General features: G+C 67.6%; 80 protein-coding genes, 1 tRNA gene, 1 other RNA gene and 3 pseudogenes (1 of these 85 cut by a window edge). 43 read left to right on the top strand and 42 right to left on the bottom strand.

What is annotated here, in order from left to right:
• The 5 genes from WYM_RS01250 to pta form a co-directional block, all read right to left on the bottom strand.
• The coding region (locus WYM_RS01250; protein ID WP_026059448.1) for a DNA polymerase III subunit gamma and tau at window positions 1–1,741 on the bottom strand (1,741 nt) is incomplete at its 3' end.
• A gap of 63 nt (window positions 1,742–1,804) precedes the next feature.
• Window positions 1,805–4,324: a glycoside hydrolase family 65 protein gene (locus WYM_RS18950; RefSeq protein ID WP_040568924.1), complete on the bottom strand. Its 2,520-nt coding sequence runs from the start codon at window positions 4,322–4,324 to the stop codon at window positions 1,805–1,807.
• The gene (locus WYM_RS01240) at window positions 4,321–5,064 is read right to left on the bottom strand and encodes an HAD family hydrolase (protein WP_019179003.1); all 744 of its coding nucleotides are present in this window, start codon (window positions 5,062–5,064) and stop codon (window positions 4,321–4,323) included. The genes WYM_RS18950 and WYM_RS01240 overlap by 4 nt, the downstream gene beginning before the upstream one ends.
• Window positions 5,065–5,094: 30 nt before the next feature.
• On the bottom strand, window positions 5,095–6,348 hold the full coding sequence (locus WYM_RS01235; protein WP_019179002.1) for an acetate/propionate family kinase: 1,254 nt from the start codon (window positions 6,346–6,348) through the stop codon (window positions 5,095–5,097).
• Between the two features lie 31 nt (window positions 6,349–6,379).
• Window positions 6,380–8,539, bottom strand: coding sequence for a phosphate acetyltransferase (gene pta, locus WYM_RS01230; protein ID WP_019179001.1), 2,160 nt, complete (start codon window positions 8,537–8,539; stop codon window positions 6,380–6,382).
• Window positions 8,540–8,631: 92 nt separating this feature from the next.
• Between pta and WYM_RS01225 the strand changes: the two genes are divergently transcribed.
• Window positions 8,632–9,324: an NUDIX domain-containing protein gene (locus WYM_RS01225; RefSeq protein WP_019179000.1), complete on the top strand. Its 693-nt coding sequence runs from the start codon at window positions 8,632–8,634 to the stop codon at window positions 9,322–9,324.
• Here WYM_RS01225 and ffs read toward each other — a convergent pair.
• Window positions 9,319–9,415: signal recognition particle sRNA small type (gene ffs, locus WYM_RS21340), an RNA gene on the bottom strand. The genes WYM_RS01225 and ffs overlap by 6 nt on opposite strands.
• A 146-nt stretch (window positions 9,416–9,561) precedes the next feature.
• Here ffs and WYM_RS01220 point away from each other — a divergent pair.
• The 4 genes from WYM_RS01220 (at window position 9,562) to WYM_RS01205 (ending at window position 14,262) form a co-directional block, all read left to right on the top strand.
• A complete protein-coding gene (locus WYM_RS01220) occupies window positions 9,562–10,596 on the top strand; it encodes an AAA family ATPase (RefSeq protein WP_019178999.1) in 1,035 nt (344 codons plus the stop codon).
• A gap of 15 nt (window positions 10,597–10,611) precedes the next feature.
• Window positions 10,612–11,859 (top strand): DUF58 domain-containing protein, encoded by a 1,248-nt coding sequence (locus WYM_RS01215; protein ID WP_019178998.1) that lies wholly within the window; start codon window positions 10,612–10,614, stop codon window positions 11,857–11,859.
• Window positions 11,846–14,137 carry a transglutaminaseTgpA domain-containing protein gene (locus WYM_RS01210; protein WP_019178997.1) on the top strand — a complete coding sequence of 764 codons (2,292 nt, stop codon included), beginning with the start codon at window positions 11,846–11,848 and terminating at the stop codon, window positions 14,135–14,137. The genes WYM_RS01215 and WYM_RS01210 overlap by 14 nt, the downstream gene beginning before the upstream one ends.
• A 40-nt stretch (window positions 14,138–14,177) precedes the next feature.
• Window positions 14,178–14,262 (top strand) — tRNA-Ser (locus WYM_RS01205).
• Window positions 14,263–15,060: 798 nt separating this feature from the next.
• Here WYM_RS01205 and WYM_RS22115 read toward each other — a convergent pair.
• Window positions 15,061–15,198, bottom strand: a pseudogene (locus tag WYM_RS22115) (IS110 family transposase); the annotation flags it as partial.
• A 96-nt stretch (window positions 15,199–15,294) separates the two neighbouring features.
• Between WYM_RS22115 and WYM_RS01200 the strand changes: the two are divergent.
• Window positions 15,295–16,791, top strand: coding sequence for an FAD-dependent monooxygenase (locus tag WYM_RS01200; protein WP_019178996.1), 1,497 nt, complete (start codon window positions 15,295–15,297; stop codon window positions 16,789–16,791).
• A 51-nt stretch (window positions 16,792–16,842) separates the two neighbouring features.
• On the opposite strand, the gene WYM_RS01195 is transcribed toward WYM_RS01200, so the two are convergent.
• Window positions 16,843–18,078: a site-specific integrase gene (locus tag WYM_RS01195; RefSeq protein ID WP_157524771.1), complete on the bottom strand. Its 1,236-nt coding sequence runs from the start codon at window positions 18,076–18,078 to the stop codon at window positions 16,843–16,845.
• 9 nt (window positions 18,079–18,087) lie between these two features.
• On the bottom strand, window positions 18,088–18,675 hold the full coding sequence (locus tag WYM_RS18945; protein ID WP_019178994.1) for a hypothetical protein: 588 nt from the start codon (window positions 18,673–18,675) through the stop codon (window positions 18,088–18,090).
• 127 nt (window positions 18,676–18,802) lie between these two features.
• Between WYM_RS18945 and WYM_RS01185 the strand changes: the two genes are divergently transcribed.
• Window positions 18,803–18,982, top strand: a complete 180-nt coding sequence (locus WYM_RS01185; RefSeq protein ID WP_019178993.1) for a helix-turn-helix domain-containing protein — start codon at window positions 18,803–18,805, stop codon at window positions 18,980–18,982.
• 642 nt (window positions 18,983–19,624) lie between these two features.
• Here WYM_RS01185 and WYM_RS18940 read toward each other — a convergent pair.
• The 8 genes from WYM_RS18940 to WYM_RS01145 form a co-directional block, all read right to left on the bottom strand.
• Window positions 19,625–20,128, bottom strand: a complete 504-nt coding sequence (locus WYM_RS18940; protein ID WP_019178992.1) for a low molecular weight phosphatase family protein — start codon at window positions 20,126–20,128, stop codon at window positions 19,625–19,627.
• A complete protein-coding gene (locus tag WYM_RS01175; RefSeq protein WP_019178991.1) occupies window positions 20,125–21,507 on the bottom strand; it encodes an FAD-dependent oxidoreductase in 1,383 nt (460 codons plus the stop codon). The genes WYM_RS18940 and WYM_RS01175 overlap by 4 nt, the downstream gene beginning before the upstream one ends.
• Window positions 21,508–21,606: 99 nt before the next feature.
• Entirely contained in the window at window positions 21,607–22,521 is a 915-nt protein-coding gene (locus WYM_RS01170; RefSeq protein WP_019178990.1) for a PstS family phosphate ABC transporter substrate-binding protein, read from the bottom strand.
• 59 nt (window positions 22,522–22,580) lie between these two features.
• Window positions 22,581–22,994, bottom strand: a complete 414-nt coding sequence (locus WYM_RS01165; RefSeq protein ID WP_026059447.1) for an arsenate reductase ArsC — start codon at window positions 22,992–22,994, stop codon at window positions 22,581–22,583.
• 59 nt (window positions 22,995–23,053) lie between these two features.
• A complete protein-coding gene (locus WYM_RS01160; RefSeq protein ID WP_083866109.1) occupies window positions 23,054–23,938 on the bottom strand; it encodes a metalloregulator ArsR/SmtB family transcription factor in 885 nt (294 codons plus the stop codon).
• A gap of 34 nt (window positions 23,939–23,972) precedes the next feature.
• Entirely contained in the window at window positions 23,973–24,239 is a 267-nt protein-coding gene (locus WYM_RS01155; protein ID WP_040568923.1) for a hypothetical protein, read from the bottom strand.
• Between the two features lie 4 nt (window positions 24,240–24,243).
• Window positions 24,244–24,744, bottom strand: a complete 501-nt coding sequence (locus tag WYM_RS01150) for a GNAT family N-acetyltransferase (RefSeq protein WP_019178986.1) — start codon at window positions 24,742–24,744, stop codon at window positions 24,244–24,246.
• Between the two features lie 14 nt (window positions 24,745–24,758).
• Window positions 24,759–26,075, bottom strand: a complete 1,317-nt coding sequence (locus WYM_RS01145) for an FAD-dependent oxidoreductase (RefSeq protein ID WP_019178985.1) — start codon at window positions 26,073–26,075, stop codon at window positions 24,759–24,761.
• A gap of 87 nt (window positions 26,076–26,162) precedes the next feature.
• Here WYM_RS01145 and WYM_RS01140 point away from each other — a divergent pair, with 87 nt between their 5' ends.
• From WYM_RS01140 to WYM_RS01115, 6 genes are all read left to right on the top strand, one after another.
• Window positions 26,163–26,513, top strand: a complete 351-nt coding sequence (locus WYM_RS01140; RefSeq protein ID WP_019178984.1) for a metalloregulator ArsR/SmtB family transcription factor — start codon at window positions 26,163–26,165, stop codon at window positions 26,511–26,513.
• Window positions 26,510–27,199 carry an aquaporin gene (locus tag WYM_RS01135; RefSeq protein ID WP_019178983.1) on the top strand — a complete coding sequence of 230 codons (690 nt, stop codon included), beginning with the start codon at window positions 26,510–26,512 and terminating at the stop codon, window positions 27,197–27,199. Before WYM_RS01140 ends, WYM_RS01135 begins: the two co-directional genes overlap by 4 nt.
• Before the next feature lie 44 nt (window positions 27,200–27,243).
• Window positions 27,244–28,353, top strand: coding sequence for an MFS transporter (locus tag WYM_RS01130; protein ID WP_192813695.1), 1,110 nt, complete (start codon window positions 27,244–27,246; stop codon window positions 28,351–28,353).
• A 189-nt stretch (window positions 28,354–28,542) separates the two neighbouring features.
• A complete protein-coding gene (locus tag WYM_RS01125; protein WP_019178981.1) occupies window positions 28,543–31,281 on the top strand; it encodes an AAA family ATPase in 2,739 nt (912 codons plus the stop codon).
• Between the two features lie 295 nt (window positions 31,282–31,576).
• Window positions 31,577–31,945, top strand: coding sequence for a PASTA domain-containing protein (locus WYM_RS21630; RefSeq protein ID WP_157524764.1), 369 nt, complete (start codon window positions 31,577–31,579; stop codon window positions 31,943–31,945).
• A 61-nt stretch (window positions 31,946–32,006) separates the two neighbouring features.
• Window positions 32,007–32,690, top strand: a complete 684-nt coding sequence (locus tag WYM_RS01115) for a hypothetical protein (RefSeq protein ID WP_157524762.1) — start codon at window positions 32,007–32,009, stop codon at window positions 32,688–32,690.
• 743 nt (window positions 32,691–33,433) lie between these two features.
• Here the strand turns inward: WYM_RS01115 and WYM_RS01110 are convergent.
• The gene (locus WYM_RS01110) at window positions 33,434–34,102 is read right to left on the bottom strand and encodes a hypothetical protein (RefSeq protein WP_157524760.1); all 669 of its coding nucleotides are present in this window, start codon (window positions 34,100–34,102) and stop codon (window positions 33,434–33,436) included.
• Between the two features lie 356 nt (window positions 34,103–34,458).
• Here WYM_RS01110 and WYM_RS01105 point away from each other — a divergent pair, with 356 nt between their 5' ends.
• From WYM_RS01105 to WYM_RS18920, 17 genes and pseudogenes are all read left to right on the top strand, one after another.
• The gene (locus tag WYM_RS01105) at window positions 34,459–34,797 is read left to right on the top strand and encodes a hypothetical protein (protein ID WP_019178978.1); all 339 of its coding nucleotides are present in this window, start codon (window positions 34,459–34,461) and stop codon (window positions 34,795–34,797) included.
• The gene (locus tag WYM_RS01100) at window positions 34,794–35,006 is read left to right on the top strand and encodes a hypothetical protein (protein WP_019178977.1); all 213 of its coding nucleotides are present in this window, start codon (window positions 34,794–34,796) and stop codon (window positions 35,004–35,006) included. Before WYM_RS01105 ends, WYM_RS01100 begins: the two co-directional genes overlap by 4 nt.
• 275 nt (window positions 35,007–35,281) lie before the next feature.
• Window positions 35,282–35,467, top strand: a complete 186-nt coding sequence (locus tag WYM_RS01095) for an antitoxin (RefSeq protein ID WP_019178976.1) — start codon at window positions 35,282–35,284, stop codon at window positions 35,465–35,467.
• An 890-nt stretch (window positions 35,468–36,357) separates the two neighbouring features.
• A complete protein-coding gene (gene cmtR, locus WYM_RS01090; RefSeq protein WP_026059446.1) occupies window positions 36,358–36,714 on the top strand; it encodes a Cd(II)/Pb(II)-sensing metalloregulatory transcriptional regulator CmtR in 357 nt (118 codons plus the stop codon).
• Window positions 36,711–37,355, top strand: coding sequence for a cation diffusion facilitator family transporter (locus WYM_RS01085; protein WP_040568922.1), 645 nt, complete (start codon window positions 36,711–36,713; stop codon window positions 37,353–37,355). Before cmtR ends, WYM_RS01085 begins: the two co-directional genes overlap by 4 nt.
• Before the next feature lie 43 nt (window positions 37,356–37,398).
• Window positions 37,399–37,848 (top strand): hypothetical protein, encoded by a 450-nt coding sequence (locus WYM_RS20945; RefSeq protein WP_157524758.1) that lies wholly within the window; start codon window positions 37,399–37,401, stop codon window positions 37,846–37,848.
• A gap of 88 nt (window positions 37,849–37,936) precedes the next feature.
• On the top strand, window positions 37,937–38,593 hold the full coding sequence (locus WYM_RS01075; protein WP_019178972.1) for a DsbA family protein: 657 nt from the start codon (window positions 37,937–37,939) through the stop codon (window positions 38,591–38,593).
• Between the two features lie 102 nt (window positions 38,594–38,695).
• Window positions 38,696–39,610, top strand: coding sequence for a cation diffusion facilitator family transporter (locus WYM_RS01070; protein ID WP_019178971.1), 915 nt, complete (start codon window positions 38,696–38,698; stop codon window positions 39,608–39,610).
• Window positions 39,603–40,268, top strand: a complete 666-nt coding sequence (locus WYM_RS20940) for a copper resistance CopC family protein (RefSeq protein WP_019178970.1) — start codon at window positions 39,603–39,605, stop codon at window positions 40,266–40,268. Before WYM_RS01070 ends, WYM_RS20940 begins: the two co-directional genes overlap by 8 nt.
• Window positions 40,258–40,782: a signal peptidase II gene (locus tag WYM_RS01060; protein WP_040568921.1), complete on the top strand. Its 525-nt coding sequence runs from the start codon at window positions 40,258–40,260 to the stop codon at window positions 40,780–40,782. Before WYM_RS20940 ends, WYM_RS01060 begins: the two co-directional genes overlap by 11 nt.
• A complete protein-coding gene (locus WYM_RS01055) occupies window positions 40,779–41,114 on the top strand; it encodes a DUF6804 family protein (RefSeq protein ID WP_019178968.1) in 336 nt (111 codons plus the stop codon). Before WYM_RS01060 ends, WYM_RS01055 begins: the two co-directional genes overlap by 4 nt.
• The gene (locus WYM_RS01050; protein ID WP_083866108.1) at window positions 41,111–41,740 is read left to right on the top strand and encodes a TlpA family protein disulfide reductase; all 630 of its coding nucleotides are present in this window, start codon (window positions 41,111–41,113) and stop codon (window positions 41,738–41,740) included. Before WYM_RS01055 ends, WYM_RS01050 begins: the two co-directional genes overlap by 4 nt.
• Window positions 41,741–41,769: 29 nt before the next feature.
• A pseudogene (locus WYM_RS22520) lies at window positions 41,770–41,884 on the top strand (cytochrome c biogenesis protein CcdA); the annotation flags it as partial.
• Between the two features lie 177 nt (window positions 41,885–42,061).
• Window positions 42,062–42,289: pseudogene (locus WYM_RS22450) on the top strand (cytochrome c biogenesis protein CcdA); the annotation flags it as partial.
• A gap of 62 nt (window positions 42,290–42,351) precedes the next feature.
• On the top strand, window positions 42,352–42,573 hold the full coding sequence (locus WYM_RS22445) for a cytochrome c biogenesis protein CcdA (protein ID WP_019178965.1): 222 nt from the start codon (window positions 42,352–42,354) through the stop codon (window positions 42,571–42,573).
• Window positions 42,574–42,744: 171 nt separating this feature from the next.
• The gene (locus tag WYM_RS01035) at window positions 42,745–43,146 is read left to right on the top strand and encodes a hypothetical protein (RefSeq protein WP_019178964.1); all 402 of its coding nucleotides are present in this window, start codon (window positions 42,745–42,747) and stop codon (window positions 43,144–43,146) included.
• Window positions 43,143–43,874: an RES domain-containing protein gene (locus WYM_RS18920; RefSeq protein WP_019178963.1), complete on the top strand. Its 732-nt coding sequence runs from the start codon at window positions 43,143–43,145 to the stop codon at window positions 43,872–43,874. The genes WYM_RS01035 and WYM_RS18920 overlap by 4 nt, the downstream gene beginning before the upstream one ends.
• A gap of 78 nt (window positions 43,875–43,952) precedes the next feature.
• On the opposite strand, the gene WYM_RS18915 is transcribed toward WYM_RS18920, so the two are convergent.
• The gene (locus WYM_RS18915; protein ID WP_019178962.1) at window positions 43,953–44,426 is read right to left on the bottom strand and encodes a hypothetical protein; all 474 of its coding nucleotides are present in this window, start codon (window positions 44,424–44,426) and stop codon (window positions 43,953–43,955) included.
• Between WYM_RS18915 and WYM_RS01020 the strand changes: the two genes are divergently transcribed.
• From WYM_RS01020 to WYM_RS01005, 4 genes are all read left to right on the top strand, one after another.
• Window positions 44,402–44,857, top strand: a complete 456-nt coding sequence (locus tag WYM_RS01020) for an arsenate reductase ArsC (RefSeq protein WP_019178961.1) — start codon at window positions 44,402–44,404, stop codon at window positions 44,855–44,857. The genes WYM_RS18915 and WYM_RS01020 overlap by 25 nt on opposite strands.
• A gap of 35 nt (window positions 44,858–44,892) precedes the next feature.
• Window positions 44,893–46,275: an FAD-dependent oxidoreductase gene (locus WYM_RS01015; RefSeq protein ID WP_019178960.1), complete on the top strand. Its 1,383-nt coding sequence runs from the start codon at window positions 44,893–44,895 to the stop codon at window positions 46,273–46,275.
• Complete coding sequence (locus tag WYM_RS01010) at window positions 46,272–46,682, top strand: low molecular weight phosphatase family protein (RefSeq protein WP_019178959.1); 411 nt, start codon at window positions 46,272–46,274, stop codon at window positions 46,680–46,682. The genes WYM_RS01015 and WYM_RS01010 overlap by 4 nt, the downstream gene beginning before the upstream one ends.
• Before the next feature lie 104 nt (window positions 46,683–46,786).
• Window positions 46,787–47,095, top strand: a complete 309-nt coding sequence (locus WYM_RS01005) for a DF family (seleno)protein (protein WP_026059443.1) — start codon at window positions 46,787–46,789, stop codon at window positions 47,093–47,095.
• Window positions 47,096–47,345: 250 nt separating this feature from the next.
• Here the strand turns inward: WYM_RS01005 and WYM_RS01000 are convergent, their stop codons facing one another.
• The 8 genes from WYM_RS01000 to WYM_RS00960 form a co-directional block, all read right to left on the bottom strand.
• Window positions 47,346–47,741 carry a DUF4307 domain-containing protein gene (locus WYM_RS01000; protein WP_019178957.1) on the bottom strand — a complete coding sequence of 132 codons (396 nt, stop codon included), beginning with the start codon at window positions 47,739–47,741 and terminating at the stop codon, window positions 47,346–47,348.
• Window positions 47,742–47,874: 133 nt separating this feature from the next.
• On the bottom strand, window positions 47,875–48,711 hold the full coding sequence (locus tag WYM_RS00995; protein WP_026059442.1) for a F510_1955 family glycosylhydrolase: 837 nt from the start codon (window positions 48,709–48,711) through the stop codon (window positions 47,875–47,877).
• A 58-nt stretch (window positions 48,712–48,769) separates the two neighbouring features.
• Window positions 48,770–49,387 carry a DUF305 domain-containing protein gene (locus WYM_RS00990; protein WP_019178955.1) on the bottom strand — a complete coding sequence of 206 codons (618 nt, stop codon included), beginning with the start codon at window positions 49,385–49,387 and terminating at the stop codon, window positions 48,770–48,772.
• A gap of 95 nt (window positions 49,388–49,482) precedes the next feature.
• Window positions 49,483–49,917 carry a DUF6153 family protein gene (locus WYM_RS20935; RefSeq protein WP_019178954.1) on the bottom strand — a complete coding sequence of 145 codons (435 nt, stop codon included), beginning with the start codon at window positions 49,915–49,917 and terminating at the stop codon, window positions 49,483–49,485.
• Window positions 49,918–49,951: 34 nt separating this feature from the next.
• Window positions 49,952–52,159 carry a heavy metal translocating P-type ATPase gene (locus WYM_RS00980; protein ID WP_423793888.1) on the bottom strand — a complete coding sequence of 736 codons (2,208 nt, stop codon included), beginning with the start codon at window positions 52,157–52,159 and terminating at the stop codon, window positions 49,952–49,954.
• A gap of 43 nt (window positions 52,160–52,202) precedes the next feature.
• Window positions 52,203–54,479 (bottom strand): heavy metal translocating P-type ATPase, encoded by a 2,277-nt coding sequence (locus WYM_RS00970; protein WP_019178951.1) that lies wholly within the window; start codon window positions 54,477–54,479, stop codon window positions 52,203–52,205.
• Window positions 54,476–54,802 carry a heavy-metal-associated domain-containing protein gene (locus WYM_RS00965; protein WP_019178950.1) on the bottom strand — a complete coding sequence of 109 codons (327 nt, stop codon included), beginning with the start codon at window positions 54,800–54,802 and terminating at the stop codon, window positions 54,476–54,478. Before WYM_RS00965 ends, WYM_RS00970 begins: the two co-directional genes overlap by 4 nt.
• Before the next feature lie 31 nt (window positions 54,803–54,833).
• The gene (locus tag WYM_RS00960) at window positions 54,834–55,115 is read right to left on the bottom strand and encodes a metal-sensitive transcriptional regulator (RefSeq protein WP_026059439.1); all 282 of its coding nucleotides are present in this window, start codon (window positions 55,113–55,115) and stop codon (window positions 54,834–54,836) included.
• Window positions 55,116–55,345: 230 nt separating this feature from the next.
• Between WYM_RS00960 and WYM_RS00955 the strand changes: the two genes are divergently transcribed.
• On the top strand, window positions 55,346–56,770 hold the full coding sequence (locus WYM_RS00955; RefSeq protein ID WP_019178948.1) for an MFS transporter: 1,425 nt from the start codon (window positions 55,346–55,348) through the stop codon (window positions 56,768–56,770).
• Window positions 56,771–57,529: 759 nt separating this feature from the next.
• On the opposite strand, the gene WYM_RS00950 is transcribed toward WYM_RS00955, so the two are convergent.
• The 3 genes from WYM_RS00950 to WYM_RS00940 are packed head-to-tail and all read right to left on the bottom strand — an operon-like array spanning window position 57,530 to window position 60,296.
• Complete coding sequence (locus WYM_RS00950; protein ID WP_019178947.1) at window positions 57,530–58,039, bottom strand: hypothetical protein; 510 nt, start codon at window positions 58,037–58,039, stop codon at window positions 57,530–57,532.
• A gap of 4 nt (window positions 58,040–58,043) precedes the next feature.
• The gene (locus WYM_RS00945) at window positions 58,044–59,192 is read right to left on the bottom strand and encodes an AI-2E family transporter (RefSeq protein ID WP_026059438.1); all 1,149 of its coding nucleotides are present in this window, start codon (window positions 59,190–59,192) and stop codon (window positions 58,044–58,046) included.
• Window positions 59,193–59,201: 9 nt separating this feature from the next.
• Window positions 59,202–60,296 (bottom strand): DUF998 domain-containing protein, encoded by a 1,095-nt coding sequence (locus WYM_RS00940; protein WP_026059437.1) that lies wholly within the window; start codon window positions 60,294–60,296, stop codon window positions 59,202–59,204.
• A gap of 92 nt (window positions 60,297–60,388) precedes the next feature.
• Here WYM_RS00940 and WYM_RS00935 point away from each other — a divergent pair, with 92 nt between their 5' ends.
• On the top strand, window positions 60,389–61,969 hold the full coding sequence (locus WYM_RS00935; RefSeq protein ID WP_019178944.1) for an MFS transporter: 1,581 nt from the start codon (window positions 60,389–60,391) through the stop codon (window positions 61,967–61,969).
• Window positions 61,970–61,998: 29 nt separating this feature from the next.
• Here the strand turns inward: WYM_RS00935 and WYM_RS00930 are convergent, their stop codons facing one another.
• The 6 genes from WYM_RS00930 to WYM_RS20930 all read right to left on the bottom strand — a co-directional run bounded on the left by WYM_RS00930 (window position 61,999) and on the right by WYM_RS20930 (window position 67,413).
• Window positions 61,999–63,333 (bottom strand): APC family permease, encoded by a 1,335-nt coding sequence (locus tag WYM_RS00930; protein ID WP_019178943.1) that lies wholly within the window; start codon window positions 63,331–63,333, stop codon window positions 61,999–62,001.
• Window positions 63,330–64,676, bottom strand: coding sequence for a M20/M25/M40 family metallo-hydrolase (locus WYM_RS00925; RefSeq protein WP_019178942.1), 1,347 nt, complete (start codon window positions 64,674–64,676; stop codon window positions 63,330–63,332). The genes WYM_RS00930 and WYM_RS00925 overlap by 4 nt, the downstream gene beginning before the upstream one ends.
• Window positions 64,677–64,738: 62 nt before the next feature.
• Entirely contained in the window at window positions 64,739–66,193 is a 1,455-nt protein-coding gene (locus WYM_RS00920) for an SLC13 family permease (RefSeq protein WP_019178941.1), read from the bottom strand.
• Window positions 66,194–66,241: 48 nt separating this feature from the next.
• A complete protein-coding gene (locus tag WYM_RS00915) occupies window positions 66,242–66,643 on the bottom strand; it encodes a DUF7144 family membrane protein (RefSeq protein ID WP_019178940.1) in 402 nt (133 codons plus the stop codon).
• Window positions 66,644–66,728: 85 nt separating this feature from the next.
• On the bottom strand, window positions 66,729–67,109 hold the full coding sequence (locus WYM_RS00910) for a PLDc N-terminal domain-containing protein (protein WP_019178939.1): 381 nt from the start codon (window positions 67,107–67,109) through the stop codon (window positions 66,729–66,731).
• A 91-nt stretch (window positions 67,110–67,200) separates the two neighbouring features.
• Entirely contained in the window at window positions 67,201–67,413 is a 213-nt protein-coding gene (locus WYM_RS20930; protein ID WP_019178938.1) for a hypothetical protein, read from the bottom strand.
• A 199-nt stretch (window positions 67,414–67,612) separates the two neighbouring features.
• On the opposite strand from WYM_RS20930, the gene WYM_RS00900 reads away from it, so the two are divergent.
• The 3 genes from WYM_RS00900 (at window position 67,613) to WYM_RS00890 (ending at window position 71,968) form a co-directional block, all read left to right on the top strand.
• Window positions 67,613–70,156, top strand: a complete 2,544-nt coding sequence (locus tag WYM_RS00900; protein WP_237739262.1) for a LuxR C-terminal-related transcriptional regulator — start codon at window positions 67,613–67,615, stop codon at window positions 70,154–70,156.
• A gap of 256 nt (window positions 70,157–70,412) precedes the next feature.
• Window positions 70,413–70,877, top strand: a complete 465-nt coding sequence (locus WYM_RS18905; RefSeq protein ID WP_192813694.1) for an SRPBCC family protein — start codon at window positions 70,413–70,415, stop codon at window positions 70,875–70,877.
• Window positions 70,874–71,968 (top strand): BtrH N-terminal domain-containing protein, encoded by a 1,095-nt coding sequence (locus tag WYM_RS00890; RefSeq protein WP_157524750.1) that lies wholly within the window; start codon window positions 70,874–70,876, stop codon window positions 71,966–71,968. The genes WYM_RS18905 and WYM_RS00890 overlap by 4 nt, the downstream gene beginning before the upstream one ends.
• Before the next feature lie 119 nt (window positions 71,969–72,087).
• On the opposite strand, the gene WYM_RS20925 is transcribed toward WYM_RS00890, so the two are convergent.
• Entirely contained in the window at window positions 72,088–73,644 is a 1,557-nt protein-coding gene (locus WYM_RS20925; RefSeq protein ID WP_019178934.1) for a serine/threonine-protein kinase, read from the bottom strand.
• A gap of 111 nt (window positions 73,645–73,755) precedes the next feature.
• Complete coding sequence (locus WYM_RS00880) at window positions 73,756–74,247, bottom strand: bifunctional nuclease family protein (RefSeq protein ID WP_019178933.1); 492 nt, start codon at window positions 74,245–74,247, stop codon at window positions 73,756–73,758.
• A gap of 155 nt (window positions 74,248–74,402) precedes the next feature.
• Between WYM_RS00880 and WYM_RS00875 the strand changes: the two genes are divergently transcribed.
• The 3 genes from WYM_RS00875 (at window position 74,403) to WYM_RS00860 (ending at window position 76,432) form a co-directional block, all read left to right on the top strand.
• Window positions 74,403–75,476 carry an LLM class flavin-dependent oxidoreductase gene (locus tag WYM_RS00875; RefSeq protein WP_019178932.1) on the top strand — a complete coding sequence of 358 codons (1,074 nt, stop codon included), beginning with the start codon at window positions 74,403–74,405 and terminating at the stop codon, window positions 75,474–75,476.
• Window positions 75,477–75,586: 110 nt separating this feature from the next.
• Window positions 75,587–75,952: a GNAT family N-acetyltransferase gene (locus tag WYM_RS22515; RefSeq protein ID WP_019178931.1), complete on the top strand. Its 366-nt coding sequence runs from the start codon at window positions 75,587–75,589 to the stop codon at window positions 75,950–75,952.
• Window positions 75,953–76,096: 144 nt separating this feature from the next.
• Complete coding sequence (locus WYM_RS00860) at window positions 76,097–76,432, top strand: cupin domain-containing protein (protein ID WP_019178929.1); 336 nt, start codon at window positions 76,097–76,099, stop codon at window positions 76,430–76,432.
• A gap of 12 nt (window positions 76,433–76,444) precedes the next feature.
• Here WYM_RS00860 and WYM_RS00855 read toward each other — a convergent pair whose 3' ends face one another.
• The 4 genes from WYM_RS00855 to erm form a co-directional block, all read right to left on the bottom strand.
• Window positions 76,445–77,533, bottom strand: a complete 1,089-nt coding sequence (locus WYM_RS00855; RefSeq protein WP_019178928.1) for a DNA glycosylase AlkZ-like family protein — start codon at window positions 77,531–77,533, stop codon at window positions 76,445–76,447.
• Window positions 77,534–77,550: 17 nt separating this feature from the next.
• Window positions 77,551–78,780: an MFS transporter gene (locus tag WYM_RS00850; protein ID WP_019178927.1), complete on the bottom strand. Its 1,230-nt coding sequence runs from the start codon at window positions 78,778–78,780 to the stop codon at window positions 77,551–77,553.
• A gap of 64 nt (window positions 78,781–78,844) precedes the next feature.
• Entirely contained in the window at window positions 78,845–79,813 is a 969-nt protein-coding gene (locus WYM_RS00845; RefSeq protein WP_019178926.1) for an alpha/beta hydrolase, read from the bottom strand.
• Between the two features lie 9 nt (window positions 79,814–79,822).
• On the bottom strand, window positions 79,823–80,635 hold the full coding sequence (erm, locus tag WYM_RS00840; protein ID WP_019178925.1) for a 23S ribosomal RNA methyltransferase Erm: 813 nt from the start codon (window positions 80,633–80,635) through the stop codon (window positions 79,823–79,825).
• 296 nt (window positions 80,636–80,931) lie between these two features.
• Here erm and WYM_RS00835 point away from each other — a divergent pair, with 296 nt between their 5' ends.
• Window positions 80,932–81,623: the 5' portion of an LLM class F420-dependent oxidoreductase gene (locus tag WYM_RS00835; RefSeq protein WP_019178924.1), read on the top strand. The gene runs 289 nt beyond the window's last position; the window shows 692 of its 981 coding nt (coding positions 1–692); the start codon lies at window positions 80,932–80,934; the stop codon falls past the right edge of the window.

The following is an 81,623-nucleotide window of genomic DNA, read 5'->3' as shown; positions in this document are numbered from 1 at the left end:
GACGCACGGCGGAAGAAGGCGCTCCGCCACCGCTCGGGCCGTCGTCATCGCGCGGGCCATCAGGGCCGGAGCCCGGAGTGCCGCCACCAGGGCCGCCACCGGCCGCATCGTGCCGGGCGATGTACTTCACCCGGATGCCGAGCACGGCCGAGATCGCCTGACGCAGGTCTTCACTGGGCCCCTTGCCGGCAGCGAGCTGCTTGAACTTCGCGACGTCGCCCTGGCTCGAGAACGCGAGCGTGAGCACGTCGTCGTCGAGCGAGACGATGCGGGCGCCGGACGCCAGCATCCACGAGCTGCGGCTGATGTCTTCGAGTCGGCCGAGCACCTGCGGCCACGACGCTCTCATTCGCTCGACCGTGACCGGACCGGCGGGAATCGGCATCTCCGCCGCCGAGGCCGGCGCAGCTGACGGCGGGGCACCGGCAGCAGGTGCCGACGCCGCGGCGGTGGCCGAGGCAGCTCCCGGAGGCGGCGTGACAGCGGCGGACGCTCCGACAGGTTCGGCCGGCGTCGCAGCAGCCGGAGCCGGAGCCTGCGCCTGCGCGGACGGAGCCGGCGCCGGAGCGGCGGGAGCGACCGCGGCAGGAGCGGCAGCAGCGGCACCGCCGAGATCCGGCGCGGCCGGGGCCGCGGCATCCGCTCCCCGCGCCAGCACCCGCGCGACCATGAGCTCGAGCTGCAGCCGGGGCGAGGTGGCGCCGGTCATGTCGTCGAGCGTCGCGATGACGAGGTCGGCGATGCGCGAGAGGCGCGCCGTGCCGAAGGCGTCGGCCTGGCGCTGCATGCGGGCGAGGTCGTCGGCCGAGATGCCGCGCAGCACGGCGGCGGCTCCCTCGCGGGTCGCCGAGACGACGATCAGGTCGCGCAGGCGCTCGAGCAGATCGTCGACGAAGCGCCGGGGGTCCTGGCCGGTCTGCACGACGCGGTCGATCGCGGCGAAGGCGGCCGAGGCGTCGCTCGCACCGAACGCGTCGACGACCTCGTCGAGCAGCTCGGCGTGGGTGTACCCCAGGAGCGCGACGGCGCGAGCGTACGCGACGGTGCCGGAGTCGGAGCCGGCGATCAGCTGGTCCAGGAGCGACAGCGTGTCTCGCGGCGAGCCGCCGCCCGCGCGGACGACGAGGGGAAGAACACCCGGCTCGACCTCGACGCCCTCCTGACGGCACAGCTGCTCGACGTACTCGAGCATGGCGGCGGGCGGGACGAGGCGGAAGGGATAGTGGTGCGTGCGCGAGCGGATCGTGCCGATGACCTTCTCGGGCTCGGTCGTCGCGAAGATGAACTTGACGTGGTCGGGCGGCTCTTCGACGAGCTTGAGCAGAGCGTTGAAGCCCTGCGGCGTGACCATGTGCGCCTCATCGAGGATGAAGATCTTGAAGCGGTCGCGCGCGGGAGCGAACACGGCCCGCTCGCGGAGATCGCGTGCATCGTCGACGCCGTTGTGGCTCGCGGCATCGATCTCGACGACGTCGAGAGACCCGCCGCCGCCCCGGCCGAGCTCGACGCAGCTGTCGCAAGTGCCGCACGGCGTGTCGGTCGGACCTGCGGCGCAGTTGAGGCAGCGCGCCAGGATGCGGGCCGACGTCGTCTTGCCGCAGCCACGCGGCCCCGAGAACAGGTAGGCGTGGCCCACCCGGTCGCTGCGCAGAGCGGTCATGAGCGGCTCGGTGACCTGCGACTGACCGATCATCTCGCCGAAGGACTCGGGCCGGTAGCGACGATAGAGGGCGGTGGTCACCTCCACAGCCTACGGCGTGACCCCGACATCCGAACGAGCCTCAGGCGCTCTCCCCCTCGGCCGTCACACGTCGACGCCGTGCTCCACATCGGCCACGCCGGAGATGATCGGGATCGACGAGGTCACCGTCGGCACGGATGCGGACAGCAGCGAGCCGTCCTCGCGGCGGGCGTCGGCGAGCTCGCGCAGGCTGGGGCGACCGGAGATGACCGGGCCCTGGCCGCGGAGGGCGACGACGACCTCCTCCCCGGGACCGACGATGTACCCCGCGTCGCGCACGCTGAACCCGACGGGGTCGCCGTCGTCGGCGGCGCGCACGCGCAGCTCGTCCCGCGTGAGGGCGATCTGAAGGCGCGTGCCGTGCCAGTGCAGCACGAACTCGAGGGAGGGCCAGTCCGCGGGCAGGCGCGGGTCGAACGAGAGCTCGCCGAAGTGATCGCGCATGCCGCCGAATCCCGACACCAGCGCCGTCCACACGCCGCCGGCCGAGGCCACGTGCACGCCGTCGGAGGCGTTGTGGTGCAGGTCGGCGAGGTCGACGAAGATCGACTGCCGGAAGTACTCCAGGGCGAGGTCCTGGTAGCCGACCTCCGCGGCGAGGATCGCCTGCACCACGGCCGACAGCGTCGAGTCGCCGGTGGTCAGCGGGTCGTAGTACTCGAAGTCGGCGAGCTTGTCCTCTGCTGAGAAGTGGTTGCCCTGCAGGAACAGGGCCAGCACCACGTCGGCCTGCTTGAGCACCTGATACCGGTAGATCACGAGCGGATGGAAGTGCAGCAGCAGCGGCCGCTTGTCGGGCGGCGTGTTCTCGAGGTCCCAGATCTCGCGTTCGAGGAACACGTGATCCTGCGGATGGATGCCGAGGGCCGGGCTGAACGGGATGTGCATCGCCTCGGCGGCCCGCTCCCAGCCCTCCTCCTCGCCGGGCTCGAGTCCCAGGCGCTCCACCATGCGGCGATACACCTCCCCGTCGACCTCCGCCATGTCGCGGACGGTGCGCGCCGCGAAGCGCAGGTTGAAGCGCGCCATGACATTGGTGAAGAGGTTGTCGTTGACGACCGTCGTGTACTCGTCGGGCCCGGTGACACCGTGGATGTGGAACGACTCCTCGCCCGAGCCGTCGACGGAGCGCCAGAAGCCCAGCGTCGCCCACAGCCGGGCCGTCTCCACGGCGATGTCGACGCCCTCCCGGTACAGGAACTCGTCGTCGCCCGTCGCACGGATGTACTTGGCGAGGGCATAGCTGACGTCGGCGTTGATGTGGTACTGCGCGGTGCCGGCGGCGTAGTAGGCCGACGCCTCTTCGCCGTTGATCGTGCGCCAGGGGAACAGCGCCCCCGCCTCGTTCAGCTGGAACGCCCGGCGCCGTGCCGCGGGGAGCATCAGGTACCGCATCCGCAGCGCGTTGCGCGCCCACAGCGGCGTCGTGTACGCCAGGAAGGGCAGCACGTAGATCTCGGTGTCCCAGAAGTAGTGGCCCGAGTAACCCGATCCGGTCATGCCCTTTGCCGGCACGCCCATGCTGTCCGCGCGCGCCGCCGCCTGGGCGAGCTGGAACAGGCACCACCTGGTCGCCTGCTGCAGGTCGTCGTGACCGCCGATGCGCACGTCGGAGCGTTCCCAGAAGCCGTCCAGCCACGCCCGCTGCCGTAGATGGATGCGCTCCACACCCTCGGCGAGGGCGCGATCCAGCGTGCGGCGACCGCGGTCGACCAGCTCGCGCGCCGGCACGCCTCGTGAGGTGTGATAGCTGACGAGCTTCGTCACCCGTGTGGGCACCCCCGCCTTGGCCTGCACGCGGAACACGTTCTTCGCGATGTCGGGCTCGACGAGCGTGCGGGCGGTGTACTCGTTGTCGGTCTCGACGAGGTGATCGGCGACGACGGCGAGCGTCATCTCGGACTCGGTGACCTTGTACGACAGCGCCGAGCGCAGCTTGTCCTGCCAGTACTCCTGCGGCTGCAGCACCCGCTCCGAGATCCGCTCCGCCTTCCGCGGGTCGAAGCCCGCCTTGCGCGGCGCGCTCGGGGTGCCGCCGTAGACGTCCTCGCCGTCCTGCCGGTTGATGATCTGACAGCTCACCGTGACGGGCGCGTCGGCGTTGAGCACCGTCACCTCGACCGACATCAGCGCGAGATGCTTCTCTTCGAAGGACACCAGCCGCTCGCTGTCGATGCGCACGTGCTTTCCCGATGGCGTCACCCACAGGATGTGGCGGCGCAGCACGCCGTCGCGCATGTCGAGGGCGCGCTCGTACTCGTCGACCTCGGCGACGTCCAGCGACAGCGGCTCGTCGTCGACGTAGACGCGCATGACCTTCGCGTCGGGCGCGTTGACGATCGTCTGCCCCACCTCGGCGAAGCCATACGCCTGCTCGGCGTGCCGGATCGGGAACGTCTCATGGAAGCCGTTGATGAAGGTGCCGTGCTCGTGCGCGAAACGGCCCTCCGGATGATTGCCGCGCATGCCGAGGTAGCCGTTGCCGACAGCGAACAGCGTCTCGGTGACGCCGGCGTCCTCGATGCTGAACGAATTCTCGACGAACCGCCACGGGTCGACGGGGAACCGGTCGCGATCCATCATCGGGCGAACTCCTTGAGATCCTTCACCACGACGTGCGCTCCGGCGTCGCGCAGTTCCTGCTCGCCCGCGCCGCGGTCGACGCCCACGACGAGACCGAACCCGCCGGCGGCCGCGGACTCGACACCGCTGATGGCGTCTTCGACGGCGGCGCTGCGCGCGGGGTCGACCCCCAGCATCCGTGCAGCCTCGACGAAGACATCCGGAGCGGGCTTGGACCGCAGGTGATCGCGCTCCGCGATGACGCCGTCCATCACGACCGGGAAACGATCGCGGATGCCGGCGACGTCGAGCACCTCCTCGGCGTTCTTCGAGCTCGAGACGACGGCGACTGGCGTTCCCGACGCGACGAGCTCATCCAGCAGCTGCAGCGAGCCGGGGTACGCGGCGATGCCGTCGGCGCGCAGGACCCGCTCGAAGACGAGGTTCTTGCGGTTGCCGATCCCGCACACGGTGTCGGCGCTCGGCGAATCGGACGGTTCACCCCACGGCACCTCGACGTCGCGCGAGCGCAGCAGCGCGGCCACGCCGTCATAGCGCTTCTTCCCGTCCAGGTGGTCGAAGTAATCCCGCTCGCTGTACGGCGGGGTGATGTCCCACGCGGCGAAGAGCTCCTCGACCATCGTCTGCCACGCGTGCATGTGCACCTCGGCGGTCGGCGTCAGCACGCCGTCCAGGTCGAACAGGACGGCATCGTACGAAGAGAGGTCGGGGAGCTGGGGCGGCGGGGTTGGGGCGTCCATGGGCACCTTCCAAGGGTATCGACCCGGTTGTTACGTGCGTGCGACGCTCAGCGTCTGACGCGCGATCTCGAGCTCCTCGTCGGTCGGCACGACCAGGACGGTCACCGACGAGGAATCCGTCGAGATGATCCGGATGCCGCGGCCGCGCTCCGCGTTGCGCTCGGGGTCGATCTCGACCCCCGCGAAGCCGAGGGTCTGCAGCGTCGCGGCCCGCACGAGCGGCGCGTTCTCGCCGACCCCGGCGGTGAAGGAGATGACGTCGGCACCGCCCAGCTGCGCGAGATAGGCACCGGCGTACGCGCGTAGCCGATGGATGTACACGTCGAACGCGAGGCGCGCATGCTCATCGCCGCGATCGATGCCGGCGAGGACGTCCCGCAGATCGTTGGAGCCTGCCAGCCCCAGCAGCCCGCTCCGCTTGTTCAGCAGATCGTCGAGCTGATCGATCGACATGCCCGCGCGCCGCGCGAGATGGAACAGCGCAGCGGGGTCGATGTCGCCCGACCGGGTGCCCATCACGAGTCCCTCGAGCGGAGTGAAGCCCATCGACGTGTCGACCGAGCGGCCGCCGTCGATCGCCGTGACCGACGCGCCGTTGCCGAGGTGGAACACGATCTGCCGGAGCTCATCCAGCGGCCGGCCGACGAAGACCGCGGCGGCCTCGCTGACGAACTTGTGCGACGTGCCGTGGAATCCGTAGCGCCGCACACGGTGGGAGGCGGCGACCTCGCGATCGATCGCGTAGGTGTACGCCGCGGGCGGAAGGGTCTGATGGAAAGCGGTGTCGAAGACGGCGACGTGCGGCACGCCCGGGAACGCCTGCTTCGCCGCGACGATGCCGGCGAGGTTGGCGGGGTTGTGGAGCGGCGCCAGGACCGACAGCTCGTCGATGTTGATCTCGACCAGCGGAGTGATCACCGTCGGCTCGAAGAAGCGCGCTCCCCCGTGCACCACCCGGTGCCCGACGGCGACGGGCGCGTGGTCCTCGAGCGACGGTCCGTCGGAGGCGAACGCGTCGAGCATGACCTGGAACCCGGCCGTGTGATCGGGGATGGGCAGCTCGCGGGTGCGTGTCGCGTCGACCACGGTGGGCGCGGGGCCGTCGGGCGCGGCCAGCGCCGCGGCATGGACGGTGTGCCGAGCGATGCCGAGCCCGGTCCCCGAGCCTGTCGACGCGCCGATCCGCTCGACGAGCCCGGACGCCAGCGTCGACTCGGTGTCCATGTCGAGCAGCTGATACTTGAACGAGGACGACCCGCTGTTGATCACGAGGACCGGTGTCATGCGACGCCCCCGACTTCCTCCGGTCGTCGTCTCAACGACCGGCCTCCTGCGCCTGGATCGCCGTGATGGCGATCGTGTTGACGATGTCGTCGACGAGAGCGCCGCGCGACAGATCGTTGATGGGCTTGTTGAGCCCCTGCAGCACCGGGCCGATCGCCACGGCTCCCGCCGAACGCTGAACCGCCTTGTACGTGTTGTTGCCGGTGTTGAGGTCGGGGAAGACGAACACCGTCGCCCGTCCGGCGACCTCCGACCCCGGCATCTTCGCGGCGGCGACAGCGGCGTCGGCTGCCGCGTCGTACTGGATGGGCCCCTCCACGAGAAGCTGCGGCGCCCTCTCGCGGACGAGCCCCGTGGCCTTCCTCACCTTCTCGACGTCGGCGCCCGACCCGGACTCGCCGGTCGAGTACGACAGCATCGCGATACGCGGATCGATGCCGAACTGGGTGGCCGTGGCGGCAGACGAGATCGCGATGTCGGCGAGCTGCTCGCTGGTGGGATCGGGGATGACGGCGCAGTCCCCGTAGACGAGGACGCGGTCGGCGAGCGCCATCAGGAACACGCTCGAGACGACCGAGACCCCGCGCCTCGTCTTGATGATCTCGAAGGCCGGCCGGATGGTGTGGGCCGTCGTGTGCATGGCTCCTGACACCATGCCGTCGGCGAGTCCCAGATGCACCATGAGCGTGCCGAAGTACGACACGTCGGTCACGGTATCGGCCGCCTGCGCGAGGGTGACGCCCTTGTGCGCGCGGAGACGCGCGTACTCCTCGGCGAACTTGTGGACGTGGACGGCATCGAGCGGCGAGAGCACCTCGGCGGTCTGGATGTCGACCCCGAGCTCGATCGCACGCGCCCGCACCTCGAACGGCTCGCCCAGGATCACCACGTCGGCGATGCCGCGCTTGAGCACCGTCGCGGCGGCGCGCAGCACCCTGTCGTCGCCGCCTTCGGGCAGGACGATGCGCTTGCGCTGCGCGCGCGCCCGCTCGATGAGCTGGAACTCGAACATCAGGGGCGTCACCACCGTGGCGCGCGCGACCCCGAACGCGGCCAGCAGCTCGTCGGTGTCGACGCTCTGCTCGAACAGCGCGAGGGCGGTGTCGTAGCGTCGCTGCGAGTCGGCGGCGAGCCGCCCTCGCGCGCTCATGATGCGCACCGCGGTCTCGTAGGTGCCGTGCTCGGTCGTGATGATCGGGACGTTCGAAGCCAGGCCGTCGAGCAGCCGGGTCACCGGCTCGGGCAGTTCGAACCCGCCGTTGAGCACGATGCCCGAGATCGAGGGGAACGTCCCCGACGCATTGGCGAGGAGGGTCGCCAAGAGAACCTCCGACCGATCGGCGGGGATCACCACGACCGCCCCTTCCAGGAGGCGGGGCAGCACGTTGACCATCGACATGCCGGCGACCACCACGGCGAGCGCCTCGCGCGTGAGCCGGTCGGGGTCGCCAGCGAGCATCTCGCCGTCGACGGCGCGCATCACACCGCGGATCGAGGGAGCGACCAGGTACCTGTCTTCCGGGATCGCCCAGACCGGCACGCCGCCATCGGCGCCGGCTGCCGCCGCCACACCGGCGCGCGAGTCGTCGAGGGCACGGCGGATGGCGGCGATCGTCTCGTCGGCCCGCACCGGATCGGCGCGGTTGGCGACGACCGCGAACAGCTGCGCGCGGCCGTGCTCGAGTTCGGCGAGCGCCAGGTCGGCGATCTGGCCCATCTCGGCGGGTGTCCGCGCCAGCGACGAGCCGAGCTGCTCGGGCTGCGTCTGCCCCTGAGCCGACCGCCCGCCGAGCACGAGCAGCACCGGAGCGCCCAGGTTGGCGGCGATCCGCGCGTTGTAGGCAAGCTCGGCCGGGCTGCCGACATCCGTGTAGTCGCTGCCGACGATCACGACGGCGTCGCACTGGGACTCGACGGCCTTGTAGCGTTCGACGATCGTCGCGAGCGCGGCATCCGGATCATGGCGCACGTCGTCATAGGTGACGCCCACGCAGTCGTCGTACGGCAGGTCGACTCCGTCGTGGTCGAGCAGCATCTCGAGCACGTAGTCGCGCTCGACCGTCGACCTGGCGATCGCGCGGAAGACGCCCACGCGCGGCGTCGCGTGGCTGAGCGCATCCAGGACGCCGAGAGCGACGGTGGACTTGCCCGAGTGACCTTCTGCCGACGTGATGTAGATGCTCCGAGCCACGCACCCACCCTATGGGCGGGCCGGATGCCGCGGCGAGGCCGATGCGAGTCGCACAGGAACCCCATAGGGGCGTCGTCGCTACACTCCCGAGCATGACCGACCCGCGCCCTGGCATCGACATCCCCGACCACCGCGGCCGCACCGGCCTCGATGCCACGGGGCGTGACCTGACCGGCAACCCGGACGTGCGGATCACCGATGTCGAGCTGCTCGCCGCCGGATGGCATGTGCTGCGTCGCACGACGCTGGAATACCGCGGGCCCTCCGGGGAGTGGGAGACCCAGCAGCGCGAGACCTACGACCGCGGCAACGGGGCCACGGTGCTCCTGTACGACCCCGCGCGCCGATCCGTGCTGCTCACGCGTCAGTTCCGGTACCCGGTCTACGTCAACGGGCATCCCGACGGCATGCTGATCGAGACGGCGGCGGGTCTGCTCGACGAGGACGATCCCGTCACCGCCATCCGGCGCGAGGCCGCGGAGGAGACCGGCGTCGAGATCGGCGACATCACCCATGTGTGGGACGTGTTCATGAGTCCCGGTTCGGTGACCGAGCGCATCCACTTCTACGCTGCCGCGTACGACGGCGCCTCGCGCTCCGGCCGGCGCGGCGGGCTGGCCGAGGAGGGCGAGCACATCGAGCTGCTCGAGCTCGACATCGACGAGGCGCTCGAGATGGTCCGTGACGGGCGTGTGCAGGACGCCAAGACGATCATGCTCCTGCAGTGGGCGGTGCTCGACGGGCCGTTCGCGGGCCACGGCCGCGGGATCGCCCGGGAAAAGTAAGACTCTCCGCGAACCCGGCAGAGCCCGGTTACCCTTGCTACGTTTCCGTCCTGGGGGAGTTGGCCTGGATGCCGCCTCGCGGAGAGCTGCGTCCAGTCTAACCCGCCCGCGCTGCGCTCCGCGTCCAGGGTTCTCCCAGTGCCGCACCCCCGCGCGCGCGATTAGGATCGAACCGTGGGCGAGGGAGCTCACGCTCACCCGCCGGCCCGCCCGCTCCGGGCGGAACAGGAGGCCTCGATGGTCGATACCGCGACGACGGATGCCGCGTCTCAGAGCCAGGACGCACCGGAGGGGTCCGGAAAGCTGAACGCCGAGGGCTTCGCTCACGTCACCGACGCGATCCTCGATGCGGTCGGCAGTGTGATCGACGGCAAGCCCGATGCCGTGCGCAGCGCGGTGGTGTGCCTGCTGGCCGAGGGCCATCTGCTCATCGAGGACGTCCCCGGCGTCGGCAAGACCATGCTCGCCCGGGCACTGGCGACCTCGGTCGACGCGACGGTCCGCCGCATCCAGTTCACGCCCGACCTGCTGCCCGGCGACGTGACCGGAGTGAGCGTCTTCAACCCGGTCGACCGCGAGTTCGAGTTCAAGCCCGGGGCGATCTTCGCCCAGATCGTGATCGCCGACGAGATCAACCGCTCCTCCCCCAAGACGCAGTCGGCGCTGCTGGAGGCGATGGAGGAGCGTCAGGTCACCGTCGACGGGCACACGCACTTCGTCCCCGAGCCGTTTCTCGTCGTGGCCACGCAGAACCCTCTCGAGATGGAGGGAACCTACGCCCTCCCGGAGGCGCAGCGCGATCGCTTCATGATGCGCATCTCGATGGGCTACCCCGACGCCCGATCCGAGGCGCTCATGCTCCGCCAGCGCGACGCCGTGAACCCCCTCGACGAGCTTCGGCCCGTCGTGTCGGCCGATCAGGTCTCGGGGCTGGTCGCCTGGGCCCGCGCGGTGCACGTCGCCCCCGCGATCGAGGACTACGCCGTCGCGCTGTCGCAGGCCACCCGGTCGCACACCGATCTGCGCCTGGGCGCGAGCCCGCGTGCGACCCTCCAGCTGATCCGCGCCGCGAAGGTCTGGGCTGCCCTCGACGGGCGCGGATTCGTCATCCCCGACGACGTCACCGCTCTCCTCATCCCCGTCTTCGCACACCGCCTCATCCCGACGCGCTCGGCGGGCGGATCGAGAGCCCGCACGGCCGCCGACGCCATCTCCACGATCCTCGAGCGCATCGCCGCCAGCGTGCGCGTGCCGATCGCCGCCCGCCAGTGAGACGATGAGCGCAAGATGAGACGCCTGTGGCCGCTGACCATCCGGGGAACGGGCGCGGTCGCCCTCGCCATCGCCTGCTTCATCGTCGCGAACGAGGTCGGGATCAGCGAGCTGATGTACTTCGGCATCCTTCTGCTGGCGGTGGTCGCCGCGAGCGTGTGCTCGCTCTACATCGGCCGGCGGTCCGACGTCGTGACCCGGTCGCTCGTCCCTGACGTCGCGTCGGTGGGTCGCGAGACCGTCGTCTCGGTGCGGATCGGCGTGCGCACCGCTGTGCCCACGCCTCCCGGCATCTGGCAGGACACCCTTCCCGCCGGCCTGCGCGGCAAGGCGCAGGGACCGTTCCCTGCGCTCGGCTCCGGACTTCGCGGCGGGGAGCGCGTGATCGACCTGACCTATACGGTCACCGGCGCGCGCCGCGGGGTGCATTCCCTCGGGCCGCTCACCGTCCGCTCCACCGACCCGTTCGGGCTCGCGCGGCGCACCATGGTCTTCGGCCGGCGGACGCCGGTCACGGTCGCGCCCGCGGTGGTCGAGCTGTCAGCGCTCGTCGACTACGCCGGCGCCACCGGCGGCACTCTTCATACGACGACGAATCAACTCGGTCAGGGCGCCGACAACCTCGTCGCGCGACCTTACGCGCCGGGCGACTCGATGCGCCGGATCCACTGGCGGGCCACCGCGCACCGCGACGCGCTGATGGTGCGGCAGGAGGAGCAGGAGTCCACACCCGAGGCCACGGTCGTGCTCGATCGCGCGGCGCTGCGGTGGTCGATCGATGCACTGCAGGCGCCGGGAACGGATCCGGGATTCGAAGCGGGAGTGTCGGCGTGCGTGTCGGCGGTGTCGCGGCTCGTGCATGACGGCTACGGCGTCGAGGTCCTCGACAGCGACGGCACGGTGCTCGTCGAGAGGATCGACGGCGGCGACATGACCGAGGTCGAGGCGATGCTCGTGCAGTTCGCCACCGTGACCGCACGCCGCGACGACAGCCTGCCGCGGCTGTCACGCCTTTTCGCCGGCATCTCGACGGGACCCGTCGTGCTCATCGTGGGGCGGCTGGACCCGGCGGATGCCGACGCCATCGGCCCGGTCGCCCACCACAGCACGCTGCCGCTGGTGCTGGCCGCCACGCCGGTCGGAGACGCCCTCGACCGGGCTGCCGATCACGGCTGGAACGTCGCCGCGCTCGATCCGGACGGCGACATCGGAATCGCCTGGGCCGGCGCGGTCGGACGGGGAACGCGTCATGTCCTCGCGTAGCGCCGCCGACGGCGCGCGCACGCCCGGCAGAGTCAAGCGCGGCGGTGAGCGGCTGCTGGCGACCGCGGTCCTCGCCGCGCTGGTGGCCGCGCTCCTGCCGGTCGCCCGCGTGATCGAATCCGGGCCGTGGCTCGTCGGAGCGCTCACGCTGTCGGTGACCGTCCTCGCGGCCGGTTACACCGCGCGCCGCTTCGCCCTCCCCGCGGTCGCGGTGACGCTGATCGAAGCCGCGGCGTGGGTGGTCTTCATGACGGTGGTGTTCCTGCGCGACACCGCCTTCCTCTGGATCATCCCGAGCTTCGACACCTTCCGCGCCGTGCCGCGACTGGTCGCCACGGCGTCGGAAGAGATCACCCTCGGCGCTGCCCCGCTCGAGCCCACGACGGCCCTCGCCTTCATGGTGGTGGGCGCGATGGGGCTCCTGACCATCGTGATCGACCACGTGGTGGTGACGGCGCGGATGCCGCTGCTGGCCGCGGTCGGGATCGTCGCGGTGTCGCTCATCCCCTCGATCGCCGTGCCCGGAGAGGTCGACCTCATCGGGTTCGTCTTCCTCGCCGTCACGATCCTCTTCCTCATCCGGGCCGAGACGCGCTCGCGCGAGCGCCCCGTCGAGCAGGAGGCGGAGCGGACCGCCGGAGTGCCGGCGACCGCGGTGGGCATCGCCGCGATCGCGATCGTGGTCTCTGTCGTGGCGACGCCGCTGCTGCCGCAGCCGGTCGCCCGCGCGGGCACCGGCCTCGGGCCGGGGCCGGGCATCGATGCGACCCTCCAGCTCGGCGACGACCTGCGTCGTCCGCAGGAGGTCGAGGTGCTCCGGGTGCGCACCGACTCGCCGAGCGTGCCGTACCTGCGCGCCACCACGCTGTCGACCTTCGACGGCGAGGTCTGGGAACCGGATCGCGGGCAGAGCGTGGCGCTCGACAGCGAACGTGCTCTGGGCGAGATCGCCGTGGACACCGACATCCGCCTCGCTGACTACACCACGTCGGTCGACGTCATGAACCTCGAGTCCCCCTGGGCACCGGTGCCGTTCCCTGCGGTGTCGGTCGACGGACTCGACGGCACGTGGGGCGCCGTACCGATCAATCGCACGATCGTGGCGCGCACGGGATCGACGCAGGGGCAGTCCTACGAGGTCGTCTCGAGCTCGCCCCGCCCCACTCTCGAGCAGATGCGCGTGAGGAGCGCCGGGACGCAGCAGGTGCGGGACGAGACGACCGCGCTCCCGGACGACATCCCGCCGATCATCGGCGAGCTCGCACTCGAGGTGACAGCCGGTGCGACCAACGACTACGACCGCCTGATCGCGCTGCAGCGCTGGTTCCGCGGCGGAGATTTCCAGTACTCGCTCGAGGCGCCGGTCGAGGAGGGCTTCGACGGCAGCGGCGCCGAAGCCGTCGCGCAGTTCCTCGAGCAGCGCCAGGGATACTGCATCCACTTCGCGTCGGCGTTCGCGCTGATGGCGCGCACCATGAACATGCCGTCGCGCATCGTCGTCGGTTACCTGCCGGGTGAGCCGACCACCGAGGCGATCGACGCGCAGCCCATCTACTCTGTGTCCAGTTCCCAGCTGCACGCGTGGCCCGAGGTCTACTTCGAGGGCGTCGGCTGGGTGGCGTTCGAACCGACATCGGGGCTGGGCGTGCCCACCTCGTTCGCCCCGGCGGCGGCGCTGCCCGGCGCGACCGACGACCCGGCAGCGACGACCCCGCGATCGACGCCTACGCCCACAGGGCCCGCGGGCCTCGATGAGACCGACGCCGATGAACAGCGGGGCGGCACGGCGAGCGGGCAGTCCGGCACCACCGCCGACCCGCTGCCGGTGATGGGCGTCCTGCTGCTGACGATCGTGGTGCTCTCGCTGCCCTTCCTCTTCCGCGAACTCCGCCGGCGACAGCTCGACACCGCGGCCCGCCGTGGCGATGCCGCCGCGGCCTGGCAGGCGGTTCAGGATGCCGCGATCGATGTGGGCATCGCCGTCCCGGCGAGCGAGTCGCCTCGCGCCTTCGCTCAGCGCCTCATCCGCGAGCACGGGGTGCCCGCGAGCGAGATGAACGTCGTGCTCATCGCGATCGAGCGCGTCAGCTACTCTCGCGCAGGCACCCGGTCGTACTGGATGGGCGATGCCTCCGCCGAGGCGGCGGCGTCCGTCAGGGCGGCGCTGCTGGCGTCGGTTCCGCCCGCGCGCCGACTGCTGGCGCTTCTCGCGCCGCGCTCGCTCGTCATCCGCCCCGGAAGCGTCTACGCCGACGGCGCCGCGGTGAAGGTGCGGTAGCGGCGTCGGGTAGGATGGTCGCTGGCCCTCCGGGGCTGCTGGAGGATTCGCCTAGTGGCCTATGGCGCACGCTTGGAAAGCGTGTTGGGTGCAAGCCCTCAGGGGTTCGAATCCCCTATCCTCCGCCGCTCCGATCCCAGTGGTTTCAAGGGATTTTCCGTCCGCCGAAGTCGCGTGACACACCTACTGGCACAGTTAAGGCCGATTTCGACCCCTCTAGAGGCCTGATTTTCCGCGGATGGCCGTCCGTGTGGAACAGGCCTGTTGCGACATGGTTGGCTCATGTCACCGGTGGCGCTAGCGGTTTTCGGACACGTTTTCATGAAGGAGACGCCACTGACGGCGGGCGCGCCTTCACTCCGACGCCGAGAGTGTAGCGATCCACCCGGGCTCCAGCGCCAACCCGGAATTTCGATGCTTCTATGTGTGTCAAGTTCACTGGCGGCGTGGTCGAGGCGGGTCGAGCGCGGCGATCGCTCCTTCGGCGGCCGCAAGTTGCGGGGCTGTCGGGAACGCGGTTGATGGGAGATCATTCCGATGTGGGTGCTGACGGTGCGACTGGGGATGTGGTGGTGACTTGCTCTTGCTGTGAGCGGGCATATCCGCGCCGGAAGGTGCACGCCCTGCGCGAGCGCGGTGCGTACCTGTGCCGGCGGTGCGGGCTGTGGATCGCTTTGCGTCCCCGGCGCGATCACCCCGAGTAGTCGCGACGGTTGCCGGGATCCCCCCTCCGACGGCGAGAGGGTAGCGGGGAGGAGACGCCTCCGTTCCTGTCGTTCGCTCTTTGCAGACTCCGCTCTCCGCTGCGCTGCGAGCTCCGCTTATCAACCGCTCACTCGGGCACTGCGTCGTCCCCGCCCCGCGTGATCAGCTAATTGTCGAAGCGAGGGTGGAGCTCGGGGCCGGATCAGGAGCGAGTCGTCGAGCGCGTTGAGGGTGCGGTAGAGGCGACGGGCGAGGTAGCGCTTGATGCCGCGTCTGATCTCGCGTCGAATGCGTCCCTCGGCCAGGCGCTTGTCGAGGTAGGCCTTCGTGCCAGGATCGCGACTCATCCGAGTGATCGCGAAGAAGCGAGTTCGGTGAAGATCTCTTTCAGTTCGCGACTGGTCTGCCGCAGGACGCCACCGCGTTGACCTTGCCCGTGGCAGGGTGGACGCATGAACGTCGAGTTCGACGTGATTATCGTCGGCGCGGGACCCAGCGGGCTGATGGCCGCGGTCTGTCTCGCTACACGCGGCGCACGGATCGTGGTGATCGACCATAAAGAAGGAGCCACTCGGGAATCTCGCGCGCTCGCGTTGCAGGCGAGATCGCTGGAACTCTTCGACCAGCTGGGGATGTCGCGTCAATTCCTCGCTGAAGCTTCCCCCGCACCGGCGGTGTGCCCCGGTTACGGTCGTCGGACCTTCGGCTCACTCTCATTTACCGGTATGGGGGAGAAACTGACGCCATACCCGGGTCTGTTCATCCTGGAACAGAGCAGAACCGAGCGGATCCTCGGAACGGCGCTACTGGAGCGCGGCGGTGAAATCCGATGGGGACGCCGGATGCGTGAGCTCCGCAACCTCGGCGACGAAGCGGTCCTGGTAGTGGCGGAGGGCCCGGCGGGCAGGGAGAAGATCCAGGGCAGGTGGTGCATCGGCGCGGATGGGGCGTCCTCGGCGGTTCGCAAAGCGCTGGGGGTCGCCTTCGACGGTGTGACCAACCGGCTGTCCTTCTTCGTCGCCGACGCCCTCGACGCCACCGGCCTCGTGCCCGGCGCGATTAACATGCGGATCCATGGAGACGACTTCGTTCTCGGATTTCCGATGGGAGAGCGTGGGCATTTCCGGATTCTAGGGCTCGCTGGCGCCCCCGACACGGTTCCTATCGCGGACCTAGAGCAGATGATCCAGGGGCGGCTCGAGAGAGGGTTCGGGATCCGCTATTCAAAGTCGGCATGGTTCTCGCGTTACCGCGCTCACCATCGGCTCGCCGAGCACTTCCGCGTCGGCCCAACCTTCCTCATCGGGGATGCAGCTCATGTGCACTCCCCTGTGGGCGCGCAGGGCATGAACACCGGGTTGCAAGATGCGCATAATCTGGCGCTCAAGCTTGCCGACGTCATCTGTGGACAGGCCGCGCCATCATCCCTCGAGCGATACGAGCTCGAGCGTCAACCCGTGGCGGCGATGCTCGTCAAGACGACGGATGCTGCGTTTGTACGGCTGACATCGCGGAGCCACCTTGCGCGTTTCATACGAGACCGCGTCGTCCCCGTCATCGCGCCGCTCGCCCTACCGATCATGCCGCGGTTGATCGGTGGCGAGCGCCTGTTCGGCTATCTGTCTCAGACTCGCATCCGATATCGAATGCCGATTTCCGGCGAGCGTGATGCAGCCGTCGGCCGGCGCTTGCCGTGGTCGGGAGACAACTACCCCGCACTCCGCAGCCTGAGCTGGCAGGTGCACGCCTATGGAGCTGAGGCGACTGCCGCTGCGAAGGTGGCCGGCGCAATGGGTGTGAATCACTTCTCCTTCGATTCAGATCCGCATCAGCGGTTGTCTCCTACTCGGCTGTACCTCGTGCGACCAGACGGCTTCGTGGCGGCCGCCGCGCGCCCGGAAGACGCTGTCGAGACCTTCCAGGCGGCGAAGGACGCATTGACCGCGTGAGGGCCGCAACCCCCTTCGCCCTGCTGACCACGGGCCCGCCATGCACCTCCGTCAGGTCGTGCTCAGTACCGATCCGTCAACGCGAGTGGGGGCGAGCAACTCCCCCACCAGGTCCGCGGCGCCGCGCTGAAGGGTCCGCACCGCATGTGAGTACGTGTTCAGAGTCGTCTGAATATCGGCGTGACCGAGCCGCTCCGACACGATCTTCGGATGCACGCCGGCGCGCAAGAGCAACGTCGCATGCGTATGCCGCAGTTCGTGGAGGTGAAGCCGGTCGAGATCGGGGTGCGCGTCCGCGGCTTTGTTGACCCGCTCCCGCCACTGCCGCGAGAACTGCGTCGGGTTGTGAGGTCGCCCGAACTTGTTGCAGAAGATCAGCTGCTCACCCCTGGCAAGCTCGGGCGCCACCGCGCGCAGGAGATCGCGCTTCGTCAGCAGCGCATGGGCTAGTCGGGCATCGATGTCGACGTTGCGCACACGACCACTCTTGGTCTGGCGGAAGTCGATGATCGGCTTCTTCCCGGCTTCCTTCACGTACGACATCGCGCGGGCGATGGTGATGACGTTGTTCTCGAGGTCGACATCCTTCCACCGGAGGCCAAGGATCTCGCCGCGGCGCATTCCGGTGCCGAGCAGTGTCAGCCACGCGAGCCAAAGGTAGTCGCCGGTGGACTGCGACCACTCCAGGAACAGCCGAGCATTCTCGGCCGACCAGGTCATCATCTCCGGCGGCGCCGCGTCGATCTTGGTCGGCGGCGAAGCGCGCTTGGCGGGATTCAGCCTGATGAGTCCGTCTTCGAGCGCGTGCTGCAGGATCTGCGACACCAGCACATGGACGTGGCGAATGGTGGCCGGCCCCAGCGGCTCACCAAGGTGCCCGCGGTCCTTCCGACCATCACGCTCGAGCTGTCGGTAGAAGCGGTTGAGCTGATCCTTCGAGATATCGCTCAGCGGCGTGCGCCCGAGCGATGAGCTCTCCACGTGGACGCGGAAATGCTTCCGGTAGCCGGCGAGAGTGGTGGGGCGCACCCGCAGACCGTCGAAATACTTCGCGGAATATCCGTTGAGGGTCTCGCGCGTCTGCTCAACGTGAGTGCCACGGCGGATATCGACCTGAATCTCCGTAAGCACTTCGCGTGCGCGGCGCTCGCTCTCGAAGCCTCGACGGAATCGTCGGACGAACTCGCCATCCGGGCGAACGACCCAGTACGCGATTCGAAACCGGGTCTCCCCGGACGGTGTGACGTACGCGGAGACTGTACCGTCGTGATTCACTCGTCGCGCCACGCTGCATCCCTAGTTGATCGACGGCCCGCTGGGTGTGGGGCCGTGGCCTCCGGTGATCGGACCGGTTGCCTCGGCATCCGGAAGTCTGATGCCCGCCGCGAGCCCGTCGATGCGCGCACGATTCATGAGACGGGTGGCGGTGCTCTGACTCACACTCAGACAGTCGGCGACCGTCTTCAAGGGCGGGAGGTTAACAGCCGCGGCGAGTCGGTAGATCACCGCGGCGTCATTCACGTTCTCAGCCGCTGTTCGCTCCGACCGCTCGCGCATGCGCCTAAGGTACGCCGCACCGGACTCGGACCGCTGGGCGCCGTCGACGACTGTGGAGACCTTCAAGCCCGAGGCCTGCAACGCTGCCTGCACGCGAACCTCCCGCAACGTGAGGCTGGTCACCTCATCACCCTCGCCCTCGCGCTCGACGCTCACCACCGATGCGGCGCCGCGGCCGAGCCGGCGGTCGAACGCGACGTGCACACGGATGGTGCCGGGCACATCCGGCTCGCCGCGGAGAACAGCAGTCCACGATCGCGGCACGCTGACGCCGTTCCCGACGTCGACTCGCTCGTCGCTCACGTCGGCGGTTCCCAGCTGCACCATGCGCCCAGTATCTCAGGCGCAAGAATGCTGAACAAGGTATGACATGACGCATTCTTGACACATCTGGCTCACATCGGTGCTACGGTGTGGGCGTGCGCTGACATACGTGGCTCAGGAAGGACCGATCATGAACAAGTCAGAGACCTCACTCGCGCTCACCTACAAAGACGCCGCCGCCCTTGTCGGCGTCGAGTACCGAACGATCAAGGCCGGCGTCGAGCGGGGCACCATTCCGAGCGTTCAACTCGGGCCGCGACGGATGATTCCCCGCGCCGGACTCTTGCGAGTCTTCGGCGTCGAAGGCTGACCCCAGCGGATCGCGATCGTGGTCGACGCCAGGCTCCCCGCAGAATGGCTCGGGAGCATCCGCATCGACAATCTGAGCGATCGGGCCTTCCGGGTCTTGGCGGGCGCTCTTATGTGGTGCAACGGTCAGGGCACGGACGGAGCTGTGCCGGACAGATACACCAAGTACCTGCATCCGGACGGAGACGACCCATCCGCCTTCGACGAACTCGAGCGCGCCGGGCTCTGGGAACGAACCCCCGAACGGTTCCAGCTCAAAGGCTGGTCCATAGATCTGCGACAGTCGACCGCAGAGGAAGTGTCCCGGTACCGGGAAGCGGCACGACGTCGTCAGAAGGCGTACCGCGACCGCCAGCGCCGTACTCCGTTCGTGGAGCCGACCGACCTTAGCGAGACTCGGTCACCGACGGGTGACGTCACGCGTGACGGAACCCGTCACGTCACAGCGGACGTAGGCTCCGGCTCCTTAATCGACTCCCCAAAGGAGAGGGCCTACGAACGGCATAACGTCACGCATAACGCGGACTCCCCCTACTGCCCCATGCACCCCGTCGGTACTCCGCTACCGTGCGGTGCCTGTGCGCGTGCCAGGACCGCCTTCGAGGCCCAGCAGCAGGGAGCGCGGCGCCGGGGGTGGGACTGCTCAATCGACGGGCACAAGCTCGTCGCCGACGGCTCGTGCGCAGTCTGCTCCCTGCGCCCTCGGCGGTCGGCGTGAACAGTGCTTCGATGCGGCGGAACTAGTTTCGGCGGGCGGCTCATCCGCCAGGCCTCGCACCTGCTGGGCGATCGCATCGCGAAGGCCCCGTACTCCCTCGAGGTCCCATGATTCCGGATTGGGGAACTCCCATTCGACCAAACGTCCCGCTACCGGGGAAGGCAAGGCGAGACCAGGTTTCATCGTCACGACGATGTCGGCGGTGGTCAGGTCTGACGCGGTCACTCGGCGCGGCCGGGCGGCCGACGTGTCGATGCCGATCTCGTTGAGCGCCTCCGCGACGGTCGGGTTGATCTCGTCCGCGGGGTTCAGGCCGGCGCTGTCGGCGATGAACCGACCGGGCGCGATGTGGGTGAGCAGATGCGCGCCGAGTTGCGAGCGTCCGGCGTTGTGCTGGCAGATGAACAGCACCGTGGGCGGCGCGCTCATGCGGGCACCGCCGCGGCCGTGTGCGCACGAGACCAGGCCTGAGTGGCCGCCTGCACCGCGTCCCATGGCGACCCGAGCGGAGGGGTGTAGGACAGGTCGAGGTCGCTGACCTGCGCCACGGTGAGTCCCGCGAAGAGAGCCGTGGCATACGTGTCGACGCGCTTGGCGGTCTCGGTCCCGAGTCGCCCCACCAGCTGTGCACCGAGGAGAAGGCCGCTCTCGGTGTCACCGGTGATGCGGATGCTGATCGGCTGCGCGCCGGGGTAGTACCGCTTGTGGTCGTCGGCGACGGACTGGGTGGTCGAGGGCAGGTAGCCGGCTGCTGCGGCCTCGTGCTCGCGCAGCCCGGTGCGCGCGGCCACGACGTCGAACACCTTCACGACCTGCGTGCCCACCGACCCGGCGAACCGGGCGCTTCCTCCGATGGCGTTCTCACCCGCCACGCGCCCCTGCTTGTGCGCTGTGGTCCCCAGCGGCAGGTAGGTCGTGCCGAGGAGGCGGTGGTGTGTGATCACGCCGTCGCCGGCGGCGAACACGTTCGGGATGCCGGTGCGCATGTGCTCGTCGACCATCACGGCTCCACCGGCGCCGAGGGTGGCGCCCGCCTGCTCGAGGAGGGTCGTGTTGGGTCGGACGCCGACGACGGCGAGCACGAGGTCGACGGTGAAAGTGATGGGAGCACCGCCGCGCTCGGCGTGCACCGTGACACCGGCATCCGTCTTCTCCACCGCGTGAACCGTCGTGCCGGTGTGGACCTCGACACCGTGGCGCACCAGCTCCGTGTGCACGGCACCGGCCAGCTCGGGATCGAGCGTCGACAGCACCTCCGTGCCGCGCTGCAATTGCGTGACGTGGATGCCGCGGCCGGTGAAGCCTTCGGCCATCTCCAGGCCGACGTAGCCGGCGCCGATGATGAGGGCGGTCTTCGGGTCTCGTTCGTCGAGGTGCCGCTCGAGAGCGAAGGTGTCGCCTATCGAGTGGATGACGTGCACGCCGTCATCCGGCCCGAGCGAGTCGAGCCCTCGGATGCCGGCGAACGCGGGGAGCGCGCCGGTGCCCACGATCAGCTCGTCGTAGGAGAGCGACGATTCACCGGACGCGTCTTGGACGTTGAGCCGGCGGGCTCCCGCGTCGATCCGGGTGGCGAGGGTGTCCAGACGAAGCGTCATGCCGGTCGCCTCGAGGTCCGCGTGGGTCCGGTGGGCCAGCGACTGCCACGGCTGCACGTCGCCGGAGAAGTAGTACGGGATGCCGCAGATCGAATAGTTCGGGTAACTGTCGGCGACCACGACGGTCACGTCGACGGAGGGGTCGAGTTCCCGGGCGCGGAGCGCTGCGGAGATCCCCGCGTCGCTTCCACCGATGGCAACGATGTGCATGTTTCGATCCTTATCTGGAGCGGTGAGAGAAGACGGCGTGCTGAACGTTGGGCTGTGGTGCCTCGCGGTTGCGACGCCGCCACTGGGTGGTCCGTTGGCTCACCCGAGTGAATCGAGCTCGTCTTGTGCCAGAAGGACTTGCTCCTCCGTCAGCGGCACGAATAGCGCTCGTTCTGCAATGTCCAACGCGTTCTCTACGTAGAAGTCGACGAATGCCTTCACCTGTGGCTTGTTCGCGAACGAATCGTTGTTGACGTAGATGAACAGCGGGCGACTGAGCGGTGCATAACTGCCGTTCTGGACGGTTTCGAGGCTCGGTGACACGCCATCAACCGCCACCGCAGCGATGTCGCCCTCGTTCTCCTCTACGTAGCTGAGACCGAGGAAGCCGATGGCACCGATGTCCTTGCGCACTCCGGCGACGGTGTGGTCGTCGTCCTCGGAGGCGCTGTAGTCCGCACGGATGGCTCCTTCTTGCCCGGTGATGGCCGCGGTGAAAAAGTCGAGCGTTCCGGAGTCGCTGCCCGGACCGAAGAGCACGAGCGGCTCGTCGGGAAACGCGGGGTCCACCTGATTCCAGTTGGTGATTTCAGCTTCAGCGTTCGGCGCCCAGATGGCGGCGAGTTGCTCGACGGTCAGATCTGTCGCCCAGTCGTTCTCCGGATTCACGATGACCGAGAGTCCGTCATTGGCTACAACGATCTCTGTGAAGTCGATGCCCGCGTCAGCGCACCTCGAGATCTCGTCGTCGGAGATCGGGCGGGAGGCGTTCGAGATGTCGGTATTGCCCGAGCAGAAGGAGCGGAATCCGGCAGTCGTGCCGGTCGAGGTGTTCTTGATGTCGACATCGGGTTCGATACCGACGAAAAGATGACGTGCTGCTCCAGTCAGCGGCGCGACCGTTGAGGAGCCGTCCGCGAGAACCGTGCCGGCGAGCCCCTCCGAATCCGCTCGTGATTCGCCACCGCACGCGGTTAACAGCAGCACGACCGAGATCGTCGCCCCAGCCGTCATGAGGGCCTGTGACCGTTGCGTCGCTCTCGAAAGCCGCGACCGCGCCTGCCGAGCGCCCATCATCGAGCTGCGGTCGGCAAGATATCGGCAACGAGCGCCTCGATGCGCGCGCGGATATCATCCCTGATCGGCCGCACTGCGTCGATATCCTGGCCGGCCGGGTCGTCAAGCTCCCAATCCTCATACCGCTTGCCCGGGAAAATCGGGCACGCATCGCCGCAGCCCATGGTGATCACGACGTCCGACTCCCGGACGGCGTCGACCGTCAGGATCTTCGGGATGTTGGTGCTGATGTCGATGCCCTCTTCGGCCATCGCCTCCACAGCCACCGGGTTGATCGTGTCCTTCGGCGCCGACCCCGCGGAGAGGACCTCGACGTCATCCCCACCCAGGGCGCGAAGGTATCCGGCGGCCATCTGCGACCGGCCGGCGTTATGGACGCAGACGAAGAGGACAGTGGGTTTGTCGACCATGAGGATCTCGCTTTCTCTTAGCGAAAGCATAGACCACGATCTATTATTTACGTCAACCGTCAGGTCGTCGGTAGCAACTCCGCGAGAAGGCCGCGCACGCGCTCTTCGATGTCGTCACGGATCTCGCGCACCCGGTCTAGTGACTTGCCCACGGGATCCTCGATGTCCCAGTCGAGGTAGCGGCGACCCGGGTATACGGGGCAGGCGTCACCGCAGCCCATGGTGACCACGACGTCGGCGGCGCGCACAGCTTCGTCCGTGAGCGGCTTAGGAAACTCCCCGCCGAGGGGCACGCCGATCTCGTCGAGCGCTGTGATGACCGTGTGGCGTACATCCGATGCCGGTGCCGAGCCGGCCGTGTTCACGACCACTTTGTCGCCGGTGAGCTGTCGAAGGATGCCCGCGGCGAGTTGCGAGCGGCCGGCGTTCTGGACGCAGACAAAGAGCACGGCGGGGACATCCGCAGTCAGGGACTGCGTCCGGTACAGCGACTCGAGTCGGGCGGCGGCGAAGGCCGCCGTTCGGCTGGCGAGCATCGGCGAGAGCGACTCGCGGGCAAGGAGCTCGTAGCTCTCCGCGACGTTGGCGCGAATCGTCTCGGCACTGAAGGTGCCGCGAAAGCGGGTCTCGAGGTCGCTGGCGATCCGCTCAAGGTCCGGCGAGGATGATCGCGGACCGTGGCCGAGGAGGGCGTCAACGCGATCGGCGTGCTCAGGGGCAACGGAATACCAGACGCGTCGGCCCTCGGGCTCACGCACGACGACGCCGTCCTCGTGCAGCGTCTTCATGTGATGACTGACCGTCGGTTGCCGGAGGTCGAGCGCTGCGGCAAGCCGACCGACAAGCTCCCGCCCATCCTCGGACTCGCGAATCAATCGAAGTATCCGCGCGCGAGTGGGATCCCCCAGGGTGGTGAGGTTTCCGGCATCCGCGGGCCGATTCATAGATACCAACCTATCCACTGCGTGGCGGACAGGCTCAGCGATCGGCATGGGCGAAGCTTCGCGCCCGCTGACCAAGCTCGGTGGCAGCGAACCGCCCGTCGCGACGCGTCACCCAATCGAGGTTCTCCAGCTCCCACAGCAACTGGTCGATCATCCGCGGGACGCGGGCGGCGACCCGCTCCGAAACCGACGTTCGCCTCTTCGACCACTGCAGAACGAGCTGGTTTCGATCGAGACCGGGCTGCGCGTCGATGATGTCGAGAAGCAACACGCGCGTGCCGCTGAGATGTCGGCGGATCATCGCGTCATTCATCAGGATCAACTGCCGCCGCGGATCGGCGCTCGATAAGGATCGTGTCGCGCCACTTTCCCGCGTGTGGCCCGACTGCGGCCTTCGCGATGCGCTCCCGTCGCCCCACGACGCGAAACCCTGCGGCGTCATGGAGCTTCAGGCTGCCGGCATTCTCGGGAAAGATGCTCGACTGGATCGTCCACACGCCCGCCGCGTCGGCTGCCTCGACGAACGCGGCCAGTAGCAGCCGGCCGATGCCCCGGCCCCGCGCCAAGCGATCGATGTAAACCGAGTGCTCCACCACTCCTCTGTAGGCCGGGCGAGAAGAGACAGCGGACGCCGCCACCCAACCGACCACACGGCCCTTTTCGTCGACGGCGACGATGCGCATTGCGGTTAGCTTGCCGGCGTCGAATGCCTCCCACGAAGGCGTCGCGACCTCGAAGGTCGCCTCGCCGTCTTCGATCCCCTGGGCGTAGATCCTCTCGACGGCCGGCCAGTCAGCCGACGTCATCTCCCGCAAACGAATCACGAGCAGCAGCCACCTCCCCCGCCGAGGTCGGTCGAGCAGACGCCCGTGGCGGGGAGCGTCAGCTCGACGTTGGACGCTGACGCGGTGTCGCCGGCGATCCAGGCCGTGACGGAGCGGACCTGCTCATATCCGGTGGCGAGGAGGAACGTCGGCGCGCGACCGTACGACTTCATTCCAACGATGAAGAAGCCTTGCTCGGGGTGGGTCAGCTCGCGGAAGCCGTGCGGCTCGACCGTCCCACAGGAGTGCACGTTCGGGTCGATGAGCGGGGCAAGCCGCTTCGGCGCCTCCACGATCTCATCGAGCTCGAGTCGGATCTCGCGCAGGATGTCGAGATTGGGCCGGAATCCTGTGGCGTTGACGACGACGTCGGTCGCGTGCGTCACGACTTCCCCGCGGCGGTGCCCGACCAGCTCGACTCCCTCACCTGCACGGCGGCCGCGAATGATCTCAACTCCGTCGAGGACCCGGATCCGACCGTCCGCCACCGCCTGATCCACCCGGCTACCGAGCCGCGCACGGTCGGCCAGTTCGTCATCTGCGGAGGAAGAGACGCGGACCGCCTGCGCATTGCGGATCAACCAGGTGACCGTGGTGCCGCTTTCCTGCCGGGCGAGTTCTGCCAGCCCGAGCAGAGTGTTCGCGGCGGAGTGCCCGGCGCCGACGACCGTGGTGTGGCGGTGGGCGAAGCGGAGGCGATCCCGACCGAGCACGTCCGGCAGCGCGGGCGCGACAGCGCCTGCGATGTCCGCCATCCCGAGCAGCTCGAGTCCGCTCGAGGAGAGCGAGTTCGGTGAGAGATACGTTCCCGAGGCGTCGATGACAGCGCGAGCAGAGACGTCCTCCATCTCTCCATCGGCGATGCGGATGCGCACCGCGAACGGCGTCGCAGCGCGGGACCGGGTGCGCGTGCGGTCCATACCCTCCCGCGAGACGCCGACGACCTCGACGCCGAGTCGGACACGAGCTGCGATCTCGTCGACACTCGCCAGCGGCGCTACATACTCCTCAACGAGCTCGCGGCCAGTCGGGGCACGCTCGGGGTCTGGGAGCACCCAGCCTCGCGCTTCGAGCAGGCGTCGTGAGGCGGGATCCACCAGATGCTTCCACGGCGAGAAGAGCCGAGTGTGTCCCCATGACCGGACGCTCGAGGCGATGTCGGTGCCGGCCTCGAACACCACGAAGTCGATGCCGCGTTCCACGAGGTGCGCGGCAGCGGCCAGACCGATGGGTCCCGCACCGATGATCGCGACGGGAAGTGTTGACAGCCGGTCGGTGTTCACGACGCGGGGTGTCAGGTCGAGCAGAGTCACAGGAGCCTCCGTGGTATATCGATGATCTTCGATGCCCGATTCTGCACCCGCCTATCGACATCTGTCAATATCGACTAGTCTCGATGCGTGACCACGATGCTCGACGTGACCGACGTTACCGCGGGAGTCTGCTGTGCGCCTCTCGTGCGGGAGCCCCTCAGCGCGGCGGAGGCGGACCAGCTCGCTACGACGCTGAAGGCCCTCGCCGACCCGGCGCGTCTGCGCCTGCTTTCGATCGTTGCCGCCTCAGAGAACACCGAGGCGTGCGTCTGCGATCTGATCGAGCCGGTGGGACTGAGTCAGCCGACGGTCTCCCACCACCTGAAGATCTTGACGACCGCGGGCTTCCTCACCCGGACCAAGCGCGGCACATGGGCTTACTTCAAGCTCGTGCCCGGCGCGCTGGACCGCGTCTCGCAGCTCTTCGTCGCCTCGTGAGCCACCTCGCGCGCGCTGCCACGGGCGAATTCGTCGGCAGCGCAGGACTTGCCGCGGTCGTCGTCGGCTCTGGCATCGCGGCGCAGCGTCTCTCCCCTACCGACGTCGGTTTGCAACTGTTCGAGAATTCGTTTGCCACCGCTCTGGGGCTTGCGGTTCTCATCTTGGTATTCGCGTCCGTCTCGGGCGCGCACTTCAATCCGGTCGTGACCCTCGTCGACATCACCTTGCACCGTCGGCAATGGTCAACAGCCGCGGTGTACCTGCCGACTCAGGTGCTCGGCTGCATCGCCGGCGCCGTGCTCGCCAACGTCATGTTCGACGCACCCGCCGTTGCCTGGAGTACGACCGACCGAATGGCATGGCAACTGCTGCTCTCCGAGGTGTTAGCAACCGCGGGGCTCATTCTCGTCATCTTCGCCCTCGTGCGCACCGGGCGCTCCCACCTGGCTGCTCCGGCCGTCGGCGCGTACATCGGCGCGGCGTACTTCTTCACGTCGTCGACCAGCTTCGCCAATCCGGCGATCACCGTCGGGCGCATGTTCACCGACACGTTCGCTGGAATCTCTCCGGCATCCGCGCTGCCCTTCATCGCTGCCCAGGTCGTCGGGGCTGCACTGGGTTGGCTCGGCGTCCGTCTGTTCTTCCCCGTTGCGGCGCCTGAGCCGGCCGTCGCTCGAGGATGACGGCGGCCGCTCCCCGCTCGGCGATCAGCCTCGCCGCTCTCGCGGTGACGCAAGTCGTCGCCTGGGGTGTGCTCTATTACGCGATCCTCGTCGCCGCGCCCGCGATGGCCGTGGAGACCGGATGGGACGAACAGACCATCTTCGTTGCGATCACCGTGGGCCTCCTCGCCTCCGCGGTGTGTGCCGTCCCTGTCGGGCATTGGCTGGATAAGCACCCTCGGCGAGTGATGGTCATCGGCGCCGGCGTCGGCATCGCTGCGATGCTCGCCGCCGCTGCGTCACCGAACATCTGGTGGTTCGCGGCTTCCTGGCTCGTCTGCGGGGCAGCCCAGTCCGCGGTGCTCTACCAAGCAGCGTTCACCGTCATCACGCACCGGTACAGGACCGCTCGGCGTGGGCCATTGACGCTTGTCACACTCGCGGGCGGACTCGCGTCCACGGTGTTCGCGCCACTGACCGGTTGGCTCATCGTTGAAGCGGGCTGGCGCCTCACGTTCGTCGCCCTCGCAGCGATCCTCGCCGTCGTCGCCCTTCCCACCTACGCCTTCACAGTCGAACGCAGCTGGTTTCATCTTGAGGCCCAGCGGTCAGGGGACGGCGCCGCGCAGAAGATCGTGCGCTCGACGCGATTCTGGATTCTCACCGGCTCACTCGCCCTCCTGTCCTTCTCCCTGTACGCGGTGACGCTCGCGGCCGTTCCCGCCTCCGTCGAGAAGGGCCTGAGTCTGCAAGCGGCGGCCTGGGTGCTCGGGCTCATCGGAGCGGGGCAAGTGTTGGGCCGGTTGCTTTACCTCGCCGTCCCGCACACCGCTGCGCCCTGGATCGCGCCGGCGATTATCGGCCTTCTCGGCGCCGGAGCCCTGACCACGTACGCGCTGGCGACCGGGCCGGTCGCCATCTTCGCAACCGCCATCGTCGCGGGCGCCGTCCGCGGCGCCCTGACATTGGTGCAGGCTTCCGCAGTGAGCGATCGATGGGGCCCCGACTCCTACGGCCGCCTCAATGGTGTTCTGTCTGCACCGGTGTCGGCACTCACCGCCCTCGCGCCCGGAGCCGCCGCCCTCCTTGCGACGGCGACCGGAAGCTACGAGGCCATGGCGCTACTCATGGCAGGCGTATGTGCGATCGGTGGGCTGCTTGTGATCCGGCGCTAGCCGTCCGAACATCGACGCGTCAAGCACGCGACGCCCCCACCACGGCGCCTACACGACGCTCGCCACTCCCACCGCGGCGGACTGAGGCTTGCCACCCGCCACGCGAGTCGAGAACAGAACAGCAATGCACGCAGGCACCAATGTGTAAATCGATAGCGCTTACGCAAGTTACGGCGTACCTTAGGCGCCATGCGCGGAGGACTCGAGCGGTGGAAGCGGGGTGTGCAGTCCCGCGGCATCCGGCACGCCATCGCCTACGCCGTCGAGGGCGTATGCGACGCGCACCTCGTCCGCTCCCCCGGCGTCGACACGCTTGAGGGGTACAGCGGCGGCGCGGAGTCGTCCGTGACGCGATTCGTCGTCGAGCAGGGAACCATCAGATCCGACGAGCTGACGGCCGGTGCGCTCCGGGTCTGGCTGAGCGGGCATGACCCGGTCACCGGTGAGGAGCGTGGCAAGGCATTCCTGCGACCTGAGGCAGACCTACTGCTGGACGGGACGCTGAATCATCCGAAGTCGTACAGCATCGCCGCGCTGCTCCACCCTGATCTGGCGGCCGAGTTCGAAGCGTTGCAGGACCGGATCCGCGACACGGTCATCACGCGGTGGCAGCGTGAGTTGAACGCTCGGCGTGGTCATGGTGGCAGCATCCGTGAGTCGATCGCCCGGCTCGAAGTCGTCGAGCTGCAGCACCGCCGCTCCCGTGCACTGGATCCGCACATCCACCGCCACCTCTGGCTGAACGTCAAAGTGCAAGGCGAAGACGGCAAGTGGTCGAACATCGACTCCCGGGTCGCGATGAAGTTCCACACCATCGTCAACGCGGAGGGTGAACTTGCGGCTCGCACCGACCCACGGTGGAGAGCTGCTCTTTCCCGGCACGGCTACGCGATCGGTGACGACGGCGAGATCGCCGAGCTCAGAAGCGCGGTCGCCCCCTTTTCCCGCCGATCGGCACAGATCGAAGCTAACCGCGTGCAGCTCATCGCGGAGTGGAGCCGCGCGCACGCCGGCGCACAGCCCAGCGTCGAGGTGCTGCAACAGATCGACCGACGAGCGTGGGCCGTGTCGCGGCCCAACAAGCCCGCCTTGCTGGACGAGGATGCCTGGGAAGCGGCAGTCCGTGACGAGCTCGCCCTCTTCGACCCCCTCATCAGTCCACGTACACCGTCCCCGATTCCGCAGGTGCGCCCCGACAGCCTGGACCTCGACCTGCTCGCGAGGGCCGCTGTCGTCGACGCCGACGACCGGTCGCGCGCCTCGAGCGGACGGTTCAGCCAGTTCGACCTGCACGCCGGAGCCCTGCGCGCACTCGCCGGCACCGGCATCGTGGCCGAACGAGAGACGCTCGACCAGATTGTCGAAGACATCGAGGCGCGGGCCGGGCGGCACATCATCAGACTCTCCCCCGCGGCCGACGTGCCAGGTCATGTCAAAGCACTCATGGCGACCGAGACGATGCGCCTGAAGGTGCGCGTCGGACGACGCTTCGACGCCATCGCCGTCGCCGGCCGATCGCTCCTCCCCGACCAGCTGCGCCGTGGCGCGGCATCCGGTGAAGGGCTCGACAAGCTCGACGCGACGCAGTCAGCGGCGGCATGCGCGATCGCCGGGACACACGGCCTGGTTGCGGTGACCGGACCTGCCGGTGCGGGCAAGACAACGATGCTGCGCGCGGCGTACCGTGCCCTCGACTGGCAAAATCGGCGGATGCTTGTGGTCGCCCCTACCCGTAAGGCGGCCTCCGTCGCGGCGCGGGAGACCGGTGCGGACGCCTCGAGTCTCCACGCCCTGCTGCACGACTACGGCTACCGGTGGTCGCGGGACAGAGCCGGAGCGCAGGTGTGGTCGCGGCTTGCACTAGGCGACATCGATCCGTCCACCGGCCAGACGTATCACAGTCCGCAGCGGTTCGCGCTTGATCCGGGAGATCGGATCGTGGTCGACGAGGCGGGCATGGTCGACCTGCAGACCGCGGACGCTCTCACCGAGGTCGCACTCGAAACCGGCGCTGGAGTGGCGATGGTGGGCGACACCCGCCAAGCTCTTCCCGTCGGCCACGCGGGGGCCATGGCAACCGCGATGCGGCACGCCACGGTATCCATCGAGATGAACACGGTGCACCGCTTCCGAGACCCCGAGTACGCGGCTCTGACTCTGCAACTGCGCGATCCGCGCGACCGCGACCATGCACTCCGAATTGGCACCGAACTGGCTAAGCGCGGTCATGTTCGACGCGTCGAGAGCATCGAGCAAGCACGAGCCGCCATGGTCACCGGCTATCTCGACGGGACCGCTCACGGACGCCGAGTCGCACTCGTCTGCGGGTCGAACAGCGAAGCCGATGCGATCAACACGCAGATTCAACAGCTTCGCGTGGAAGCCCGCGAACTCGACCCGACCGTCCTCGCGTGGGGACGAGACGAGCAACGACTCCTCGTCGGCGACACCGTGCAGACCCGCCGCAACGATCCGCGGACAGGCGTCGAGAACCGGGCACAATGGATCGTCAACCGCATCGACGCCGGCACGATCGACCTCGTCTCCACCACGGACACCGGCGAACGACGCCGCATCACGCGCGACTACGCGATGGACCATGTGGTACTCGCGTACGCATCAACGGTGCACGGAATCCAGGGCGAGACCGCCGACACTGCCATCGTTGGTCCCGACGTCGACGCCGCCGGCCTCTACGTCGGGCTCACACGCGGGCGCCACCACAACGAGGCAATCGCCATTGGTCGAACCGACGCAGCCGCGCGCGAGCACCTAGTCGCCACAATGCTCCGGGGAACGACGGAGGTCACAATCAACGATTCCGTTCGAGCAGCGGAAGCCGAGCTACGACGGGCCGCACGCAACCAGGCGGCACGGCCCGCCGCCCCAATCACAAACGGTGCGAGCGGCCTCGGGATCTCGTTCTAGGTGCAAGCATCTCTCAACGCTGCTGGCCACTCATCCAACGCGCGCCTGCGTGCACTGCTGTTGCATTTGGTGAGGGCGCATCTAAGCGATCGCGTCAGTCGCGTCGATCGATGGCCGATTAGGGCACCCGAGCGGGCATCTTCATCGAGCGGGGTAAACGGGCATCGCGTAGTAGCGTCCGGCCACCACTCTCGCGTCCACGCGGCGCGCACGAGACACGACCCCTCAACGAAAGATCACGCACTGGTTCGATTTGCAGGGCGATTGCTTTCAACCTCGGGAGTAGCGTCAGGTCATGGACATGCGCGCAGCGGAGCGGGTGACCGTCCCTGACGTGGTCGGTCTGCCGTTCCACGTTGGTCGAGACTTAGCGACCAAAGCCGGCGTGACACTCGCCAACAGTGATCCCGATGGTCCTCCGATCGGGGCGCTCGCATGGCCCGGACTGTATTACATCGTGTCGCAATCGCCGGCCGCGGGCACGCAGCTCTACAAGTGGGACTCGGTGGCAGTGGAAATCGTGAGCCACGGCGACGCCAACAGTCTCGCTCGTCGGAACGAAAATGACGACCCACCGCACCTATCCGCCCACGCAACGCCCGAGCATGAGCAATTTCTCGATCTGCCCGACGACAGCAGATCGGCGCCGAACGCGTCCCCGTGACCGGAGCGGGATCCGTCGCGTGCGACAGGTACGCCGATGCGTGGAGCTATGGTTTGACCTGATGGATGCCACGGATGTCGTTCACGAGGCTCCCGAACGGCAGGAGCCGCGCGGCGACGGCTCACGCGGAATCGGAGTGCTTGCAGTACTTCTGGTTGGGGTGGTCAGTGTTGCGTTTGGTCCCCTCGCGGTCTGGTTGATCCGGGATCAACTCCACATCGGGTGCGGCACCTACCCGGCCGGAACGGAAGGTGCCGGCACTTGGACATGCGCGGATGGGATCGGGTACGTGTCCCTTGCTGTGGTGCTCGGGGCGATGTGGTTGTTGACGGTGGTGCTTGGTTCCCTTATCGCTGGCGGGGTCCGCGATGAACGGCGATCGCGGATGGGATTGTGGCTACTTGGCCTGGCCATCACCGGCTCGGTGCTCGGTTGGTTCTGGTCGACCACGCTCACGCTGGTGCGCGACGAGAATTCGGCGTTGACGGCGGAACAGCTATGGCTTGCCGCCATCGGGCCCGCCGCGCTAGTCGCCGCCGTTGCATTGGTCGTCGCGGGGGTCAGTCTGTTTCTTCGTGGACGTGCCCCCTTCGTGCTGGCGGTTTCGGCCGCAGTGATCATGACGGTTGCAATCGCGTTGCAACCTGGCCTCGGTCTCAACCTGCTGCCCGTCGTGGGCCTGCTCGCCGCCCTTGCGGCGCGCTCACAACGCCCGAGGCGAACCCCCGTCGCTCAACCCGCCTGAGCGCTTCGACGGCACTATGCGCCGGAGGATCGATGAGCGGGCCTCTAGTCGTTTGACCAGAGTCGCTGAGAGTTCCGATAGAGGCCAGCGACGCCGCTGATGTCGACACGTCCGGTGCTTTTTGCGATGCCAAAGGCAGGCCACCGGATGCTGATGTCCAAGTAATTGGCGGGCGGCAGCCGCCACAGCCAAAGACTCAACGTAGACCGCATGACTAGAGGATTCCCATTGCCACCGAGCGGCCTGAGCGCGACCGACCACCCGCTAGGTTCCGTGTCAATGGGCCCCCGCGCATGTGCGAGCGGATCCGCAATGACTGGGTCACCGTCGTCCACCGACACGGCAATAGTCAGGGCCTGGATGCGCTCCACATCGGTTTGCACCCAGGCAGGTCGACCGAAAAACACATCGCGTATCCGCTCCCACTCTCGGTCGTCTTCGCTGCGACGACGGCCGTGCATCTCCAACTGCAGCTCCAGGCCGTTGCTGTACACCCGTCCACCGGCCAATGCGAGCGCCACGCTCGGGGTCGATGCAAGGATTTCGACGGCCGCCAAGATCGTAGGGGCTTCATCCTGGGGTGGTTCCCGCCAGGCGGGGGCGCGGTGCAAGTCTCTGTCTGGGCGGGGCACCGCCCCAGACGATCACAAGTACCGCTGGACTGGCAACACGATGTCGCAGCCAGCTGATCCCAGCGAAGCCCGCACGGAATCCGATCCCCGACCGGGCTCTGCAGGAGCCGTTCATCCTTGGGCGCGGTTAGCGGCCGAGGAGCGTTCCCGCCGTTGGAGCACTACACCAGCGATTGCTGCATAGGTCAGCTGGACCGCGCCGATGAGGATGCCCAAGGTGGCGTGTCCAGCGGAGAGCATCATGGCGGCGATCAGAGTGAGTCCAGCTGCCGGAACCATCAGCAGCGTGTCGAGGCGGCGAGGAAGCAGGACGACCGGTTTTGTCCAGCGCTCGATAGCCCACGGGGGAACGAAGAACGCCGCCGCCAGGACGACCCCAAGGGCGAATTCGATCGCAGAGGCTACGCCCGCCGTGACGTCCACTGGATTGCTGGCGACCGCCACGAAAACCAGAGTCGTGATGGAGGTTGCCGCGATCCGTGCCGCAAGCCCCCACGGTGTGGTTCCCCAGGGACTGTCCGCACTCCACTCCCTCAGACTCACAGCGGGAAGCGCTTTGAGCCTTCGTGGACCGGCAGACGAGCCACGGTCGCCGCGATCCTTCGGCCGGCGGAGACCCCGGGCACGCCACAAGGTCGCCCCCGAAGTCACAACCAGCAGGAGCCCGATCACGATCGCCGCGAACGCGAGCACACCACCGGCGGGAAAGGTCGCAGTGATCGTCCCAGCGATGACGAACCCGATCCCTGCCACGAGCCCAGCGACTCGCTTGTCATCCATACGCGCTGTCCCTTGGTAGCGGTGAAGCCCTAGTGTGGCGGGATCAGCCGCCAGGCGGCAAACGCTGGCCGTCGGTGCCGCGCTCAGCGGTGTGTCGAACCGGTCAGTGCTGCTCGAGGAATCGTCCGGTGAGCCACCGCTGAGCGAGCGGCGCCCGCGGTCTCGGCACTGGGCACCCAAGCGGATCCTGCTCTTGGCTCGGCTACTCTGCGGCCTATGGGTCTGCAGCGCCGGCAGCATGCGGACCACCCAGCTCTTCGCGCGGTAGGGATGGCGCATACTCAAGGAGCGGCCTCCTCAGTCGGGCTGCAGCCCGGCTCGTCCCCGGATCAGATCGTCGACGGGACAACACGCTGATGGGCAAGTTCATTTACGAGTCGGACCTGAGACTCGACTTCGACGATCGGGTGCTGGCGCACCTGCAAGCCGTGATCGGTACGAAGCTTCGTCGCGGAGAGTCGTTCTATTTCAGTTGGAAAGACGACTCCAGCATCGGCAACGGCCGTACCACGGTGTGGCTGCACCCGCGGGTCTCGCTGGTCTACAAGTTCTACGGCAACCGTTCACCGAGCATCAACAGCTTGTGGATTGAAGCGCTGATGTTCACCGCCAACTCGCCGGCCGGGCTCTACACCGTCCCTGAACCAGCCCAAGAAAGCCCCGCGACCCCCTCGAACGGGAACGCGGCACGATGAAACGCATCGACATCCTGTACGGCAACGCCTTGTACAGCGTCGGCGGCCGAGAGCTCGCCGAGATACAGGATGAGATCGCTGCCCTCACCCAGAACGGTGGCTGGCTCCTGGTCAATGATGGCGAAGGCGCCCGACGAGACGCGTATCTGTGGCTGAACCTCGGAGTACCGATCGCCCTCATCCCCATCCCGGCCCCTCCGTCCTCCTGACAGCATCGGCGCCCCGAACACAACACATTTCCGTGGCGTAGGGTCGGCCTCATCGGCCCAGACTCTGCCGATGGCAGCGGATCTGGCAGCCGAGGGCGCCGGGCCCGCTGCGCCGCCCTTGACGCGAGCGCTGTGAGCCGGCGTCGGCCTGGAGCAATCCGCGACGGACATCGCCATCGCTGTCAACCCCCCTGCCCTTTGCGCCCGGGGCATCGAAGACTGCTGTCACCGCGCTGGGCGGTGATACACACTGATCGTGAAAGACGAGGATCGCCATGGCAGATTTCGGAGGCCTTGCAGACAAGGCGAAGGACGCCGCGAATAGCGAGAAGGGCGAGCAGGTGTCCGACGCCGCGATCGACAAAGCAGGCGACGCGACTGACTCTGCCACCGGCGGCAAGTTCGGCGACAAGATCAACGCGGGCGAGGAAGCCGCCGACGACAAGGTCGGCGACCGTTGACGTGGAGGCCTCGTAGCCGCCTCACTGTTGAGACTGAACGGTGACCGCCGACTTAGCAACCCGAAGCCGGAGGACTCCAACTCAGGCGATAGCGTGTGTGATGCCGCATCCGACGGCGAACTTGGCGAGCCCCCAGAGGCAACGCGGGATGTCAAGGCCGTAGGTTTCCAGTCGTGACGACGCCGACTATGACGGGATGAGGACAACGTGAACTTCCAAAGCGGTGATGCTGTCATCGCCCCCTGCGGCCCTGGTCAGGTCATCGATCCATACTCGGGGAGGACCGCCGAGCTAAGCAGCGTCGGCCATCAAGAACCCTTTCTGGTGTACTCCGTGCTCATGGAGGACGGCGAGATCAAACGCTTCGCAGAAAGTGCCTTAGCCGCAGCATGACGTTGGCCTCGATCCGCTGCGCCGCCAAATAGGCCTACTGTGCTGACTGGATGATCGGCGTAGCATGCTCCGATGGGCGCTGAGCTCCCCCCGCGGTGCCCGTCGTGTGGAGTGTTGATGCGCACGACTTCAACCGGGTGGCGGTGCGTCGTGTGCGGCCAGGAGAGAGCAAGTTATCGATGCGCTCAGAACGCATGAACGGTGATGATGTCGTCGAGTGCTCGTGCTGCGATAGAGGATTACCGCGGTCCAAAGTGCACCGGCTGAGCAATGGCGCGGGCTTCTTGTGTCGCCGATGCGGCCTGTGGATCGCCCTGCGCTTGCGCAGCGACACGCCTGAATAGCAAATGGGTGGCCGGCACACTTGGGGAGGCTCCCATAGCTTGGCCTCCGGGGCCTCTCATATCCCTTACTCGCGCTCCGGCCCGCTCGCGACGGGTAGCCGGATGTGATTCGTCGTCTCGTTCAATGTACAGCAGCTGCTGTATAGTCAGTGTGTGCTGACTCTTGCTTCTCGTTTGGATGTGATGAACCGGTTGGGTCGTGCGATGGCGGATCCCACCCGTTCCCGAATCCTGATGACGCTCCTTGACGGGCCGAGCTATCCGGCTGTGTTGTCCAGAAATCTCGAGCTGACCCGCTCGAATGTCTCCAACCACCTGACCTGTCTGCGTGACTGCGGCATCGTCGTGGCGGAGCCGGAGGGCCGCCAGACCCGGTACGAGATCGCCGATGCGCATCTCGCCCAGGCAATGCGCACCCTCGTGGACGTCACCCTCGCGGTGGACGAGAACGCCCCTTGCGTGGATGCAGCGTGCAGGGTTCCCGGCTGCTGCCCGGAGGTCTCCCGATGAGCGCGCCCGTTTCCGTGGAGCGTCGGGAGGTCCTTCACCGCCGGGTGCGGTTCATCGTCGCGTTCACGATCAGTTACAACGTCATCGAAGCCATCGTCGCCATCTGGGCGGGCTCCATGGCGTCTTCTGCCGCTCTCATCGGATTCGGTCTCGACTCCATCGTGGAAGTGCTTTCCGCCGCCGCGGTGGCGTGGCAGTTCACCCGGAAGGATCCCGAGCGGTGGGAGAAGGGCACCGTTCGTGCGATCGGCATCGCGTTCTTCGCTCTCGCCGCATACGTGATTATCGACGCCATCCTCACCCTGAGCGGGCTGGAGGAAGTGGATAACAGCCCGCTCGGCATCGGCATCGCCACCCTGAGTCTGATCGTGATGCCCGTTCTTGCGTGGTTCGAGTTCCGCACCGGGCGCGAGCTGGGCTCCAAGAGTGTGCAGGCCGACGCGAAGCAACTCCTGCTGTGCATCTACCTCTCCGGCACCGTCCTGATCGGACTGCTGCTGAACAGCTTGTTCGGATGGATGTGGGCTGACTCCGTCGCCGCTCTCGTCGTCGCCGGTCTCGCGATCCGTGAAGGCATCGAGGCATGGCGAGGAGACGTCGAGTCACCCTTCGGCGCACTTGACGATGACGATGACGACTGACCGCCGGGGCTGACCCCAGACCGGATTGGTAGCATCAAACGACATGTCTCCAACGCCCCGTCTCCCGCAGACGAGGATGTTGAATGAGCGGCTGCTGATAACGAAGATCGTTACCTACCTGGGTCTGGCTCTCCTGCTGGTGATCGGCGCATGGTCGGCCATGCACCACGAAGCAGAGAACCCCGCTGAGGTGGCCGCGGCGGTACCGGCGGTAGCCGCCGCCGAGCAGTCTCATCCGGCCGTTTCAGACGCGTTCACCCTGCCGAGCACGTCCCAGGTAAGCCAAGCGAGCGGGATCCTGCTGGGCGTCGTCGGCTGCGCGCTGGGCGTGTTGTGCGTCCTCATCATGTTCGTCGCGGTCCGGCGTCGGCTGGTGCGGTCACCATCACACCTGATCCAACTCTCACCGCGGCTACCGCTGCCGCCCATCGTCTCGGCGCGGCCCTTCACTCCCCCGCTGTCGCTGGCACAGCTCTCACTTTCTCGAACCTGACATCGGCTGCTGGCGCCCGTCCGACGGCGCCCCGCTACCGGCCGCGTGCCGGCGACCGTGTTGACCGATGTCTGTGTTTGGAGTGTCCATGAAAACCCCCGTGAAGGTGGCCCTTGCCACCACTGCCGTTGTGGTGGTGTTGCTGGTTGCCGCGTTGATCTACGTCCTCGTCAATCAAAGCCAGACCGCTTCTACCCCAGGCGACAGCGAGAGCCTGCAGGTGACGCGTTCGAACTCACATGTTCTCGATAAGGGCGGCGAGGGCGCGGTCACGGTGGTGGAGTTCCTGGACTTCGAGTGCGAAGCATGTGGGGCGTTTTACCCGGTCGTCGAAGAGCTGCGCGAGAAGTACGCCGGCGAGATCACCTACGTCGTGCGGTACTTCCCACTCCCGGGCCACTTCAACTCCAAGAACGCCGCGATCGCCGCAGAGGCAGCCGCACAGCAGGACCGGTTCGAGGACATGTACCACCAGCTCTTCCAGTCGCAGGCGGAGTGGGGCGAGGCGCAAGAATCCCGCGCCGACCTGTTCCGCGGTTTCGCTGAGGAGCTCGGGCTCGACATGGCCGCGTACGACGCCGCTGTCGAGAACCCCGAGACGTTGGCGCGCGTAGAACAGGACCTCAACGAGGGCCGGGCACTCGGAGTGAACAGCACACCGTCCTTCTTCGTCGACGGCCAACAGCTCGAGCTGCAGAACTGGACCGACCTCGAGGCCGCCATCCAGGCCGCCGTCGAACAGTGACCTCGACGGAGATGGCCCCGACGACAGGCAGTCAGCAGCGGCGAGGGTCAGGCAAGCTTCGACGTCGATACCGGCAACGATCGTCTCTGGAAGGAGCCCGTCATGGGCGCAGGACATAGCCACGACACCGGCCAAAGCGGCACGCCCCGCAACCGGCTGCTGATCGCTTTCTCGATCACTCTCTCGGTGTTCATCATCGAGGTGGTCGGCGCGATCATCACCGGCAGTCTCGCGTTGCTCGTCGACGCCACCCATATGCTCACCGACGTCATCGGACTGGCGCTGGCAGTCACCGCTGCGCACCTGATGAATCGGCCACCCACGGACCGGCACACCTTCGGGCTGCGCCGTGCCGAGGTGCTCGGCGCGCTCGCTCAGGCCGCGCTGCTGCTGGGCGTGGGGATCTTCGCGTTGGTCGAGGGTGTTCGCCGGTTGTTCGAGCCGCCGGAGATCGCGTCCGGCAGCCTGCTCTTTTTCGGCGTGGTCGGATTGGTGGCCAACATTGTGGCGCTTTTCGTCCTGATGAGCGGACGCAAGCAGAACCTGAATATGCGTGCCGCCTTCCTGGAGGTCGTAAACGACGCGCTGGGATCGGTCGCCGTGATCGTCAGTGCCATCGTGATCGCCGCGTTCGGCTGGTATCAGGCGGACGCAGTGGCCGGCATCCTCATCGCGCTGCTGATCATCCCCCGCACCCTGATCTTGCTGCGCGCGTCCGGCAGTGTCCTGCTGGAGTCCACCCCGCCCGGCCTGGATCTGGCCGAGGTCCGCACCCACATCCTCGCCCTGCCGCACGTCGTGGCCGTGCACGACCTGCACGCCTCGCAGGTCTCCACCGACCTCCCCACCCTCAGCGCACACGTCGTCGTCGACGACACCCTCACACCGGAACAGTCCGCCGCGCTGCTGCAGTCGTTGCAGGAGTGCGTGGCCGAGCACTTCCCGGTCAGCATCGAGCACTCCACCTTCCAGATCGAACCGCAATCACACCCCGGAGAACACATCACCCATGCGTAATCCCCGCCGCCGAGGCGGCCTCACCGCCCTCGCCACCTTGTTCTTGAGCAGCCTCTTCGTTGTTGCCACCGCGGGCCCCGCCGCCGCCCATGACGAATTCCTGTCATCCACCCCGGAAGCCGGCGACACACTTCCCGCAGCCCCCACCGAACTCACGCTTGCTTTCAGCGGCGAACTCAATTCCGATCCCGCCAGTGCGGTCATCGAAGTGATCGGCACCGACGGTCGGAACATCGCCACTGACCCGCCCGCCATCGCCGGCACCAACCTCACCCAGCCGGTACGGCAGGACACGCCCGCCGGGCCGTTCACCGTGCGCTGGAAGGTGGTCTCCAGCGACGGCCACCCCATCAGCGGCGAATTCGGATACACCGTCCAAGCCGCCCCCGCGGCCGTCGAAACCCCCACGCCAGAAGCGACGCCAGAACAGACCGCCGAACCGGCTCCCACCCACAGCGACACCCCCGGAACCGGTGGCCGCGGCGTGCCCACCGAGGCGGGCGCGCTCCTGCCCATCGTCGCTGTCATTAGCGGCGTAGTCGTCCTCGGCGGGCTGGTCATCGTGGTGCTGTTCATGGCGCGGGAGCGTCGCCGCCGCGACATCGCAGCCGGAACTCCCACCACGGGCGGTACGGCCGGGAAAACCGATGAGACCTGAGCGAGTGCGACGGTTCGCGATCGCCTGTATCGCCGCCGCCAGCGTCGTCCTGATCGACCAGGTCTCCAAAGCTGCCGCGCGCGGCGAACTGAGTCAGGACGAAAGGATCTTATTGCTCGGCGATCTGCTCGGGCTGCAATTGGCATTCAACCCCGGCGCGATCCTCTCCCTCGGCGCCGGAGCCACCGGGCTGCTCACCGTGCTCAGCATCCTCGCCGTAGCACTGCTGACCGTCGCAGCGGCCCGTTCCCGCAGCGGGTGGTGGGCGGCCGGGATCGGGCTCATCCTGGGCGGCGCGATCGGCAACCTCATCGACCGGCTATTCTCCCCGCCCGGGTTCGGTATCGGGCACGTCACAGACTTTCTCGCGTACGGCAATCTCTTCATCGGCAACATCGCCGACATCGCCCTCGGCGCCGGCGTGATCGTCCTGGCAGGCGCGATGTGGGCGCGGCGCCGCATCACTCCCACCACCAGGCAACCCTCGACAGGTGCGGCGGTGGGTGAATCATGACGGGCAACCAGAAGACACCGTCCCTGTATCAGCGGAACGCGTTCGCGCCGGGCCTGCTGGCGGCAGCGGTGCTGTTCCTCGCACCGGTGCTGATGGCCAGCGACTGGTACCTGGGAGTGCTGTTCGCCGTGTCTATCCTCGCGGTGGTCGTCGGCTGGTTCGCGATCCAAGCACGGCACTGGTGGTGGGTGCCGGTGTTCGCCGTGATCGCCGTGCTGTGGAACCCGGTGTTCCCGTTCCCGTTCACTGGCCCGGTGTGGACTGCCGCGCAACCAGCGGCGGCGGTCGTCTTCCTCGTGGCCGGCGCAATGATCAAGGTTCGACGCCAATGACCAGCCTGCTCCCCTCAAACATGCGGGGTAGCGCGCTCTTTCGCGCTACCACCGCTGCACTCGCGTTGGCCACCCTTCTCACGCTCGCGGGCTGCGCGAGCGACCCGCTCGCCGAGCAGTACCGATCCGGCGACAACAAGGGTTTCGTCGCGGCAGACGGCTTCCAGGTGGTCGAGATTCCGGCAGCCGAGCGCACCCAGCCGGTGCAATTCGAGGGTGTGCTCGACACCGGCGGCACAACCACCCACGCCGACTACGCAGGCGACGTCCTCGTGGTGAACTTCTGGTACGCCGCCTGCGCACCGTGCCGCGTCGAGGCGCCCGAGCTCGCCGCCGCCCATGCCTCGTTCGAAGGCCAGAACGTCGCCTTCCTGGGCGTCAATCTCTACGACGGCGCCGAGGCCTCGCGCGCATTCGCGTCCACCTACGGCGTCCAGTACCCCAGCGCACTAGCAACCGCAGACGGGTCAATCAAGCTCGCCTTCGCCGGAGAGACTCCACTCAACGCCGTCCCCGTCACGCTCGTGCTCGACAAGCAGGGCCGCGTCGCGGCGCGTGTCGTCGGCCAGATCGACGACTCCTCAATCCTCGAGACGCTCGTGCGCGACGCACTGGAGGAGCCGTGAACGTTGGCGCTCTCGTCGCCGACGGCTCCCTGCTGATCGCGATACCGATTGCGCTTCTGGCCGGCGCCCTCTCCTTCCTCTCCCCCTGTGTGCTCCCCCTCGTGCCCGGATACCTGGGCTTCATCGGCGGCGCGGCCGCCCCCGCCCGCCCTGCCCGTCGCGGTGCAAACTTCGGCGGGCTCAGCACGCGCGGGCGACAGGGCGACCAGCGCTCTTACTTCTGCCGCGGATATCCCTGAGTCCGTTGAGGCGCCGAGCCGGCGTCGATTGGTACTCGGCGTGCTGCTGTTCATCGCGGGGTTCACCGTCGTCTTCGTAAGCATGGCCATCCTCGGCGGCACCCTCGGCCGGCTCCTCCTTCAGGCCGCCGACCTCATCGCTCGCGCTCTCGGGGCGGTCATCATTGTGATGGGTCTCATCTTCGTCGGGTGGTTCGGTCGCGCACAGCGCAACACACATCTCAAGGTGCGCGGCGGCCTCGGGCTCATCGGCGCCCCGCTGCTGGGCGTCGCACTCGGAGTGGGCTGGGCACCCTGCATCGGCCCCACCCTCGCGGTCATCCTGACAATGTCGTTCAATTCCGGATCCGCCACACGGGCAGCGATTCTGGCGTGGCGTACTCGCTCGGTCTCGGCATCCCGTTCCTGCTTCTTACCCTCGGCTTCGGTTGGGCGACGCGCTCCGTCACGTTTGTCCGACGCCACATCCGGGCCGTCAACCTCATCGGCGGCGGGATGTTGGTCGCCCTTGGCCTGCTCATGGTGACCGGCATGTGGACCTCGCTCATGGCCCCGCTTCAAGCTTTGTTCTCCACCGTCCCAGCACCGCTTTGAGAAGTCGCCGACGAAGCCAGGTGCACTCCCCCGTGATCTAGGGACGTCGAAGCGGCGCCACGGCTACGTATCAAGTGAGCGATATGCGTGACATAGGAGGTTGGAACGCGCCGTCGATTGAGGGTGCGAAAATAGTGTTGATTCCGAGGTGCGAGGCGTAATGTCGCAGATATGAACGCGCGCGTAGCTTTCTCAGATCAGCGCCCCGGGTTGCAGGCGGCACGGGAGGCGGTTGAGCTTCCGCTGCCGGAGCTCGTCGAGCGCCTCCGCGATCTGGTCGGGGTGCGGCTGGTGGCCTATGTCGGCAACGTGAAGAACACAAGGCCAGTGAGCGACTGGGCCACCGGCCAGCGGTCCCCCGGTGCCGAGGACGAGGCACGGCTCCGCCTTGCGTTCCAGGCCGCACGGCTGATGCGGGAACGCTACGACACCGCCACTATCCAGAGCTGGCTGATGGGCTCGAACCCTGCTCTGGGTCATGAGGCTCCTGCCCGCTACATTCGCGAGAACCGTCCGATTGAGGCGGCCCGCGAGGTGATGGCGGCGGCAAGCTCGTTCACATTCGTCGGATGACCCCGCTGCAACTGCCGGTGTCTGGGGACCCCGGGCCGGTCTGGCGTGTCGGCTACGCCCCCGACCCGTGGCAGTGGACCCCGTGGGAGTACGCCAAAGACCGGGGTCGTTTCAACGGGCGCTGGGATGATCAGAACGCTGACTTCCGCACGCTCTACACAGGAGACAGCCTGCTGGGCTGCTTTCTCGAGCTGCTCGCCTCCCAACGCCCCAATGACCTCGCCTATGCGGAGCTCGCCGCGATCGAAGATGACGATCACGCCGCAAAGGACTACCCCGACCCCGAACGCGGCGCCATCGGCTTGGACTGGCTCAATGACCGTCTGTACGCGCGCGGCCTACAAATCGGCACCTACGCTGAGGTCACCCACGCCGAAGCGCTTGCCTTCCTCGTTGACGCCGGCGTCTTCGACCGGCTCGGCATCCCACCACACGACGTCGACGCCTCCCTCCTCAAAGATCCCAGGCAACGAGACATCACCCGAACGGTGGCGCGGTTCCTTTTCGACCTTCGCGACAAGACCGCGCTGCAGCCGCTCGTGGACGGGATCGCGTTCCGCAGCCGCATGGGCGACGACATCCGGTTGTGGGCGGTGTTCCAGCGCAGCGAGAACGACGTCAGCGAACTCATCACCCCAGACGGCCCCCCTCACCCGGTCACCGACGACAACCCCGACCTCGCCCGAGCGTTCACGTTGTTGGGTCTCCATTGGAAGGCAACTGGGTAACCGCCGCGTCTGACGGCGCAGTCGGCGGCTGCACCGACCGTCACCCACCTCACCGCATTCCCGCGAGGAGAATTCAGGTCACCGTCGAACGGCAAGCAGTCCTCCGCTCAGACAGATGGCCGCCATCACCAAGCTCATCGTCTGATACGAACCGAGCGTGCTGGCCAGTGTCGCTGCCACACCCGGCGCGAGAGCGGTAAACGCGGTGACCGGCGCGGTCAAGAGGCCGTTGAGCCGTCCGAAGGCGGTTGTCCCCCAGCGGTCCGAGACGGCCGAGGCCTGTACCAGGGTGAGCGCGCCGCGGATCGCGCCGGCGACGATGCCGGTGGCCAAGATCCATCCGGGTTCGGTGGCGATGGCGTAGCCGGCAAGCGTTGCGGCGCCGAGCACCCCCACGGTGGTGGGCGCGATCCACGGTGCGGCATGGGGCGGAAAGGCCAGGTAGAGGAGCCGGCCGAGTACTTGCCCGGCGCCGATGAGCCCGAGCACCCACGATGCTGCCTGCAGCCCGAGTCCCTTCTCTCCCGATGCCGGCACCGCGGACAGCGTCACCGCGTACAGAGTCCAAGGGACTGTTCGGCAAGCCCGTACCCGAGGTGCTCTACGTCTGCGTGCAGAACTCCGGCCGCTCCCAGATGGCCGCAGCGCTCACCCGGCACATCGCCGGCGACAGGGTCCATGTCCGCTCCGCCGGGTCGCAGCCAGGCGAACGCATCCTGCCCGACGTCGCCGTAGTGCTCACCGAGATCGGCTTGGATGTCACCGACGAGTTTCCCAAGCCGCTCACTGATGACGTCGTGCGCGCCGCGGACGCCGTGATCACGATGGGCTGCGGCGACGCCTGCCCGCTGTACCCCGGCAAGCGATACCTCGACTGGCAGCTGGACGATCCTGCCGGCCTGGACCTGGATGGGGTCCGCCGGGTGCGGGACGACATCCGTGCTCGCGTGGAGCACCTGCTCAGCGAACTCCTCACTCACTAACCCGCCCCTCGCATCACGACCTCGACAGGACACCTATGCACATCGTCGCCATCGGCGGCAGCGACGCGGGAATCTCCGCCGCGCTGCGCGCCCGCGAACTGGACCCGACTGTCGACGTCACCGTTGTCGTCGCCGACGCCTACCCGAACTACTCCATCTGCGGCATCCCGTACTACTTCTCCGGAGACGTCCAGCCGTGGCAATCCCTTGCCCACCGCACTCATGCGGACCTCGAAGCGACCGGTATGCGGCTGCGGCTGGACACTCTCGCCACCCGTATCGACGTTGCCAACCGGCGGCTTTCTGTTCGCGATGCCCACGGGGACAGCGAGATTGGCTATGACGAGCTGATCGTCGGCACCGGTGCGCTGCCAGCGTTCGCCGGCATCCACGGCCTGGACGCACTGGGACCGGAGTGCGGCGTTCACGTCATCCACTCCACGGGCGACACCTTCGCCCTCGATCAGCAGCTCAAAGATCGCGATCCCCGCACCGCGATCATCATCGGCGCCGAGTACGTCGGCCTAGAGATGGCCGAAGGGTTCGCGAGCCGCGGCATCCGTGTTACCCAGCTGCAGCGCGGCCCCGAGGTGCTGTCCACGCTGGACCCGGAACTGGCCGTAGTCGTTCACACCGAACTGCTCGACCACGGCGTCGACGTGCACACCGGCACCACGGTGAAGGCCGTCGAAAAGACCGCGACCGGCCTGGTCGTGCACGCCCAGTACGCCGGGGAGCCTGTCTCACACACGGCGGACCTGGTGCTCGCCGTCGTCGGTGCACGCCCCAACGCGTCCCGCCTCGAGGACGCGGGCGCATCTGTTGGTGCATTCCGGGCCGTGGCCGTCGACCAGCAGATGCGCACCGGCCTCCCACACGTATTCGCCGCGGGTGACGGTGTTATCACTCACCACCGCCTGCTCGGCGTGACCTACCCGCCTCTAGGTACCACCGCCCACAAGCAAGGCCGCATCGCCGGCGAGAACGCGCTGGGCGGCCAGGCCCGGTTCGCCGGGTCCGTCGGCACCCAGGTCGTCAAGGTCTTCGACGTCGTCGCCGCGCGGACCGGACTGAGAGAACACGAAGCGGCAGCTGCCGGCTACTCACCAGCCACCACTCAAGCCATCGCAGACGACCACAAGCGCTACTACCCCGGCGCGCAGCCCATCAACATTCGCATCACCGGCGACACCCACACCGGCCTATTGCTCGGCGCGCAGCTCGTCGGCCGACTCGGCACTGAGACCGCCAAACGCGTCGACACATACGCCACAGCCCTGTTCGCTGGCCTCACCGTCGAACAGATCAGCGACCTCGACCTCTCATATACGCCCCCGCTCGGATCCGCGTGGGACGCCGTGCAGACGGCGACACAGGAATGGTCGCGCGCACGCCATCCCGTTGAAGTCCCCGCATGACCATCCCGCTCACGGTCCTCTTCATCTGCCAGCACAACGCCGGACGGTCACAACTCGGCGCGCACCTCTTGAATGTCGTTGCACCGGGCCGATTCCTCTCTACCAGCGCCGGCCTCAATCCCGCGGACGAAATCAACCCCGTCATCGCCGTATCGCTGCAAGAAGTAGGCGCCGACACATCAACGACACGCCCACGCCTGGTGACCGAAGCAGACCTGTTCAATGCCGACGTGGTGGTGACAATGAAGCCAGGACTTCAGCTTCCCGCTCCGATCCGTGGGCGGCACGTCGAATGGGAGTTCCCCAACCCCGAGAAGTGGGACCTCGAAGGTGTGCGCACCATGCGTGATGCCGTCGCCGCAAGAGTTCGCAGCCTGGCCGTGGAGTTGTCGCCAAAGGGCGGCTGAAACTCGTCGACGATCACTACCGGGAAGCCTTAGGCCGTCCACCCCGTTATCGCGGAAGAGGTTTGCGTTCTGCCGTACGTTATGAGGTGAGGGATGGTGGCGGCGTGAGTATTCAGATCCTCCATATCGAGGCGTGCCCGAACTGGATTGACGCAGGCAATCGGGTCCGTGAGGCGTTGCGTTTTCTGGGGAGCGACGCTGAGGTGACGTTCCAGCTGGTGAGGTCTACCGAGGATGCCGCTGAGCTCCGGTTCGCAGGATCGCCCACCATTCTTCTCGACGGCGAGGACCTGTTTCCCGGTGGGGAGCCGACGTACGAGCTGGCTTGCCGCATATATGCGACCCCCTCCGGTTTAGCGGGTCTGCCGACCACCGAGCAGCTCGTCGCCGCGATCGGCTCGCATGAACGGTGACGAGCTCGTCCAATGCTCATGCTGCGGCAGAACATTGCCGCGGGCCAAGCTGCATCAGTTGAGCGAACCGGTGGGCTACCTGTGTCGCCGATGTGGTCTGTGGATCGCGCTGCGACCGCGCCGTGACGGGCCCCGATAGCCAGGGGCAGTGATTAGCCAGCGGCGGCCAGCGGGGCGAGCAGATGAAGCATGCCGACCGTGCGGACTAGCGGTCTCCCACTGCCGCCATCCGAGGGCGGCGAACCGCCGTTTAGTTGACCCAGCAGGAATGAACAACGCCTGTCGTTGCCCGGGCGACGGTCGGGATTGACTCAACGAACGCTTTCGCCGTCGTCTTTATCGCAGCGAATTCGATCACACGCCATCCCACGACACCGAAGTCCTCATCCAGAGCTTGCAGCGCGCAGACAAAAGGTGTGTTCGCGGGCGGCCCGACCTGAAACGACACCGTCACGGTGTGGTCGTCAACGATCTCATAGCCCGTGTCGTCATATGAGACATCGTCGAGTGAGTTCGACACCGTGGTCCACGCCAGCGCGGCCACCAACGCGCTGCCGATCAGGGCGACGAGGAGCCAACCAACCCGGCGACGAGCGATCCGCGGAGTGCGGCCATACCGATCTTCTAGCTGTTCCTTCGTGGTCACCGAGCGTCTCCGTTTTCAGCCGCCGGGAAATCGGAGTGGACCGCAAATTCGACAAGGAGTGGCCGCTGGCGCGTTTGTGGGTACGGGTGGGGCTGGGCAAGCACGACCGGGTGTCCCTTAGATTGCGTGAACCTCATCGGGTGACGGGAAGTAACGTCAGCCCGCTGTCGTCGGCGATAAGAATCTCGCCGGCGTCGGTGATGGCGATGGCCTGAGGCGTGCCGTGCGCCGTCCCAGCTCCGTGCCACCGGGTGTCATCGGCTGTGCTGGTCCAGATCGCACCTTCGCTGTCAACGCCGACCAGTCGCTGGTTGCTGGGTGAGGCGGAGATGAGCTGAATGTCCGGGGCATCAACAAGCGGAGTAAACGATGCGCCGTGGTCGTTGCTGAACTGCGGTCCGTCGATAGTGGTGGCAATGATTCGTCCAGTGGCGTCAACGGCGAGCCCGAACGCAAGCGGCTTCCCTGAGGTCGCATTCCACGTCGCGCCTAGGTCTGTGCTTTTCAGCAAGAGATTGCTGTCCGCGGCTTGCCCATATAGATCTCCGTCAGGGCTGGCGGTGAGAGCGTGGAAGTCCTTTTCCCCGGTGTAGGCGACCGGTTCCCACGTGGCGCCGCCGTCACTGCTGCGGATGATCCCGAGGTTCTGCTCCCCCAGCTCGGCTGGAGTGTTGCTACCGGGATGACCCGAGGCGATGAGTTCATCGCCGATTCGCGTGAGTCCCATCGCGTCGAAGTCGTTACCACCGACACGACGACCAAGTTCCCCCTCGGCGGATGCTCGATAGATGCCTCCATGGGTGCCAAGGAGGAAGCCCGTTCCCTGCGGGTCGGACACTATCCCGTGGACGTGCAGGGCGTTCGTCGAATGCTCCGCTCCCGTGGAGGGAGGGTTGGCAGGGGTGCAGCCCGTAAGGGTCAGGGTCAAGAACGCGACAACGGCCGTTGTCGCGCGCAGATGAATGCGCATGACGCACCTTTCGAGTCAGGGTAAGGGGCGCCCACGTGGGCGCCCCTTACCTGGCGCATCAGAGCTGCGCGAGCAGGTCCTGCATCGTGGCGATCTCGGCGGTCTGCGTGTCGACGATGGTCTGCGCCATCTGGACCGCGTCCGCGTTCTGCCCATCGTCGACTTCGTCCTGCGCCATCTCGATGGCACCGTCGTGGTGCATCGTCATCTGCTCGAGGAACAGCCGGGCCGCGTCGGCGCCGGTGGCCGCTTCCAGCGTCGCCATGTCTTCCTCGGTCATCATCCCGCCGCCGTGGTCCATGTCGTCCATGGATTCGGTGTCGGGATCGGCGCCCCACTCTTCCAGCCACTCCTGCAGCTGGTCGATCTCAGGCTGCTGGGCGGCCTTGATGTCCTCGGCGAGGGTGAGGACTTGCTCGTCGATGCCGTCCTTGGCGAGGATCATGTCGGCCATCTCGATGGCTTGCTGGTGGTGCGGGATCATCATTTGCGCGAACATGACGTCCGCGTCGTTGAAGTCCGCGGCGGGCGCGGACGACGAGGAGCTGCTGCCGTGGTCCATGCCGGGCATGGACTCCGAACCGGAGCCGGCGTTACCGCTGTTGCCGGCGCAGCCGGTGAGGGTGAGCGCGGCGGCGAGGGTGAGCGCGGCGGTCGCCGCGGTACGAATCTTCATCAGGGTCTCCAAACAGGGTGTACGTGACAGATGCGCCGGTCAGGATGACGGGCGGGCGGGTGGGAGCCGGCGGGAGGGGTGCCGGCTCGGTCGCTTCACGTACGGCTGATGCAGAGAGCGGTAAGAGACGGTGGGGGCACGTCCGGCTCCGCCCGAAGCCCAAGGCCGTAAGGTCGTGGGCGCGGCAGAGCCGACAGCTGGATCAGGCCGGCACGCGGCCGGGCGAACAGCAGCACGGTCGCTAGCAGGGCGAGTACGCACGCCATGGCCAGCATGTCGGCGTGGCCGGAGCCGCAGTCCGCGCACGGTTCGTCCGTTGCGGGGCCGCCGGTATGGTGGTCCTCCACGGTCGCGCTGGCGGCGGCGGTGACAGTGGTGTGGTGTCCGGTGTCCGCGGTGGCGTGGCTGTTGAGAGAGTGCATGGCCAGCAGGCCGGCGATGACCGCAGCGGTGAGAGCGATGAGCAGCAGCAGCGTGCGCGCCATCGACCGCCCGGCGCGAATCCGGTCCATCAGTGCGATCAGCGACATGTCACCTCCCTCCTTCCACGGTACGACACACCGGTCAGTGGTTGATCACCGCGTCCGGGCGCAGATCCAGCCGCCGCAGCAGCTGCGCGTTGAGAGCAACCACGATGGTGGACAGCGACATCAGGATCGCGCCGACCGACATCGGCAGCACGAATCCGATCGGGGCCAGGATGCCGGCAGCCAAAGGCACGGAAATCAGGTTGTAGCCGGCGGCCCACCACAGGTTCTGCTTCATCTTCCGGTAGCTGGCGCGGGACAGTTCGATCACCGACAGCACCGACCTGGGGTCGTCGCTGGCAAGGATCACCCCGGCGGACGCGATCGCCACGTCGGTGCCGGCGCCGATCGCGATACCGACATCTGCTTGCGCGAGGGCGGGCGCGTCGTTGACTCCGTCGCCGACCATTGCGACCTTGCGGCCCTCGTTTTGCAGTTGCTTCACCTTGGACGCCTTGTCTTCGGGGCGCACACCGGCGAAGAGCCGGTCGATGCCCAGCTCGGCGGCGACCGACGCAGCGACCGCTTCGGCATCCCCGGTGATCATCACAACCTGCACGTCGCGGGCGTGCAGCGCGTCGACGGCCTGCCGGGACTCGGGGCGGATCTCGTCTGCCAGGCGCAGTGCGCCGGCGACCTTCCCGTCGACGAGGACGTGCAGGATGATCGCGCCCTCTTCCCGCCAGTGGTCCGCGATGGGCAGCTCGTGTGCCTCGGCCTGCTCCAGCAGGTACGGTCCACCGACTTGCACGAGCTGACCTTCCACGGTCGCGCGCACCCCGACCGCCGGTGAGGACTCAAAGTCCGTCGACGCCGATACGGACAGGTGCTTGTCCCGTGCGGCGGCGACGATGGCGCGGGCCAGCGGGTGCTCGGAGTCCGACTCCGCCGCGGCCGCCAGTGCCACCAGGCGGTCCGCGTCGATCCCCTCCACCGGCTCCACACCGGTCACAGCGGGGGTGCCCTTGGTGAGGGTGCCCGTCTTATCGAACAGCACCGTGTTCACCGTGCGCATGCTTTCCAGCGCAAGCCGGTCCTTGATGAGCACACCGCCGCGGGCGGCGCGTTCGGTGGCGATAGACACCACCAGCGGGATGGCGAGCCCCAGTGCGTGGGGGCAGGCGATGACCAGCACCGTGATGGTGCGGATGACCGCGTCGTCGGGCAGACCGACCAGCGTCCACACCACCGCGGTGATGGCCGCCGCGATAAGAGCGAACCAGAACAGCCACCCGGCGGCGCGGTCAGCAAGCCGCTGCGCCTTCGAGGAAGAGTTCTGCGCCTCGGTGACCAGGCGTTGGATGCCCGCCAGGGCGGTGTTATCACCCACCGCGGAAACCTCCACCCGCACCCCGGAGTCGGTAGCGACCGTGCCGGCCACGACCGGGTCGCCGTCACTGCGGCGTACCGGGCGGGATTCGCCGGTGATCATCGACTCATCCATGCTCGCCGAACCCTGCACCACCCGTCCGTCGGCGGGCACGCGCCCGCCGGGGCGGACCACCACCACGTCACCGACTTGCAGGTCCCCTGGCGCGACGGTCACCGTGGTGTCCCCGACGACCTTCTCTGCCTCATCCGGCAGCAGCGCGGCGAGGGAGTCCAGTGCGGAGGTCGTCTGAGCCAGCGACCGCATCTCGATCCAGTGGCCCAGCAGCATGATCACGATCAGCAGTGCCAGCTCCCACCAGAAGTCCAGCTCGTGATCCAGCAGACCGAGGCTGGCACCCCAGGAAGCGACGAACGCCACAGTGATCGCCAGCCCGATCAGCAGCATCATGCCGGGTTTGCGGTTTCGGAGCTCGCTGACGGCACCAGTGAGGAACGGGGCACCACCCCACACGTACATGACGGTGCCCAGGATCGGGGAGATCCACCCCACCCAGGCCGCGTCCGGCAGCGGATACCCGAGCAGCATCGAGAACATTCCCGAGAAACCGACCACAGGGACGGCAAGGACCAGCATGATCCAGAACAGCCGGCGGAACTGCCCGACATGGTCACCATGACCGGCATGCCCGCCGTGCGCCATCCCCACATGCGCGCCTTCATGACCCGCATGCGCCTCGCCGTGACCGGCGTGCGCCTCGTGACCGGCGTGCGCCTCGTGCGCGTGTCCGGCGTGCTCGTCGTGCGGGGCGTGGCCGGTTTCGGGTTCGGCGACGGCTTCCCGCATGCCGCGGGCGGTGTCGTCGTCGTGAGGGGTGTGTCCGGCGGGTGAGTGGTGGTGGTCGTGCTGGCTCATGGCGAGCTTCCTTCCACGAAGCTGCATCCCCAAGGGATGCAGGTCAGACTCGAGCGGGAACGCGGGAGTCGGGTGAGGTGAGTGTCGATGTGGTGGCCGGGGCGGGACGGAATCCCCGCAGCCGCAGACTGTTGGTCACCACGAACACCGAGGACAACGCCATCGCGGCCGCGGCCACCAGCGGGTTGAGCAGCCCCGCCATCGCGACCGGGATGGCGGCGACGTTGTACGCGAACGCCCAGAACAGGTTGCCCTTGATGGTGCCCAGAGTGCGGCGTGCCAGCCGGATCGCGTCGGCCACGACCAGCAGGTCGCCGGAAACGACCGTGATGTCGCTGGCGGCGATCGCGGCGTCCGTGCCGCCGCCCATCGCAAGACCCAGGTCAGCGGCCGCCAACGCGGCGGCGTCGTTCACACCATCACCGACCATCGCCACTACCCGGCCCTCGTCCTGCAGCCGGCGGACAACGTCAAGCTTGCCGGCCGGGGTAACACCGGCGTGGACCTGGTCGATCCCGACGGTCGCGGCGATGTGGCGGGCGGCGCCGTCGTTGTCTCCGGTGAGCAGCACCGGCGTCATCCCCAGCGCCTTGAACCGGGCAACGGCTTCGGCACTGGTGGGTTTGACCGTGTCGGCGACTGCGATGATGCCAAGATGCTCCCCGTCACGGCCGATCGCGACCACCGTCGCCCCGGCCGCTTCCAGATTGTCCGCTTCCCGCTGCAGGTCAGCAGGAGGAGTGATGCCCCACTGTTCCTGCAGCCAGGAGGGGCGGCCGGCAACGACAAGAGATCCGTTCACGATGCCCTGCACCCCGAAACCGGCGTGGGACGCGAACGTCTCCGCCGCGGGGACCGGGCCGGTTTCGGTGACGATGGCCCGCGCGACAGGGTGCTCCGATCCGGACTCCACCGCCGCAGCCGCGGCGAGCAGCTCGGCAGAGGTGACACCATCGGTGGGGTGTACCGCGGTGACGGCCATAGTCCCTGAGGTGACGGTGCCGGTCTTGTCCAGCACGATGGTGTCAACCTTGCGGGTCTGTTCCAGCACCTGCGGTCCCCGGATGAGGATGCCCAACTGCGAGCCGCGACCGGTTCCCACGAGCAGGGCGGTGGGGGTGGCCAGGCCCAGCGCGCATGGGCAGGCGATGATCAGGGTCGCCACCGCAGCGGTGAACGCCAGCTCGAGCGAGCCTCCGACGATCAACCAGCCGGCGAACGCCGCGATCGCCAGCAGGATCACCACGGGCACGAACACGCCCGAGACCCGGTCGGCAAGGCGCTGCACCTTGGCTTTACCGGTCTGCGCTTCCTCCATCAGACGCCGCATCCGCGCCAGCTCGGTGTCCGCGCCGACTCGGGTGATCTCCACGGTGAGCCGTCCGCCGACGTTCACGGTCGCTCCCACAACTCGTGACCCGACGCCCACCTCGACGGGGGCGGACTCGCCGGTGAGCATGCTCGCGTCGATCGCGGAGGACCCGTCGACGACGAGCCCGTCGGAGGGGATCTTCTCCCCCGGTCGGACCAGCACGATGTCACCGGCGACCAGCTGCGCTACCGGAACCCGCTGCTCCACCCCGCCGACGATCTTCACGGCGTCTTTCGCGCCCAGCTCCAGCAATGCACGCAACGCCTCGGACGACGACTTGCGGGCACGGGCTTCGGCGTACCGGCCGGCGAGGATGAACACCGTAACCAGCGCGGCGACCTCGAGATAGATCTCGTGACCGCCGGCCTGCGGGGCGCCGACGAGCGTGAAAGTCATCGTCATGCCCGGCATCCCGGCCCCGCCGAAGAACAGGGCGTACAGCGACCACCCGAACGCGGCGATCACGCCAACGCTGATCAACGTGTCCATCGTCGCTGCGCCGTGGCGGGCATTGACTGCCGCGGCACGGTGAAATGGCCACGCACCCCACACCGCCACCGGGGCGGTGAGAGTAAGTGCCAGCCATTGCCAGTACTCAAACTGCAACGCGGGAACCATCGACATCACCGCGACCGGCAGTGCTAGGGCGGTGCTGATCAGCAGACGCTGCCGCAACGACACCAACTCACCATCCGCTGCCGGTGCGGCACCCTCGTCCGAGGAACCAACCGGGGGCGGAGCGGGAAGAGCGGCCTGGTAACCGGCGGATTCGACTGCCGCGATCAGCGCGGCCGGGTCGATCTCCTCGCCGCGCACTCGGGCTTTCTCAGTGGCGTAGTTGACAGTCGCTTCGACGCCGGGCAGTTTGTTGAGCTTGCGCTCGATCCGCGTCGCGCAGGATGCGCACGTCATCCCGGTGATGTCGAGTTCGACATCAACCGTGCTCATGATGAGCTGCCGGCCAAGGAGTAGCCAGCCTCCTCCACCGCTGCCGCAACTGCAGCGGTGTCCACCGGAGTGGCACTGCGGATCGTTACACGCGAAGTCCCACCGGCGTTGAGGTCCACCTCTACGCCCTCGACTCCCTCGATGGCGGTCAGCTCCTCAGTGACGCTCATGACGCAGTGCGAGCAGGTCATGCCCGCCACCAGCACCTCGGAGGACACCGCCGACGTCGACGCGTCCTCAATTGCGGGGGCTGATGCGGTTGAGCAGCACGCACAGCCAGCAGAGTCCTTCAGGCCCAGGTCGTCGCGGTTGTCGATGTTCATCACAGTCTCCTCGTGTGAGTGGGTCAATCGGTTAGGAACGGACGAGGCGAGCGATCGCGTCGTTGGCTTCGCGGATCTTCTCCTCCGCGACAGCACCGCCCTCGGCGCTAGCCTCGGCGACGCAATGCGTGAGGTGGTCCCCCAGCAGCGACAGCGCAACGCTCTCCAGCGCCTTCGTCGCCGCCGACACCTGAGTGAGGATGTCGATGCAGTACTGGTCCTCCTCAACCATCCGCGCAATTCCGCGAACCTGACCTTCCGCGCGGCGCAGCCGCTTCAGCAGGTCATCCTTGTTCGCCACGTAACCGTTCATGATCAATACCATACCCCCCTACGGTACGATCAGTCAATCGGTGCAGTGTCTCCGAGTGTGATGCCTCGTAACAACGGCCCCCGCCGGGCGATCCCGTCAAACCAAATGGGAATACCCTATGGGGGTATCTCAATTGCCATACGTGCCCGTGTGCTTCACCGCGCCAGCGGGAACCCATAACCCGTCCGCGTCTCGCGATGACCCGGTGGGCACTGTGAAGGAGGAAATTGATGACGCTGACAAAGACTCGTGAGCAAAGCGGTCTCGTACCCCTGCTCGTGATTGCGACGGCGCAGCTCATGCTCGTGCTTGACGACTCGATCGTGAACATCGCGCTGCCGAGCATTCAAACGGAGCTGCGGGTAGCCCCGGTGCACCTGCCCTGGGTGGTCAATGCCTACATCCTTGCGTTCGGCGCGCTGCTGCTCCTCGGCGGGCGACTCGGCGACCTATGGGGCCGCAGGCGCACGCTCCAGGTCGGCATCGCGGTCTTTGTGGTCGCCTCGCTCCTCGGAGGTCTTGGGCAGAATGTCGAGACGCTCATCATCGCTCGCGCCGTACAGGGCATCGGCGCCGCGATGGCAGCGCCGAACGCTCTGGCGCTCATCGCCACGACCTTCTCCGAGCGATCGATGCGCGACAAAGCGCTCTCGCTTTACGGCGCGATGTCAGGTCTCGGTATCGTCCTCGGGCTCCTTCTGGGCGGCCTCCTCACCGACCTGCTGGACTGGCGCTGGGTCTTCTTCATCAACGTGCCCATCGGCATCCTTGTTCTTTGGGGCACCCGTACCCTGCTCGCCGCCGACCGGCACGCCGGACGCCTCGGCATGATCGGCGCCGTGCTCGGAACTGCGGGCATGGTCTCGCTTGTCTACGCCATCACCCGCTTCGGCGAGGAGGGCTTCGCCGACGCGATCGCCTACACGCTGGTGGGCGTGGCGACCGTGCTGCTCGTTGTCTTCGTTCTCGTCCAGCGCTCCAGCTCAAACCCACTAGTTCCGCTGGACCTGTTCAAGGACCGCAGCCGAACCGGCGCCTACCTGACGATGCTCGGCCTGGCAATCGGTCCCATGGGCACCTTCTACGTAATCACCCTCTACCTCCAGGAGGTGCGCGGGTTCAGCCCGCTGATCACGGGTCTGTCCTGGCTCCCCTTTGCCGTGGGCATCGTCCTGGGCGCGGGCATCGCGCCGAAGCTCTTGGTGAAGCTCGCCCCGCGCTGGGTCGCCGCGACCGGCGCCCTCCTCGCGGCAAGCGGAACCGTGTGGTTCTCCTTCATCGGCCTCGAGAGCGGATACTGGCTCCACCTCGCCCCCGCGATGCTGATCGTTGCCTTCGGCTTCGGCATCGGCGTCATCTCCCTCACTCAGGCAGCGGTCTACGGGGTGTCAGCCGACAAAGCGGGCATCGCCTCCGCCCTCCTCAACTCCGCCCAGCAGATCGGAGTCGCGCTCGGCCTCGCCGTACTCGCCGGCGTCGCCGCGAGCGTCACCGCCGGGACCGTCACCGCCGGACCACAGGCACTTCTGAACGGGTACGGCACTGCACTGCTCGTCGGCGCGGGCATCTTGCTCGCCTCCGCGGTCCTGGCCGTTCTGACGCTGAGTGGGAGGCCCACCGTCGCTCCAACCGGGCACGAGATCCCGACCCCGTAGTCACTGGGAGCGTGGCTTTCGGCGGCGGTGCGCGTGTTGCCCCTCCTGCGCAATACATGAGCAGGCTCATGAAATGCGGCGTTAGGGAACCGCTCCCGTCGACGACCGCGCGCAGTGCCGTCAATTGCGACGGCGCCTCAGTCCTGGATGTCGGCCTTCCACCTTCCAACCTCGCCCTCAAGTTCGAGACGAATACGGAGGAATCGGACGCGGTGGCGAAACGCTCGTCCGGACAAGGCGACGTCGGCAGACCCTTCGACGACGACTGGGTCGATAAGGGTGAGCTGTATGGAATCTCGGCCGGCGTTCAAACCGGTCAGCGGCTCGCGGGCTAACGACTTCGGCCAAGGGTGCCGCCGCGCGGGGCAGTACTGGATTTGGTACCAATCAGCAATGAGCGCGCCGAGAGAGACCTCAAGCCCCGCTTCCCAGTCGAATTCGACAATGGGCGATTTGTAGAGGCCGGCCGGCGGTTCTGGAACAGAGCCAGTGCAGCAGGCCTGGCTCACAGATTGCCGCGCGTGACACATCTACTGGCACAGTTAAGCGCGACACGCCGTGCATCTAAGTGCATGGGGATGCTGGTGTGCCACTATTTCGGTCAGCCGAAATCCGCGGAATCACGCGGCAAAAGCGGGCATTTGCACCCCAGAAAATGAGAGTTCGAATCCCCTATCCTCCGCCACTTGTTCTCCGTCTCTGCAAGGGACTTCTGTCCGTCGACGTCGCCTCACCCGCGTGGCCGGTCGCTGTGATCCCTCAGTGACTCACCAGGCTCTTCAGGAGGATCAGCGCACCGCCGAACGCAGCGGTGACCAGCGCACCGCCGACGCGGACGTACCAGCGAGGGCTCCAGCGTGCGACAGCGATCCAGCCGAGCACACCGAGCAGGATGGTGTTGACGATCAGGGCCGTCCAGATCGCGGTGCCGTCGTCGAGCACGCGTGTCGCGCCCACCGTCAGGATGGCCAGCGGCGCGACGCTGGCCAAGAGCATTCCGGATGCCTCGAACGCCGCCGACCGCAGGCTCGTTCTCACGCTCCATCTCCTCTTGTCGGCCGCAAGGCGGGCCAGCGCTCCCGCATAGACATGCGCGGCGAAGAAGACGATGACCGTGACCGCGACGGTCACGAGCGCGACGACTGAGGTGGCATCCGCAGCGCCGGTGATCACCAGCATCCCGGAGACGAGGATGAGGCCGTAGATCGCCTCCTCCGTCAGAAAGATCCGTGCCAGGCGCGGGGCGGGGTCGACGGCGACATCGCTCATCGCATCACGTCTTGAGATCTTGCTGAGGCACGAGCACCTCGCGAATCACGAGCAGAATCGACGCGGTCACGGGAAGGGCGACGAGCACGCCGATGACTCCCATGAGCGCGCCGCCGACGAGCGCGGCGATGAGCACGAGAGCCGCGGGGATCGAGACCGCCTTGTTCATCACCCGCGGGCTGACTACGTACGATTCCAGCTGGATGTATATGAGATACGCGATCGCGAAGATCAATGCCTGAGTCGGGCTTGAGAACAGCGCGACACCCGACCCGATCACCAGGAAGATCACCGAGCCGAAGAGCGGGATGAGCGTGATCACGAACGCGATCACACCCATGAGCGCGGGAAACGGAAGGCCGATGAGCAGATGGAGGAGGAACACCACAGCCGCATTGAGGCCCGCGAGGATGATCGAACCGATCAGCGCGCTTCCGACCGAGGCGGTGATCCGTTCCGTCAGGTCTGAAAGGCGAGGACGGTTGCGAGCCGGCGCAAGGGAGTAGAAGGCCTCCTTGGCGGCGGCGAGTGAAGCCAGGAAGTACAGCGTCAGCGCGACGACGATGAAACTCGCCGAGACACCGCTGATGAAAGAGAAGGCGGCGGACAGGATGCCGCGGCTGAATGCTGCGAGCGTCGCCGGTTCGGCGACCCACACCGCGAGCTGGTCGAGTGCCGTCGCGACGGCGACCTGCGCATCGGGTTCCAGCCGCTGGAACCACTCGGACTCGGGGATGCCGGCGATGGTAGGCGGCACGGTCTCGATGAACTGCCCGATCTGTGCGAGCACCGGAGGCAGGACCCAGATGAGGAATGCCGCGAAGAGGAGTGCGAAGCAGGTGAACACGATCGCGATTCCGAGCGGACGACTGACGCGCCGCCGTTCCAAGGTGCGCACGAGCGGATCGAGCGCCAGCGCGAGGAAGAGCGCGAGGACGATCGAAAGGACGATGGTCGGAATCGATGCAACGGCTGCGCCGAGGACCAGTGCGCCCAGCACGCCCACGGTGGCCAGGAACCCGGCCGCGAGCGGGCCATCCAGTCCCACGCGAGCCCGGATGCTCCAGCGGGGCGCGTCCGCTCTCCCGGAGAGAGGCGGCGGAGAACGGACGCCGTTGTCACCTGGCTGCTCGTCTTCGCGGACGTCATCCATGCCGGCACCTCAGAGCGCGTCGCCCGAGGCGTCGGCCGACCGCTGCGCCGCGGCGAGGAAGCGGATGAAGACCGCGATCCATCCGAAGATGAGAGCGAAGACGATGATCTCGAACGCCGTCAACGAGAAGTACTGAACGATGAAGAGCACCAAAGAGGCGAGCGTCGCCGCCAGGAATGCCCACGAGGCGAGGAAGTAGGTGCGCGGCAGACCGCGCAGCAGCCGGGGCCCGGTGAAGAGGAGCCCGAGAAAGACCAGGGCCATTCCGGAGGCAGAGAGGTTGTGCAGGGTGAACTGCACGTCGACCGGGAAGATGCCGACGCACGCGAGCATCGCCCCCATGACGACGAAGAGGGCCGAGACGACCTGCGGCGCGCGCTCGTAGCCCAGGACTCCGACGTCGACCAGCACGGAGAGGTCGTGTGCGATGTAGACGGCGAACGTCGTGACCAGCAGTCCTCCCGCGATGAGCGTGCCGTTGAACATCCAGCTGGACAGCGAGTCGGATGTACCCAGCTGACTGAAGTGCACCGACCACCATTCCGGATCCGGGCTGGTGATCATCGCCGTGAGCGTTCCGATCCCGATGAACGCCATCAGCAGCGACGACATCCGTCGCGTGGTCATACTCGACGACGACAGATAGGCGATGTAGGCCGAGAGTCCGAGCGTCACCGCCATCAGGACCACCGCCCAGAAGATGACCACGGGAAGCCCGATGAACCCCAGCGCGAGAAGGAGATAGAGGGCATACGCGGCGAGGAATGCCAGCGCTGCGTGGACGATGACGACCGAGAGCGTGTTGACGGTGAACTTCCAGGCCGGCAGGCTGCGCCGCCACGCCTGGTCGGCCCGGCTGCGGGCGCGCCAGTAGCCGATGGCCGATGAGGTCGCGGCGACCGCGGCCGATCCCCACGCCGCCGCGAGCCCGAAGCGCCCCTCCCCCGCCAGTGTCAGCGCCGGCGACGCGAGCGCGATGATCAGGCCGTAGATCGCTCCGAGGCAGCCTGCGGCGAGCGCGATGTAGATCGCGTCGGATTCTGTCTGCGGAGACGGGGACGAGACCCGCGCCTCCGCCATCCGCGTGGCATCCTGCGAGGACATGGCGTCAGTGTACGAACGGCGGTATCACCTGAGAGGGGTGATTCTTGCCGCACACCGATTCACCGCGCCCCGCGATGTGGTTTGCTTCCGCCATGAGCGGCGAGGGAGGGGCGGCCCCTTTCAACGGGCGCCTGGCGATTCTTCTCGCGATGGCGATGTTCGTCCTCGTCGTCGACACCTCGCTGATGAACGTCTCGATCTCGGCTGTCGTCCGTGACCTCGGAGCCACGGCGAGCGGCGTTCAGGGTGCCATCGCGCTCGAGGCGCTGGTGTCAGCCGCCTTCATCCTCGTCGGCGGCAAGACCGGTGACTTGATCGGTCGCAAGCGCGCCTACATCCTCGGGCTCATCGGCTACGCGATCGGCGCGCTCGCGATGACTTTCGCCCAGAGCCTGATCGCCGTGCTGATCTTCTGGGCACTCATCGGCGGCATCGGCGCCTCACTCCTCCTCCCCGCCATGCAGTCGCTGATCCACGGCAACTTCGGGCCCGAGCATCGCAAGCGGGTCTACGCGCTGGTCGGCGCCTCCGCGGCGATCGCCGCCGCCGTCGGACCGCTGCTGGGCGGTGCGATCACGACGTTCCTGTCATGGCGGGTGGGTTTCCTGCTCGAGGCCGTCATCATCGGCATCGTCCTGATCGGCTCCCGCCTGGTGAAAGACGTCCGGTACACGGGCGAGCGCTCCATCGATCTCGTCGGGGCCGCCTTCTCCGTCGTCGGTATGGGCGGCGTCGTCCTGGGAGTACTGCTGTGGCAGGAGGGGGAGGCCTACGTCGGCCTGGCGATCGCGAGTGGCCTCGCATCGCTGGTCGCTCTCGGCTTCTGGCTGGTGGCTCGCAAGCGCCGTCACCGGCCCGGACTGCTCGATCCTGACCTCTTCCGCTCAGCGGTGTTCCGGACGGGCGTCACAGGTCAGCTGCTGCAGCAGATCACGCTGGGCGGCACGATGATCGTCGTTCCGCTCTACCTGCAGATGGTGCTCCAGTACACGGCGTTCCTGGCGGGGCTGTCCATCGCGCCGCTGTCGCTGAGCATGTTCGTCGTGGCGCTGCTCGCCGGCAGAAGGCGGCGCGGACGGGCAGCCAACATGGTCCTGCTCGGGTTCGGGCTGACTCTCCTCGGGGTCGGGGCACTGATCCCCATCGTGCCGATCGCGACGAACGGCTGGTATCTCGCGATTCCGCTGGTCGTCGCCGGCTGCGGGCTCGGACTTCTCGTCTCTCAGCTGAACAACTACACGCTCTCGCCGATCGAAGAGGAGAGGGTCAGCGAAGCCGCCGGCGTGAATTCGGCGGCGGGGTCGTTCGGCCTGTCGTTCGGCCTGGCTGTCGCCGGCGCCGTGCTGCTCGCTGCGCTCGCGTCGGCGTTCACCGATCTCTCGAACTCCAGCACCGAGCTGACGGCACAGCAGAAGTCGCAGGTCGCAACCGTGCTGGAAGAGGATGCGGAGCTGATGTCGAACGCCGGGCTCGCGGAGCTGCTCGAAGACGAGCCGCCCGAGGTCGCGGACGAGATCCTGCGCATCAACTCGGTGGCCGGCCCGCTCGCCTTGCAGATCGCACTGTTCGTGCCGATCGCAGCGGCGGGTCTCGGCGTGCTGAACGCCCTCGCTATGCGGCGCCTGCCCGATCCCACGCCGAGCTCACGGGAGCTGGAGGCGGGGACCCTGTGAGGCCCACGCGGTCCGGCGAAGTGGGCTGCTTACTCGTTGCCGGCCGCGAGATCCCGAGCGGGATCGGGATGCCGGCGGCGGCGGGCGCTCCAGGTGACGTCGAGGACGACCGCGACGACGAAGATCACGAGGACGGCAAGAGCGGTCTTGGGCTCGTTCACGAGCGTCGTCGAGACGAAGATCACGAACGTGCCGAGAGTCGCCACCAATGCGACGATGAGGATCCAGAGCTGCGCGCCGGTGTCGCGGAACGTTCGGAAGTGAGCGACGGTGACGGCCGAGAAGACGAGGAGGGCGACCGCGCTTCCCACCGACGCGATGCTGTTCAGGTCGAGCAGCAGCACCATCGCGATCGTGATCGCCGCGATCACGAGCAACCCGACCGGCGCGCGCCCGCCGACCCGCCGTTCGAACACCGGTGGGAACAAGCCCACCCGAGCGAGATGAGTCGTCATGCCGGCTGCAGGGTAGAGGCTCGCGTTGACCGCGCCTGCCGTGGAGAAGAGGGCCGTGATGACCATCAGGACGTAGCCCGCCTGACCGAGGGAGGGCTTGGCCGCCTCCGCCAGAGCGGTCGCGCCGTACTCCACGACCTGGTCGGCCGTCAGCGTTCCGAACACCCCCAGTGAGACGGCGACGTACACCCCGGTCGCCACTCCGAGTGCGATGTACATCGCGCGCGGAAGGGTCCGGCCCGGGTTGGGAAGGTCCTTCGCGGTGAAGGTGATGACACCGAACCCGAGGAAGGCGAAGAAGGTCAGCGCGACACTGGCGATGATGTCGCGAAGGCCGGGATAGTTCGCCGGCGCAAGCAGACTCGGATCCCAGTTGGCGATGGTGACCACCGCGAAGAGCGTGAGGATCGCGAGCACGACCTTGACGATGAGGGACTGCACGCGCGCCACCGCTGTCGAGCCGACGATGTTCAAACCGGTCATGACGACCACGAGCAGCACGGCGAAGACGGCCGCCCAGACCGGGTCGTCGCCGGCGACCACCGCGCTCGCATAGCCCCCGAACGAGCTGGCCACCATCGCGGCCACGATCGCACCCGTCATATAGAACAGCCACGACACGATGCCGGTGACGTGGCCGGCGCCGAAGCCCTTCGAGAGATAGGTGAGCAGTCCGCCGGATGACGGGTAGGCGGCGCCGAGTTTGGCGAACGAATATCCCTGCAGTCCCGCGATCGCGCCGGCGATGAGGAACGACACCCAGACCGCCGATCCGGCGACGGCGCCCGCGGCGCCGAGCAGCGCGAAGATCCCGGCGCCCACCATCGCTCCGACACCGATGAATGAGGCCTGGAGTACCGTCATCCGCTTGCCGGGAGCGGCTCCCCCGGTGCGTGCGTCGCTGGTCACCGTCGGGCCACGGCACGCACGAACTCGACCTGCGCGGCCGTCATCCGGGCGATCTCTTCAGGATCGACAGATTCGTCCGACGCATGGATCCGCGCTTTGGCCGTGTCTTCCGCGCCCCACAGTATGATCGCGGCGTCCGGCGCGACTCGCTGCAGCGAGGCGACGAGCGGAATCGAGGCGCCGCTCCCGATCGATTCGGGGGCTGATCCGTAGGCCGCCTCGAGCGCCTTGCCGGCGGCGATCACGACCGGATTGGATTCGTCGACCTTGAACGCGTGCCCGGTCTTCACCTTCTCGACCTCCACCACGCAGTTCCAGGGGCGCTGTGCCTCCAGATGCGACATCAGCGCTGCCAGCTGGGCGTCGGCGTCGCTGCCGGGGGCGATCCGCATCGACAGCTTCGCACGCACTTCCGGCAGGAGGACGTTGGACGCCTCGGCAACCGTGGGGAGATCCATACCGAGCACCGTCACCGACGGTTTCGCCCAGATCCGGTCCGAAAGCGAGCCGGAGCCGAGGAAATCGACCCCGGAGAGGATGGCAGAGCCTTGCCGGTACACGTCCTCGTCCATCGCGGCGCCCTCCCAGGAGCCGCTGTCGACGCCGGGAATGGCGGTGTCGCCGTTATCGTCGTGCAGCGTGTCGAGGATGCGGATCATCGCGGTCATCGCGTCTGGTGCCGCACCCCCGAAGAGGCCGGAGTGCACCGGAAACTCCAGGGTCCTCACCGTGACCGTGCAGGCCACGTCACCACGTAGCGCGGTCGTGAGACCCGGCCTTCCCACGACCTGACCTCCGATGTCGGCGATCACATAGGCGTCGGCCCGGAACATCTCCGGATTCGCCTCCACGAAGTCCTCCAGATGCGAGATGGTCTCCTCTTCGCCCTCGATCAGGATCTTGATCCGGCACGGCCGGTCGGGTCCGAGGAGTCGGAGCGTTCCGTAGTGGATGACCAGGCCCGACTTGTCGTCTGCGGCCCCACGGCCGTAGATGCGCCCATCCTCACCGGTGGTGGGTTCGAAAGGACTGGTCGACCACCCCTGTGAGGCGGGTGCCGGCTGCACGTCATAGTGGGCGTAGAGAAGAATCGTCGGCGAGCCGTCGGGGCCGGGAAGGTCCGCGAAGACACACGGGTACCCGCCCGGCACCTCCACCAAGCGCACCCCGGCCGCTCCCGCTGCCGTGAACAGCTCCACTACCGCATCGCCCATCTCGTGGACGGGCGCCGGGTCGAACCCTGGGAACGCGACCGACGGGATCCGCACGAGCGCTTCGAGCCGTTCGAGCATGTCGGGCATGATCTTCGCCACGTCTGCGGTGAGGGCAGGGGTGTCGGACATTTCTCCACCTTTTCCGTGAGACGCCTTCGTCGGAGCGGGATCGCTCGTCGCCTGGTGGCGCGTCAGACCGGGACGACGAGTTGGAAGATGAGGCCGGCCGCCACCACCGACGCCCACGAGACGAGCATCGGCACCGTGAACGAGTGCCATACCGGAATCTGGGTCAGCTTGGTCGAACCGGTGAGGTCCGTCTCGACGGAAGCGATCTGCGATCCGTTCGCGGGGAACAGCCAGACACCGATCAGCGACGGCCACATCGCCGTGATGATTCCGGGCGCCAGGCCCGAGGCCAGCGCGATCGGGATCAGGGTGTTGGTCGTTGCGGATTGACTCGTGGTCAGGCCCGCGACGAGGAACAGTGCGACGGCGAGCCACAACGGCTGGGCCTCGATCAGCGCGCCGAGCGGCTCGATGATGGTCTCTTCGTTCGCCGAGATGAACGTGTCCGCCATCCACGCGATGCCGAAGAGGGCGACCGCAGCGACGAACCCCGCTCGCAGCAGCGGCTGCTCGACGACCAGTGACGGCTTCACCCGTCGCACGAGGATGATCGCCAAGGCGGCGGAGAACATGACCATCTCGATCACGGTCGCCATGCCGATGGGAACGAGCTCGCCTTCTTCGTCCGGGAAGGCCGGCCGAAGTCCCGGGAAGAGCCCGAGGAGGACCACGAGGAGCGTTCCGCTGATGAAGATCAACGCAGCGGTCTTGCCGCCCTTGGGCACGGGATGCTCGATGACGGGTGCGCGCTCCGCACGCCTCGCGCCGGGTGTGGCCTGCGAACCGCCGGCTCCGGCGTGCGCTCCAGCAGCGCCTACCGCTCCCGCGCCGCTTCCGACCTTCGCCTCGTAGCGCAGCCGGAGGGCCTCGGGCATCTCCACGGTGCCGTCCTTGACCCGCTTGAGGTACTCGGGGTCATCGAGCAGGTCCCTGCCGATCCGCTGCTGCACCAGCGACGTGACGACGCACGCGACGATCGCTGCGGGGATGGTGATGAGCAGAATCTGTGGAAGCCCGTAGCCTGTGCCCTCCATGAGAACGAGGTAGGCGGCCATGGCGGCTGACACCGGACTCGCCGTGATCCCGAGCCCTGACGTGACGGTGGATGCCGCGAGAGAGCGTTCGGGACGCTGCCCGTTGCGGTAGGCGGTTTCGTAGATCACCGGGATGAGGGCGAAGAAGATGTTGGAGGTGCCGGACAGCACGGTGAACACGAACGCGACCAGCGGTGCGACGTACGTGAGTCGTTTCGGGTTCCGCTGGATGATCTTCGACGCGATCGAGACGAGGTAGTCGATGCCGCCCGCCGCCTGCATCGCCGACGAGGCGGTGATGACAGCGATGATGATGAAGAACGCGTCGACGGGCGGCGAGCCGGGCGGAAGGCGGAACGCGAAGACGAGCACCGCGGTCCCGACCACGCCCCACAGCCCGAGACCGATGCCGCCCGTGCGGACGCCCATGACGATTGCCCCGAGCACGACGCAGGCCTGCAGGATGATGATGAAAACGTCCATGTCTCCTCACTCCGTTCGGTGTGGTGCCGCTGCGCCCGGGTTGGGGGGTCAGCGGGGCTGTGTGAGTTCGTCGCCGTGGACGGTCAGTGCGTAGATCACGAGCACGTCGATGGCGATGATGATGGCGGACCACCAGGGTTGTGCCGACAGCAGCATGAGCTGTCCGGTGGCGCTGAGGATCGCGAGGATCACCGCGACCACCCGTCCCCAGGTCTGTCCGGCGAAGATCGCGACCGCGGTGAGGATCAGCAGCACCCCCACGATGAGGTTCCACCACCCCCATCCCGTGAGATCCAGCAGCCACAGCGATCCCTCCGCCACCGCGTAGTACGTGTTCGGGCCGATCAGCGCGATCAGTGCCTGCACCACGCTGAAAACACCGCTGACCAGCAGGATGACCCCGGCGAACACCGCCCATCCCACCCATCCGGTTGCCTTGACCGTGCTCATCGCGTTCTCCTTGCCTCGGTGTCCTCACCATCGAACCGGGGGTGTGCTCCCCGGGAGCTGCCGCCGTACCCACCCATGCCGGGTGTCATCGGGCCAGCGCCTTGGCCTTGAGCAGATCGAACTCCTGCTGCGAGATCGTGCCGGTATCCAGCAGCGACTTCGCGTCGGCGATCTCCGTCGTCGCCGACGCGGTGCCCGCCGTGGCCCGGATATACGCCTCCTGCTGCTTCTGATTCTGCGTCGCCAGCTCCACCGAACGCCGCTGCATGCCACTGCCGCGCGCGATCAGATAGACCAGAGCCGTGAGGAACGGAACGAAGACCAGGAAGATGATCCACACCGCCTTCAGCCCCCCGCTCAGCGCAGGGTCACGGAAGATGTCGGCGATGATCGAGAACACCACCATCAGGTACGCGACGAACACGAAGATCCAGAAGAACCACGCCACCCATTCCCACAGGTTCATCTCATCCCGCCGTTCTGTCAGAGCGGAGACCCTCCGCCGAGAAAAACGTAGGCCTGCGCCCCAAACCACAGCGTCACCCGATCCGGGTGAATCATCCCCGCTCCTCCAACGTGTTCACCGACAGCACCTCCACATGCATCGCGTCGAACATCTCCAGCAACCCGAACAGCTTCGCCTGATCAGGGATCCGCCCCCAGATACGACTGGCATTGCCGTCCGCTTCGACAACGAACTCGTCCAACGCAGCCCTGACATCAGGGCCAAGAGCGCCACGGACGACGATCTCGATCGTGCGGGCGCTCATAACGGCAGATCTCCCTCAACCTCGAAACACGAACGCCGACAACCGACGCCGACCGACCCAACCGATTGTCCACGCCCACCCCTCGCAAGGGCGTCACCCATGTGGGATGATTCGCTCGAGCGTTCCAGCACAATTCGGATCGGTCACGCTCATGCACAACTCTCGCCAACTGCCGCCGCACGCCGTCGACAGACCTGCGTTGCGGTCTCGTCTCGACAGTGGTCTGGATGCACCACTGTCGCTGGTCGTGGCGCCCGCTGGAGCCGGCAAGACGGTCCTGCTCTCGCAATGGATCAGATCGCGCCCCGAACTGCACTCGGCGTGGATCGACATCACCGCTGACGACGCGGCACCGGCTGTCGTCGCCTCCCGGATGGTCGAAGCGGTCTCGGCATTCGCCCCCGACGTGTCCCGCCGGAGGGCGTATCTCCTCACCGGCGGGGCGCGTCTGAGTGAGACGTTTCTCGAGAATTTCGCACAGAGCCTCGCCGGCGTCGGAAAAGTCGTCCTGATCTTCGACGACCTCGAGCGGATCTCGGGGTCGCCGGTCGTCACCGATCTCTGGCGCCTGGTGGATCTTCTGCCTCCGAACGTGCACGCGGTCTTCGCGTCCCGGGTCGACCTGCAACTGGGCTGGAGCAGACACCGCCTCGGGCACGGGCTCGTCGAGATCCGTCAGCGCGAACTCGCGTTCGATGACGAGACCACCGGAGCAGTGCTGCACCGGATCACGGGCCGTCCGGTGTCGCCCGAGACGCTGACGACGGTGACCGAGCGGACAGAGGGCTGGGCTGTGGGCGTGCAGCTCACTGCGCTGGGCTTCCGCTTCTCGGAGGACCCGGCTCGAGTTGTCGATGCGCTTCTCTATTCCGATCAGCTCGTCGTCGAGTACATGAGCGAGGAGGTACTCGAAGCACTCGATGCGGATCGCCGGGATGCGCTCATGAGGATCGCAGTACTGGACAAGTTCTCTCCTGACCTCGTCCGCGAGCTGACGGGAATGGAGGGCGAGCAGTTCATCGCAGGCCTGGAACGGGATTCCCTTTTCGTCGTCAGCGTGGCCGGGCGCCCCGGATGGCACCGCTTGCACCCGCTCTTCCGCGACCTTCTCCGTCGGAGATTGCACGCCCTCGATCCGCACGAGGAGACGGAGCTTCTGGCATCGGCCGCTGCCTGGCTCCTCCAGAGGGGCGAAGTCGAGGAGGGTCTGGAGTGTCTTTGCAGAGCCGGCCGGTGGGACGTCGTACTCGCTCGCGCGCTGGCCGAAGGCGAGCGTGCTCTGGACGCGGCTCAGGCCGCGGTCGTCAGGGGCTGGCTCGAACGGGTACCAGCGGACCTGAGAGCCACGAGCCCACGGGCGGAGCTTCTCCTCGCCGTCACGGAGGAGATGACAGGCCGAAAGACAGATGCTGTCGAATCGCTCCGAGACCTGCTGATGAACGACCGTCTCAGCTGCGGAGAGCGCCAGATCGCACTCTCCCATCTCGCCGCCGGCGTTCAATTCCTCCCACACCCCGAGACGTCGGTCGACGCGGCGCGGCGCGGACTTCGACTGCTCGACCAAGAACCGGACGCGCGACGGCCGAGCCTGCTGGGCATGACGAGTCGGCCGATGCTCACCCTGATGTGCGAGCTCTCTCTCGGTCGAGGCCTGCTCTACCTCGGCGATCTCGTCAGCGCCCGCTCCCCCCTCGAGATCGCGATCCGACACTCGGAATTCGCCCATACGCGTCACTTCCTGGACGCCCTCGGCTGTCTCGCCCTCGTCAACTCCTTCAGCGGACGCCTCGTCGAGGCGACCGAACAGGTAGAGAAGTCGCTGGCGCTGGCGAAGGAGTTCCGGCTCCTGGACGACCCGTCGCTCAGCGACGCGTTCGCCGCACGTGCGCTGGCAGGGGTGCTCAGCGGAGACCTCGCCGCAGCCGCACTGTCGCTGGAGCAGGCCGTCGTCCGAGCGGCCGCCGATGAACGCACCCCGCTGATGTGGATCGCACACCTCGTCGCGATCCTCATCGACTCGGACAACACCCAGCCGGTGATCTCCGCGGAACCCCCTGGCCCCCCTCCTCCGCTGGTGCGACGCGCGATGATGGCGCTCGAGATGCGGCGCGCCCGATTCGCCGGCGCACCGCTGCCTCCGCCCGGCACGGAGAGCCGGTGGTCCCCCCTCGCCTTCGAAGAGCTGGCCGGTCTGCTCACCGGCCACCGAACGGATACCGCGCGCGCTCGTCTCGCCCGGCTGCGAATCGACGAGAGTCCCCCCTCTCCCGTGGCGGTCGTCGAGCGCGACATCGTCGTCGCATGGATGTGGGCGCTCGACGGAAGAAGGCAGAGCGCTCGAGAGCGGCTCGGGTCGGCGTTGACGATCGCTCAGGCCGAAGGACTCGTCCATCCCTTCGTACGCGCCGGCGAGCACGTCGTCGGTCTCGTGGACGACATGTTCGGCGCCCACTCGGAATTCGCGCGGCGCGTCGTGCACGTCGCACGAGGCGCGACCACGAGATCACAGACCGCGCTTCTCCAGGAGCTCACGGCACGGGAATTGGAACTGCTGGCCTATCTTCCCAGCCGCCTCACCATCGGAGACATCGCCGAGCGCTGCTACGTCTCGACGAACACCGTGAAGACCCACCTCGGCCACATCTATCGCAAGCTGAGCGTGCCGGGTCGAAATGCCGCCGTCGAACGCGCGATCGAACTGCATCTGCTTCAACGACGCGATGCGGAGCCGGTGTCGCTCTGACCCCTCGATCTCGGTTGGACATGGCTTTCGTGCTCTCCTCCGACTACAGCGATGGTCGCTTCAGCGCATCGATGCTGCCGTGACAGCGCTATCCTGGTTCTGCGGTTCCGCCCGCATGCCTGTCTGCCGGCCCACGCCCGGTGGCACCCAGGGCAAAGGTGACGAGGTCATCGCGGGGTGAGTGCGACCGTTCCGTTCACGAGGTCGTCGGCGAGGAAGCGTGGGTGCATCGTCGACCGGCCGGAAACAGTGAATGATGAACGTCGAATACATCGAATCCCTCGAGCTGGCAGCGCCCGCAGACACCGTCTGGCGTCTTATCAGTGACGTCACGCGGCTGTCCGACGTGCTTTCGGGGATGACTGCTCTGGTCATCGAAGGCGACGACCCGACCCTGCGGGTGGGTCTGGCGTGGACTCAGACGCGCGTCATCGCAGGGCGGACCGGCTCGGAACGCCTTGAGATCACCGCTGTCGATAGCGGCCGCACCTATGTGACCGATGGCGGCGGTCACGGCATCCGATATGTGTCCACCTGGACCGTTGAGCCGATCGACCCGTCCCGCAGCCGGCTGACCTGCACGTTCGCAGGCATTCCGCACGGAGCTCTCGCCCGGCTCGCATTGCGGCTCTTCGGGGGGATGGGCGCCGGCGCGACGCGCGACGCGATGCGCGCAGACCTGCGCGACATCGCCGCAGTGGTCGAGGAGAGATCGCGATGACCGAGCGAAGGGCGTTCAAGGCTCGAGTTCGCGCCCGGATGGCTGAGACCGGCCAGACCTACGCGCAAGCGGCCGCGCTGTTGGAGGCGGGCAACCCGGCACGCGCGGTCGACACCCATCCCGCATCCGCGCTGGTCGTCGCGCTGCTCCGCACCGAAGGCATCGCGCTGGCCCCAGAACTGGCGTTCGGAATCGGCGGCGGCATCGGGTTCATGTATGCCGTCTTCTCGTACAAGGAAGTCGGACATCCGCTGCTGACCATCGTGTGCCAGCACCATCCTGAGCCGTGGGCGCCGGCGATCCTCGAGCGACTGCGCGTCCCGCACGTCTCGGTTCGAACGAGACCGGCCGTTGCGGCGCTCATCGGCGAGGGCCGCCCCATGATCCTTCCTCTGGGTCGCGGTCATCTGCCCTGGCTTCGCGAGTCGCAGGACCCGCGCGAGGAACACGTCGTACTCGCTCTTCCAGGGGCCAGTGGATGCCGCGTCCTCGACGGGTCCGGAGCATCCCATCACATGTCGGCGAACGACCTGCTGGCCGCGTATATGGGAACGAGGCGCACCCATCCGGTCATCTCACTCGAAGCCGGCGCTCGCGCCGCGTCAGACGCCGATGCTGCCTTGGGCGCCGGCCTTCGAGCCTGCGTCGCAGGGATGACCGGGCCGGTGCTCGGCAATGCGTTCGACGTCAACTTCGGCCTCTCCGGTCTGCGAAAGTGGGCACGACTGTCTGATGCAGCGGGCCGTGACGGGTGGCCCACCCTCTTCAAAGACACCGACATCTGGCGCCACCGCCTCGTCGACGGCATCGAACGCGAGCACACCGCCCGCACCGCAGGCCGCCCGCTGTTCGCCCGCGTCCTCCGGTCGGGCGGTGCAGCACGTGCGGCTCACACCTTCGAGCAGTCCGCACATCACTGGGCGAACATCTCCCACCGCGCCGCGTCGGGCACGATCACCTTCCCAGAGCTCGCACGTGAGATCACTCGCATCGCCGAGCTGGAAACCGAAGGCATCCGACTACTCAGCGCCCGATTGGACGGAGAAGAAGGAGGCAGGACGATCTCTCCGACGGCGAGTCGTTCCGGTTGATGGCTCGTCCTCCGAGACAACATCAGCTCTAGGCTCTGCGGTATGGGTCCAGCTTTCGCCGGTACCCCGGTGAGCGACCTCGGAACGGCCATCGATTAGTACGGCGGGCGGAGGAGCGCCTATCCGTCGGCGCTGCCGGCTCCCACCGTCTCGGCGGCAGTCTCACCGACGGGCGCGTTCTTCTCCTGCGCCCGCTCATTGCGAGCGTTCTTCTGCTGCATCTGCTCGGCGTGCTTGCGCGCCTCCTCGGCACGCGTGCGGCCTTCTTCGGCCGCCTTCTGCTCGGCCTGCGCCGCCTGCTGCTCTGCCTTCTCGGCCTGAGCCGCCTGCCGCTCCGCCTTCTCGGCCTGCTTCGCGGCTTCCTCAGCTCGTTCAGCGGCCTCTTCAGCGACTGCGGAGCCGTTCTCCACTCTGTCGATCGGCTGCGCGGGATCGTCGGTCTGCGTCGAGATCACCGGCGTCACGGGGGTCGTGCCATCGTCGGCCGGCACCTCGGCGACGACAGCGACGGGAACGGCGGACTGCTCGGTCACCTCCGGGACGGTCGCGACAACGGCCGGGGGCTGCACGGAGGCTCCCCCCGACCAGACGCCGAACTGAAGCGCCACCGCCACGGCAGCTGCCGAGCCGACCAGCGCGCCCGCCGCGATCCATCCAGGCTTTCGCTTCGAGCGCGCGCGATGCCCGACCGGGCGCAGAGCACGCCGAGTCACCGGCCAGGCCTCCGTCTCGCCTTCACCGGCGGCGCCGACCGCGGCCGCCGCGGGCGTCGGCGCAGGAAGCGGTGGCGGTACCGGGGCGGAGACGCCGAGCGGGGCGGTCGAGAGACTCAGAAGCGTGTCGGCGGGCAGAGTCTGCGTGCGCGCGGCCACCTCGAAGGCGGAAGGACGCACCCCCGGGTCGAGCGCCGTCATCCTCGTGAGGAGATCGACCCACTGCGGCATGAGCCCCTCGGGGATGGCCGGCGATTCCACGAGCCGGGCCATCACCGCACCGATACCGGAGGCCTGCGGGAACGCCCGTTCGCCGGTGAGCGCTTCGAGCAGGACGAGCCCCAGCGCGTAGATGTCCGAGGCCGGGGTCGCGGCTTCGCCGCGCACCTGCTCGGGCGCCAGGAACGCGGCCGTGCCGACGACCGTGCCGGGGGTCGTCAGATGTGTGCTGTCCGCCAGATAGGCGACGCCGAAGTCGGTGAGCTTCGCGTGGAACGGGCGAGAGGGAAGAGCGGCTCGCGCGAGCAGGATGTTGGAGGGCTTGACGTCGCGGTGGACGACCCCGGCCGCGTGGACGGCGTGCAGCGCTGCGGCGAGTTCCGACGCCAGATGCGCGGCTTCTGCGGGCGACAGGCAGCCCCGATCGAGCCGGTCCGACAGCGTCTGTCCGTCGACGTACTCCATGACGAGATATCCCGGGCCCCCGGGCGAGAGGCGGGCGTCGAGAAGCTTCACCAGCGACGGATGGTTCAGGGACGCCAGAACCGTCATCTCGGTTCGCGCTCGCGCGGGCGACGCCAGCAGGTCGGCATCCGTCCGCATCATCTTGATCGCAACGGTCCTGCCGAGCAGCAGATCGTCGGCGCGGTATACCCGCGCCATGCCGCCCTCGCCGATGCAGTCCAGAAGCTGGTACCGACCGTCGAGCAGCGCCATCGTCGGGATCTCTTCCCGCTGCGACATGTCGCGTCCCTCCCTCGCCGCGAAGAATGATCCGCGCGGCCTCCCTCTCGGAAGTTAACGCGATGATGTCGTCGACGGGTGGCGCTTGACAATCGAGCGTCGGCGTGCGAGTCAGCCCTCGAAATCCTCGGGCTCGACATCGTCGAGGAAGCGCTTGAACTCGTCGAGCTTCTCCGCCGCGTCGGTCTCGGTCAGCACGTCCGGCACGCCGGCCTCGGCCATCACGGGCTCGGCCACCCAGATGCTCGCACCGACGCGCGAGGCGAGGGCGACGGCATCCGACGGTCGCGCATCCACGATCTGCTCGCCCATGGCAGTGGTGAGCGTGATGTCGGCGTAGAACGTGCCGTCGTCGATGCGCGTGACTTCCACGCGGGTGACCTCGGCGCCGAGCGTCTCCAACAGCGACCGCATCAGGTCGTGAGCCAGCGGCCGCGGAACGGGCGCCTTCTCGACCGCGACCAGGATCGAGGTCGCTTCGAGCTGCCCGACCCAGATCGGCAGCACGAGGCCGTCGCCGGGAAGCTGATTGACCGGCTTGAGCAGCAGCACATGCTGACCGGTCGCGTCCAGCGCGACCCCGGCGATCCTCACCTGAACCATCGCGCCTCCTCTCGACCGACCTGCATTGCCATCGTAGGCATCGCACGAGCACAGCGGACAGGGGGTGCGTCACGATCCGACGAACGCGAGAGATTCGCCGTCCGAGAGTCGCATTCACCGGAATGGATGCCGCGCGCGTACCGTTGAAGACAGTCATGGAGCGCTTCGGAACCCTCTCATTCGGCCACTACGGCCCCCTCGGCGGTGGCCGTCAGCTGACCGCCGCCGACTCGATGCTGCAGGCGATCGACCTGGCGCAGGGCATGGACGAGCTCGGGGTGAACGGCGCGTACTTCCGCGTCCACCATTTCGCTCGCCAGCAGTCCTCGCCCATGCCGCTGCTCGCGGCGATCGCGGCGCGGACGCAGCGTATCGAGGTCGGAACGGGCGTCATCGACATGCGGTACGAGAATCCGCTGTACCTGGCGGAGGAAGCGGCATCCGTCGATCTCCTCTCGGGCGGAAGGCTCGCGCTCGGCGTCAGCCGCGGCTCACCCGAGACCGTCGTGCGCGGCTATGAGGCCTTCGGCTACACCGGCTCGGCCGACCCGCGGGGAGCCGACCTCGCGCGCGATCACTTCGAGCTGTTCCTGCGGGCGGTCGAAGGAGAAGGCCTGGCCGAGCGGGACTCTTCGTCGCCGTTCGGCGGCGGCACCGGGCTGCAGCGCATCGAGCCGCACTCCCCCGGTCTGCGCTCACGGGTCTGGTGGGGAGCCGGCAACCGCGACTCGGCTGAGTGGGCGGGTCGTCGCGGCGTGAACCTCATGTCGTCGACCCTTCTCACCGAGGCGGACGGCACGCCGTTCGACCTGCTGCAGGCGCAGCAGATCGACGCATTCCGCGCTGCGTGGCGCGAGGCCGGACACGTCGGCGAGCCGCGGGTCTCGGTCAGTCGCTCGATCTTCCCCATCACCACCGCCGAGGACCAGATGTACTTCGGCGGCCGCCAGGACGGCGACCAGATCGGCGTGATCGACGGCATGCGGTCCACCTTCGGCAAGACCTACGCCGCGGAGCCGGACGTGCTGGTCGAGCAGCTGAAGGAGGACGCGGCCATCGCGAGCGCAGACACACTCATGCTCACCATCCCGAGCCAGCTCGGGGTGGAGTTCAACCTGCGGGTCATCGAGTCGTTCGCGAAACTCGTCGCACCCTCGCTCGGCTGGAAGCCGAGCACGGAGGGCCCTGTCGACGCACACTCTCTCGACGAGACGGGGAGCGCCCTCTGAGCACGGTCGCGCTTCGACAGGCGTCCTTCCCGGAAGACAGCGCTTCTGTCTCGTCGCTCCTTGACGACTACCTCCGGCAGACCGAGACCGAGAAAGCAGAGCGCGGTCTCGTGTCACCCGCAGATCCGCTGCCCGAACGGTATCGGCAAGAGGTGGCCGATCCCGCCACGTCGTTGAACGGGAAGCGCGTGATCGTCGCGAGTGTAGACGGAGAGGACTGCGGGCTCGTCGTGGTCGGAACCTCGGCTTCAGGAGCTTCGGCGGAGATCAAGCGGCTGTGGACGACACCCGCGGCACGAGGTCGCGGTGTCGGGTCAGCCTTGATCGACGAGGCGCTCCGGGGCATCGACCGCCCCGTTCGGCTTTCCGTGTGGGCATGGCGAGAACCGGCGATCCAGCTGTATCAGAAGCTCGGATTCGTTTCGGCCATGCCATGGGACGACCGCGAGGAACTGCTCTGTCTTGAGCTCGCCTGATCCTCCCGAACCACCTCGGCGTGGAGTTCAACCTGCGGGTCATCGAATCGTTCGCGAAACTCGTCGCAGCCTCGCTCCGCTGGAAGAGCACGGCGGAGGCAGCGACAGCGGGGTAGACTCCGGCCACCGACCGACGGAGGACGGATGAACAGCACCGATCTTGCCGATCTCATGGAAGAGCTCGGGGCCAAGGCACGGGCGGCCTCGAGCGGACGCGCCGCCCGCACCATCCGCGGTGGGCACGAGCATGCGCTGCGCGAGACGGTGATCGCGCTTCGCGCCGAGCACGAACTCGCCGAGCATGAGGCTCCGCACGAGGCGACGCTGCAGGTTCTCCGCGGTCGCGTGCGGCTGGTCGCGGGGGCGGATGCCTGGGAAGGGAAATCGGGAGACCACCTGACCATCCCGCCCCAGCGTCACAGCCTGTTCGCGATCGAGGATTCCGTGGTGCTCCTCACCGTCTCGAACGACATGCGCTGAGCCCGCGCCGGTTCACGGCAGGCCGGTGACCGCGACGCCCAGCCATTCGGCGAGGTCGCTGATCTCTGCCCGCACCATCTCGGTCTCCTCCGGCTCGAACGGCAGGAACTCGTGGATCGCGTTCACCCGCAGCACCTCGCTCGCACGGTCGACCTCGGCGTCCAGCATCCCCACGAACCGATCGCCCATGAGGATCGGGTGGGCGAAGTACCCGTATCTGCGCTGTGGCTTGGGCTTGAACTGCTCGAGCACGTAGTCGAACTCGAAGATCTCGGACAGCCGCGGACGATCGAAGAGCATGCCGTCGTACGGGTTGAGCAGGGCCACCCGTCCCCCGCCGTCGTCTCCGCCGTCGAGCGCCGCCAGCGCCTCGGGATCGACGCGGAACTTCCACTTGCTGCCCTCGATCGTCGCGAGCTCTCCCGCTTCGCCGACCTGACTCCACGGCGATTTCTGCTTGGCGATGCCGGCGGCCTGCAGCCGCCGCTCTGCGAGTAGGCGGGCGGCCTCCTCCTCGTCGTACTCGGGGAGGCCGGTCGGGTACACGCGCTCGGCGAGATCCCAGATGCGGTTGCGGCCTTCGCGTCCGGCGACGGCGACCTCGCCCTGCCGCATGAGGAACTCGAGCATGAGCGGCACCTGATTCGTGCCGGACCAGCCGTCCGGCGCGCGGGTCACCTGCGCCGTGTCGGGGATGGCCTTCGCCGTGAGCGGACCCTCCGCTCGCAGCCGCGCGAGCACGTCGGCACGGAACATCGCGTTCGCCTCGAGCCACTCGCGGCTGCTCGCTCGCTGCGGCCACGTCCGCATGGCAGGGAGAAGGAGCGGCAGCAGGCCGATCGGCTTGAAGGTGCCTCCGAACTCGAACAGCAGACGGTCGAGCTCGACGGCCTTGGTGAGCTGTCCGGGTTCATACGACCATCCGATCCGCGACCACAGCACGGTGTGCTCGCATGGCGCGATCGTGGCGGTGGGGTCGATCTTGATCTCGCCGAGCTGCTCAGCGACCTCGACCACGTCGCCCGGGCGGTCGGCGTCCAGCAGCTGTGCCCGCACGATGATCCGGCGCGCGTCGTCGCGGGTGAGTCGGTGCGGGGTCATCCCGACGAGAGTACTGCTCAGACCCGGCGCAGCGGCGACAACAGGGCGATCGCTCCGGCGACGGCGAACACGACGACGATCCCCACCAGGCTCGGCGCGACCCCCACAGCCGCGACCGTGAAACCCGCGGCGAGCGCGCCGAGCGCCGCCATCGTGCGATTGGCCGACCGCATGGTGGCACTGGTGCGGCCGAGCAGGGCGTCGGGTGTCACCGTCTGCCGGTACGCCATCTCGTTCGCGTTCTCGAGCCCGCCGACGAAGCCCTGCAGCGCCATGGCGGCGAAGAGCGCCACGAGGGCAACGGACTCTGTCGCGTTCGTGAGTGCGACGAGCGCGATCGCCGCCCAGGCCACGGGATAGACGATGCGGGCCACGACGATCACGCGACCCGAGCCCAGCCGCCGCCCCGCCCACGGGGCCGCCGCGGCACCGATCAGCGACGCGACCCCCGCCACAGCGAAGAGAACGCCGTACAGGGCCGGAGAGAGCTCGAGCTGCCGCAGGGCGAAGAGCGCCAGCACCGTGAGTCCTGCCGCGTTGGCGAGGAACCACACGTGCGTCGACACCGCCAGCGGAGCCAGCGAGGCATGACGGTAGGTCCAGCGCACACCTTCGCCGATCTCCCGCCGCAGGCTGCGACCACCGGGCGCCTCGGGCGCCGAGACCGCACGGGGGCGCAGACGCACGACGAGAAGTGCCTCCACGAGGTAGCTGACGGCGTCGAGCGCGAGTGCGAGCGGCGCGCCGAGCAGGCCCACGAGACCGCCGCCGAGCACGGGCCCGGCCGTCTGGGCCGCGGCATCGGTCTGGTCCAATCGCGCATTCGCATGCAGCAGACGAGAGCGCGGCACCAGCTGCGGAAGCAGCGATTGGGATGCCGCGAACCCGAACACCGCGCACGAGCCGAAAGCCAGCAGCAGCGCGACCAAGGACCAGATCTGCAGGGCATCCAGCAGCCACAGCACCGGAATCAGTCCGAGCGAGACGCCCCGGCCCACGCTCGCCCAGACCAGCACGCGGGTGCGCGGCCAGCGATCGACGTACACGCCCGCGAGAAGGCCCAGCAGAGCGTAGGGCACGAACTGGGCGGCGTTGACGACCCCGACCTCGACCGGTGTCGCTCCGAGCACCTGCACGACGAGCACCGGCATCGCGACCGCCGTGATCGCCGTGCCGAACGAGCTGATGGTGGCTGCGGCCCAGAATCGGGGAAAGGATGCCCCATCCCGCGGCGCTGCGGCTGTCATCCGGTCCACTCCTCCGTGCGTCGCCTCCACCCTACGGAAGCGCGGACCGCCGCCGCCCATCCGGTCAGGCTCCGGTGGTGCTGTCCTTCTCGAGGGCGAAGGCCCCGCGCAGCACGCGCGCCCACTCGGCGTGGAAGGCCCGCGTGACCCCTGCCCTGCGGAACACCGCGTCGAACCCGTGGAACGCTCCGGGCACCACCGAGAGCTCGCACGGCACACCCGCCTCTCGCAGGCGCCGGGCGTACTCGACGTCCTCGTCATGGAACAGGTCGAGGGTGCCGACCCCGATCCACGCGGGAGGCAGGCCACTGAGGTCGGCGCGCCGCGCCGGAACCAGAGCCGCCTCGACACCCGGGCCCCCGGCATCCGTTCCGAGATACGCCGACCACGCGAACCGATTGCTCTCGGGAGACCACATCCGCAGGTGACGCCGGTCGATGTCGTCGCGCAGCACGGTGCGATCGTCGAGCATCGGGTAGACCAGCAGCTGGAAGACCGGCTGCGGCCCGCCCTCGTCATGCAGGCGCTGGGCGAGAGCTGCCGCGAGACCCCCTCCGGCACTGGCTCCGCCGATCGCGATGCGTGCGGGATCGATGCCGAACTCGTCCGCACGTGCAACGAGCGCGCGGAACCCGGCGACGAGGTCGTCGAGGGCCGCCGGCGCCGGGTGGTCGGGCGCCAAGCGGTACGACGCCGAGAAGACCGCGATGCCCAGATCCCGCGCGAGAGCGAGGTTGGAGGAGTCGTCCTGCTGCGGCGTGCCCAGGATCAGGCCGCCGCCGTGGATCCACAGGAGCGCGGGCGTCCGCTCGGAGCCCTCACCCGATCCGCCGGGTCGGAAGAGCCGGTACCCCATGTCCCCCGCCGGCCCGGCGAACGGCACCGTCTCGATTCGCACGCTCGGGTCAGGACGGGTGGGGGGCGGACTCAGCCGGAACATCCACAGCGTGCGCGGGCCGGCGCTCACCAGCGGGATCCACCGCGCGGCCGCGAGGTCGGGGTGGAACGGCTCGGGTTTCGTCCTTGTCGACACCGGACGATGCTATCCGGAGCCGTCGCCGCCGGATACCTCGCGCCAGAGCGCCGCCCACTGCAGCGGGCGCAGATCGCGCGGGAGGCCGGCGTCAGCGACGCCGAGGTCACGCAGTACCCGCCGGGCCGAGCGACGGGTCAGCGCTCCGCTGCGCTGGAGGATCGCAGCCAGATCGCCGCCCGCACCGGTGAACGTGTCACGCACGAACCGGTCGTACCGCCCGCGGTCGCGCGGGTCGATGAGCGGTGATGCCCGACGCGTCACGCTCAGGATGCCGCCATCCACGCTGGGCATCGGACGGAAGTGCCGCGCCGGCACCCGGCCGTGCAGCGCGAACTCGAACCACGGCGCCGACTGCGCCGTCATCATCGTGCCGCCCCCGACGCCGGCGCGCTTGCGCGCGACCTCCCACTGCGTCAGCAGGACGGCGTCGCGCCAGCCCGAGCCTGTGAGCAGGCGTCGAAGGATCGGCGTGGTCAGGTGGTACGGGACGTTGCCGACCAGCACCGGTCTGTCGAGGGGGTGTCGCAGGGCGTCGGCGTGCTCGACGCGTACGCGCGGCAGTCGCTGCCGGAGGGCACGTACGCGATGCTCGTCGATGTCGATCGCCGTGAGGTCGCGTCCGAGTGTCGCCAGCGGCGCCGTCAGGGCGCCGTCGCCGGCGCCGATCTCGAGGATCGGGCCGGTTGTCGCAGCGACAAGATCGACGATGCCGCGAATCGTGGGGCGGTGGATGAGGAAGTTCTGGCCGAGTTCGTGACGGCCGCCGTGCGTCGAGCGACGTTCGGAATGGAAGGATCGGTGGGCAGATCGGTTTCGCATGAGCGCTCCGGAGAAAGGTGTGGAGCACCCCGCCACAGACGTCGGAGAAGAGCCGTCTCACGGCTGAGGGGACGCGCGGCGGGGTGCAAGGACTCCCGGACGACGGTGCGCTTACGCGGAAACCAGCGAGCGCGCCGTCAGGCGCGGCGGTCGCGGATGTAGAAAGCGCACACCGTCATCGGCGCGCTGCAGATCGTTCCCATACGTCGAGCCTAGCCCGCCGCGGATTTATCACGCCAGTCCAAGCCCCCGCAATCCCCCGGCGGGGCCCGAAGCCCGCGCGTATCGTCGCGGCCATGACGAGATTCGGCTACACCCTGATGGGCGAGCAGAGCGGACCCCGCGAGCTCGTCCGGTACGCGCAGGCCGCAGAAGACGCCGGCTTCGACTTCGAAGTCTCGAGCGACCACTACTCCCCCTGGCTGGTCAGCCAGGGGCACTCCCCGTACGCGTGGACCGTCCTGGGCGCGGTGGCGCAGGCGACGTCGCGGGTCGAGCTCATGACGTATGTGACGTGTCCGACGATGCGGTACCACCCCGCGGTGGTCGCCCAGAAGGCGGCGACGGTGCAGCTTCTCAGCGAAGGCCGCTTCATCCTCGGGCTCGGCTCGGGTGAGAGCCTGAACGAGCACGTCGTCGGCCAGGGCTGGCCGAGCGTCGACAGCCGCCAGTCGATGCTCGTCGAGGCCATCGAGATCATCCGAGAGCTGCACTCCGGCGATCTGCTCACGTACGACGGGGAGTACTTCCGCGTCGACTCCGCGCGGATCTGGGACGTGCCCGATGCGCCGGTCGAGATCGGCGTCGCGGTGTCGGGCAGCGAGTCCATCGAATCCTTCGCGCCGCTGGGCGATCACATGATCGCCGTCGAGCCGATGTCCGACCTCGTCCAGCAGTGGGACGACGCGAAGGCCTCCTCAGGCGGCGGATCCTCGCGCAAGATCGGTCAGGTGCCCGTGTCGTGGGATCCGGATCGGGATGCCGCGAT

It is taken from the genome of Microbacterium yannicii PS01 (genome assembly GCF_000304335.1).
Classification (GTDB): Bacteria; Actinomycetota; Actinomycetes; order Actinomycetales; family Microbacteriaceae; genus Microbacterium; species Microbacterium yannicii_A.
Note: the sequence above shows the minus strand (reverse complement) of the source record. Positions and strands in the feature narration are given on the sequence as shown.

What these genes read in the sequence shown, in the direction of transcription:
- WYM_RS01085 (WP_040568922.1), top strand. Translation starts at nt 36,711, where the DNA reads ATGAGCGCGCCCGTTTCCGTGGAGCGTCGGGAGGTCCTTCACCGCCGG.
- WYM_RS21630 (WP_157524764.1), top strand. Translation starts at nt 31,577, where the DNA reads ATGGACATGCGCGCAGCGGAGCGGGTGACCGTCCCTGACGTGGTCGGT.
- WYM_RS01150 (WP_019178986.1), bottom strand. Translation starts at nt 24,744, where the DNA reads ATGACGTCGGCTGACTGGCCGGCCGTCGAGAGGATCTACGCCCAGGGG.
- WYM_RS00955 (WP_019178948.1), top strand. Translation starts at nt 55,346, where the DNA reads ATGACGCTGACAAAGACTCGTGAGCAAAGCGGTCTCGTACCCCTGCTC.
- WYM_RS00850 (WP_019178927.1), bottom strand. Translation starts at nt 78,780, where the DNA reads ATGACAGCCGCAGCGCCGCGGGATGGGGCATCCTTTCCCCGATTCTGG.
- WYM_RS00950 (WP_019178947.1), bottom strand. Translation starts at nt 58,039, where the DNA reads ATGAGCGATGTCGCCGTCGACCCCGCCCCGCGCCTGGCACGGATCTTT.
- WYM_RS01115 (WP_157524762.1), top strand. Translation starts at nt 32,007, where the DNA reads ATGGATGCCACGGATGTCGTTCACGAGGCTCCCGAACGGCAGGAGCCG.
- WYM_RS00860 (WP_019178929.1), top strand. Translation starts at nt 76,097, where the DNA reads ATGAACAGCACCGATCTTGCCGATCTCATGGAAGAGCTCGGGGCCAAG.
- WYM_RS01055 (WP_019178968.1), top strand. Translation starts at nt 40,779, where the DNA reads ATGACGGGCAACCAGAAGACACCGTCCCTGTATCAGCGGAACGCGTTC.
- WYM_RS01170 (WP_019178990.1), bottom strand. Translation starts at nt 22,521, where the DNA reads ATGACGGCTGGGGCGACGATCTCGGTCGTGCTGCTGTTAACCGCGTGC.
- WYM_RS20930 (WP_019178938.1), bottom strand. Translation starts at nt 67,413, where the DNA reads ATGAGCGCCCGCACGATCGAGATCGTCGTCCGTGGCGCTCTTGGCCCT.
- WYM_RS00890 (WP_157524750.1), top strand. Translation starts at nt 70,874, where the DNA reads ATGACCGAGCGAAGGGCGTTCAAGGCTCGAGTTCGCGCCCGGATGGCT.
- WYM_RS00880 (WP_019178933.1), bottom strand. Translation starts at nt 74,247, where the DNA reads ATGGTTCAGGTGAGGATCGCCGGGGTCGCGCTGGACGCGACCGGTCAG.
- WYM_RS01185 (WP_019178993.1), top strand. Translation starts at nt 18,803, where the DNA reads ATGAACAAGTCAGAGACCTCACTCGCGCTCACCTACAAAGACGCCGCC.
- WYM_RS00920 (WP_019178941.1), bottom strand. Translation starts at nt 66,193, where the DNA reads ATGGACGTTTTCATCATCATCCTGCAGGCCTGCGTCGTGCTCGGGGCA.
- WYM_RS01210 (WP_019178997.1), top strand. Translation starts at nt 11,846, where the DNA reads ATGTCCTCGCGTAGCGCCGCCGACGGCGCGCGCACGCCCGGCAGAGTC.
- WYM_RS01105 (WP_019178978.1), top strand. Translation starts at nt 34,459, where the DNA reads ATGGGCAAGTTCATTTACGAGTCGGACCTGAGACTCGACTTCGACGAT.
- WYM_RS00910 (WP_019178939.1), bottom strand. Translation starts at nt 67,109, where the DNA reads ATGAACCTGTGGGAATGGGTGGCGTGGTTCTTCTGGATCTTCGTGTTC.
- WYM_RS01035 (WP_019178964.1), top strand. Translation starts at nt 42,745, where the DNA reads ATGAACGCGCGCGTAGCTTTCTCAGATCAGCGCCCCGGGTTGCAGGCG.
- WYM_RS01160 (WP_083866109.1), bottom strand. Translation starts at nt 23,938, where the DNA reads ATGAATCGGCCCGCGGATGCCGGAAACCTCACCACCCTGGGGGATCCC.
- WYM_RS01070 (WP_019178971.1), top strand. Translation starts at nt 38,696, where the DNA reads ATGGGCGCAGGACATAGCCACGACACCGGCCAAAGCGGCACGCCCCGC.
- WYM_RS00945 (WP_026059438.1), bottom strand. Translation starts at nt 59,192, where the DNA reads ATGGATGACGTCCGCGAAGACGAGCAGCCAGGTGACAACGGCGTCCGT.
- WYM_RS00875 (WP_019178932.1), top strand. Translation starts at nt 74,403, where the DNA reads ATGGAGCGCTTCGGAACCCTCTCATTCGGCCACTACGGCCCCCTCGGC.
- WYM_RS01010 (WP_019178959.1), top strand. Translation starts at nt 46,272, where the DNA reads ATGACCATCCCGCTCACGGTCCTCTTCATCTGCCAGCACAACGCCGGA.
- WYM_RS01215 (WP_019178998.1), top strand. Translation starts at nt 10,612, where the DNA reads ATGAGACGCCTGTGGCCGCTGACCATCCGGGGAACGGGCGCGGTCGCC.
- WYM_RS01095 (WP_019178976.1), top strand. Translation starts at nt 35,282, where the DNA reads ATGGCAGATTTCGGAGGCCTTGCAGACAAGGCGAAGGACGCCGCGAAT.
- WYM_RS01175 (WP_019178991.1), bottom strand. Translation starts at nt 21,507, where the DNA reads ATGCACATCGTTGCCATCGGTGGAAGCGACGCGGGGATCTCCGCAGCG.
- WYM_RS20940 (WP_019178970.1), top strand. Translation starts at nt 39,603, where the DNA reads ATGCGTAATCCCCGCCGCCGAGGCGGCCTCACCGCCCTCGCCACCTTG.
- WYM_RS18950 (WP_040568924.1), bottom strand. Translation starts at nt 4,324, where the DNA reads ATGATGGATCGCGACCGGTTCCCCGTCGACCCGTGGCGGTTCGTCGAG.
- WYM_RS18920 (WP_019178963.1), top strand. Translation starts at nt 43,143, where the DNA reads ATGACCCCGCTGCAACTGCCGGTGTCTGGGGACCCCGGGCCGGTCTGG.
- WYM_RS20935 (WP_019178954.1), bottom strand. Translation starts at nt 49,917, where the DNA reads ATGTCGCTGATCGCACTGATGGACCGGATTCGCGCCGGGCGGTCGATG.
- WYM_RS18945 (WP_019178994.1), bottom strand. Translation starts at nt 18,675, where the DNA reads ATGGTGCAGCTGGGAACCGCCGACGTGAGCGACGAGCGAGTCGACGTC.
- WYM_RS01225 (WP_019179000.1), top strand. Translation starts at nt 8,632, where the DNA reads ATGACCGACCCGCGCCCTGGCATCGACATCCCCGACCACCGCGGCCGC.
- WYM_RS01100 (WP_019178977.1), top strand. Translation starts at nt 34,794, where the DNA reads ATGAAACGCATCGACATCCTGTACGGCAACGCCTTGTACAGCGTCGGC.
- WYM_RS01075 (WP_019178972.1), top strand. Translation starts at nt 37,937, where the DNA reads ATGAAAACCCCCGTGAAGGTGGCCCTTGCCACCACTGCCGTTGTGGTG.
- WYM_RS20945 (WP_157524758.1), top strand. Translation starts at nt 37,399, where the DNA reads ATGTCTCCAACGCCCCGTCTCCCGCAGACGAGGATGTTGAATGAGCGG.
- WYM_RS01050 (WP_083866108.1), top strand. Translation starts at nt 41,111, where the DNA reads ATGACCAGCCTGCTCCCCTCAAACATGCGGGGTAGCGCGCTCTTTCGC.
- WYM_RS01015 (WP_019178960.1), top strand. Translation starts at nt 44,893, where the DNA reads ATGCACATCGTCGCCATCGGCGGCAGCGACGCGGGAATCTCCGCCGCG.
- WYM_RS00980 (WP_423793888.1), bottom strand. Translation starts at nt 52,159, where the DNA reads ATGAGCCAGCACGACCACCACCACTCACCCGCCGGACACACCCCTCAC.
- WYM_RS00855 (WP_019178928.1), bottom strand. Translation starts at nt 77,533, where the DNA reads ATGACCCCGCACCGACTCACCCGCGACGACGCGCGCCGGATCATCGTG.
- WYM_RS01235 (WP_019179002.1), bottom strand. Translation starts at nt 6,348, where the DNA reads ATGACACCGGTCCTCGTGATCAACAGCGGGTCGTCCTCGTTCAAGTAT.
- WYM_RS18940 (WP_019178992.1), bottom strand. Translation starts at nt 20,128, where the DNA reads ATGAGCGCGCCGCCCACGGTGCTGTTCATCTGCCAGCACAACGCCGGA.
- WYM_RS00925 (WP_019178942.1), bottom strand. Translation starts at nt 64,676, where the DNA reads ATGTCCGACACCCCTGCCCTCACCGCAGACGTGGCGAAGATCATGCCC.
- WYM_RS01220 (WP_019178999.1), top strand. Translation starts at nt 9,562, where the DNA reads ATGGTCGATACCGCGACGACGGATGCCGCGTCTCAGAGCCAGGACGCA.
- WYM_RS01200 (WP_019178996.1), top strand. Translation starts at nt 15,295, where the DNA reads ATGAACGTCGAGTTCGACGTGATTATCGTCGGCGCGGGACCCAGCGGG.
- WYM_RS00995 (WP_026059442.1), bottom strand. Translation starts at nt 48,711, where the DNA reads ATGCGCATTCATCTGCGCGCGACAACGGCCGTTGTCGCGTTCTTGACC.
- WYM_RS01125 (WP_019178981.1), top strand. Translation starts at nt 28,543, where the DNA reads ATGCGCGGAGGACTCGAGCGGTGGAAGCGGGGTGTGCAGTCCCGCGGC.
- WYM_RS00970 (WP_019178951.1), bottom strand. Translation starts at nt 54,479, where the DNA reads ATGAGCACGGTTGATGTCGAACTCGACATCACCGGGATGACGTGCGCA.
- WYM_RS01240 (WP_019179003.1), bottom strand. Translation starts at nt 5,064, where the DNA reads ATGGACGCCCCAACCCCGCCGCCCCAGCTCCCCGACCTCTCTTCGTAC.
- WYM_RS00960 (WP_026059439.1), bottom strand. Translation starts at nt 55,115, where the DNA reads ATGAACGGTTACGTGGCGAACAAGGATGACCTGCTGAAGCGGCTGCGC.
- WYM_RS01155 (WP_040568923.1), bottom strand. Translation starts at nt 24,239, where the DNA reads ATGATCCGCCGACATCTCAGCGGCACGCGCGTGTTGCTTCTCGACATC.
- erm (WP_019178925.1), bottom strand. Translation starts at nt 80,635, where the DNA reads ATGCGAAACCGATCTGCCCACCGATCCTTCCATTCCGAACGTCGCTCG.
- WYM_RS00990 (WP_019178955.1), bottom strand. Translation starts at nt 49,387, where the DNA reads ATGAAGATTCGTACCGCGGCGACCGCCGCGCTCACCCTCGCCGCCGCG.
- WYM_RS20925 (WP_019178934.1), bottom strand. Translation starts at nt 73,644, where the DNA reads ATGTCGCAGCGGGAAGAGATCCCGACGATGGCGCTGCTCGACGGTCGG.
- WYM_RS00915 (WP_019178940.1), bottom strand. Translation starts at nt 66,643, where the DNA reads ATGAGCACGGTCAAGGCAACCGGATGGGTGGGATGGGCGGTGTTCGCC.
- WYM_RS01110 (WP_157524760.1), bottom strand. Translation starts at nt 34,102, where the DNA reads ATGGATGACAAGCGAGTCGCTGGGCTCGTGGCAGGGATCGGGTTCGTC.
- WYM_RS01060 (WP_040568921.1), top strand. Translation starts at nt 40,258, where the DNA reads ATGAGACCTGAGCGAGTGCGACGGTTCGCGATCGCCTGTATCGCCGCC.
- WYM_RS01020 (WP_019178961.1), top strand. Translation starts at nt 44,402, where the DNA reads ATGCCGGCACCGCGGACAGCGTCACCGCGTACAGAGTCCAAGGGACTG.
- WYM_RS01165 (WP_026059447.1), bottom strand. Translation starts at nt 22,994, where the DNA reads ATGGTCGACAAACCCACTGTCCTCTTCGTCTGCGTCCATAACGCCGGC.
- WYM_RS00965 (WP_019178950.1), bottom strand. Translation starts at nt 54,802, where the DNA reads ATGAACATCGACAACCGCGACGACCTGGGCCTGAAGGACTCTGCTGGC.
- WYM_RS00935 (WP_019178944.1), top strand. Translation starts at nt 60,389, where the DNA reads ATGAGCGGCGAGGGAGGGGCGGCCCCTTTCAACGGGCGCCTGGCGATT.
- WYM_RS18905 (WP_192813694.1), top strand. Translation starts at nt 70,413, where the DNA reads ATGAACGTCGAATACATCGAATCCCTCGAGCTGGCAGCGCCCGCAGAC.
- WYM_RS00940 (WP_026059437.1), bottom strand. Translation starts at nt 60,296, where the DNA reads ATGTCCTCGCAGGATGCCACGCGGATGGCGGAGGCGCGGGTCTCGTCC.